This window comes from Streptomyces sp. NPDC055400 (assembly GCF_053644375.1).
On record NZ_JBSHLM010000008.1, the window covers coordinates 90,967 to 206,309 of the forward strand.

The window sequence follows — 115,343 nt, forward strand, 5'->3', positions numbered from 1 at the left end:
CCGGGGCACCACGGGGGCCCCGGTCCGCCGGCTCGTCCTCCTCTACGACGCCCAGTGCCCGCTCTGCACGTTCCTGCGGAACTGGCTCGCCCGGCAGCGGCAGCTCGTCCCGCTCGACCTGGTGCCGGCCGGTTCCGAAGAAGCCCGGCGCCGCTGCCCCGGGATCGACCACATCGCCACGCTCTCGGAGATCACGCTCGTCGGCGACAGCGGCCAGGTCTACCGTGGGCCCGCCGCCTGGGTCGTCACCCTGTGGGCACTGTCCGAGTACCGGCCCCTGTCCCACACATTCAGCACCCCGGCGGGCGCCCGCCTCGCGCGCGCCGCGGTCCTCGGGGCCGCCAAGTACCGCCAGGCGCACCGGGACCAGCAGGTCAGGAAGGCCGGGGGCAGCTCCTTCCGCAGGGCGGACGGCTGGGTGTACGACCGCGTCGACGGCTGGACGTACTACGGCGCAGCGGCCTGCGACAGCGGCTGCCACGTGCCCGATTAGGCTCTGAGCGTGCCAGCAGAGAAAGAGACCCCCGAGAGCCCTGCGAAGAGCGCCGCCAAGAGTCCCGCCAAGAGTGAGCAGACGCGGGCGCTGATCCTGGAGACCGCGATGCGGATGTTCCGGGAGCGGGGCTACGACAAGACGACGATGCGGGCCATCGCCAAGGAGGCGGGGGTCTCCGTCGGCAACGCGTACTACTACTTCGCGGGCAAAGAACACCTCATCCAGGGGTTCTACGACCAGATCTCCGCGGAGCACCGGGCGGCCGTACGGCCCGTGCTCGACCGGGAGACCGACCTGGAGAAGCGTCTCGCCGGGGTGCTGCGGGCCTGGCTGGAGATTGCGGAGCCGTACCACGAGTTCGCGGCCCAGTTCTTCAAGACCGCCGCGGACCCGACCAGCCCGCTCAGCCCCTTCTCGCCCGAGTCGGAGCACGCCCGCGAGACGGCGATCGACGTGCACCGCGAGGTGCTGGCCGGTTCCAAGGCGAAGGTCCCGGCCGAACTCGCCGCGATCCTGCCGGAGTTGATGTGGCTCTCCCAGATGGGGCTCGTCCTGTACTGGGTCTTCGACAGCTCCGAGGACCGGGAGCGCAGCCGGCGCCTCGCCGAACGGGGGGCACGCCTGACCACGCGCGGGGTCGCCCTCGCCCGGTTCCGGGTGCTGCGACCGCTCGTCCTCGAGGTGCACGAGCTGTTCACGGACTTCCTGCCGGGGATGACGGAGGCGTCCACGGCGGCGCGGGAGAAGGGGAACGGGACGGGGAAGGGCGCGGGCTGAGGCGGAGAGCGGGGGCGGGCCGGGGGCGGGCCTGGGCTGCGGGAGGGCCGGGGTCTTGGGAAGGCTGAGGTCGCGGGAGGGCCGGGGCTGCGGGAGGGGTGTCGCGGCCGGCGGGGGCCTCTTACCTTTGGTTCATGCGCGGCTTGTACGGTCGTCTGATGCCCGGCTCCTCTTCATCGCACCACGTCAGCCGTCGCGCCGCGCTCGCCCTCGGTCTCGGCGCCGCGGCCTCCGTCACCCTGCCGGGCCCGCGCGCCGCGGCCGCGGTCTCCGCCGTCGGCGGGGAGCGGCTCGGCAGGTCCGGTGTCCAGGTGGCGTCCGGCGCGCCCCGGCTGCCGAAGCTCGCCGCGCAGGCGTGGCTCGTCGCCGACCACGACAGCGGCGACGTCCTCGCCTCGTACGACGCGCACCGCGCACTGCCTCCGGCGTCGACGCTCAAGATGCTGTTCGCGGACACGGTCCTGCCGAAGTTCGGGCGGGCCTCGGTCCACAAGGTGACCGCCGCCGATCTCGCCGGGATCCCGTACGGCAGCAGTCTCGTCGGCGTCCAGGCCGGGACCTCGTACACCGTCGAGCAGCTGTGGCAGGGCGTCTTCCTGCGCTCGGGGAACGACGCGGTGCACGTGCTCGCCAGCATGAACGGCGGGGTGGGCGAGACCGTCCGCCAGATGCAGGCCCGCGCGAAGGACCTCCAGGCGGACGACACGCATGTGGTCAGCCCCGACGGCTTCGACCACAAGGGGCAGGTGTCGTCGGCGTACGACCTGACGCTGTTCGCGCGCGCCGGGCTCAAGAACGAGGACTTCCGCGGCTACTGCGCCACGAAGACGGCCGACTTCCCGGCCGGGGGCAGGAAGACGTTCCAGATCCAGAACACGGACCGCCTCCTCACCGGGCAGGGCGTGGCCGCGTACCAGGGGCTGATCGGCGTCAAGAACGGCTACACCTCGCACGCCGGCAACACCTTCACCGGCGCGGCGACCCGCGGCGGGCGCACCCTGCTCGTCACCGTGATGCACCCCAGGTCGGGGTACGAGGCGGTGTACGAGGAGACGGCGGCGCTGCTCGACTGGGGGTTCACGGCGGTGGGCAAGGCGGATCCGGTCGGCACGCTGGTCACGCCGCTGAGCGAGCAGCCCAAGGGGGCGGCGGCTGGGCCGGGTACGGGGACCGCGGGCGCGGCGGGCGCTCCCGTCGCCGCGTCGGCCACGTCCCACACGGACGACTGGGCGTTCGGCGGCTCGGCGGCGGTCGCGATGCTCGCGGGTGGCGGGCTGCTGGCGCTGCGGCGGCGGGAGCGGGAGCGGCCGGGCGGGCGCAGGCGGCGCCGGGACTGACGCCGCCGGGTGGGTCCGGTCAGGACCGGCGGCCGCCCGGGCCCGATTCGGCGGCCACCATCACCCGCCGCAGCAGGTCCGAGAGCAGCCTGCGCTCCTTCGCGTCGAGCGCGCCGAGCACCCGGTGCTCCTCGCCCCCGAGCCGGTCCATCGCCTTGCGCCAGATCGCGTGACCCGCTTCGGTCAGCTCGACGTCGACCCGGCGCCGGTCGGCCCTGGACGGCGTACGGACGACGAGGCCGCGGCGTTCGAGGGCGTCGAGGCGGCCCGTGACGGAGGCCGGGGCGAGGCCCAGGTCCGAGGCGAGTTCCGAGGGCACCGCGCGTCCGCCGCGCCCCGCGAGCTTGTGCAGCGTGTCGTACTCGAACCGCTCCAGCTCCACGTCCGCCAGGGCCTGTTCACGGACCTTGCGCAGATGCCGGGTGAGCGCGCCCGCGCGCGTGACCGCGCCCTCGATGTCCGGGTCGAGGTCCGGCATGAGCGGCAGCCAGCGCGCCAGATGCCCATCGGTCGAGTCGCGTTCCATGAGGGCAGTTTACGGCCGACCCTTCGGCGTCGGATATTTCGGCGCCAGATATTTCGATCCCCGATACTTCGTTGACGAATAGTTCGGCAACGAAATAGATTCGCCGCCATGCCGCGACGACCAAGCCTCCGCCACCCGCTGTTACGCAACGCCCGCTTCCGCCGCTTCTTCCTCGGCCGCGTCCTCTCCCTGGTCGGCGACGCCGTCATCCCCTCCGCCCTCGCCCTCGCCGTGCTGCGCGCCACCGGCTCCGCCTCGGCGCTCGCGCTGGTCCTGGGCTGCGCGATGGTCCCGCGACTCCTGCTCCTCCCCCTGGGCGGCGTGATCGCCGACCGCTTCAACCCGCGCACCGTCGCCCTGACCACCGACCTCATCCGCTGTGCCGGGCAACTCTTCGTCGGCGTCCAACTCCTCTCCGGAAAGCCGGAGTTGTGGCAGATCGCGGTCGCCGAGGCGATCGGCGGGGCCGCCTCCGCCTTCGCCATGCCGACGCTCGCCTCACTGATCGTCGGCATCGTCGGCGAGAAGGACCGGAAGGCGGCCAACTCCGCGCTCGGCGTGGTGCGCAGCGGCACGCTCGCGGGCGGCCCGGCGCTCGCCGGGCTGCTCGTCCTGACCGCCGGCCCCGGGTGGGCGTTCATCCTCGACGCCGCCTCGTTCGCCGTCAGCGCCGCCCTGCTCGCCACGCTGCGGCTCAGCCGCACCACGGCACCCGCCGAAGAACGCCACTCCCTTCGCTCCGACCTCGTCGAGGGCTGGCACGAGGTGCGCTCGCGCGGCTGGTACTGGACGAGCCTCGTCGCCCACGCCACCTGGAACGGCGGGGCAGCCGTGTTCGCCACCCTCGGACCGGTCATCGCCGTCAGGGAACTGGGCGGCGACGGCGCCTGGATCGTGATCGCCCAGGCCGGCGCCGTCGGCCTCCTCCTCGGCTCGCTCCTGTCCGGGCGGGCCCGCCCCCGCCGCCCGGTCCTCACGGGCAACCTGGCCCTGACCACGTACGTCCTGCCGCTGGCCCTGCTCGCCCTGCACGCCCCGGCACCGGCGGTCGCCGCCGCGCTCGGCGTCGCCCTCGTCGCCCTCGGCTTCTTCAACCCCCTCTGGGAGACGGTGGTCCAGACGGCCGTTCCCGAGGCGGTCCTCGCCCGCGTCACCTCGTACGACTGGCTGCTCTCACTGGCCGCGATGCCCCTCGGCTACGTCCTCGCCCCGCTCGCCGCCGACGCCTGGGGCGAGGCGACCCCTCTGTGGATCGCGGCGGCGGCCGTGGGCCTGGCCTGCGTGGCCACGGCGGGAGTGCCCGGCGTACGGCGATTCACGCTGGACACCCCCGCCAACACCCCTGTCGCGGCCGTCAGTTCACCAGATCCGCACCGTCGTCCGTCAGCTCCACGTCGTACACCAGCGGACCGCCCCCGACGGTGATGTGGCGGGCGCGCGGCGCCACTCGGTGCGCCGTCACCGCCAGGACGTACGCCCCCGGCGCGGGCACCGACACGATGTACGAGCCGTCGGCGAGGGACGTGACGCGGTCGAGCTGGCGGCCGCCCCTGGAGACGAGGGTCACGGAGGCGCCGGCCAAGGGGTCGCCGTCGGGGGTGCGCAGGAATCCGTGGACGACCGTGGCTCCGCCGGTGCCGCTGCTCTCCATGGACTCCGCGGCCCTGACGAGGCCGGCGCTGTCGACGGGCTCGGCCGTCGGTGCGGCGGGCGGTTCGGCCGCCTCCACGGCCAGGTGCGGGAGCCGGCGGTCCAGCCAGTCCGGCAGCCACCAGTTGGAGCGGCCGAGGAGATGCATCGCCGCCGGGACCAGCGCCGTGCGCAGGATGAACGCGTCGAGCGCGACCGCGGCGGCCAGCCCGATGCCCGCCATCGCGCCCTCCATGTCGCCGCTCAGGACGAACGCGGAGAACACGCAGATCATGATGAGGGCCGCGCAGTTGATGACCCGGCTCGTCTCGGCGAGGCCGACGCGCACGGCCCGCGCGTTGTCCCCGGCGTGCACCCACTCCTCGTGCATCCGGCTCACCAGGAACACCTGGTAGTCCATCGAGAGGCCGAACAGCAGCGACAGCATGATCACCGGCAGGAACGCGGTGATCGGCCCCTCCTTCCCGATGCCGAGGAACTCCGTCCCCCAGCCCCACTGGAAGACCGCCACCAGGACGCCGAACGACGCGGCCGCCGCGATCAGGTTCATCAGCGCGGCCGTGAGCGGCACGACGAACGAGCGGAACGCGATCAGGAGCAGCAGGAAGCCGAGCCCGATGATGGCGCCCACGAAGTAGGGCAGCCGGTCGCCGGTCACCGACGCGAAGTCCTTGAAGACGGCCGTCACCCCGCCGACATGCGCCTCGACACCGGCATCCGGGATGACATCGTCCCGCAGCCGGTCGATGAGCCGGTCCGTCCCGACGGACTGCGGTGACGTCGTCGGCACGACCTGGACGACCGTGATGCCCCCGGCGGGCGGGGCCGCGGCGGCCCGCGCGACGCCGTCCGTCGCACGGATCGTCCTGACCAGCTCCGTGGTGTCGGCGCCGCCCGGCACCACGACCTGAAGCGGCCCGTTGAAGCCGGGCCCGAAGCCCTCCGCGAGCAGGTCGTACGCCTGCCGGGTCGTCGTCGACTCCTGGTTGTTGCCCTGGTCGGTGGCGCCGAGCCGCAGCGACAGCACGGGCAGCGCGAGGACCGCCATGACCACCAGCGCCATCGCCGCGATCGAGCGGGGGCGCTTTTGCACATACGCCGACCAGCGCGCCGCGGGACCGCTCGCCTCGGCGGGATCGGGCCCCGCCGCCGCGAGCTTGCGCCGCTGCTTGCGGCTGAGGACGCGCGGGCCGAGCAGGCCGAGGAGCGCGGGCAGGAGGGTGACCGCCGCCAGGACGCTGAGCACGACCGTGAGGGACGTGGCGATGACGACACCGTCCAGGAAGCGCAGGTTCATCACCAGCATTCCGGCGAGCGCGATGCACACGGTGGCGCCCGCGAACAGGACCGCGCGCCCTGACGTGTTGAGGGCGCGCACCGCCGACTCCTCCGGTTCGAGCCCTCGCTGGATGCCGCGCCGGTGCCGGGTGACGATGAAGAGCGCGTAGTCGATGCCGACACCGAGACCGATCAACGAGCCGAGCAGCGGAGCCACTTCGGGCACGTTCGTCACGTGACTGAGCAGCATCGTCGCCATCATTCCGCTGCCTACGCCCATGATCGCCACGACGATGGGAAGCAGCATCGCGAAGAGCGAGCCGAAGGCCAGGAAGAGGACGACGGCCGCCGCCGCGATGCCGACCACCTCGGAGACGCCGGTGGGCGGCTCCTGGATACGGGTGATGGCCTGGCCGCCCAACTCGACCTGGAGTCCGTCGCGTTCTGCGCCCTGAGCCGTGTCGACGACCTTCTGAACGAGGTCCTTGGGCACCCCGTTCGCCTGGTCGGTGAAGGTGATCTGCGCGTAGGCGGTGCGGCCGTCGCGGCTGATCTGCGCGGTGCCGGTCTTCTCGTAGGGGCCGGTGACCTCGCCGACGCCCCGCATCGCGGCGATCTCCTTCAGCGCGGGCTCGATCCGGGACCGCACGGCCGCGCCCGTCACCGGCCCCGCGTCGCCGGACGCCCGCCACACCACGGTGTCCGTGTCGCCCGAGCTCTGCGGGAACGCCTTCGTCATCAGGTCGTACGCCTGCTTGGAGTCCGTGTCGGGGAGGGAGAACACATTCGAGTAGTCGGTGCCCGCCGAGGTGCCCGCGGCGCCCAGGCCGAACAGCGCCCCCACCCACAGCACCAGGACCACCAGGCGGTGCCGGTAGCACCACCGCGCCAATGCCGTCACGTTTACCACTCCTTCGGTCTTCCCCCGGGCCTTCCTCGGCCTCAGCATCCGCGGACGCGGGCGCGCGGCGGGACGACGCGGCCATGACTCTCAAGGAACTCCAAGGGGCGAGCGGGGCCGACCGGGGGCGGGCCCGCCGATACTGGACGTATGAACGCTGGGGGTATGAGTGCTGGGCATGTGAACTCGGGGCGCGCGGAGGCCGGTTCCGTGAGTACTGGGCCCGTGAGTACTGGGCCCGTGAACAACGCGGAGGACCCCGTGGGAGCCACCGTGCTCATCGTCGAGGACGAGCCGAGCATCGCCGACGTCCTCGCGATAGCCCTGCGCTACCACCGCTTCCAGGTCATGACCGCGGGCACCGTCCGCGAGGGACTCGCCCTCGCCGCACGCACCCGGCCCGACGCCGCGCTCCTCGACGTGATGCTCCCCGACGGCGACGGCCGGGCCCTCGGGCGCGAACTGCGCGCCCGCAGGCCCGATCTGGCTCTCGTCTTCCTGACTGCGCGCGACGCACCCGCCGAGGTCGTGGGCGCGCTCGGCTTCGGCGACGACTACATCACCAAGCCGTTCAACATCGACGAGGTCGTGGCCAGGCTGGGTGCCGTCCTGCGCCGCACCCGGCCCGCCGACGTCCTGCCCGAACGCCCGCCACTGCGCTACGGCGACCTGGAACTCGACGAGACGGCCTACACCGTCCACCGCTCGGGCCGCACGGTCCAGCTCACGCCCACCGAGTACGCGCTCCTGCGCTTCCTCGTGCGCAACGGCGGCCGCGTCGTGCCCAAGGAACAACTCCTGCGTCACGTATGGCAGTACGAGCACACCGCGGAGACGACCGTCGTCGAGACGTACATCAGCTACCTGCGGCGCAAACTCGAAGCGCTGGGGCCGCCGTTGATCACGACGCGGCGGGGGGTCGGGTACGGGCTTGCGGGTGGGGCGTGAAGCGGGGGCGGGGGCACGTGCCTGGCCGGAGTCGGCGGTTCCACTCCCTGCGCGCCAAACTCACCCTCGTCAACGTGGCGCTGCTCGCCCTCGGCATCGTCGCCGCGACCGCCGTCAGCCTCATGGGCATGCGCCACTACCTCCTCGCGAACGTCGACGCCGAGCTGACGTCGTCCCGCACCTCGCTCCAGCGCACCGGCCTCACCCTCAAGCAGATCGAGTCACTCAGCGAACTGGGCATCGCCCTCGACAAACTCTCCCCCGGCCCCGACTCAGCTGATTCCGGGGCGAGTTCACTGCCGCGCAACGAAACCGTGTTCGTGGCCGTCGACCGGGCCGGCGAGCCCATCACCGTAGGCACCCTGCGCCCCACCGCCCGCCAGCGCGACCTCGCCTCCGCGGTCGACGATCCGAAGGCGCTCGCCACCGCCGACGAGCCGCGCGACGTCACCGTGCACGGCGACCCGTACCGCGCGGTGGGCGCCCGGCTCGCCGACGGCACGACCGTGCTGCTCGCCACCTCGACGGCCAACGTCCAGACCGGCATCCACAAGGCCCTCAGGCTCGACATCGCCCTCGGCACGGGCCTGCTCGCGCTGCTCGCCGTCCTCACGATGATCGGCGTCAGCCACCGGATGCGGCCCCTCGAAGACATGGTCGAGACCGCGTCGGCCATCGCCGACGGCGACCTCGCACGGCGCGTGCCGCCGCACCACGACACCGCTCTGGAGGTGGAGCAGCTGCGGCTCGCCCTCAACTCCATGCTCCACCAGGTCGAAACGGCCTTCGAGACCCGCGAGCGCAGCTCCGCCCAGCTCAGGCGGTTCGTCGCCGACGCCTCCCACGAACTGCGCACACCCCTTGCGGCGATCCGCGGCTACCTCCAGCTCTACGACAAGGGGATGCTCCGCGACCCGGCCGAACTCGCCCGCGCCCTGGGCCGCGTCCATGCCGAAGCCGACCGCATGGGCCGGCTCGTCGACGAACTCCTCACCCTGGCCCGCCTCGACCAGGGACCCGAACTGCGTCTGCGGAACGTCGACCTGAGCCGGCTGGTCCGCGAGGCGGCAGACGACCTGCGCGTGCAGCAGCCTGACCGCCCGGTCCACGTAGTCGCGGACGGCGCGCTGCTCGTCCGCGGCGACGAGTCGGGCCTGCGCCAGATCCTCGGGAACCTCCTCGCCAACGTACGTACCCACACGCCGGAGGACGCCCCCGTCAGCGTCTGCCTCGAACGCGCGGACGGGATGGTGCGGCTGAGCGTGGCCGATGAGGGGCCCGGGCTCGCCGAGGAGGACGCGGCACGGATCTTCGACCGCTTCTTCCGTGCGGGCGGGGGTGCCGGCAGCGGTCTGGGCCTGGCGATCGTGCAGGGGGTGGTGTCGGCGCACGGCGGCGAGGTGTCGGTGCGGACGGCTCCGGGGACGGGAGTGCGGGTGACGGTGGTGCTGCCGGGGGGCGGGGGGCCGGTGGGTGACGCTGTGGGCGAGGCGGCGGGTACGGCTGTGGCTGATGTGGCTGAGGGGGTGGGGGGAGGCTGCGGCTGAGAGGGTGGGGGAGGCTGCGGCTGAGGGGGGTTCCTGTGGGTGGCGTCTCGTCGGGGCCGGTCAGATCCAGCCGAGCTGCCACAACCGGAACACCCCGGTCCCGTCCGACAGATACTGCCCGCCGGTGATGTCCTCCGTACTGAGCACGTACTCCTTGCGCTGCCACAGGGGGATGATCGGGACGTCGCGCGCGACGGCTTCCTGGAGCTTGCGGAAGTCGCCCATGGTGCGGCTGCGGTCCTCGTACTGCTGACTGGCCTGGATCAAGCCGTCGACCTCTTTGCTGCTGTATCCGTTGTGCATGCCGGACCCGGTGCGCACGAGCTGCGCGGTGAACGTGTCCGGATCGGGGAAGTCCGGCAGCCAGCCGACCGCGTACGCGTCGAGCTTCCCGCTCGCGTACCGCGTCTGGAAGTCGGTCCACTCGTAGTAGCGCAGGCTCACCTTGAACAGCCCGCTCGCCTCCACCTGCCGCTTGATCTCCTTCGCCTCGGACGCGGACGCGGCGCCGCGCGAGTACGCGAACTCGAAGCGGACCGGCGTGCTCACCCCGGCCTCCTGGAGCAGCGTGCGCGCACGGGCCGTGTCCGGCTTCGGATACGCGTCGAAGAACGCGGTCGTGTGCCCGGTGATGCCGCGCGGGATCAGGGAGTAGAGGGAGTCGACGGTGCCTTGGTACGTCGAGGCGACCAGCCGGTCCCGGTCGAGGAGCGTGGCGAGGGCCTGCCGCACCCGGCGGTCGTGCAACGGGCGGCCCGTCCGCACATTGAGGACGAGATTCCGGGTCTCCGCGCTCTCGACCTCGGTGAGCCGCTCCCCCTTGTCGCTCGGCGCGTACGAGGCGAGCAGCGCGGGCGGCAGCTGCCGGGCGGCGACGTCGACCGAACGGGCCTTCCAGGCGGATTCGAGGGCGGCCGAGTCCTTGAAGTAGCGCAGGGTGGTGGGCTCCCCGACGCTCTTGACCGCGCCCTGGTAGCGGGCGTTGGGGACGAGCTTCGCCTGCTTGCCGGGCGTGTACGAGCTGAGGCTGTAGGGACCGGTGCCGTCGACGCGGGTACGGGTACGCAGGCTGCGCGCCGGGTACTGGGTGCTGTCGACGATGGAACCGGCGCCCGTGGCGACCTTGAACGGGAACGTCGCGTCGGGCGAGGACAGCTGGAAGGTCACCGTCCGCGCCCCGCTCGTCTCGACCTTGCCGAGCGTGTCGAGCAGGGTGGCGGGGCCGACCGGCGAGTTGATGGCCTTGACCCGGTCGAAGGAGAACTTCACGTCCTTGGCCGTGACCGCGCGGCCACTCGGGAACTTCAGCCCGTCACGCAGCTCGCAACGGTAGGTGAGCAGCCCCTGGCCGACGAACCCGCAGTGCTTCGCGGCATCCGGCACGGGCGCGGCGCCACCCGCGTCGAACGTGAGGAGTGACTGGAACACGTTGCTGTACAGCGCCCATGACCCGGCGTCGTACGCACCGGCCGGATCGAGCGACGTCACGGCGTCGGTCGTCCCGACGCTGATCGTCTTCCCCTGCTCGTCCCGTTCCGGAAGCAGCTGCCAGGCGCCGGCTCCGGCGGCGGCAAGCACTATGAACGTGGCAAATACCCGCATGCGAATCGACCGCATCGCGCCCCTCCCCAGTGACGTGGATCACTGAATCACAGGAGTTTGAGCTGTGGGAAGAGGAGGTGGTGAGCTTTTGAAGACCTTGAGAAACCCTGTGAGCAACCTGTGGGCAAGGGGGTTTCGAGCCTGTTTCGGGGCGGGGTCTTCTGGTGGGACGGAGAGCGGCCGGCGGACTTCTATTTGGGGGCGACGGGCTTTCGGGGCGGCAGGATTTTGGGGCGGCGGCTTTTTGGGGGCGGCGGCCTTTTTCGGGGGCGGCGGCCTTTTTCGGGGGCGGCGGCCTTTTTCGGGGGCCGGGGAGATATCTTCCCGGCCCCCGCCTCAGGCCTGCTTCGACGCCAGCTCGACGACCGTGATGTCCGAGGGCGCGCCCACCCGGACGGGCGGGCCCCACGCGCCCGCGCCCCGGCTCACGTACAACTGCGTGTCGCCGTACCGCTCCAGGCCCGCGAGCGTCGGGTTCGCCGCGTCGGCGATGAAGTTGCCCGGCCAGAGCTGGCCGCCGTGGGTGTGACCCGACAACTGGAGGTCGACGCCGTGCTTCACCGCCTCGTGGATCATCACAGGCTGGTGGGCGAGGAGGACGGCGGCGCGGCCGGGGTCGCGGTCGCCGAGCGCCTTGTCGTAGTCGGGCCCGTCGCCGTAGTTCTCGCCGGTCACGTCGTTCACACCGGCCAGGTCGAACGCGCCCAGCTCCACACGCGCATTCTCCAGAGGCCGCAGTCCGAGCTCACGGACGTGCTCGATCCACGGCTCGGCGCCCGAGAAGTACTCGTGGTTGCCCGTCACGAAGTACGTGCCGTAGCGGGCCCGCAGTCCCGCGAGCGGCGCGACGGCCGGCGCCAGGTCCTCGACACTGCCGTCGACCAGGTCTCCGACGACCGCGATGAGGTCGGGCTGCGTGGAGTTGATCGTGTCGACCACCTTCTGGGCGAACCCCCGCCCCAGAACCGGTCCCAGATGGATGTCGCTGACGACCGCGATCCTGAACCCGTGCGCCGAACGCGGCAGCCGGGCCAGCGGAACCGTGACCCGCTTCACCTTGGGCCCGCGCAGCACGCCGTACGCACCGTTCCCGACGATCCCGGTGGCCGTGACGGCGGCGGCACCACCGACGACGCGAGAGACAAAGAGCCGACGCGAGGGCTCGGACGCGACCGGGGACGTATCGGGCTTGGGGGTGTCGGCGCTGGCGCTGGCGTTGGTGGAGGCGTTGGTGGAGGTGGAGGCGGGGGTGGAGGTGGAGGACACGGCGGACGGCTCGTCGGGCTCGCGCGTCGGAACCAGTACGGGCTCCGGCAAGGGTCCCGCCTCCGCGCCGCCCGGCGCGGACCTGCGATCGAGGAAGCGCCGCAGCAGAGGGCGCACCACCTCGCCCACCAGGACCGCGAGCACCAGATAGAGGGAGAAGGCCATCCACAGGAACCCGGGCCAGGACAGGACCTGCTGCAACCAGAACGGCGCACCGGCCCGCTCGCTCACCACCGCCGCGAACATCAGCAGCGGCCCCAGCACGAACACGACCGTGCCCGCTCGCCGCGCGAGACCAGCCCGAGCCGTGGTGTCGCGCACCAGGCGGAGCCACGCGTACCAGTGCAGACCGGCGAACGCCGCGAGCGACGCAAGCCCTGCGATCACGACTACGGCGATCACGACGCCGCTCCCCCCGTTGCGTCCATCGCGGTGTCCGTCGCGGTGTTCTTCACATCACGCCCGACGCAGGGCACGCAGCCCGCGGAACCCGATGACCCCCACCACCGTCCCCAAGACAAAGGAGACAACGGCGAGCGTCAGATGCACCCAGAAGTAGGCGGTCGGGTCGCCGGCGTCGTCGAAGGCAAGCCCGCTCCCGTCCTTCCACAGGTTCTTGACGAAAGTGACCCAGATGACCCAGCTCCAGACGCCGAAGGCGAGCAGGAACCAGGAGACGGGGCGGCTGAGCTTCATACCCTCAGTATCGCCAGTCCTCCGTCCGCACCGCCGCCGGGGTGGGGAGCAGGAGACACAGGGCACCTCGGCGAAGACTTACGCACCCCGGCCATGTACGTTCTCGACCGTGCCTGCCTCGAATGAGTCGTATTTCACGACCGTCTCTGCCAAGACCGAGTCTCGTTTCGAGCGTTCCGGTCTGAAGCGTTCCGGCCCTCGGCGTGCCGGGCGCTGGTCCGCCGTAGCCGCCACGGTCGCCGCCTCCGCCACTCTCGTCTCGGTCTGCTGCGCATCACCCGCACTGGCCGACGACAAGCCGGGGTCTTCCAAGGGCAAGGCGAAGCCGCCGGCCTCGATGTCGACGGTGGGCGGCGCACAGCTGGGCAAGCCGGGCACACAGGTGAATCTGGCGAACGGCGCCCCCGTCCTGCCCAAGGATCTGAGCGCGCGCTCCTGGATCGTCACGGACGCCGAGTCGGGCCAGGTACTCGCCTCGCACAACGCGCACTGGCGCCTGCCCCCCGCCAGCACCCTCAAGATGCTCTTCGCCGACACGGTCCTCCCCAAGTTCCCCAAGACGCAGACGCACAAGGTCGTCCCTTCCGACCTGGCCGGCATCGGCGAGGGCTCCAGCATGGTCGGCGTCAAGGAGAACTACACCTACACCGTCCACGACCTGTGGCTCGGCGTGTTCCTCCGCTCCGGCAACGACGCGGTCCACGTCCTGTCCGCCCTCAACGGCGGTGTCCCGCAGACCGTCAAGGACATGCAGTCCCACGCCGACGAGCTCCAGGCCCTCGACACACACGTGGTCAGCCCCGACGGCTACGACGCCCCCGGCCAGGTCTCCTCCGCCTACGACCTCACTCTCTTCGCCCGCTCGGGCCTGCAGAAGAAGGACTTCCGGGAGTACTGCGCGACGGCGACCGCGAAGTTCCCCGAGTCACAGAAGAAGGGCAAGACCACCAGCTCCTTCCAGATCCAGAACACCAACCGGCTCATCACCGGCGACATGGGCCTCAACCCCTACAAGGGCATCGCCGGGGTCAAGAACGGCAACACCACCAACGCCGGTGCCACCTTCACCGGAGTCGCCGAACGCAACGGCAAGGTCCTCCTCGTCACCGTCATGAACCCCGACTCCGGCGAGAACCAGGCCGTCTACCAGGAGTCAGCCCGTCTCCTCGACTGGGGTTTCAAGGCCGACGGCAAGGTCACCCCGGTCGGACAGCTCGTCGCGCCCAAGAGCGCCGACACCGGCGGCTCCTCCGCCAGCCCGAAGGGCGACAAGGGAGCTGCGGCACCCGGCAAGGCGTCGACCGCCCACGCCTCCGTCCAGAACGGCTCCAGCGGCATCGGTACCGCCCTGGCCATCACGGGCGGCGCCCTCCTCCTCCTGGCCGCGGGCGCCTTCCTCGTCAACCGCCGCTGGCCCCTGCCCGAGCTGGTACGCCGCCTCCCCCGACGCTGACGGGCCCCGCCCGGGGCGCCACCTCTGTCCGGCTCAAGTGCACCGGCGCCGTCTGTCTCAGGCGGCGCCGGCCCGCGCCACCCCCGGCGGTTCCGCCCCCGGCTCGGCCTCGTCCAGCACCTCCGCATCGGGCCGACCCCGCGTGGCCGTCCAGGCCGCGCAGAACAACAGCAGCTTCGCCGTGAAGTTGATCCACAGCATCAGGGCCACCGGCGTACCGAACGCCCCGTACATGCTCTTCGACGCCACCTCCTTCATATAGCTGCCGAGCGACAGCTTCAGCAGCTCGAACCCCGCCGCCCCGATCAGCGCCGCCGTCAACAGCTCCCGCCGATGCGGGTGAACACCCGGCAGCAGCGTCAGGACATAGAGCAGCAGCAGGAAGTCCGCGAGCACAGCGATCGCGAACGCCACCGCCCTGAGCAGCGCGCCGCCCCATCCGTCATGGGCGATGCCGAGCTGGTCCGCCGTCCACCCCACCGCGGTCGAGGCGAGCATCGACGCCGCCAGCGAGGCGAGCCCGGCCCCACCCAGCCCCACCAGAACCCCGGCGTCCGTGACCTTGCGCATGACCGGGTTCTCGTCCGGTTCCTCCAGCTCCCAGACGGCGCGCAGGCACTCTCTTATCGAACCGACCCACCCGATGCCGGTGAAGAGCAGCAACGCCCCCGCCACCAGACCCACCGTGCCCGCGTTCGCGACGAGCGACCCCAGGTCCAACTGGTCGGAGATGCCGGGCACCTGCTCCGCGATCTTGTCCTGGAGCGTCTTCTGCCGCTCCTCGCTGAGCGTGCCGGCAGCAATCGCCGCGGCCACGGTCAGCAGCGGGAACAGCGCCAGGAAGCTGATGAACGTCATCGCCGCCGCGAGCCGCGTCCAGTGCACCTGGTCGAGCCGCTCGTAGGCGCACCACGCGTGCGTACGCATGAGCCGTACGACGATCGGCCCGACGCCGGGGAGTCTCTTCAGCCAGTCCATGATCCGAGCCTGCCCTCCCTGACCGTTCTCGCACGTCTCGCCGGAATCGCCGCCCGGAAGACAAGGGTCCGAGTACCCCAGAACCGCAAGGCCGTGGCCAGCATCATGCCCACCCCCGCCCCGGACACCATGTCCGCGCGCCGCGACGTGAGCCCCAGCCCGTAGTGCGACACGGCGATACACAGCAGCTGCACCAGCGCCCCCGCGACGTTGACCGCGAAGAACACCCCGTACTGCCGCGCCCGCGACACCTCGACCACCGCCCGGCGATAGGTGCCGAGCGCGTTCCCCACGTACGCGACCGTGCAACCAGCAAGGAACGAGAGCGACTTGGCCGCGATCGGATCCCACCCCACCGGCCCTCTCAGCCACACGAAGATCCCCAGGTCGGCGACGTACGCGCAACTCCCCACAACCGCGAACCCCACCAGCTCACGCCCAAGACTCTTCATCCACCACCATCCCCGAACCCACCACGACCGCGCCTCCCCCACACCCCACGTGCCGCGCCCCGCCGGGACGGGCCTTCCCTCAGCACGCCCTCCCCCGACACGCCCTCACTCGACACTCACCAGTTCGCGACCTCGAGCCCGTACATCGCCAGCCACACCAGGCCGATCACGACCAGTGCTCTGTCCCGCAGAACGACGTCCTCCGGCTCACCCGCCGTGCCACGGTCGGCGAAGACCGCGTAGCGCAGGACGGCGAGGATGAAGGCCACCATCGACAGCTGTCTCCACGGCAGCAGACTTGTTCTCGCCACCCCGCCTTCCTCCATGGCCCAGAGGCAGTAGGCGAGCACGGCCACCCCTGCGGCAAGCTGCCAGACGAACCGCAGATAGCCGGTCGTGTACTCCGACAGCAACGCCCGTGTCGCCCCCGCCTTCCCGGCCATCTGCACGGCCTCGGAGTACCGCTTGGCCGACACCATGAACAGCGCCCCGAACCCCGTCGTGATCAGGAACCACCGCGACAGGGGAATCCCCAGCGCGAGCCCGCCGATCATGGCCCGCATCAGAAACCCGGTGGTCACCACGACAAGATCGACGACGAGAACGTGCTTGAGACTGATGCAGTACGCCAGTTGCATCCCGACGTAGGCGGTCAGCAGCACCGCCGTCATCGGAGTGCACAGGGCCGCGGCCACCAGCGGCGCGAGAACCGCGAGCCCGCCCCCGACCACATAGGCCACCGCCACCGGAACGTGCCCCGCGGCCACGGGCCTGTTCCGCTTGACCGGGTGCGCCCGGTCCGCCTCGGCGTCCCGCGCATCATTGATCAGGTACACGGCGGAGGCCGCCGCCGTGAACAGCAGGAAGACGATGACCAGTTGTGCCGCCGCGTGCCACGAGAACAGTTCACCGGCCGACGCTGGCGCGGCCACGACGAGCACGTTCTTCACCCATTGCCGCGGCCTCGCCGTCTTCAACAAGCCGGCCGGCAAGCCGAGCGTCGTCGCCGCACGCGGTCCCGGCACCGACTGCCCCCGCGGCCGGTCCAACAACGCCGTGGGCGCCCTGCGCCGCGCCTGTTCGGACGCATGCGCCGACGACGTCCCGTCTTCCGCTCCCCCCGCGTCCATCGCGTTCCCCACACCTTCCCTTCGCTCAGTCCGTTTCGTCATGGCCGGATACCCCCGGCCATCCAATGAGCCCCGAGCCGCGCGGCGGCTGCCCCGAGCGCAGCCCCCGCGGCCACGTCCGACGGGTAGTGCACCCCGACGACCATGCGCGAGACGCACATCGCCGCCGCCAACGGCGGGACGAGCCGCGCCCCCACCGGCCTCAACGCCCCGTACGCCACGGCCGCAGCGGCGGCCGAAGCCGCGTGCGAGCTGGGGAAGGAATGCCGCCCCGCCGTCCGCACAAGCGGTTCCACACCCATCTCCGCACCCGGCCGTGGCCTCCGGACGACCCGCTTGACACCCATGCTGGCGAGGTGCGCCGCGGCGGTCAGCGCCGTACCGCGCAGCCACGCTCCTCGTCGCTCCCGGTCGACCGCTGCCCCCAGCAGCCCCGCGCCGAGCCAGAGCGCCCCGTGCTCCCCGCTCCATGACAGTGCGCGCGCGGCCGCTGCCACGCGCCGGTCCGTACCGCAGTCGCGCAATGCCGACAGCAATCGGCGGTCCATGTCGTCCACGCGGCTCACTCTGCGGGTCAAAACCCCCATAACTCAGACAATTTTGGGTGACATCCACTCAATCACCCATTTCGGTGAGAGCTTGGTTCGTTTGGGGCGAAGGCCCTATCTATGGGCGATACGGTCGCATCCATGGCTGCCGATCCCGTTCCCCCCACTGCCCGCACACCCGCCGTCGCCCCCGGCATCACACCCCCCGGCCCAGCCGCCCCGACCACGCCGCCCACCCCTGCGCCCGTCTCGCCGGCCGTCCCAGCACTCAGCGCTCCCCCCACCGCTTCGCCTTCCCCCGACGCCGTCCACGACGGTCCCTCCGGCGGCATCTTCGACACCGTCCCGGTGACCGGCTGGGGCCGTACCGCCCCCACCGCCGCCCGCATCGTGCGCCCCCGCTCCTACGCTGAAGCCGCAGCAGTGGTCCGTGCGTGCGGGACGCCGGGCCACCGGGGCAACATCGCCCGTGGCCTGGGCCGGGCCTACGGAGACGCGGCGCAGAACGCCGGCGGCAGCGTCCTGGACATGACCGGCCTGGACCGCATTCACGCGATCGACGCGGCCGGCGGGACGGTGCTGTGCGACGCGGGCGTCTCGCTGCACCGCCTGATGGAAGTGCTCCTCCCTCTGGGCTGGTTCGTCCCCGTGACCCCAGGAACCCGCTACGTCACGGTCGGCGGCGCGATCGGCGCCGATATCCACGGCAAGAACCACCACGTCTCGGGCTCGTTCTCCCGCCACGTCCTCGCCCTGGAACTGCTCACGGCAGACGGTGAGGTGCGGATCGTCGAACGCGGCAGCGAGCTCTTCGACGCCACGGCCGGCGGCATGGGACTCACCGGGATCATCCTCACCGTCACCCTCCAACTCCTCTCTGTCGAAACCTCGTTCATGTCGGTCGACACCGAACGTGTCGTTGACCTCGATGACTTGATGGCCCGCCTCACCGAGACCGATCACCTCTACCGCTACTCAGTCGCCTGGATCGACCTCCTGGCCCGCGGCGCCTCGATGGGCCGCTCGGTCCTCACACGCGGTGATCACGCCCCGCTGGACGCCGTTCCCGCACGGGCCCGCAGGGCGCCGCTGGCGTTCCGCCCCGGACAGCTCCCAGCACCGCCCGGATTCGTACCCGAGGGGCTCCTGGGCCGGAGGACCGTCGGCCTCTTCAACGAGCTCTGGTACCGCAAGGCCCCTACGTCACGCGTCGGCGAGATCCAGAAGCTCTCCTCGTTCTTCCACCCTCTCGACGGCGTACCGCACTGGAATCGCATCTATGGGCGCAGTGGATTCGTCCAGTACCAATTCGTCGTCGGATACGGCCAGGAGGAAGCGCTTCGCCGCATCGTGCAGCGCATCTCCGAGCGGCGGTGCCCCTCCTTCCTGGCGGTCCTCAAGCGCTTCGGCGAAGGAGATCCCGGCTGGCTTTCCTTTCCCATGCCCGGCTGGACGCTGGCCCTCGACATTCCCGCGAACCTGCCGGGACTCGGCACGTTCCTCGACGAACTGGACGAGGAGGTGGCCGCGGCGGACGGACGCGTCTACCTCGCCAAGGACGCGCGGCTACGGCCCGAACTGCTCTCGACGATGTATCCCCGCCTCGACGACTTCCGCGCCCTGCGAGACCAGTTGGACCCGCGAGGCGTGTTCCGCTCGGATCTGTCCCGGCGCCTCGGACTCTGAATGGATCGGGAACGAGTGCCACGACCAGGGCCCTCGCACATCCCGGCAATCGCTCGCCCACATCGCGCGCACGTCGTACTCCCCTCCCCCGGCACGGCCCCTCCGCACCGATTCACCTTTGGTACACCGCTCGGGCCGTCCGGGTTCCCATCCCGCCCCCACCGATTTCGGTCCCGCCTATTTGGAGTTCGGTTCTCATGAAGGACGCCTTCGGCACCCCCCAGTCCCTGCTCGTCCTCGGCGGCACCTCCGAGATCGCCCTCGCCACCGCGCGACGCCTCGTGGCGCGGCGGACCCGAACGGTGTGGCTCGCCGGCCGCCCGTCCCCCGCCCTCGACCGTGCGGCCGCCGAACTCCGCGACATGGGCGCCGACGCCCGTACCGTCGCCTTCGACGCGCTCGACTCCGAGGCCCACGAGGTGACGCTGGGCAAGGTGTTCGCCGAGGGTGACATCGACATGGTGCTGCTGGCGTTCGGGATCCTCGGCGACCAGGCCCGCGACGAGGACGAGCCGCTGTCCGCGGTGCGCGTCGCGCAGACCAACTACACCGGGGCGGTATCGGCGGGCCTCATCTGCGCCCGCGCCCTGCAGTCCCAGGGCCACGGCTCGCTGGTGGTGCTCTCGTCCGTGGCGGGAGAGAGGGCCCGGCGGTCCAACTTCATCTACGGGTCGAGCAAGGCCGGTCTGGACGCCTTCGCGCAGGGCCTCGGCGACGCGCTCCACGGCACCGGCGTGCATGTGATGGTCGTGCGCCCAGGCTTCGTGCGGTCAAAGATGACGGCGGGTATGGCGGAAGCGCCGATGGCCACCACGCCGGAAGCGGTGGCGCAGGCGATCGAGACGGGGCTCAGGCGCCGGTCGGAGACCGTGTGGGTGCCGGGGGCACTGCGCATGGTGATGTCGGCGCTCAGGCATGCCCCGCGTCCGGTGTTCCGGCGCCTGCCGATGTGAGCCGCGTCGGACAGCGGCCGGCCGACTTGCTTCGCGTCAGCGAGCCGGCTGTCGGCCCCGCTTCGAACGGTCGGGACCCTGTGCGGGCACGGCCGGGCCGCCGAAGGGGAACTCTCGCAGCTTGCGCCAGATACCGTCGGCGCCCTGCTCGTACAGCGCGAATCCGGTGCACTGCCAGGCCGCCTCATATCCGGCGAGGTCCTCGTATGCCCGGTCCATCGCTTCCTCCGCGATGCCGTGCGCCACCGTGACGTGCGGGTGATACGGAAACTGCAGCTCGCGCGCGACCGGACCCGACGCGTCACGCACCTGCTTCTGCAGCCATGCGCAGGCCTCGGCGCCCTCCGCGACCTGTACGAACACAACGGGAGACAGCGGACGGAAGGTTCCCGTCCCCGCGAGCCGCATCGCGAAGTTCCGCCCCGCGGCGGCGACCTCCTCGAGATGGGTCTCGATCGAAGGCAGCGACCCGTCCTCCACCTCGGTCGGCGGGAGCAGAGTGACGTGCGTGGGGATGCCGTGCGCCGCGGGGTCACCGAAGCCCGTGCGCCGCTCCTGGAGCTGGCTGCCGTGTGGCTCCGGGACCGCGATCGAAACGCCGATCGTTACGGTCCCCACGTCGTACTCCTGTCGTCGTGTGGTGGGCGGGTGGCGGTCAGGCCGTTCAGGCGGGGCTGGGGCTCAGTGCTTCGCGGGCAGCAGCCCGACCTTGTCGTATGCCTGGGCGAGGGTTTCGGCGGCGACAGCGCGCGCCTTCTCCGCGCCCTTGGCCAGGATCGAGTCGAGCGTCTCCGGGTCGTCCAGGTACTCCTGGGTACGGGTCCGGAACGGTGTCACGAAGTCCACCATGACCTCTGCCAGGTCCGTCTTGAGCGCACCGTACATCTTGCCCTCGTAATTCTGCTCCAGTTCCGGGATACCTGTGCCGGTGAGGGTGGAGTAGATGGCGAGGAGGTTGCTGACGCCCGGCTTGCTCTCCGGGTCGAACCGGATCACGGTGTCGGTGTCGGTGACCGCGCTCTTGACCTTCTTGGCGGTGATCTTCGGCTCGTCGAGAAGGTTGACGAGCCCCTTCGGCGTCGACGCCGACTTGCTCATCTTGATCGACGGGTCCTGGAGGTCGTAGATCTTCGCCGTCTCCTTGAGGATGTACGGCGCCGGGACCGTGAAGGTCTCGCCGAAGCGGCCGTTGAAGCGCTCGGCGAGGTCGCGCGTCAGCTCGATGTGCTGACGCTGGTCCTCGCCTACGGGCACCTGGTCGGCCTGGTAGAGCAGGATGTCCGCGACCTGGAGGATCGGGTACGTGAAGAGGCCGACGGTCGCGCGGTCGGCGCCCTGCCTGGCGGACTTGTCCTTGAACTGCGTCATGCGGGAGGCCTCGCCGAAGCCCGTCAGACAGTTCATGACCCAGCCGAGCTGCGCGTGCTCGGGGACGTGGCTCTGCACGAACAGCGTGCAGCGGTCCGGGTCCAGGCCGGCGGCGAGGAGCTGCGCCGCGGCGAGCCGGGTGTTGGCCCGGAGCTCCTTCGGGTCCTGCGGCACGGTGATCGCGTGCAGGTCCACAACCATGTAGAACGCGTCGTGAGACTCCTGCAGCGCCACCCACTGGCGGACCGCGCCGAGGTAGTTGCCGAGGTGGAACGAGCCTGCGGTGGGCTGGATTCCGGAGAGCACGCGGGGACGATCAGAGGCCATGCTCCTCATTGTCTCAGGTGTCTCTCATTGGTTGGAGACAGGTGGGCGACGGGTGCACGACAAGTGCCGAAACCGTGTACGGAGAGCCATCGCCCACCCCGCCCGGCGTGTCGCCGGGATCTGGCCCCGAGATCTCCCTTCCGACCTGCCTGCGGAGCGAGTTCGGAAAAACCTGTGCGACGGGTGGGAACCGATGCGCGGGGTGCGGTGTATCAACGATGTGAGGACACAGGGGGAGGTCCTGGAGGGGGGCCGCGCCGTCGACGACGAGCGTGCGGTGATCGCTCGCGTGCGTGCCGGAGATGTGGAGGCGTACGCGGTGTTGGTGCGCGCCTTCACCGGGCTGGCGCTGCGGGCGGCCCGGGCCCTCGGGGCGGGCGCGGATGCGGAGGACGTGGTGCAGCAGGCCTTTTTCAAGGCCTACTGCGCCCTGGGACAGTTTCGGGACGACTCGTCGTTCAAGCCGTGGCTGCTCGCGATCGTCGCCAATGAGACGAGGAACACAGTGCGCTCGGCGGTGCGACAGCGTTCGGTCGTGGGGCGGGAAGCAACGTTGATAGAGGCCGAGCCGCGGATACCCGAGACCACGGATCCGGCGGTCGCGGCCGTCCACGACGAGCGGCGGACGGCATTGCTCGCCGCGCTCGAGGAGCTGAGCGAGGAGCATCGGCTGGTCGTCACGTACCGGTATCTGCTGGAGATGGACGAGGCGGAGACGGCCGAGGCGCTCGGCTGGCCGCGCGGCACAGTGAAGTCGAGGCTCAATCGCGCGCTGCGGAAGCTGAAGCGGATTCTTCCGGCCGAGCTGGACCCGCGGGAGGGAGGTGATGAGCATGAGTGAGCCGCGCCACGAGGACGACGGAAGCCACGGCCCCGGCAAGGACGGGCCCCGCGCGGGTCGTGGGCTGCCGGATGAGCTGCGGGCGCTGGGCAGGTCCCTGGACGGTCTGGGCCCCGGCGGCGAGTCGATGGCCGAGCGGGTACTGGCGCAGATACTCGCCGAGTCGGTTCCGGCGCCGGTGGCCGAGCCGGGGGCGGCCCCTGCCCGGGTGCGGCTGGCGCGCCGCTGGATACGGAAGCGGTGGCGGATGCTCACTGCGGGAATGTGCGGAGTGCTGACGGTGCTCGTGCTCACGCCTCCGGTGCGGGCCGCGGTCGCCGACTGGTTCGGCTTCGGCGGGGTGGAGGTCCGGTACGACCCCTCGGCCCTGCCGTCGTCCGGTGCTCACGTCCCCGGGTGCGGCACGTCGCTCTCGCTGGGTGAGGCCCGACGAGAAGCCGGATTCGAACCCCTGGTGCCGGACGAGCTGGGGATACCGGACGCCATCACGGTGACGCGGGAACCGAAATCGCGTTTCTTGATCACGCTGTGCTGGCGCGAGGACGGGCACACGATCCGACTCGACGAGTACCCGGCCCAGCTCGACATCGGGTACACGAAATCGGTGCGTACGCAGCCGCGCTGGGTCGACCTCGGCCCGGATACGGGGCTGTGGTTCGCCCAGCCCCATCTGCTCAGTTTCTGGATGCTCGACGGCAACGGCGACCGGTGGATCCGCTCGGAACGCACCGCGGGCCCGACGCTCCTGTGGACCCGTCGGCAGCAGGTGACACTCCGCCTGGAGGGAATCGAGTCCCAGCAGCGGGCGATGGAGATCGCACGGTCTGTACGGAAGCCGGACGCCGTCACCTGATGTCCGGGGGCTGAGCCGGCGGAGCTCCCGCACACCCGGGAACTCACGCGCCCAAGTTGGGAACCCGGTCGGGTCGAGCGGTGTACCAGAAGTGAATCGGCACGGACGGGCCGTGCCGGGACCAGCTGGGGGGAACGGATGCGAACAGTACGAAGGCCGGCGGCGCTGGCGGTGGCGCTGACGGCGGTACTCGCCGCGATGCTGCTGAGCGCGTCAGGGGCGTCGGCCGGCGGACCGACGAGCGTTCTGGTGGTGTCGCCCGAGAGCGGCCAGAGCGCGTCGCTCTACTTCAGTGACAAGAAGTACAGGCCGCTGGAAAGCCTCCTGGGCGAACCGGACCAGGGCCGACGGGAGGAGCCGCCCGGCTTGGGCATAGGCGCGGGACGTCAGCTCAATGTCACCTGGCTGGTGCACGACGTGCTGCCGTGGCGGGTCGACCAGGTCTATCCGGACTCGCCGGGCACGAAGGACGTCTGGATACACACAGCGACGCACGTGCCGGACTCCTACAACGGGTACTGGCACAAGGCGCAGAAGCCGGCAGAGCTGCGCGCGCTGCTGAAGGACCTCGGAGTCATGGGCGAGCGGTCCCGAAAGGGCGGGAGCCCGATCTTCCCGGCACCCTGGCAATCACCCGACCGGTCCAAGGAAGCGCTCGGTGGAGCTCCGGCAGCCGGCAGTCGCGATGCCGGGCAGTCCGCAGGCGCGCGGGCCTCAGCAGCCCGGGCGGGCGAGGGGACGGACTGGTGGTGGGCGATACCGGGGCTGGCGGCGGGTGCCGCGCTGGCTCTGGTGCTGCGGCCGCTGGCCGACAGGTTGCCGCGTCGTCGCCGGACGGGCGGGACCCCGCCGGACACCGGACCACGGCAGCAGCTGATCGACTCCTGAGAGTCGCTCTTCAGCTCTCACGGCTGCGAGTACGCACTGACCGGCCCGTCGGTGCGGCTGGTGACGGGCCGGTCAGGAGATCACAGAGCTAGAGGGGCAAGCGATCAGGTGAGGTCGACTTCCGGGTAGAGCGGGAAGCCGCTCAGCAGGTCGGATGCTCGCGTGGAGACCTCGTCGGAGACCTTCTCGTCCAGGATGTGCTGGGCCTTGGAAGGCGCGCCCTTGCTGGTGGTGCCCGGTTCGGCGGCGGTGAGCACGCGGTCGATGAGGCCGGCGACCTCGTCCATCTCCGTGGTGCCCAGGCCCCGAGTGGTCAGAGCGGGGGTGCCGATGCGGATGCCGGACGTGTACCAGGCCCCGTTGGGGTCGGAGGGGATGGAGTTGCGGTTGGTGACGATGCCGGAGTCGAGGAGCGCGTTCTCGGCCTGGCGGCCGGTGACCCCGTAGGAGGTGGCGACATCGATCAGGTTGAGGTGGTTGTCCGTGCCGCCCGTGACGAGGGTGGCGCCCCGGCGGGTCAGGCCCTCTGCGAGGGCGCGGGCGTTGTCGACGACGGACTGCGCGTACTCGCGGAACTCGGGGCGGCGAGCCTCGGCCAGGGCCACGGCCTTGGCGGCCATGACGTGGGGCAGCGGACCTCCGAGGACCATCGGGCAGCCGCGGTCGACCTGGTCTGTGAGCGAGTCGTCACAGAGCACCATGCCGCCCCGCGGGCCGCGCAGCGACTTGTGCGTCGTGGTGGTGACGATCTGGGCGTGCGGCACCGGGTCGAAGTCGCCGGTGAGGACCTTGCCGGCGACGAGGCCCGCGAAGTGCGCCATGTCGACCATGAGGGTCGCCCCGACCTCGTCGGCGATCTCGCGCATGATGCGGAAGTTCACGAGGCGGGGGTATGCGGAGTAGCCGGCGACGATGATCAGCGGCTTGAAGTCGCGGGCCATGGCGCGCAGGGCTTCGTAGTCGACGAGGCCGGTCTGCGGGTCGGTGCCATAGCTGCGCTGGTCGAACATCTTGCCGGAGATGTTGGGGCGGAAGCCGTGGGTGAGGTGGCCGCCGGCGTCCAGGGACATGCCGAGCATGCGCTGGTTGCCGAAGGCCTGACGGAGCTCGGCCCAGTCGGCGTCGGAGAGGTCGTTCACGTTGCGGACGCCGGCGAGCTCCAGGGCGGGGGCCTCGACGCGCTGGGCGAGGACGGCCCAGAAGGCGACGAGGTTGGCGTCGATACCGGAGTGCGGCTGGACATAGGCATGGCGGGCGCCGAAGAGCTCGCGGGCGTGTTCGGCAGCGAGGGCCTCGACGGTGTCGACGTTGCGGCAGCCGGCGTAGAAGCGGCGGCCGACGGTGCCCTCGGCGTACTTGTCGCTGAACCAGTTGCCCATCGCGAGGAGGGTGGCCGGGGAGGCGTAGTTCTCGCTGGCGATCAGCTTGAGCATCTCGCGCTGGTCGGCGATTTCCTGGCCGATGGCGTCGGCCACGCGGGGCTCCACCGCGCGGATCACGTCGAGGGCGCTGCGGAACGCTACGGATTCGGTGGAGAGGGTGGGCTCTGACATGACGGACCTCCGGACGGATGGGACCTCCGCTGCCCGAGCGAAGTCGAGAGCGGGAGGTTCACGGGTCGGCCCAGGCGCACGGCACACAGTTCGCAGGCCGCTCCCCGATGGTCGGTCCCATCCCAGCGCGCCAGTCACGGCCCTGCGGGCCACCCTACCGGGCGCGCCGGGAGGCGAGGTTTCCCGGTCCACGATGCGAGCGACGATAGGAAGGGGCCACAAGCTCACGTTTTCGCGTCATATGAGCCGTAAGAACGGAGATCCCGTGACTGCCGCGACTCCTCCGAATGCCGTAACGGAAACCTTCATCACCGCGTCCGAAGCGCACAGTGCGCACAACTACCATCCGCTGCCCGTCGTGGTCGCCACGGCGGAGGGGGCGTGGATGACGGATGTCGAGGGGCGCCGGTACCTCGACATGCTCGCCGGCTACTCGGCTCTCAACTTCGGCCATGGGAACCGGCGGCTCATCGAGGCCGCCAAGGCGCAGATGGAACGGGTGACGCTGACGTCCCGCGCCTTCTACCACGACCGGTTCGCCGAGTTCTGCACCCAGCTCGCGGAGCTGTGCGGCATGGACATGGTGCTGCCGATGAACACAGGGGCGGAGGCAGTGGAGACCGCCGTGAAGACGGCGAGAAAGTGGGGGTACCAGGTCAAGGGGGTGCTCGACGGCAGGGCGAAGATCGTCGTGGCGGGCAACAACTTCCACGGGCGCACCACGACCATCGTCAGCTTCTCCACGGACCAGGAGGCGCGCGCGGACTTCGGCCCCTATACGCCGGGCTTCGAGATCGTGCCGTACGGCGATCTGACGGCACTGCGCGGCGCCATCACCGAGAACACCGTCGCGGTGCTGCTCGAACCGATCCAGGGCGAGGCCGGTGTCCTCGTACCGCCGGCCGGATACCTGTCGGCGGTAAGGGAGTTGACCCGCGAGCGGAACGTGCTGTTCATCGCCGACGAGATCCAGTCGGGACTCGGGCGGACCGGGCGGACGTTCGCCTGTGAGCACGAGGGCGTGGTGCCCGACATGTACGTACTGGGCAAGGCGCTCGGCGGTGGGGTCGTGCCGGTGTCGGCGGTGGTGTCCAGCAGCGAGGTGCTCGGAGTGTTCAAGCCGGGCGAGCACGGGTCGACGTTCGGCGGGAATCCGCTGGCCTGTGCGGTGGCGCTCGAGGTCATCGCGATGCTGCGCACCGGGGAGTTCCAGCAGAGGGCGACGGAGCTGGGCGAGCATCTGCACGCGGAGCTCGGGCTGCTGGTGGGCACGGGCAAGGTGACGCAGGTGCGGGGACGCGGGCTGTGGGCGGGGGTCGACATCGATCCGTCGTACGGGACGGGGAGGGAGATCTCGGAGAAGCTGATGGACAAGGGCGTCCTGGTCAAGGACACCCATGGGAGCACGATCCGGATCGCTCCCCCTCTGGTGATCAGTAAGGAGGACCTGGACTGGGGGCTCGACCAGCTTCGGGCGGTCCTGGCGGTCTGACGGTGGTGCGCCTCCGGCAGGGTTCGCCTCGTGGTCCGGCCGTTCACGGGAGCGCCCTCGGAGGGTGGGCCGCCCGCGGGCCGGCTGGTGTGGGGCACCCTCTACAGTCGCTTTGTGCTTCTTGGAATGGTTTGCGCGCTCGGGGCTGCGGTCTGTTTCGGTACGGCTTCCGTGTTGCAGGCGATGGCCGCGCGGGCCGCGGAGCCGGGGTCGGGGTCCGGCGTCGACGCCGCATTGTTGCTGCGGGCGCTGCGGCAGTGGCGTTACGTCGCCGGGCTGGGACTCGACCTCCTCGGGTTCGTGTTGCAGGTCGTGGCGCTGCGGTCCATTCCGATCTATGCCGTCGGCGCGGCGCTCGCCGCGAGTCTGGCGGTGACGGCGGTGGTTGCCTCGCGGCTGCTGGATGTGCGGTTGAGCGGTGTCGAGTGGGGCGCCGTCGGAGTAGTGGTGGCGGGGCTCGCGATGTTGGGGCTGGCGTCGGGGACGGAGGGTGACAAGGCCGGTTCGGACGTGTTGCGGTACGCGATGCTGGGGACAGCGCTGGGCGTGTTGTTGATCGGGGCGGTGGCCGGGCGGCTTCCGGGGAGGGGGCGGGCGCTCGCGCTGGGGCTCGGTTCGGGGTTCGGGTTCGGGGTGGTGGAGGTGTCGGTGCGGCTCATCGACGACGTGTCGCCCGGCGCGTTGCTGAGCAATCCGGCGACGTATGCGCTGCTGCTCGGTGGGGGTGCGGCGTTTCTGTTGCTGACCTCGGCGTTGCAGAAGGGGTCGGTGACCACGGCCACTGCGGGGATGGTCGTGGGCGAGACGGTGGGGCCGGCGCTCGTCGGGGTGATCTGGCTCGGGGATCGCACGCGCGAGGGGCTGGCCTGGCTGGCGGCTCTCGGGTTCGTGGTGGCCGTGGCGGGGGCGTTGGCGCTGGCGCGCTTCGGGGAAGCCCCGGTGGGGGACGCGTCCGCACCGGCCCGGGTCTGACCCGAACCCCACCCGACCCGAACCCGTTCCGACCCGACCTTGAGCTGACCCTGCCCCGCCGCCCCTTGGCGACCCGACCCGACCCGACCTTGAGCTGACCCCGCCCCGCCGCCCCGTGGCGACCCGACCCGATCCTGAGCTGCCCCGCCCCGCCCCCATCGGCCCCCCGACCCGAACGCGGGCCGTGCCACCCGAGACGCCCACTGCCCGATGCCCGCCCCTAAGGCAGCACCCGGCACAACGCCTCGAGCGCGCTGGTCCAGGCGTGGTCCGGTGGGGTTCCGTAGCCCACCACCAGGGCGTCCAGGGGTGGTTCGGCGGGGGCCGCTGCGTGGCGGAAGCTGGAGAGGCCGGCCACTCCGAGGCGCTGCCAGGCGGCGGCGCGGACCACGGACTGTTCGGTTCCGGGAGGGAGTTGGAGGACGGCGTGCAGTCCGGCGGCGATTCCGGTGGCGCGGACGTCGGGGGCGCGTTCGGCGAGGGCGGCGACGAGCTGGTCGCGGCGGCGGCGGTAGCGCAGGCGGGCGCCGCGGACATGGCGGTCGTAGGCGCCCGAGTCGATGAACTCCGCGAGGGTCAGCTGGTCGAGAACGCCGCATGACCAGTCGGCGACGCCCTTCGCCTCGATCACCTCCCGGGTGACGGAGGGCGGCAGCACCAGCCAGCCGAGGCGCAGGCCCGGTGCGAGGGATTTGCTGGCCGTGCCGAAGTAGACGACGCGGTCGGGGTCGAGGCCCTGGAGGGCGCCGACGGGCTGACGGTCGTAGCGGAACTCGCCGTCGTAGTCGTCCTCCAGGATCAGTCCGCCGGTGCGGCGGGCCCAGTCGACGGCGGCGGTCCGGCGGTCGGGGTGCAGGGCCCCGCCCACCGGGAACTGATGGGCGGGGGTCAGGAGGGCGGCACCCACGTCCGGTTCGCCGGTCGCCAACTCATCGGTGCAGGTGCCGAGTTGATCGAGGGGAAGGGGGTGGGTGCGCAGGCCTGACCGCGTCAGGATGTCCCAGTGGACGTCGAGCCCGTATGTCTCCACGGCCACATCGCGCACGCCCCTGTTGCGCAGCACCTCGCCGAGCAGCATCAGGCCGTGGACGAAGCCGGAGCAGATCACGATGCGGTCCGGGTCGGCGTGGACGCCGCGGGCGCGGGCGAGGTAGCCGGCGAGGGCGGTGCGCAGTTCGATGCGGCCGCGGGCATCGCCGTAGCCGAGGGCTTCGTTCGGGGCGGCGTTGAGGGCGCGGCGCGAGGCCTTGAGCCATTCGGCGCGCGGGAACGAGGAGAGGTCGGGGGTGCCGGGGTGCAGGTCGTGGCGGAGTCCGGCAGGAGTGCGTCGGCCCCGGGGCGAGGCCGGCCGGGGCGCCTCGACAGGCCGCTGCGCGACACGCGTCCCCGAGCCCTGACGCGCGGTGAGCCAGCCCTCGGCGACGAGGTCGGCGTAGGCGTCGGCGACCGTGTTGCGGGCGATGCCCAGGTCGGCGGCGAGTGTGCGGGACGAAGGGAGGCGGACACCTGGGGCGAGGCGTCCGCCGCGTACGGCCTCGCGGAGCGCGTCGGTCAGGCCTTTGCGCAGGCCGGAGCCGGTCGGCTCGACGTGCAGATCGATACCGAGCGCTTGACCGGAGGGCGAAGTGGCCCAGGATTCCACCATGGAAATGGACCATACCCGTGGGCTACTCCGCTCGTAGGGTCAATGTCATGACAACGAACGAGAACACCACCGACAGCACCAGCCCGGCCACTGGCACCGACGGGACCACCAAGGAGTACGTCCACGAGCACGCGCCCCGGCTGGCTTGGGCCAAGCACGCTCCGGAGGTCTACAAGGCCATGATCCGGCTCGACGCGGAGGCCCGTAAGGGCGTCGACCCGGTGACGCTGGAGCTGGTCAAGATCCGTACTTCGCAGCTCAACCACTGCGCGTTCTGCCTCGACATGCACTCCAAGGACGCGCTCGCCGCGGGCGAGAGCGTCGAGCGGATCATCCAGCTGTCCGCGTGGGAGGAGTCGCAGCACTTCTACACGCCCAGGGAGATCGCGGCGATCGAGCTGACCGAGGCGATCACCGTGCTCACCGACGGGTTCGTGCCAGACGAGACGTACGAGAAGGCGGCGAAGCTGTACGACGAGAAGGAGCTGACGCAGCTGATCGCCGCGATCACGGTGATCAACGCGTGGAACCGGTTCGGTGTGTCGACGCGGATGGTGCCCGGGCACTACACCGCGGGCGACTTCAAGTGACCGCTCGTACGACGTACCTGGACGCCGGTGTGCGCGACGCGATGATCGCGCTCGGGGCCGCCGCGAAGAAGGGGCTCGGCGAGGCCGGGCTCGCCCGTCTCCTCGGCGTGATCACCGTCATCAACAGCTGGATCCGGCTCATGGTGAGCCGCCGGATCGTGCCCGGCGGACCGCAGTGGTGACGTGCCGCCCACGCCCCCACGCGTAGAAGCCCGCGCACAGACGTGCCGGGTGCCCCCGTCAGGAAGGACACCCGGCACGCGCGCGGGAGGAGCCCTGCGGCTACTTCGGCAGCCAGGACCGCCAGGTCGACTCGTGCTCGTCGATCCACTTCTTCGCCGCCTCGTCCGGCGACAGCTTCTGGTCGGCGATGAGCAGAGAGACCTCGTTCTGGTCCTCGGTCGTCCACTTGAAGTTCTTCAGGAAGGCCGCCGCCTTGCCGCCGCTCTTCGAGAAGTCCGCGTTGAGGTACTTCTGCAGCGGCGTCTTCGGATAGGCGCAGGCCACCTTCTTCGGGTCGGCGTCGCAGCCCTCCTTGTACGCGGGCAGCTTCACCTCCGTCATCGGCACCTTCTTGAACAGCCACTGCGGCTGGTACCAGTACGTCAGGAACGGCTTCTTGGCCTTGGCGAACTGCTTGATCTGGGTGATCTGAGCCGCCTCGGAACCGGAGAACACGACCTGGTACTTCAGCTTCAGGTTGTTGACCAGCGCCTTGTCGTTGGTGACGTACGACGGAGATCCGTCGAGGAGCTGGCCCTTGCCGCCGCTCTCGGCGGTGCGCAGCTGGGACGCGTACTTGTTGAGGTTCTTCCAGTCGGTGACGTCCGGGTGCTGCTTGGCGAAGTACGTGGGGACGAACCAGCCGATGTGTCCGGTGACTCCGAGGTCGCCGCCGTTCACGATCGTCTTCTTGTCCTTGACGTACCGCTGCTCCTGGTCGGGGTGGCCCCAGTCCTCCATGATCGCGTCGACGCGGCCCTGGCTGAGGGCGTCCCACGCGGGTACCTCGTCGACCTGGACGGTGTCGACGCGGTAGCCGAGCTCGTGCTTGAGCAGGTACTGGGCCACCGCGATGTTGGACTGCGCGCCGACCCAGGACTGGACCGACAGGGTCACCGTCTTCGCGCCCTGGGCGTTGGCGTACGGGGAGGACTGCTTGGTCATGTCGGCGGCGCCGCAACCGGTCGCCACCAGCAGGGTGCCCGCGGCCGCGAGCCCCATGGTCATCCTGCGTGCCCGCACGGGGCGCAACATGGTCATCCTGCGCGCCCGCACCGGGCGGAAAGATCGAAGTGTTCGCATCGCGATCACGCTCCCTTCTTCGCGCGGCGTTCGGTCGGCTGGGTGACCCGGTCGAGCATGAGGCCGAGGCACACGATCGCCGCGCCGCCGACGAGCCCGGTCGCCAGGTCGCCCTGGGCGAGGCCGAACACGACGTCGTAGCCGAGCGCGCCACCGCCCACCAGACCGCCGATGATCACGACGGCGAGGACGAGGACGACACCCTGGTTCACGGCCAGGAGCAGCGCGGGCCGGGCCAGCGGCAGCTGGACCTGGCGCAGTTGCTGCCCGCTCGTCGCGCCCATCGACCGGGCCGACTCCATGGCGGCCCCGTCGACGTGGCGCAGCCCCTGCGTCGTGATGCGGACGACGGCCGGCAGCGCGTAGACGACGGCGGCGGCGACCGCGGGGGCACGGCCGACGCCGAACAGGGCGACCACCGGGATCAGATACACGAACTGCGGCATCGTCTGGAAGACGTCGAGCACGGGCCTGAGCACGCGCTCGAGTCGCTCGCTGCGCGCGGCCGCGATCCCGACCGCGAAGCCGACGACGAGCGTCACGGCGACGGCCGCGAGCACCTGCGACAGGGTGTCGAGGGACGGCTTCCACACACCGAGGACACCGATGGCGGCCATGGCGAGCACGGCCGTCACGGCGGTGCGCCAGGTGCCGATCAGCCAGGCCAGCGCGGCGACGATGAGGAGCACGGACCACCAGGGCAGCCACTGCAGCCCGTCACGGATCGGGTCGAGAACCCAGGTGGTGAAGTGCCCGGCCCAGTCGGCGGTTCCGCCGATGTAGGGGACACCGGAGTAGAGGTGGCCGGTCATCCAGTCGACGGCGTTGTTGACCGGGTCCGCGATGTTCACGGTCCAGGTGTCGGGCCACTCGATCCGGTCCGCGAGGCGGGCCACGAGGGCGACGACCACCGTGAGAACGGCGGCGACGACCCAGCCGTACGGGCCGTGCAGGCGGCGGCTGTCGGGTTCGGCGGCGCCGAGGCGCGCTCCCGCCGCGGCCGTCGTACGGTCCAGGATCACGGCGAGCAGCACGATCGGGATGCCGGCCGCGAGGGCCGCGCCGACGTCCACGGAGGCCAGTGCCTGGTACACGCGGTCGCCGAGACCGCCGGCGCCGATCACCGACGCGATGACGGCCATCGAGAGCGCCATCATGATCGTCTGGTTGAGCCCGAGGAGGAGTTGCTTGCGGGCGAGCGGGATCCGGGCCGTCAGGAGCCGCTGCCGCGCGGTCGCGCCGAGCGAGGCGACGGCCTCCATCACACCGCCGTCGGCGCCGCGCAGGCCGAGCGCCGTCAGACGGGCCATCGGCGGGGCGGCGTAGACGACGGTCGCGAGGACGGCCGCGGGCACGCCGATGCCGAACACCAGAACGACCGGCAGCAGATACGCGTACGCGGGAAAGACCTGCATCGTGTCGAGGACGGGCCGCAGCGCACGGTACGTGCGGTCGGAGAGTCCGGCGGCGAGTCCGAGGACCGCGCCGAGCACGACCGAGGCGAGCACCGCGACGATCATCAGCGCGAGGGTCTGCATGGTCGGCACCCACATGCCGAACGCGCCGCACACGAGAAGCGCGGCGACGGCGGCCGCAGCGAGCTTCAGGCCCGCGACGCGCCAGGCGATGAGCCCGGCCGCGGCGGTGACGCCGGCCCAGCCGGCCGCGAGGAGCACCAGGTACGCGCCGCGCACGCTCAGGACGACGGCGTTGCTGATGTGTCCGAAGAAGTAGAGGAACAGCGGGTGGCTGTCCCGGTTGTCGATGATCCAGTCACTGGTCTTGCCCAGTGGTTCGGTCAGGTCGACGGTGAGCGCGTGCGGCCAACTGCCGCTCGCCCACTTGGCGTTCACGATCGGTACGAGGACGGCCGCGACGACGGCGAGCAGCAGGAACTTGCCGAGGACGCGGTTGCGCAGGAGCGCGCCGAAGCGCGGGGTGTCCGCCGCGGGGGCGGTGGCGGTACTGGCTGCAGCCATCAGGCGACCTCCTCGCCCGGCGGCGTGACCGGCGCGGGCGCGTCGGCCACGGCCGCATCGGAACCGGCCGCATCGGAACCGGAGGCCCCGCCCGAGTCGGACCCGGCCACACCCCCGTCTGCGGAGGCCTCCGTCTCCGTCCCCGCCACCACACCCAGCAGCCGCGCATGGTCCACGACCCCCAGGCACCGCCCCTCGTCCATGACCCGCACCGCGAACCCGGTCCTGGCGACCGCCTCGATCGCCTCCGACACGGTCGCGCCGGGCGCGATGGCGGGGCCGCGATCCTGCTCGTCGGCGTCGGCGGGCCGCATCGCGCGGCGCACCGTCATGACCTGCTCGCGCGGCACGTCCCGCACGAACTCGCGTACGTAGTCGTCGGCGGGCGAGCCCACGATCTCCTCGGGCGTGCCCAGCTGCACGATCCGGCCGTCGCGCATCAGCGCGATCCGGTCGCCGAGCCGCAGCGCCTCGTTGAGGTCGTGCGTGATGAAGACCATGGTCCGGCCCTCCTCACGGTGGAGCCGGATGACCTCCTCCTGCATGTCGCGGCGGATCAGCGGGTCGAGGGCGCTGAACGGCTCGTCGAACAGCAGCACTTCGGGATCGACCGCGAGGGCGCGCGCGAGCCCGACACGCTGCTGCTGACCGCCGGACAGCTGCCCGGGCCGCCGCTGCTCAAGGCCGTCGAGGCCGACCTTCGCGACGACCTCCGCCGCCCTGGCGCGCCGCTCGGCGCGGCCCACGCCCTGGATCTCCAGGCCGTACGCGACGTTGTCGAGCACGGTGCGGTGCGGAAGGAGCCCGAAGTGCTGGAAGACCATGGCGGCGCGGTGCCGGCGCAGTTCGCGCAGGCGTCCCTTGTCCATGCCGAGGACGTCCTCGCCGTCGATGGAAAGCCGTCCGGAGGTCGGCTCGATGAGCCGGGTCAGGCAGCGTACGAGGGTGGACTTGCCGGAGCCGGAGAGGCCCATGACGACGAAGACCTCGCCCTTGCGCACATCGAAGCTGACGTCGCGCACGGCGGCGGTGCACCCGGTGCGGGCGCGCAGCTCGGCGGCGCTCAGGCCGGCCAGCTCCGCATCACCCGGCACCCGGTCGGCCTTCGGCCCGAAGACCTTCCACAGATTGTTCACGGAGAACACCGGCGAACCCGCCTGCGCGTCCGCCACCTCAGCGTTCGACATCGTGTTCGTACTCATCACGCATCACCACCCAGCAGCTCGGCACACTTCTCCCCGACCATGAGCACCCCGATCATCGGGTTCACCGCCGGCATCGTCGGGAAGACGGACGCGTCGGCAATGCGGATCGCTTCCAGGCCCCGGATCCTCAACTCCGGGTCCACAACGGCGAGTTCATCATTCCTGGCGCCCATGCGACAGGTCCCGGCGGGGTGGTAGACGGTGTGCGCGACCCTGCGCGCGTACTCGCCGAGCTCCTCGTCGCCCACGACGTCGGGCCCGGGGCACACCTCGCGCTTGAGCCAGCCGGCGAGCGGCTCGGTCTTCGCGATCTCCCGCGCGATCCTGATGCCGTCGACCAGCGTCCGGCCGTCGTAGTCGTCCTCGTCCGTGAAGTAGCGGAAGTCGAGGGCGGGCTTCTCCTCCGGATCCGCGCTGGTCAGGTAGAGGCGGCCGCGGCTGCGCGGCTTGGGGATGTTCGGCGTCATCGAGACCCCGTGCTCCGGCCTGACGTAGCCGAGGCGCTCCGGGTTGTCGGTGAACGGGATCTGGTAGAAGTGGAACATCAGGTCCGGCCCGCTCGCCTCGGGATCGCGCTGCACGAAGAGGCCCGCGTCGCTGTCCATGGCGGAGTTGTCGGGGATCGGCCCGTCCGTCTCCCACACGATCACGGACTCGGGGTGGTCGAGCAGGTTCTCGCCGACGCCCGGCAGGTCGTGCAGGACCGGAATCCCGAGCTTCTCCAGGTCGGCCTTCGGCCCGATCCCGGAGTGCATGAGCAGCCGGGGCGTGTCGACCGCGCCGGCGCACACGACGACCTCGTGCCGCGCCTCGACGAGCAGCTCCTCGCCGTCCTTCGTCCGTACGTGGACACCGCGCGCCCGTGTGCCGTCCATCTCCAGCCGGTACGCCCACGTCTCGAGCAGGAGCGTCAGGTTGGGCCGGTCACCGGCCTCCATGTGCGGGTGCAGATAGGCGACGGAGGCGCTGGAGCGCTTGTTGTTCTCCGGGTGGTACGCGAGGTCGAAGAAGCCGACGCCGTCCTTGAACGGCGCCTTGTTGAAGCCGTCCACGCGCGGCACGCCCGTGGCGGTCTGCGCGGCGTCGACGAAGTCGCGGGCGATCGCGTTCCGGTCCTTCTCGTCGACCGCCACGATGTTGTTGCGCAGCTTGCCGAAGTACGGGTCCATCGCCTTGTGGTCCCAGCCCTCGGCACCCGCCGCCGCCCACTCGTCCCAGTCGCCGGGCAGCGGCTTGAACGAGATGAGCGTGTTGTGCGACGAGCAGCCGCCGAGCACCTTGGCGCGGCTGTGCAGGATGTGCGAGTTGCCGCGCGGCTGCTCGGTGGTGGTGTAGCCGTAGTCGAGGTCGCCGCCGAGGAGGCCGAGCCAGCGGCGCAGGGTCAGGACGTCGTCGCGGTCGATGTCGCTCGGGCCGCCCTCGATGACGGCGACGGTGACGTCGGGGTTCTGGGTCAGCCGGGAGGCTATGACGGAACCGGCGGTGCCGCCGCCGACGACGACGTAGTCGTACGTGTTCACGGACTTCTCAGGCATGCGTCAACTCCAAGGTTCTGCGCGTAATGGGCGGTGCGGCGTGCGGTTGCCCGGCCGGCGCGGAAGGAACGGGTGGTCAGCCCGGTGCGAGGGGTGGGTGCTCAGCCCGCGAACCAGCGCACGGGCTTCGGCGCCAGGTTCTGGTAGACGTGCTTGGTCTCGCGGTACTCGGCGAGCCCGGCGGGGCCCAGCTCGCGGCCGATCCCGCTCTTGCCGAAGCCGCCCCACTCCGCCTGCGGGAGGTAGGGGTGGAAGTCGTTGATCCAGACCGTGCCGTGGCGAAGGCGTCCGGCGACGCGCCGCGCGCGCCCCGCGTCGGCGGTCCAGACGGCGCCCGCGAGCCCGTACTCGGTGTCGTTGGCGAGCGCGACGGCCTCGTCCTCGGTGCGGAACGTCTCGACCGTCAGGACGGGTCCGAAGACCTCCTCGCGGACGACGCGCATCTCGCGGTGGCACTGGTCGAGGACGGTGGGCTCGTAGAAGTACCCGTCGGCGGGCCGTACTTCACTGGGCTCGGGCCGCTTGCCACCGCTGCGCAGGACGGCGCCCTCGGCGAGGGCCGACGCCACGTACGACGCGGTCTTGTCGCGCTGCTGGGCCGAGACGAGGGGGCCGCACTCGACGCCGTCCTCGGTGCCGCGGCCGAGCCTGATCTTGTCGGCGCGGCGGGCGAGTTCGGCGACGAAGCGCTCGCGCACGGACTCCTCGACGATGAGCCGCCCGCCGGCGGAGCAGACCTGGCCGCTGTGGATGAAGGCGGCGTTCAGCGCCTGGTCGACGGCGGTGTCGAAGCCTTCCTCGGTCTCGCAGGAGTCGGCGAAGACGACGTTCGGGTTCTTGCCGCCCAGTTCGAGGGCGACCTTCTTCACGTCGGCGGCCGCGGCCTGCGCGACCTTCGTGCCGCTGATCAGGCCGCCGGTGAAGGAGACGAGGTCGACGTCCGGGTGCTCGGCGAGCCGGGCGCCCACGGTGTGACCCGGCCCGGTCACGATGTTCGCGACGCCCGCGGGAAGGCCGGCCTCCGCCAGGAGCTCGATGAGGACCACGGTGGTCAGCGGCGTGATCTCGCTCGGCTTGATGACGAAGGTGTTTCCGGCGGCGAGGGCCGGGGCGACCTTCCAGCTGGCCTGGAGGAGCGGGTAGTTCCACGGGGTGATCAGGGAGCAGACGCCGACGGGCTCGTGCACGACGACGCTGTGTATCTCGTCGGACCCGGCGTCGACGACGCGCCCGCCGCCCTCTGAGACGACCAGATCGGCGAAGTACCGGAAGGCGTCGGCGACACAGTCGACGTCGACGCGCCCCTCCTCGACGGTCTTGCCCGCGTCGCGGCTCTCGAGCAGACCGATCTTCTCCCGGTCGCGTACGAGGAGATCGGCGACGCGGCGCAGCAGCGCGGCGCGCTCGGCGACGGGCGTCGCCGGCCAGGTTCCCTCGTCGAAGGCGCGGCGCGCGGCGGCCACCGCGGCGTCCGCGTCCTGCGTACCGCCCTCGGCGATCAGTGCGAACGGCTGGGCATCCGCCGGGTCGAGAATCTCGCGCGTGGCCCCGGAGGCGGCGCTGCGCCACTCTCCGTCCACAAAAATGCTCTGGTTTTCAGACACGTCCCGTTTTGCCTTCCGTTCCCGAACAGTCCCCCTGAACATCGCGGAACTCCCTTTTCACGGAGAGCCTGCGACGTCGGAACCCCCTGCCCCTGGGATCGGAAAGCATGCACAACCCGTGGCTGAAAGTGGTCCGCGTCACGGCATACATGGTGAGTAAGTCCGAAATGTCACCACTGGCGTCGCTACTCGGGGTACATGCCCCATGCAAACATGCCCTGTACAGACAGGTGACGCACAAACACCGCGCCCCCGCCTGTCCGGATCGACCGGACGGACGGGGGCGCGTATGAAGCCGTGTGCAGGTGACTACGGGTGCCTGCGGGACGCGTGGATCAGATGAGGCCGAGCTCGCGGACCGCGGCGCGCTCCTCCTCGAGCTCCTTCACCGACGCGTCGATGCGGGCGCGGGAGAACTCGTTGATGTCCAGACCCTGGACGATCTCGTACTTGCCGTCCTTGGTGGTGACGGGGAAGGAGGAGATCAGACCCTCCGGGACGCCGTAGGAGCCGTCCGACGGGATACCCATGGAGGTCCAGTCGCCCTCGGCGGTGCCGTTCACCCACGTGTGGACGTGGTCGATCGCGGCGTTCGCGGCCGAGGCGGCCGAGGACGCGCCACGGGCCTCGATGATCGCGGCGCCGCGCTTGGCGACGGTCGGGATGAAGGCGTCGGCCAGCCACTGCTCGTCGCCGCCGATGGCCTCGATGGCCGGCTTGCCCGCGACGGACGCCTGGAAGATGTCCGGGTACTGGGTGGCGGAGTGGTTGCCCCAGATGGTGAGGCGCTTGATGTCCGCGACCGTCGTGCCGGTCTTCTTCGCGAGCTGCGTGAGCGCGCGGTTGTGGTCCAGGCGCGTCATGGCCGTGAAGCGCTCGGCCGGTACGTCCGGGGCGGCGGCCTGCGCGATGAGCGCGTTCGTGTTGGCCGGGTTGCCGACGACGAGGACCTTGATGTCGTCCGCGGCGTTGTCGTTGATCGCCTTGCCCTGCGGCTTGAAGATGCCACCGTTGGCGGAGAGCAGGTCGCCGCGCTCCATACCCTTGGTGCGGGGGCGGGCGCCGACGAGGAGGGCGACGTTGGCGCCGTCGAACGCGACGTTCGGGTCGTCCGAGATCTCGATGTTCTGCAGCAGCGGGAAGGCGCAGTCGTCGAGCTCCATGGCGGTGCCCTCGGCGGCCTTGAGCGCCGGGGTGATCTCCAGGAGGCGCAGGTTGACCGGCACGTCCGCGCCGAGCAGCTGGCCGGAGGCGATGCGGAAGAGCAGTGCGTAGCCGATCTGGCCGGCTGCGCCGGTGACGGTGACGTTCACGGGAGTGCGGGTCATGGCGTTCTCCGTATGACAGCAGGGCTTTTTTGATCGATCTCTCGGCATCAAGAGATCCGCCCGTCAGGCTATCGCGCCCCGGACCCCCCGCACCTCCGGGTACCTGTGGCCCGCCCCACAGAACACCCGCTCCCCTCAACCGGAACAGGTGACGCGGAGCGGGAGGTGACGCAACGGCAGGCGGCCGCCTGCTCGGGAGAGGTGGGCAGACGGCCGCCTGTGGGGGGCGCCACTTGGTGACTGCTCCCGTGGGGGTACTGGTCCGCCTGCCCCGGTCCGGGGCAGGCATGCCCCCGTCTCGCAAGGAATTCCGCGGCACCTGCGCCACGGTCCTGCGCCGCGCCCGTCCCTACTGCGTGCAGCCCTGCCGGCCCGCCTTCAGCGTCGCGCAGGCCTTCGCCTCGCTCGCCTTCGTGACGGCCACCATCGGGGTGTACGCGTCGAGGTCCGCGTTGACCGTGCCCTTCTGCACGCCGGTGGCGCCGGCCTGCTGGATACGGACCACGTCACCCGGAGCCGCCTGCGTGATGCGCGCCCACGCGGCCCCGCACGTCTTGCTGTAGCGGACCTCGATCTTGGCCTGGCCGACGAGCACGGAGTCCGTGGTCCGCGCGAACTCGCCGCCGCAGCCCATCGCCTCGGGGTCCTTGCCGGTGCAGTCCTTGCCGCTGCACTGAACTCCCGCGGGCAGTTCGGGGGCGCTGCTGGTCGGCGTCGCCTCCGGCTTCGCCTCGTCGTCCTTGCCACCCTTCCCCGCGCCCGTGAGGTACACGGCCGCGGCGATGACGACGAGCGCGCCCACGACGCCCGCGAGGAACATCGTCAGCCGGCGCCTGCGCCACTGCCGGTCCGGCGAACCGCCGCCCGCCCCCGGCTGCCCCGCCGCTCCGCCACCGCCACCGCCCGCGTAGCCCCCCGCGTCCGCGTAGGCCCCCGCCCCGCTCGCGTACGGAACGCCTTCCCCGGCGCGCTCCCCCGGACGGAACCCCTGCTCCCTCTCGCTCCCGTACGGCACCGAGTCCGCCAAAGGAGCCTGCCCCTGTGGCGGCACGGTCGGCGCGACGCCCGCGGCCCCCGCGACGCCCCTCGCGCCGCCGCCGCCGGACGGCCTGGCCGCCGTCCTGCTGCCGGCGCCCGCGCCCCCGCTGCCGTTCTTGCCGGTCTTCGTGGCCGTCGGTCCGAACTCCCCGAGCGCCGCACGCGCCTGGGAGATCCGTATCGCCTCCATCGTCATGTCATGACGCATCTCGGAGCGGCTCCAGGCGCGCTCCGCGAGCTCCCACATGGTGGTCAGATGGACCGGATTGGTGCCCGTCACCTCGGCCAGGGCCACGATCGCGCGCTTGGGCGCGAGCAGCCGGCCGTTCAGATACCGCTCCCAGGACGTCTTGCTGTACCCGGTGCGGTCCGCGACCGCGGCGATACTCAGACCGCTGCGGTCGACGAGCCTGCGGAGCTGGCTTGCGAACTCCCTGACCTGCGGGTCGAGTTCATCCGGTAGCGCCCTCCAACGAGGCATTGCTTCCCCCCTATTCCCCCCGTACGTGCCCTGATCCCCCGCGCCGCGCCGCACCCCTCGCGCTGCCCTCGGCCGGCGTTGGCTTCACCGGCCCACTCTGGCTACCCAGTGGGATGCGCGGAGCCAGGATGTCAGTTCCGGGGGCGGGGGCGCACGGGGGCATTCGACTCACGGGCGTGCACCGTTGCACGACCGGAGGTCCACGGTCCAGTGTCCCACCGGGGCCCCCACCCCCTCGCGGAACCCCGAACGCCCCAGCTCAGCGCCTGGGTCGCCCCGGACCGTCCCGATTGCCCACGTTAGCCCCGCTGTTGAGGCAGCTGACGGTAAATCCGCGAACTTGTCGATACATCAACACACTTCGACACAGGAGGAATGACGCATTACGGGAAGCGCCCGGCAGGCCGATCGTTGCCGTCCTCGCACACCGTGGCGGAATGGTCACTTCCGTGCCACAGCGGCCCGCTCGGCCTTGAAGCCCACCTGACGCGTCCATGACGCTGATGACCACGGCAGGGAGATCTCCCCAAAAAGACTCCGGCCCCAAAGAACGGCGGCGCCCGTCCTCCCTCGGGGGAGAGGACGGGCGCCGCCTTTGTGCGCGCGCCGCGGGCGTCAGCTGATCGTGAAGTGCAGCGTGTCGTTCAGGAACGGGATGACCAGCAGGGGATTCGGCTCCACCATCAGCGCGAGCAGCACGATGACGACGCCCAGGAACCCGTACGTCACCATGTCGGTGAAACGGGAGCGCACCGCGAGCATGCCCACGGACGGGAGCGTCCAGCGCAGCACCGCACCGCCGATCAGGGCGACGCCGATCAGCAGCGTCCCGACGCGGAACACGTCGAACGCGGTGAGCAGCAGTCCGACGCCCACCAGCGAGATCACCGCGAGGATCGGCCACTGGCGCGCCGGGGCCGGGGCGTCACCCGGCGCCGCGCGGCCGCCGCCCTCGGGGCGCGCGGTGTCCCTGGTGAACAGCGGGAACCGGCGCGAGGCGCGCCGCGGCTCCCCTTCGGCGCCCGGAGCCGTCACCGCACCCTCGGCGCCTTCCGGGGTGCCGGTGCCGGCGTCAGCCGACACCGTTCGCGTTCCGTTCGGCGGCCTCGACGACGTTCACGAGGAGCTGGGCACGGGTCATGGGGCCGACGCCGCCCGGGTTCGGGGAGATCCACCCGGCGACCTCGGTGACGCCCGGGTGCACATCGCCGACGATCTTGCCGTTCTCGTCGCGCGAGACGCCGACGTCGAGCACGGCGGCGCCCGGCTTGATGTCCTCGGGCTTGATCAGGTGCGGGACGCCCGCGGCGGCCACGACGATGTCGGCGCGTTTGAGGTGGGCGGCCAGGTCACGGGTGCCGGTGTGGCACTGGGTGACCGTCGCGTTCTCGGACTTGCGGGTGAGCAGCAGCGGCATCGGGCGGCCGATGGTGACGCCGCGGCCGACGACCACGACCTCCGCGCCGTTGATCTCCACGCCGTGCTCGCGCAGCAGCGTGATGATGCCGAAGGGGGTGCAGGGCAGCGGCGCGGGCTCGTTCAGGACGAGGCGGCCGAGGTTCATCGGGTGCAGGCCGTCCGCGTCCTTGGCCGGGTCCATCAGCTCCAGGATGCGGTTCTCGTCGATGCCCTTGGGCAGCGGGAGCTGGACGATGTAGCCGGTGCAGGCGGGGTCCTCGTTGAGCTCGCGGACGACCGCCTCGATCTCCTCCTGCGTGGCGGTGGCCGGCAGGTGGCGCTGGATGGAGGCGATGCCGACCTGGGCGCAGTCGCGGTGCTTGCCCGCGACGTACTTCTGGCTGCCCGGGTCCTCTCCGACCAGGACGGTGCCGAGGCCGGGCGTGACGCCCTTCTCCCTCAGGGCCGCCACGCGGGCGGACAGATCGGACTTGATCGTGGCTGCGGTGGCCTTGCCATCGAGAATCTGGGCGGTCATGCCCCCATCTTCGCGGATGGGACCGCCCCGGTTCCAATCCGGGCGTCCCAGCTTGATCACCGTTGTTGCACTTCCACAACGCATACGGAATGCGGCTGGACAAATAAGCCGCACCTAAAGAACCATGAGCGGCAACAGTGCCGCGGGCAGTACCGGGGGGACGACCGCTCTGTTCAGAACCTTCCTCCGCTTGGTGCCGCGCGTTGTCCCCGCACTAAGGCAACGGAGGAAAAAGCCATGAGTTTCGGCGACCCGAACAACCCCTACGGTCCGCCGCAGGGTCAGCAGCCCGGCTACCCGCCGCAGGCGCCCCAGGCTCCCCAGGGCCAGCCCGGCTACGGGTACCCGCAGGGCCAGCCCCCGCAGCAGCCCGGCTACGGCTACCCGCAGGGCCAGCCCGCGTACCCCGGCTTCCCCGGCGGCAACCAGATGCCGATCGAGATGCCCGGCCTGATGAAGACCGCGCGCGTGCTCCTCTTCATCCTCGCCGGCTTCCAGCTCCTGTTCGGCATCATCGCAGGCGTCGCCATCGGCGCGGCCCAGGACGTGTCCAACGGCGTCGGCTCCGGTGACGCCACGGACACGCTCGCCGGCCTCGGCTTCCTCATCGCGGCCCTCATGGTGGCCCTCGGCGCCCTGTCGATCTTCCTGGGTGTGAAGTTCAAGAACGGCGGCTCCGGCATCCGCATCACGACGATCGTCTACGCGTCGCTGATGATCATCGGTGGTCTCGTGAACACCATCAACGGCGGCGGCGGTTCGGCGACCTTCGGCGGACTCATCTCGCTCGCCATCGCCGGCATCATCCTCGGCTCCATGGTGAACAGCGCCGCGACCACCTGGTTCAACCGCCCGCGCTACTGATCGCGTTCACGGCGAACCAGGGTTTTCCCGCCCTGCACCCGTAAGGGCCGCTCTCCCCCGTCACAAGGGGAGCGCGGCCCTTCGCCGTCCCCCTAGGCTGTTGGGTTGTCCGGCCGGGAGGGGACAGGCCCTTGTACAGCATCGTCGTCGTGCCGCCACTGACCGAACCGCCGTGCGGCGACGCACAGTTCAGACTCGCGCCCGGGGAGAGACCTTCGGAAGGTCGGCCGGCACCGATCTGGCGATCGACCACGAGGGCGTCGCCCACGCGGCCGGTGAGATCACCGCGCACGGCGCCTTCTGGATACTCAGCGACCTCAGCTCCCGGCAGACGTACGTAGTGGAGAACCCCGAAGGGGCGGGCGCCCCATGGGCACGATCTCCGAGGCCACCCTCAACTGCGGCTACGGCCACCTGTGCATGACGGTCAACGGCACGAACTTCGACTTCTTCAAGTGCCGGCGCCGGAACGTCCACGACTGGACCGGTGACGGCCCGTTCATCAACAACCAGACGCCCGGCGCCGTCGCGAAGTCCTACAACAAGGACGGCAGCGTCCGCTGGACGTCCACGGCCTACCAGTCCGGCCGGGCACCGTGGGACCCGATCTGGTCCCTGCAGCCCTGCGGAGCCTGACGGCCGCAGCGCCACGGGGAACGACCGCGGGCCGTGCCTTCACGGGGGAAGGCACGGCCCGCGGTGGTGTACCGCTGAACGGGACTAGTGGAAGAAGTGGCGCGTGCCGGTGAAGTACATCGTGACGCCCGCCTTCTTCGCGGCCTCGACGACCTGCTCGTCACGGATGGAACCGCCGGGCTGGACGATCGCCTTCACACCGGCGTCGATCAGGATCTGCGGCCCGTCCGGGAACGGGAAGAACGCGTCCGACGCGGCGAACGAACCGCGCGCCCGCTCCTCGCCGGCCCGCTCCACAGCCAGCTTGCAGGAGTCGACGCGGTTGACCTGGCCCATGCCCACGCCCACCGAGGCGCCGTCCTTGGCCAGCAGAATCGCGTTGCTCTTCACCGCGCGGCACGCCTTCCAGGCGAACGCCAGCTCGTCGAGCTCGCCCGGGGACAGCGCGTCGCCCGTCGCGAGGGTCCAGCTCGCCGGGTTGTCACCGTCGGCCTGGACACGGTCGGTGACCTGGAGGAGCGCGCCGCCGTCGATCTGCTTCGTCTCGACGGTCGCCGACGGGCCCTGGTGGGCGCGCAGCACGCGGATGTTCTTCTTCTTGGTGAGGGCCTCGAGCGCGCCGTCCTCGTACTCCGGCGCGACGATGACCTCGGTGAAGATGTCCGCGACCTGCTCGGCCATCTCCTTCGTCACCGGCCGGTTGACGGCGATGACGCCGCCGAACGCGGACATCGGGTCACAGGCGTGCGCCTTGCGGTGCGCCTCGGCGACGCTCGACGCGACCGCGATGCCGCACGGGTTGGCGTGCTTGATGATCGCGACGCACGGGTCGTCGTGGTCGTACGCGGCACGGCGCGCGGCGTCCGTGTCCGTGTAGTTGTTGTACGACATCTCCTTGCCGTGCAGCTGCTCGGCCTCCGCGAGACCGCCGGTGCCGTCGACGTAGAGGGCGGCGGCCTGGTGCGGGTTCTCGCCGTAGCGCAGGACGTTCTTGCGCCCGTACGTCGCGCCGAGGAACTCGGGGAGGCCGCTCTCGTCGGCGGCCGCGTAGCCGTCGGCGAACCAGGACGCGACCGCGACGTCGTACGCCGCCGTGTGCTGGAAGGCCTCGCCGGCGAGGCGCTTGCGGGCGGTCAGGTCGAAGCCGCCGTCGCGAACGGCCGAGAGGACGTCGGCGTACCGGTCGGGGCTGGTGACGACGGCCACCGACGGGTGGTTCTTGGCGGCGGCGCGCACCATCGAGGGGCCGCCGATGTCGATCTGCTCGACGCACTCGTCGGGAGTGGCGCCCGAGGCGACGGTCTCCTTGAAGGGGTACAGGTTCACGACGACGAGCTGGAAGGGCTCCACGCCGAGCTCGTCGAGCTGGCGCCGGTGGTCCTCCAGGCGCAGGTCGGCGAGGATGCCCGCGTGGATCTTCGGGTGCAGCGTCTTGACGCGCCCGTCGAGACACTCGGGGAAGCCCGTGAGCTCCTCGACCTTGGTGACGGGCACCCCGGCGGCGGCGATCTTCGCAGCGGTCGAGCCGGTCGACACCAGCTCCACGCCCGCCTCGTGCAGCCCGCGCGCGAGGTCTTCCAGACCGGTCTTGTCGTAGACGCTGACGAGCGCCCGGCGAATGGGCCGCTTGTTGCTCTCGGCGGTCACTGGATAACTACCTTTCGTCCCTCAATGCGATAGCCGTTGCGGGCCAGACGCCCCACGACATCGACGAGCAGCCTGCGCTCGACTTCCTTGATGCGCTCGTGCAGAGCGCTCGCGTCGTCCTCGTCCCGGACCTCGACCACGCCCTGGGCGATGATCGGACCGGTGTCGACGCCGTCGTCGACGAAGTGGACGGTGCATCCGGTGACCTTGGCGCCGTACGCGAGCGCGTCGCGCACACCATGGGCCCCGGGAAAACTGGGGAGCAGGGCGGGATGCGTGTTCACGAACCGCCCGCCGAACCGGGCGAGGAACTCCTTGCCCACGATCTTCATGAACCCGGCCGAGACCACGAGGTCCGGCTCGTACGCCGCCGTGGCCTCGGCGAGCGCCCGGTCCCACTCCTCGCGGGTGGCGAAGTCCTTCACCCGGCAGACGAAGGTGGGCAGCCCGGCGCGCTCGGCGCGCTCGAGCCCGGCGATGGAGTCACGGTCGGCGCCGACGGCCACGATCTCGGCGCCGTAACCCTCCGCGCCCTCGGCCGCGAGGGCGTCGAGCAGAGCCTGCAGATTCGTGCCTGATCCGGAGACCAGCACGACGAGCCGCTTGGCCACAGCGAGGGCCTTTCTCGGGAGTGCGTTTGTAGGGTCGCACAAAGGCTTCATGGTTCCCGATACGGGGAACTCTACGAAGCGGTCGACCGTCAGCAACGATACCGGCACATGGAGCGGCCCCCACGGGACGGGGGCGCGGCCGGAAGGTAGCGTCTGTGGCGGATTCGCCACCGAAGGAACGCCGCCCGCTTGCGGGACGTTCACTTGAGAACGGGCTCGCCCGCAGCCGCGCCACGATCGATCTAGGGGAAGACGCACACCTGATGCCGGACCGAAGCCTCCGCCTGCCGCTGCTGCCCGCCGGCTCGACCCTGTTGCGCGAAGGCCGTCCCACGCCTCCTCCGCCCCAGGACACACCGCCCAAGTCCTCCGATTCGTCCAAGCCTTCCGGGCCTACCGGGCCTACCGGGCCACCCAAGGACGACAACCCGTTCGCGCCGCCGCCGGAGGGCTCGCCCGACCGCCCGTGGCAGCCGCGCCGGCCCGAGGGCGGTCAGGACGGCCAGGGCGACGGGTCGGGCGGGGACCGGAACCCGTGGGGCGGTCAGTGGAGCGACCGGCAGCCGGGCCGCGCCCAGGGCGGCCGCTTCGGCGACCGTCCCGGCCAGGGCGGCGGTCCGGGCGGCCAGGGCGGACCCGAAGGCCCCCAGGGGCCCGGCTCCGGCATGCGCTGGGACCCGACGGACCCGGCCCAGCGCCGCGCTCGCTTCGCACTGCTCTCCGGCATGTGGGGCTTCTTCTTCGCCCTGTTCAGCTGGCCTTACGTGGCTCTGCTGCTCGGCGCGCTCGCCCTGTACTGGGGCATCACCGCCCTGCGCGCCAAGCCCCGCACGCCGAACCCGGACGCCCCGGCGCCCACCGGTCCCGCCGCCGGTTCGAGGCCGCAGACCACGGCGGCCGTCAGCGGCCTGGTCACCGGCACCCTCGCCCTGGCCCTGGTCGCCGCCACGTTCACGGCCCAGCTGGTCTACAGCGAGTACTACACGTGCGTGAACGACGCGCTGACCAGCACGTCCAAGAAGGCGTGCAACGACAAGCTCCCGAAGGAACTGCGCACACTGCTCGGCACGCGCGACTAGGGGGACGCCCCTTAGGGAGTGTCCGGCGGGTCCGGCGGGCGGGGCTCTCCGGGGGCCGCGCCCGGGTTGCTCTTCGCGCCCGGGTTGCCGCTCGCGCCCGCCTCCGGTTCCGTGTCCCTGCTCGCGTCGGACGCCTCCTTGAGCGCTGCCCAGCGCGCCTGCCTCGTGGCCTCGCCCGGCCAGGCGTCGCCCACCCGGACGGGCCCGCCCGGGAAGGGGTCCACGGAGAAGGGGTCCACGGAGAACGGGTCCACGGGGAAGAAGTCGTACGGCTCGAACGCGGCGCCGCCCGACGGGGCCTGGCCGGCCTGTGCCGCCCCCTCGCGGCGCCGTCGCGGCAGCCAGTTCCTCGGCGACGGGATCCGAGGGCGCCGCCACCGCGACGGGGCCCGCTCCTCGGCCCGCTCCGCAGCCGATTTCCCCGCCCTTCCCCCGCTCGTTCCGCCGACCCGCTCATCGCGCGGCACCCTGACCCGCCACGCCCGCAGCCCCACCGTCACCGGCACCCCCACCAGCGCCGTCCACCCCGCCGCCGCGAGCCCCGTCAGCCACCCCACGGGCCCGAACTCCGCGAGCCCCGCGACACCCATCGGGCCGCCGGACGCCATCGCGAGCCCCGCGAAGGCCAGCCCGCACAGCACCGCCGCGAGGCCCGCCGCCATCGCCGTACGCCACCGCGACCACGCCTCGTCCCGCTCCCCGTGCCGGGGCGCCGCCGCCCCCGCCACGAACCACGCCACCGTCAGCCCGGCCACGACCGGCACCGCCCCCGCCGACCAGTTGAGCGTCGACCCGGGGCCCGGCTCCGGCACCGCCGCGAGCAGCGGGAAGGCGGGCAGCAGCGGCCCCGACGACACCCCGAGCGGCCCTGCCACGCTGCCCCCGCCGAGCGCGAAGCCAGGACCGAGCGCGTACGCGGCGCCCCACACCGCCGCGTTCGGCACCAGCGCGGCGGCCAGCAGGAGCACCGCGGCCCGTCCCGACCACACGTCCGTGAGCTGCCCGAACGAATGCCGCACCGCCTCGGCGTGCCACACCGTCGACGCCGCCACGATCAGCGCGCCGCCCGCCACCAGCACGAGCGCCCCGGCGGCCGCGGCCCGCGCGGCGACGGGCAGCAGACGTCGTCGTACGAACACCTCGCGCCCGCCGCCCTGGACGGCGCCGAGGCGATGGCGCAGGGGCGCGGGCAACGGGATGGGCGGGCGGCCGTGGGCCGTCCAGACACCGGCGCCCGCGGCGGCCACGGCGACGACCGTCAGATGCGCGGTGACGCTCGGCCAGGACGGCCGCAGCTCACCGCGCGACGCGTAGAACGCGGCGCCGCCGCCCACCAGCAGATACCCGATCACGACCCCGCACCACGCGGTCCGCCAGGCCGTCCGCGGCGCGTCCCCGTCGTCGGCGCCCTCCACCGCGTCACGCGCCGCGCGGTGCAGCAGCCACACCGGAATCACCAGAAGGAGCAGTGGCGTGACGCCGATCGGCGCCGGGGTCCCCGAGAGCGTGTCCGTCCTGATGACCTCGGCGCCGTGCGCGAGCAGCCACAGGGCGGCGGCGGCGTGCAGGGCCCCGCCGGGACCGCTGTCCGGGTAGGGCGAGCTGATCCACAGCACCATGACGAGCACGGCGGACGAACCGAGTCCGAGGCCGGCCGCGACGACCCCGCCGAGCAGGCAGGCCGCGGGCCCCGGGGAGCGGTCACGCACGCGGGAGAGCAGCAGCGGCAACGAGAGGCCTCGGTCGGTCATTTGGGTCACGCGGCCATGCTCCCAACGATGCGCGCTTTAGTCGCGTAACAGGCGAAGACCGGATGTGTCGCTCAAGATACGTTTATGTACTTATTCAGGCGAAAGGGTGTGTGGAGTCCCCTATGACGCAGAGCCCCGTCTCCCCGCTGCCGGCCCCCGCAGAGCGCCGCAAACTCCGCGAGTCGAAGTCCCTGACCCAGGCTCAGGTCGCCGCGCAACTGGGCGTCACCCGGGAAACGGTCCGCTCCTGGGAATCCGGCCGGACCACCCCCAGGGGCCGCAAGGGGGAGGCGTACGCGACGTTCCTGGCGGACATCGAGGCGGAGAGACCAGCGCCGGCCGCCAAGGCAACGGTCCCCGCCGGCGCAGCAGCCACCGCCACGACAGCCCCCGCCCGGACCAGACGCTCCGTCGGACGCTGGGACTCCGCCCCGCTCGACCGGGGCCAGGAGCGCGGCGGACAGTGGGTGCGGCCCGCGGCCACAGCCGAAGCGGGCGGGAGTCCGAGCCCGGCGCAGTCCCCGAAGGACCCCACCGAGGCGTTCGACCGGCTCTACACCCACGCGGCCCCCGGCCTGGTCCGCCAGGCCTACCTCCTCACCGGCCGCCGCACCCTCGCCAGGGAGTCCGTGGAGCGCGCTTTCCAGTTCGCCTGGCAGCGCTGGCCCGAGGTCGCCGTGGACCGCGATCCCGTCGGCTGGGTCAGGGCCGCCGCGTACGAGTACGCCATGTCGCCCTGGCACCGGCTGCGCCCGAGCCACCGGCACCCCGAGGCACCGCCCGCCGACGCCGGGCACCGCGCGCTGCTCGACGTACTCCTGAGCCTGCCGTCCGCGTACCGCCGCACCCTGCTGCTCTACGACGGGGTCGGGCTCGATCTGCCCGAGACCGCCGCCGAGACGGAGGCCACCACGCCCGCTGCGGCGAAGCGGCTGCTCCACGCGCGGGAGGCCGTGGCCGAGCAGCTGCCCGCCCTCGCCGTGCCCGACCAGCTCCACCGGCACCTGACCGAACTCGCGGGCGCCGAGAAGCTCCAGGCCCCCAAGTCGGCCCTGGTCCGCACGGAGGGCGAGCGCCGGACCCGCTTCTGGACCCGCTCGGCCATCGCCATCACCGTCCTGATCATCGGCGCGACGGCCCTCACGCTGCGCACCGCGCCGGCCCGTTACGAACCGGTCCCCGCCCCCGGCTCCATGATCACCGGAGTACCGCCGCGGACGGGGCCGGGCCCGCTCACGCAGGCGGACAAGAAGCTGCGCGACAAGCTGCACAAGTCGACGCAGAACGGCCCCCAGCGCCTCGCCCCCGCGGTCGACTGAGCCCCGGCGGGCGACCCGGACAGGCCCGGACGCGCTACCCGCACGTGGTTCCCTCACAGGGTTCCAAGGGTTCCCGCACCGGCGCGACGACAGTGGGCCCGCACCCCCGGAAGGGTGCGGGCCCACTGATGTCAGGCAGGTGGCGGAACTACGAGAGCAGCTCGCGCGCCAGCTTGGCCGTCTCGGTCGGCGTCTTGCCGACCTTCACGCCGGCGGCCTCGAGGGCCTCCTTCTTGGCCTGTGCGGTGCCGGAAGAGCCGGACACGATCGCGCCCGCGTGACCCATCGTCTTGCCCTCGGGGGCGGTGAAGCCCGCGACGTAGCCGACGACCGGCTTGGTGACGTGCTTGGCGATGTAGTCCGCCGCACGCTCCTCGGCGTCGCCGCCGATCTCGCCGATCATGACGATCAGGTCGGTGTCGGGGTCGGCCTCGAACGCCTCGAGGGCGTCGATGTGCGTCGTACCGATGACCGGGTCGCCACCGATGCCGACGGCGGACGAGAAGCCGATGTCACGGAGCTCGTACATCATCTGGTACGTCAGCGTGCCGGACTTCGAGACCAGGCCGATGCGGCCCGGCTTGGTGATGTCGCCCGGGATGATGCCGGCGTTCGACTGGCCCGGGGTGATGAGACCGGGGCAGTTCGGGCCGATGATGCGGGTCTTGTTGCCCTTCGACTTGGCGTACGCCCAGAAGGCGGCCGAGTCGTGGACGGCGATGCCCTCGGTGATGACGACCGCGAGGGGGATCTCGGCGTCGATCGCCTCGACGACGGCGGCCTTGGAGAAGGCCGGGGGCACGAAGAGGACGGACACGTTGGCGCCCGTCGCCTCCATGGCCTCCTTGACCGTCCCGAAGACCGGGACCTCGGTGCCGTCGAAGTCGACGGAGGTGCCGGCCTTGCGCGGGTTCACGCCGCCGACGATGTTCGTGCCGTCACCGAGCATGAGCTTGGTGTGCTTCATGCCCGTGGCACCGGTCATGCCCTGGACGATGACCTTGCTGTCCTTGGTGAGGAAGATAGCCATGGTGGTCTGAGTCCCTCTTCCTTACTTCGCAGCCGCGGCGAGCTCGGCGGCCTTGTCGGCCGCGCCGTCCATGGTGTCCACACGCTGGACGAGCGGGTGGTTGGCGTCGCTGAGGATCTTGCGACCCAGCTCCGCGTTGTTGCCGTCGAGTCGCACGACCAGCGGCTTGGTGACCTCTTCGCCCTTGTCGGCGAGGAGCGCCAGGGCCTGCACGATGCCGTTGGCGACCTCGTCGCAGGCGGTGATGCCGCCGAAGACGTTGACGAACACGGACTTGACGTCCGGGTCGCCGAGGATGATCTCCAGGCCGTTCGCCATCACCTGGGCGGACGCGCCGCCGCCGATGTCGAGGAAGTTGGCCGGCTTCACGCCGCCGTGGTTCTCACCGGCGTACGCGACGACGTCCAGGGTCGACATGACCAGACCGGCACCGTTACCGATGATGCCGACCTCGCCGTCGAGCTTGACGTAGTTGAGGTTCTTGGCCTTGGCAGCAGCCTCGAGCGGGTTGGCTGCGTCCTTGTCCTCGAGCGCCTCGTGCTCGGGCTGGCGGAAGTCCGCGTTCTCGTCGAGGGAGACCTTGCCGTCAAGGGCGATGACCTTGCCGGAGGCGACCTTGGCGAGCGGGTTCACCTCGACGAGGAGGGCGTCCTCCTTGATGAAGGTGTCCCACAGGGTGACGAGGATGTCGGCGACCTGGTCGGCGACCTCGGCCGGGAACTTCGCCTTGGCGACGATCTCCTGGGCCTTCTCCTTGGAGACACCCTCGTTGGCGTCGACCGGCACCTTCGCGAGGGCGTCGGGGTTCTCCTCCGCGACGACCTCGATCTCCACGCCGCCCTGGACGGACGCCATGGCGAGGAAGGTGCGGTTGGTGCGGTCGAGGAGGTACGAGACGTAGTACTCCTCGAGGATCTCCGGAGCGGTCTCGGCGATCATCACCTTGTGGACCGTGTGGCCCTTGATGTCCATCCCGAGGATGTCCGTCGCGCGGGCGACGGCCTCGTCCGGGGTGGCGGCGAGCTTGACGCCGCCTGCCTTGCCGCGGCCGCCGACCTTCACCTGCGCCTTGACGACCGACTTGCCGCCCAGCTTCTCGGTGGCCTGGCGCGCCGCCTCAGGCGTGTCGATGACTTCACCGGCCAGCACCGGTACACCGTGCTTGGCGAAGAGGTCCCTCGCCTGGTACTCGAACAGGTCCACGCGCGTCCGTCCCTTTTCCGTGATCTCGCTGCGATCTCGCTGCTTTGTGGTCAGCTGTCTGCGTGGGCGTGCCGCGAAGGGCAACGTGACTGCGCTGTCACAGGGGAGGCGTAGGACGGAGTCCGGTACGCGGCATGTCCGTCTCGCAGGTTATCGCCGCTCGCCCGGGGTCCCTAAATCGCAGATCCCACCTGGGCGGTGATAACAGTCACAGATCGGGGCCCCACCGGCCTGGGGTGCGCCCGGTGGGGCCCCTGAGAGCCCCTGAAAGTCCCGGTGGGAGGACCTGGAGGGCCCTGCCGCCGGGCTGGGAAGGGCCCGGGCGGGTGATCCTCACCCCAATGGGGACCACCCACCGCCATCTGCCGGGCCGGGCCCGGCCTGTCACTCCGGTCCCCGGCTGCCCGCAGACGACGTGTTCAGTCCGCCTGCTTCAGTGCGCCGACGCGTTCCGCGGGTGCGGAGGCGGGACTTCTCCGTTGCGGAACCTCAGATGCCGAGGCCGTGGGCGGCGGCGTCCGTGGCGTTCGTCAGGTAGCTCGGGGCGACCGAGGCGGCCACGCCCTGCACGCCCTGGACCGCGTTCCCGGCGAGCGGCTGCGCGTCGGCGCCGACCGTGCCGGTCAGGTTCTGCGCGAACGGCGAGACCTCACCGACGACCCCGCCCGCGAACGGCGTCACGTCGCCGACCACACCACCGGCGAACGGCGTCACGTCGCCCACGACGCCTTGCGCCAGGTACTCCGCGCTGCCGCCCACGCCCTGCACGACCGGCTGCACCTGGTCGTACACGGCCTGAACGAGGGGCTGGACCGCGCCGACGACCCCGCCCGCGAACGGGTGCACGTCGTCCGCGACGACCGACTGCGCGAAGGGCTGGACCTGGCCCACGACCCCGTCCGCGAACGGCGTGACGTGGCTGACGGCGCCACCGGCGAACGGCGTCACGTCGCCGACCGCACCGCCCGCGAGCGTGCCGGCGTCACCGACCGCCTGGCCGGCGACCGGGACCACGCCGTGCACGGCGGTCGCGGCGATGGGGGGAAGCACCGCGGCGGAGGTCTCGTCGACGACGGGACCGGCGGCCGTGGTCACTTGGCCGACGGTGCCGGAGGCGGTGGCCGGGACGTTCTGGGCGTAGCCCGGGACCTGCGCCGCGGTGCCGTACGCCTGGGCGGCGATGCCCTGGACCTGGGTGGCGGCGCCCTGGACGTGGCCCTGCGCTCCGGTCACCGTGCGGTCGACGTCGGGGACGAACGCGGACAGGGGGCCGAACAGGTAGTCGATCTCCTGCGTGGCGCCGTCCTGTACGGCTCCGGCCCGGGCACCGGCGTTCTGCGCGACGGCGTCGGCCGACACGTCCGGGACCCCGGCGGTGCGGACGTGTGCGGCGCGGGCGGCGGCGGTGCGGGCGGTGTCGGCGACATGGGTGACGCCCTCGACGTAGGTCCGGGCCTGCTGCTTGGCATGCGCGGCGGCGGCCTCGACCCGGGCGTCGGTGTGGTGGACCGCGCCCCGGGCCCCGGCGACGGCGGGACCGGCCTGGGGCGCGGCCTCGGCAGCGGTGCCGGAGACGGTTCCGGAGACGTCGGAGACCGCGCCGGACGCGGTCGTCCGGGCCTGGCCGGTCGCGCCCGCCACGGTGTCCTGGGCCTTGCCGGTGACCGAGCCGACGGTGCCCTGGGTGACGTCGTCGACGGTGCCCTGGACGTGGGAGACCGTGCCCTGGACGTCGGCGACCACGTCACCGGCCAGGTCCGGGACCGCCACGGAATGGGCGGGCATTTCGTCGGCACTGGCGACGGCGGAGCCGAGCGCCCACGCACCGGAGACGCCGGCGGCTATCACGATGGAACGGCGGATGTTCTTGTTCATGCTTGCGTCAGATCCTTCGAATTCTCATGTCCGGTCCCGCGCTGGAGGTCCAGCGGTGGGCCGGCGGCGTCCGGCCGGAGTGGTCCGGCCGGCGGGCAGACCTGTGCCGCCCCCGCGCGGCAGGTCACGTGCGGGGAACGGGCTGCCCTAGCCGGGGAATTCGGGGATGTCTCGGTGCCTGTCGCGGGTGGGGGCGGCGTGGGAGGACGCCGTCGCTCCGGACAGCAGCCGGGCCGTCGCGCCGCTGCCGAACGCTGCCGCGGCGAGATCGGAGTGCCGCGTCGTGCTGCCGTCCCCCGCCGACTGACCGACCGCGCTGCCACTCGGGAACGCGGGTGCGGGAGCCGGGCTGCCGGCCGTCTTTGTGACCGGGGTTCGCGCGGGTACGGCGTTACCGCCTGCCGAGGCGAACACGTCGCCCACGGGCCCGGCTGCTTCTCGCTTGCCGGGCCTTGCACCGTCACTGTGGCCGGCGGCCGCATGGGCTCCGGCGCTCGGAGCCGGTGCCGTGGGGGCGCCGTTCCCGGGCTGACCGGGGGCGCCGATCTGCCCCGGGATGCCGGGCAGCCCCGGCATCGACGGCGGACCCGGCAGGAACTGCGGCGGATCCTCGGCGGAGAGCCCGCCGACGAGCTCTCCGGCGAACTCCCCCACTTCCCGGACCTCTTCCCGCACCGCTCCCTGGGCCGTTCCCCGCACGTCGCGTACTCCTCGTACGACGGGTGCGGCGACCTGAGTGCGGACCGGCTCGGTCACATGGGTCCGGACGGGCTCGACCACGCGATTACGGGTGGGCTCGACGGCTTGCTCCCGCACGGCCCCGACTGCTCGGGAACCGCCGGCGGGAGATGTGCGGTGCGCCGCCTGCGCGGGGACGGGTGCGTGAACCGGCGTCTGAGCGGTTGCGTGAACCGCCTGCTCGCCCGCGGCCTCCGTCGGCGGCAGAACACCCTCCGCCGCATGCGCCCTTCCCCCGCACAGCAGGCCGAACACGATCAGGCCCCCCGCAAGGAACATCACCCGGAGCGCCACGTTCAGCGCACGCCGCCCGGCCGCTGCGCGCACGACGCGCAGAGCGGCAACAGGCAGAGCGACCGGGGAAGTCAAGGCGGGGGAACCCTCCCGTACGAGGAGCGCGGGGACGCGGGACGCGTGGGCGCGGGGATGAGAAGAGCCTCGCCGATCCTTGCACGGGACGCCCGAGGTTGCGCAAGCCCCCTGTTACCGATGGGTAGTCATGTCCGTATTTACGACGTCCCGCACCTACGACGCCCCGTTCGCCGGGTTCCCCGAGTCCGGTATCGGCAGCGGCCGCTTCTCTATCGCCGCCGCCATCACCTCCGGGAAAAGATCCGGCGTGCAGGCGAACGCCGGTGTTCCCAAGGCCGCGAGCGCCGCCGCGTGCTCCCTGTCGTACGCGGGTGCCCCTTCGTCGGACAGCGCGAGCAACGTGACGAACTGCACTCCTGCCGACTTCATCGCGGCGACCCGCTTCAGCATCTCGTTCCGGATTCCCCCTTCGTAGAGGTCGCTGATGAGGACGACGACGGTCTCCGCGGGGCGCGTGATCTGCGACTGGCAGTACGCGAGCGCTCTGTTGATGTCGGTGCCGCCGCCGAGCTGGGTGCCGAACAGGACGTCGACCGGGTCGTCGAGCTGGTCGGTGAGGTCGACGACGGCCGTGTCGAACACGACGAGCCTGGTGTTGATGGACCGCATCGAGGCCAGCACGGCGCCGAACACGGAGGCGTAGACAACCGAGGCAGCCATCGAACCCGACTGGTCGATGCAGAGGATGACCTCCTTCTTCACCGACTGCGACGCGCGGCCGTATCCGATGAGCCGCTCGGGGACGACGGTGCGGTACTCCGGCAGGTAGTTCTTGAGGTTGGCCGCGATCGTGCGGTTCCAGTCGATGTCGTGGTGGCGGGGCCTGCTGATACGGGCGCTGCGGTCCAGCGCGCCGGTGAGCGTCGCGCGGGTCCGCGTGGCGAGGCGCTTCTCCAGGTCCTCGACGACCTTCCGCACGACGGCGCGTGCCGTCTCCTTCGTCGTCTCCGGCATCGCCTTGTTGAGGGAGAGCAGCGTGCCGACGAGGTGCACGTCGGCGTCGACCGCTTCCAGCATCTCCGGTTCGAGCAGGAGCGCGGACAGGCCGAGGCGGTCGATGGCATCGCGCTGCATGACCTGTACGACGGAGGACGGGAAGTACGTCCGGATGTCGCCGAGCCAGCGCGCCACGGACGGTGCGGACGCCCCGAGGCCGGCCGAGCGGTGGCGCCCCCGCTCGGCCTTGTCACCTCCCCCGTAGAGCGCGGTCAGGGCGCCGTCCATCGCGGCGTCCCGGCCGTCGAGCGCGCATCCGGTGCCGTCCGCCTCGTCCCCGCCGAGCACGAGCCGCCAGCGCCGCATCCGCTCGTCCCGGGCTGCCCCGCTGAGCTCGTCCACCTGGTCGACCGCCATCAGGCCACCCCCACAAGGTCGTTGTCACCCGGGACGGAACCGGTTCCCGACCCAGATCCGGCGTCGGCGTCGACCGTCCCGAGCAGCAGCCGCAGCACCGGCAGCACCGCGTCCGCGCGCACCTGGTCGCGGCCGGGCGCGAACCCCGGCGGCGCCGCCCCCACGGCCGCCGTGGGTCCCGCCCCCGCGGGCCCGCGCCGCACCAGCTCCCCCAGCGTGCGGCGCACACCGGATTCGTAGGCGGAGAACGTGCGGCGCAGCAGCGGCAGTACGTCCGTGAACGCGTCGGCGGACACTCCCGTCAGCCAGTCGTCGACGAGTGCGAGCAGCCGCTCGTCGTGTACGAGGAGCAGCCCGCCGCCGGAGCCGCCGCCCACGAACCCCTCGATCCACGCGGCGGCCTCGGCGGGCCCGGTGCCGGGCGAGAGGGCGAGCCCCATCAGCCGCGCGGCCTCGCCCCCGGCCAGCTGTCCGTCGTCGAGGAGCAGCCGCGCGCACCGCCCCCGGATCACGCCGGCCACACGGTCGCGTGCGGCGAGGACCCGCAGCACGCGGTGCCAGCGGTCTCTGTGCCCGGCCGTCCCGTCGTCCTCCAGGAGCCCCACCGCCGCGTGCACCGCGTCCACATGGCCGCGCATCTCGGCCGCGGCGTCCCCGTCGAGCCCCGCGCACGCGGGCGGCAGGCCCACGAAGACGCGCTCGGCGAGACCGGCCGCCACCTCGCTCAGCGCCCGGGTGTCCGTCCCTCGTACATCGCCGTAGCGCAGGGAACGGACGAGGGCGGGCAGGGCCTGGGCGAGATGGCCGACGTCCGCGTCCATCGCGGCGCGATCGGCCAGCACACGCATCACCACCGGGAGCGCATCCGGCAGTTCGGCGAGGAGGCAGCGCTCCGCGAGGGCGGTGACGTCTGCGAGGGCCGGCGCCCCGATCGCGTCCGCCTCGGCTCTGGCGGTGGCCGCCGAGAGCACGGTCGTCCCCCAGACCCCCGCCTCGGCGACGCGCACGGACAGCTCGGGCTCCCAGCGCAGCCGCCAGGTCTCCCGGAACGTGCCCGTGGAGGCGCGCGCGGACCGTGCCGGTTCGCCCCAGCCGACGTCGAGGAGGCGGAGCCGGTGCAGGAGCCGGCTGCGCGCCGCGTCGGTCTCCCTGCGCAGGTCGAGCTCCAACTCCCGCTCCAAAGCCTCCGGTTTGAGCCGCAGGGAGCGCTGGAGCCGCGTGAGGTCGCGTTGCAGCGGCACGGCGGGCGCCGCGTCCGGGACCTCGCCGAGTACGTCCCCGACGACGAGCATGTCGTGGACGAGTGCCAGCGGTACGTCCGATCCCTCGCACATCACGGCGCGGATCGCGTCCGTCGTCTCGCTCAGCCCGGCCAGCGGACGGCCCCGCATCGCGGCGAGCGTTCCGGCGAGCCGCACCGCCTCGATGACGTGCGCCGACGACACGGTCCTGTCCTCGTCCCTGAACAGCCTGGCGACCTTGGTCATCCAGCGTTCGACGGGCCGGTCCGGGGCGCTGAACAGATGCCCGTACCAGCCGGGCGAGTCGATACCCGCTCCGTATCCGCCGGCCCGGGCGAGCCGGCGGTGCGTCCAGGGCACCCAGGTCATGTCGACCTTGGCCTTGGGCAGCCCCTTGAGGACGGCCCGGTCGGCGGCGACCGTGGTCTTCACACGCAGCGCGGGAACGTGCCAGGCGCCGCACACCACCGCGACACCGTCCCCGAACTCCTTCTGTGCCGTGCGCAGTTGCAGGCGCATACAGGCCTCCCGCACGAGGTCCCGCTCGTGCCCGCCGTCGCCGTACTCCTCCCGCAGCGCCCCCATCGCCTCGCCGAGCGCCTCGAACGGCGCGAACGCGTCCCCCGACGCGCCCCGGTGCTCGATGACGTCCTCCCACCAGCGCTCCGGGTCGTCGTGCCCCGCGGTCTCGGCGAGTACGGCGAGCGGATCGACGCGCATCGCCTCCCTGGAATCCTCCTCGCCCTGCTCCCCGCCCTGGCCTCCGTCCCCCTCAGGGTCGTCCGGTGGCGCGTCCTGGTCGCGCAGGGCCAGGCTGTGCGCCGCCGGCAGGTCGATGAAGCGGACCGGAACGTCCCGCTCCAGGGCCCAGCGGATCGCGACCCACTCCGGGGAGAACTCGGCCAGCGGCCAGAACGCGGAGCGCCCCGGCTCGTCCACGACATGCGCCAGCAGCGCGACCGGCGGCACCATGCCCTCGTCGGCGGCGAGCGCCACCAGGGCGTCCGCCTCGGGTGGCCCCTCGACCAGGACCGCACGCGGACCCGCCGCGTCGAGCGCGGCCCGGACAGCCCTCGCCGAACCGGGGCCGTGGTGACGCACCCCGAGCAGCAGCGGCCCCTGCCCCCTCCCTTGCTCGCTCATACGCTCACCTCGCGGCACGCTCGGTAGAAGTCCTTCCAGCCGTCCCGCTCGCGGACCACGGCCTCCAGGTACTCCTGCCAGATCACCCGGTCCGCGGCCGGGTCACGGACGACGGCCCCGAGGATGCCCGCCGCGACGTCGGACGGCCGCAGCACCCCGTCCCCGAAGTGGGCGGCCAGCGCGAGCCCGCTCGTCACGACCGAGATCGCCTCGGCCGTGGACAGCGTGCCGCTCGGCGACTTCAGCTTCGTACGCCCGTCCTCGGTGACGCCGCTCCGCAGCTCCCGGAAGACCGTGACGATGCGGCGGATCTCATCGGTGCCGTCCGGAGCGGACGGCAGGTCGAGGGAACGGCCGATCTGGTCGACGCGGCGCGAGACGATGTCGACCTCCGCCTCAGCGCTGTGAGGCAGCGGAAGCACGACGGTGTTGAAGCGGCGGCGCAGCGCGCTCGACAGGTCGTTGACCCCCCGGTCCCGGTCGTTCGCCGTGGCGATCAGGTTGAAGCCCCTGACGGCCTGCACCTCCTGGCCCAACTCCGGTATCGGCAGCGTCTTCTCCGACAGGATCGTGATCAGCGTGTCCTGCACATCGGCCGGGATACGGGTCAGCTCCTCGACCCGGGCCGTCATGCCCTCGGACATGGCGCGCATGACGGGGCTGGGCACGAGGGCGTCCCGGCTCGGGCCGTGCGCGAGAAGTCGCGCATAGTTCCACCCGTAGCGGATCGCCTCCTCGGGGGTGCCCGCCGTGCCCTGCACGAGCAGCGTCGAGTCTCCGCTGACGGCGGCCGCGAGATGCTCGGAGACCCAGGTCTTCGCGGTGCCCGGCACACCGAGCAGCAGCAGGGCGCGGTCGGTGGCGAGCGTGGTGACGGCGACCTCGACGATGCGGCGCGGCCCCACGTACTTCGGCGTGATGACGGTCCCGTCGGGCAGCGTCCCGCCGAGCAGATACGTGGCGACGGCCCACGGCGACAGGCGCCAGCGCTCCGGGCGCGGCCGGTCGTCGTGCGCGGCCAGCGCCGCGAGTTCGGCGGCGAAGGCGTCTTCGGCATGCGGCCGCAGCGCCTGCGCGGCGCCCTGGTCCCCCGCGGACGCGGCGCTCTTCTCGGTCGGTTCGACGGACACGGTCATGGCGATCCCCCCTCGATTTCGGCCGGACTCGGCCGGCACGTCCGGCACATCCCGAGCACGCGGCCGGGATGTGACTCCACCGTGCACCACGCCACTGACAATCACCGGCCGTACGCCGCTGACCTGTGCGAACACCCGCGCCACGGCCGATTGTCAGTGGCGGGACCTACCTTCGAGAACATGACTCAGCAGGGGGTGCGCTGGACGGCGGACCAGGTGCTGGCACTGGCGCCTGACGCCCCGTCACGCAAGGCGGGAAGCAAACTCGGCGTCGCCGGACCTTGGTCGGAGGCGGGAAGTTCGGGCGAGGGGATGGTGTGGGGGCTCTGCAAGGGCAGTGGCAGCAAGCCGTATCAGACGGTCGTGGATGTCGCGGACGCGGCGGGCCCGGCCTACAAGTGCAGTTGTCCGAGCCGTAAGTTCCCGTGCAAGCACGCCCTCGGGCTCCTCCTCCTGTGGGCGGGGGCGGACGGCTCGGTGCCGGACCCGCAGACGCTTCCGGACTGGGCGCAGCAGTGGGCCGAGGGTCGCAGGAAGCGGGCGCAGACCAAGCGGGAGACGGATGCGGCCGGGGGCGCCGCCGCTGATCCCGCGGCCGCGCGCCGCAGGGCCGAGCGGCGCGCCGAGCGGGTCACGGCGGGCGCGAGCGAGCTGGAGCAGCGGCTCACGGACCTGCTGCGCGGCGGCCTCGCCTCCGCCGAGCAGGCCGGTTACGGGATGTGGGAGGAGACCGCGGCCCGCATGGTGGACGCCCAGGCGCCCGGACTGGCCGCGCGGGTAAGGGAGTTGGGGTCAATACCCGCCTCCGGCCCCGGCTGGCCCGTACGGCTCCTGGAGGAATGCGCGCTGCTGCACCTCCTCGACAGCGGCTGGCTGCGCCGCGACCTGCTCCCCGCCGGACTCGCCTCGACGGTCAGCTCCCGCATCGGGCTGCCGTCGTCGGCGGAAGGGCGGCCGGCCCGGGACCGATGGCTGGTCCTGGCGCAGTACGACACGGCCGGCAGCCGGCTCACCACACGCCGGATATGGCTGTACGGGACGGAGTCCGGCCACACCGCCCTCCTCCTCTCCTACGGGGCGGCGGGCCGCGCCCCGGCGCTCTCACTGCCGGTCGGCCTGGCGCTGGACGCCGAGCTCCGCGCGTACGCGGGCGACGGCCAGCTCCGCGTCGACCTGGGCGAACAGTTCACGGCGCCCGCCCCAAGTTCCGTACGGCCCAAGGGGGCAGGTGTGGCGGAGGCGGCGGCTCGGTACGGGGACGCGCTGGGCCGCGACCCATGGCTGGAGTCGTGGCCGGTGACGCTGAGCCGGGTCATACCCACACCGGACGAGGCGAGCGGCAGCGGCTGGCAACTGTCCGATGCGGACGATGACTTGGCGCGACCTCACGCGGCGCGACCGGCCTCGGAGCGACTGGCGCTCCCGATCACGCCGCAGGCCGCTTCGAGCTCCGGGCTGTGGCGGCTGGCGGCGCTGTCCGGCGGGGCCCCGGTCACTGTCTTCGGCGAATGCGGCCACCGGGGCTTCACGCCTCTCACGGCCTGGCCCGAAGGCCCGGGAGAAGCGGTGGCGCTGTGCTGACGAGCCGGACGACGGAGACGACGGAGACGACGGAGACGACGGAAACGACGGAAACGACGGAAACGACGGAGACGACGGAAACGACTACGCGGACCCATCCCCTGGAGAGGAGCGACATGAACGGACCTTCGACCGCAAGCGCCACGCCCCCCAGCACCACCACCGGTGACCCATGGGAAGAGCTGGTCACCGTCGCCCTGCTCGGCACGGACCGGCGGACGCCGCCAGGCCACTCGACCGGCGCCGACGCACCCACCGCGCTGCTCGACGCCGCCGCCGTACAGACCGTACGACGGCGGGCCGGACTGCGGCCCGCACCCGCTGCCGCACTTCCGGCACGCGCGGCGGACGACCCGCGGCCCCCACTCCCCGCCCCCGCGCGACGCAGACTGGCGATGCTGCTCACCGACCGCCCCGGCACCGGAGGCGCCGGCCGCGGCACGTACCCCGACCTGATGGAGCTGCTGCCACAGTGGCTGGCCGGGGCCAACGCGAAGGGGTACGCGGCCCCTCCGGATCTCCTGCCCGCGCTCCTCGACGCGGCGCGCGGACGCACGGATCTGCGGCCGCAGGCCCTCACGTTCGCCGGCCCGCTCGCACTGTGGCTGGCCCGGCTGAACCCGGACTGGAAGTTCGCGCTCCGTGCCGCGCCCGGCGGCGGCACGGCACTGCCGGCGCCCGAGGACGGGGCAGACGTGCAACGCCTATGGGAGGAGGGCCTGTTCGCCGAGCGGGTCGCACTCCTGGCCCGGGTGCGCGCACACAGCCCGGACGCGGCGCGGGAACTGCTCGCAACCACCTGGGCCGCCGAGCGGGCCGAGGACCGGCTGATGTTCCTCGACTCACTGCGGTCGGGGCTCGGCGACGCGGACGAGCCGTTCCTGGAACAGGCGTTGTCCGACCGCAGCCGCAACGTCAGAGCCACGGCCGCCGAGCTGCTCTCCGCGCTCCCCGGCTCGGCGCTGGCGGCCCGGATGGCGTCGCGCGCCGCCTCCTGCGTCGCCGTCGACCGCACTCAGGGCGCGGTGACGCTCACTGTCGAGGCACCGCACGAGTGCGACGCGGGCATGGAGCGGGACGGCGTCGTCGCCATACCGCCGACAGGCCGGGGCGAACGGTCGTGGTGGCTGGGCCAGTTGGTCGAGGCGACGCCGCTCGGCTGCTGGACCGCGCGGTGCGGCGGGCGCACGCCGGAAGAGATCGTCGCGCTGCCGGTGGCCGACGACTGGCAGCGTGAACTGCACGCCGCCTGGTGCCGGGCCGCTGTGCGCCAGCGGGACGCCGTATGGTCGCGCGCGCTCCTGGGCGCACCCGCGTCACCGGACGCCGGAGGCCCGGGCGCCGTATCCCTGTCCGAACGGGCGAGACTCCTCGGCGCACTCCCCGACGGTGAACGCGCCGAGTGGGTGGCGGGGTTCATCGCGACGCACGGCCTGTCCGAGGCGTTCCAGCTGCTCGGGGTCTGCGCCCAGCCCTGGGCCGAGGCCCTCGGGCGGGCCGTGGTCGACGCGCTGAACATCGCGCGGGACGCGGGCAGTTACCCGTGGAGCTTCAGCGGCGTCATGGGCCTGGCCGAACGGTGCCTGGACCCCGCGGAAGCGTCCCGGCTCGAAGGCCTCACCGCCACCCCTGACGAACCGGAAGACGCGGCCCCCGGCGCCGGCGGCTACTGGTCGGAAGCGTTCCAGCGCCTGGTCAGCACGTTGCGCCTGCGGCAGGCGATGCGGGACGAGTTGAGAGGGGCGCAGGCGCAATAAGTACAGGGGGAGACAGGGCAAAAGGGGACTGTCCGGTTCGGGCGGAGCAAAGACCGCGCACCGAACCGGCACCCCTGCGTCCTCACCTGCGAGGGACCGGAGGGATCAAGCCCCGGCAGGCTGACGGACGTTCGCGTTGACCCAGTCCACGATCGACGCCGTCGTCGCGCCCGGGGTGAAGATCTCCGCGACGCCCTTCTCCTTGAGCGGAGCGATGTCCGCCTCGGGGATGATCCCGCCGCCGAACACCTTGATGTCCGCGGCGTCGCGCTCCACGAGGAGCTCGATGACGCGGGCGAAGAGCGTGTTGTGCGCCCCGGAAAGAATCGAGAGACCGATCGCGTCGGCGTCCTCCTGGATCGCCGTGTCGACGATCTGCTCCGGCGTCTGGTGCAGGCCGGTGTAGATGACCTCCATACCGGCATCGCGCAGCGCCCGCGCGATCACCTTGGCCCCGCGATCGTGACCGTCGAGCCCCGGCTTGGCGACCACCACGCGGATCGGACCGGCTGCCACACCCATCACTGCCTCCATGAAGCGACTTCTACCCGATACCTGACCTGATGCGTACCCGGGAAGTGAACGAACGTTATCGACAGCATCCCGCAACCGGCCGTTTCGCGGTGCGGAGCGAGGGGGAAATCACACGTTGGGACACGTTCACTGCGCGCCACAGCCGCCGCAGGCGGTTCAGAAGCCGCATACGGGGGCCTTCGGCGCAAGGGGAGCCGCAAAGAGAGAGTCACACCGCCGCCGGCCGCGCGGCGGGCGACAGGGCGCATCGGCGCCGCGGTACGTACGGATTTTTCGTCACGCACCGCGACGGTCACACACGGGCACCACATCATCACAGCCCGCGTACGACGCGCATCGTCGGCCACCTCGGCGCATGCTTCCCATGAGGGCACACGGGAGACAGAGCCGTTTTCCCGGGTGCCGACGGGAGGTCGGCCATGAAGGTCACGAGCATCCTGCCTTTTCGCCCGCTCTGTCAGCTGTTCCCCGCCAGACTGGTGTTCCCCGCCAGAGTGGCCGGGGTCTCCGTCTCGTTGCTGAAGGCGACCGCTCTCGAGGTCGCGATCCTCGCCGGACACCTCCTGCTCTACCCCTCCGGCATCATCCAGGAGCGCAGGGCCGCCCCGGGACTCCCTGAGCTCGGCTACGCCCCCACTCCGGAGGGCAGGTGCGAGGACGCCGATGACACCTCGTACCTGACGGAGAGCGCCACGCTGCCGGGGCCCGAGGCCCAGAACGCCCACAGCACCCCCGACAGCCTCAGCGCCCGCCTGCCGGTCGCCGAGAGCAAGCCGCCGGTTCTCCTGCTGCACGGCTTCATCGACAACCGCTCCGTCTTCGTCCTGCTGCGCCGCTCCCTCGCCCAGCACGGCCGGCACCACGTGGAGTCGCTGAACTACTCGCCACTGACCTACGACATCCGCACCGCCGCCGCGCTGCTCGCCCGCCATGTCGAGGAGATCTGCGAGCGCACGGGCCACGACCGCGTGGACATCGTGGGGCACAGCCTCGGCGGACTCATCGCCCGTTACTACGTGCAGTGCCTGGGAGGCGATCTGCGCGTACGCACCCTCGTGTCGCTCGGCACCCCGCACAGCGGGACCACGGTCGCGCCACTGATGGACGCGCACCCGATCGTCCGGCAGATGCGGCCCGGCTCGACCGTCATCGAGGAGCTGTCCCGGCCCGCCCCCGGCTGCCGCACCCACTTCGTGAGTTTCTGGAGCGACCTCGACCAGATCATGGTTCCGCTGGAGACGGCCTGCGTCGACCACCCCGACCTCATCGCGCAGAACATCCGCGTCACCGGCGTCGGACACCTCGCGCTCCCCGTCCACCCGGCGGTCGCCGCCGGCATACGGCAGGCACTCGACGCCGAGGAGACGGAAGGAGCGCGCGCCGCCGACGCGGTGGACGGCCTGACGGTGGCGTGACCGCGGCCTGAACGTGCCCCGGAACGGTCTCCGAACTGGCCAAACGTCGAACGATTCTCGAACGCAGGGCCAAAGCTCTGCCCACAGTCCGCCGAAAGACGGCCGAATGCCCGTTTCCTGCGAACGGGAAACCTGCCGAAGATTGTCGAGCCCGCGTACCGCCGGGTACAGTCACCGCACTGCTCTGGCAGCCCCTGTTGTCGAGGCGAAAGAGAAGTTGGTGAACGACCGTCACCCGTCGGGGACTCAGACCTCCCCGGCCCCGGCTCAGGACGCCGACTATGCGCCCTACGCTCCGTATGGCCAGCAGAGCACGCAGTACGGCGACTACACCGGTTACGACGGCTACGCCACCGGCGGTTTCCCGGCCGACCCCCTCTTCGGGGACCTTCCCGGCGCACAGAGCAACGGCTCGTACGACAGCGGCCAGTGGGCGACCGGCGCGCACCAGACACTGACGGCGCAGGACCCCCAGCACCACGACCCGTACGCGGCGCAGCAGCGCGCCTCCGCGTACGGCACCGGCAGCTACGACACCACCGCTGTCTGGGGGACCGCCGCTCACGAGCAACTCGGCGGCATTCCCGCCCAGTCCGGACCGGACCATTCCGGCCAGTGGGACAACAGCGCGTGGGCCGATGGGACCGGGCAGTGGGACGCGAACGCCTTCGGGGCGCAGGCGCAGGGATTCGCCGCGCAGGACGCGTTCGCCCCGCAGACCTTCCAGGCACCGGCGGCCTTCGAGACCGGGACCTACGAGACCGGGACCTTCGACGCGCAGGGCTTCGAGACCCAGGCGTTCGAGGCTCAGGCCTATGAGACGCAGGCGTTCGAGGCCCAGCCCTTCACCACACAGGCCTTCGAGGCGCAGACCTTCGACACCGGCGCGTACGACGCCACCGCGTGGAACTCCGCGGGCACCGAAGGCGACGACAACGACCTCGACGCACGGCACGACTACGGCCAACCCGACGCCCCCGAGCCCGAGTTGAGCCACAACGACGATCAGCACGACAGCTACGGCGAGGGCCTCGACGACGTCGAGGAAATCGTCGCCCGCGACGAGCGGCCCGCCCCGGTCACGCCGGCCCAGCGCGCCCGCTCCCGCCGCCGCTCCCCCGCCAAGCGCTCCGCGCTGCTCACCGTCGCGGTGCCCTCGGTGTGCGTGATGGGTGTCGCGGGAGTGGCCGCGGCCTCCGTCGGCGGGCTCGGCGGCGACGACAGCAAGGACACGACGGCGGCCTCGGCACCGGACGCGACCGCCGTGAAGCCCTCCGTCGCCAACAACAAGCTCGACACCCAGCTCGCGGACCTCTCCGCGGACGCGGGCGACTTCGCCGACCGGGCGAGCCGCACCCAGGAACGTATCGACCTCAGGGCCAAGCAGCAGGCCGAGCGGAAGCAGGCGGCGGAGGAAGCGGCGCGCAAGGAGCGGCTGCGTCCCAAGTTCGTCCTCCCGGTCAAGCAGCGCGGGCTGAGCGCGTACTTCGGGCAGGCCGGTATCAACTGGATGTCCGTGCACACCGGCATCGACTTCCCCGTCTCGTACGGGACCCCGGTGATGGCCGCGACCGACGGCACCGTCCGTACGCAGTGGAACAGCGCCTACGGGAACATGACGATCCTGACGGCGAAGGACGGCACGGAGACCTGGTACTGCCACCTCTCCAGCCACGCCGTCATGAGCGGACCGGTCAAGGCCGGCGACCTCATCGCGCACTCCGGCAACTCCGGCAACTCCACCGGTCCGCACCTGCACTTCGAGGTGCGTCCCGGCGGCGGCTCGGCCGTCGACCCGCTGCCGTGGCTCCGCAGCCACGGGCTCGACCCGACGTAGCAGGGCCGAGCCTCCCGGCGGCAGCCTCCCCGCAGCTGCCCCACCGGCCTACAGCGCTACAGCTTCTCCACCGGCGCGTACCGCAGCAGCAGGCGCTTCGGCTTGGGCTCGCCGAAGTCGACCGTCGCCTCCGCGTTCGCCCCTGTGCCCTTGACTCCGACGACCGTACCGAGGCCGAACTGGTCGTGCGTGACCCGGTCTCCCACGGACAGTGCGACGACGGGCTTCTCCGTCGCCCGGCGCGTGGCGAACGCCGGTGTCGAGCGCGAGCGCGACGACGAGAGGGACGCGGCGATACCGCTCGTCGGGCCGGCCGACTTGGCGGGCGCCATGGCGCCGGTCCGCTTCCACTCCAGATGCGTGTCCGGGATCTCCTCCAGGAAGCGCGACGGCGGGTTGTACGAGGGCTGGCCCCAGGCGCTGCGCAGCGTGGAGCGCGTCAGATACAGGCGCTCGCGTGCGCGCGTGATGCCGACGTAGGCGAGGCGGCGCTCCTCCTCCAGCTCCTTGACCTGGCCGAGGGAGCGCATGTGCGGGAAGACGCCGTCCTCCATGCCGGTCAGGAAGACGACCGGGAACTCGAGGCCCTTGGCGGTGTGCAGCGTCATCAGCGTGATGACGCCGGAGCCGTCGTCCTCCTCGTCCGGGATCTGGTCGGAGTCGGCGACGAGCGCGACCCGCTCCAGGAACTCGGAGAGCGTACCGACGCTCGCCTCGCCCGCACCCTCGGCCGCGCCGTCCGCCGTCGCGCTCTCCTGCTCGAACTCCAGGGCCACGGCCGCGAGTTCCTGAAGGTTCTCGATGCGCGTCTCGTCCTGCGGGTCCGTCGACGACTGCAGCTCGGCCAGATAGCCGGTCCGTTCGAGCACGGCCTCCAGGACCGTGGCCGGGCCCGCGCCCGACTCGACGATCGTGCGGAGGTCCTCCATCAGCGTGTTGAACCGCTTGACCGCGTTCGTCGAGCGGGCCGCCATGCCGTACGCCTCGTCGACGCGGCGCAGCGCCTGCGGGAAGGAGATCTTCTCGCGCTGGGAGAGCGCGTCGATCATCGCTTCGGCACGGTCGCCGATGCCGCGCTTGGGCACATTGAGAATGCGGCGCAGGGGGACGGAGTCCTCGGGGTTGGCAAGCACCCGCAGATAGGCCAGGACGTCCCTGACCTCCTTGCGCTCGTAGAAGCGGACTCCGCCGACGACCTTGTAGGGCAGGCCGACGCGGATGAAGATCTCTTCGAAGACACGGGACTGCGCGTTCGTCCGGTAGAAGATGGCGACGTCGCCGGCCTTCGCGTCGCGCGCGTCCGTGAGCCGGTCGATCTCGTCGGCGACGAACTGCGCCTCGTCGTGTTCGGTGTCCGCGACGTACCCGGTGATCTGCGCGCCCGCGCCCGCATTCGTCCACAGGTTCTTGGGGCGGCGGGATTCGTTGCGTTCGATGACCGCGTTGGCCGCGGAGAGGATGGTCTGCGTCGAGCGGTAGTTCTGCTCCAGCAGGATCGTTGTCGCGTCGGGGTAGTCCTCCTCGAACTGGAGGATGTTCCGGATGGTGGCTCCGCGGAACGCGTAGATCGACTGGTCGGCGTCACCCACGACGCACAGCTCGGCCGGCGGGAGGTCGTCCGCGCGGGGCGGCTCGTCCTCCCCGCGGCCGCTGTCGGCCGACCCCACCAGCTCCCTGACCAGCGCGTACTGCGCGTGGTTCGTGTCCTGGTACTCGTCGACCAGGACGTGGCGGAAGCGGCGGCGGTAGTGCTCGGCGACGTCCGGGAAGGCGCGCAGGAGGTGCACCGTCGTCATGATCAGGTCGTCGAAGTCCAGCGCGTTCGCCTCGCGGAGGCGGGACTGGTACATCGCGTAGGCCTGGGCGAGGGTCTTCTCGAAGCCGTCGGCAGCCTGAGCTGCGAAGTCTTCCTCGTCGATCAGCTCGTTCTTCAGGTTCGAGATCTTGGCGCTGAAGGACTTCGGCGGGAACTTCTTCGGATCCAGGTCGAGGTCGCGGCAGACCAGGGCCATGAGGCGCTTGGAGTCGGCGGCGTCGTAGATCGAGAACGACGACGTGAAGCCGAGCTTCTTCGACTCGCGGCGCAGGATGCGGACGCAGGCGCTGTGGAACGTCGACACCCACATCGCGTTCGCCCGCGGGCCGACGAGGGACTCGACGCGCTCCTTCATCTCTCCCGCGGCCTTGTTCGTGAACGTGATCGCGAGGATCTGGCCGGGGTGCACACCGCGCTCGCCGAGGAGGTACGCGATGCGGTGCGTGAGCACGCGGGTCTTGCCGGACCCCGCGCCCGCCACGATGAGCAGCGGGGAGCCGCCGTGGACGACGGCCGCCTTCTGGTTCTCGTTCAGCCCGTCGAGGAGCGCCGCCGGGTCGAGCGCCGGGCGTGGGGCGCCGTCCCGGTAGTACTCGTCCCTGGCCGGGGGCACGTCGAACTTCCCGTCGAACAGGTCGTCCGGAACGTGCTCCGGAGCCGTGTCGTCCTCGGGCGGCGGCGGGGCATGCTCCTCACTGGCCTTCGAAGCCGTGAGGTCCGCCAGGAAGCTGTCGTCAAAGAGGCTGCTCATCGCTCTACGAGTCTAGGCCGCCCCACTGACACCCACGGCCGTCCCGGGAACTTCCCCCCGACTTCACGGGCCCGGCCACCTCTCGTAGTGCAGCAATCACCCTCAGCAAGGGTTACCGGAGGTCACGAACGAGATTGCCGAAGGTCACGAAAATGTATCGGGCATATCGAACATCAACCTTCACAGCAGCCACACGAGTTGGCTAGCGTGCTCCGCGGGCCGCCCGTCCCCCCGCCGGCAACCGCGCCGCGAGCGGGTCGCCCCCGCTGAGTTCAGTACGCCGAGAGGCATGGAACCGGGGACCCACGACCTTGGGGTGAATCGGCCGACGACCCGTCAGGGCACGGCCGTAGGGCAGCCTTCCGAACCTCCGCCCGAACCCGACAGCTAACCCGGTAGGCGGTCATGGGAAGGAGACGCGACCCTTGGCGTCGCACCGCAAGCCGCGCACCAGAACACCCGGCCCCCGCACCGCCCCCGTCGTCGGCATCACCACGGCGGCCCTCACCTCCATCGCCCTCCTCTCGCAGACCGCGACCGCCGCCCCCTCCGCGCCGCCGAAGCCGAGCCTGGAAGAGGTCCAGAAGAAGGTCGACACCCTCTACCACCAGGCGGGCGTGGCCACGGAGAAGTACAACGCGGCCAAGGAGCGCACCACCAAGCAGCAGAAGCGCGTCGGCGACCTGCTCGACGACGTCGCGCAGCGCACCGAGAAGCTCAACAAGGCCCGCCAGGAGCTCGGCACCTTCGCCGCGGCCCAGTACCGCACGGGCGCCGTCTCCGACACCGCGACGCTGCTCCTCGCCGACGACGCGCAGGACTACTTCGACCAGGACCAGCTGATGAGCCGGCTCACGAGCCGCCAGAAGAAGGCCGTCGACGACTACCAGACCGAGCAGGCCGCCACCACGAAGAAGCGCACGGAGGCGACCAAGAGCCTGGAGACGCTGACCACTTCGCAGGCCACGCTCAAGAGCACGAAGAGGGACGTCCAGCAGAAGCTCGGTGACGCCCGCGAACTCCTGTCGAAGCTGACCGCCGAGGAGAAGGCGCGGCTCGCGGCGATCGAGAAGAGGAAGCAGGAGGCCGCCAGGAAGAAGGCGGAGGAGCTGGCGCGTCAGCAGGCCGAGGCGGAGGCCAAGCGCAAGGCGGCCGAGGAGGCGAGCCAGAAGGAGAACCCGGACACCGGCACCGGTTCGGGGACGGGTACGAGCTCCGGGAGCACCAGCAGCGGTTACGCCACCAAGGCCGCGAAGGTCATCGACTTCGCCGAGGCCCAGATGGGCAAGCCGTACGTGTGGGGCGCCACGGGCCCGGACTCGTACGACTGCTCGGGCCTCACGCAGGCCGCGTGGAAGGCGGCCGGCATCTCGCTGCCGCGCACGACCTGGGACCAGGTCAAGGTCGGAACGACCGTCACCACGGCCAACGCCCAGCCCGGCGACCTGGTCTTCTTCTACGACGACATCAGCCACGTCGGCATCTACATAGGCGACGGCAAGATGATCCACGCGCCGAAGCCGGGCGCGAACGTCCGCGTCGAGTCGATCTACTACATGCCGATCCACAGCGTGGTGCGCCCGGCCTGACCGCCTTCGTGGGGTTACGTTCGGGCGGTGCGCGGCCCGAACGCAACCCCACGCCCCGGACCCACGTGGTCCCAGCTCCCCCCGGCCGCCGGCGCCGCCGTCATGGCCACCGGCATCATCTCGGTCGGCCTGCGACTGACCGGTCACTCGGTGCTGAGCGGCATCATGCTGGTGCTCGCCGCCGCCCTCTGGCTCGTCCTGGCGGCGGACTTCACCAAGCGGCTGATGCGGGAGCGCGACCGCTGGGAGTCCGAGGCGGACACCCCGCCCGCGCTCACGGCGGTCGCGGCGACGACCGTCCTCGGCACCCGGATCTCCATGTTCGGCTGGCAGACCCTGGCCGAGGCGCTCCTCGCCCTGTCCGCGCTCGTCTGGCCGGTGCTCCTGATCAACGTCGTACGGCACTGGAAGCCGCGGATGCCGGGGGCCGTGTTCCTCGGCTGTGTCGCGACGCAGGGCCTCGTCGTCCTGGCGGCGACGCTCGCGCCCGCGGTCGGCGCGCACTGGCTCGCGTTCACCGGGATGGTGCTCTTCTGGGGCGGGATCATCCTGTACTGCCTCGCGCTGCTCCACTTCGACCTGCGCGAGGTGGCCTCCGGCGCCGGGGACCACTGGGTCGCGGGCGGCGCGCTCGCCATCTCCGCACTCGCCGCGTCCAAGCTCGTCGCGACGGGTCTGTGGAACAGGGACGACACGGACGTCCTGCGCACCATGAGCTTCCTGCTGCTCGCGCTCGATGTGGCCTGCTACGTCGTGCTGGCACTGGCGGAGGTGCGGTGGCCCAGGCCGCGTTACGACGTGCGGCGCTGGTCGACGGTCTTCCCGATGGGAATGACAGCGGCGGCGGCACTGTCGGTGAGCGCCGCCGCCGATGTGCCCTGGCTCAAGGGGCCGGGGCAGGTACTGGTGTGGATCGCGGTGGCCGCGTGGCTCGCCGCCCTGTTCGGGACGTTCAGGTCCCGGACACCCGCCTGACCCGGATCCCGAGGACGGTGACGGCTCAGGTCCAGAGGACCGCGATGAAGATGTTCGCGGTGGTCAGGAGGCCGACGAGGCCGAACAGCCCCTTGTCCACCTTCTCGTCGTCCCGCTTCACGTACACGAGGCCGAGGATCACGATCAGCAGCGCGAGCTTCACGCCGATCTTGATGTTGTTGACGGTGTTGCCGTCCGCCTGGTTCAGGCCCACCAGGACGACGCCCGTGACCAGCATGGTCAGCGCGCCGTGCAGCATCGCCGGGACGAACCGGGCCGTTCCCTTGCCCATCGCCTTCATCTGGGTGAGGAACCCACCGAGGAGCGAGGCGATGCCGATGATGTGCAGGCCGACGAAGAGGTGGATGAGTACGTCCATGACCGGCGAGCCTAGCCGGGGCCTCACTGCCTCCATGAACCGGCCCGCACCGGTCCCGTGCCGGTCACATACGGTCACACCCGGAACACAAGGACCAGTTGGGGACAATCCATCACCAACCCGTGACGGCCAGGTTTAGCGTCCTTCCTCAGGTGACCGGCTCCCCACCCCCGCCCCGCTCAGGGGCGGCAGTCGGGCACCTACCGCCGAGAAAGGTCCGGCGGCGGCCCGCTTCCCCTGTGCGGCCGCCGCCGGACGCGTAAGCAGTACGTACCGGAAGGACGTGCCCCTCGTGTCGGCAGCGCACCGCAAGCCCCGACAGCGCTCGCTCACCGGCCCCACGGCCCGCACCGCGGCGACCCTCGCTCTCGCCTCCGCGGCGACCGCCACCGCCCTGGACGGCGCGGCGCACGCGGAGCCCCGGCTCACCCCGAGCCAGGTGAAGGCGAAGGTCGACCAGCTCTACCAGGAGGCCGAGAAGGCCACCGAGAAGTACAACGGCGCCAAGGAGAAGGCGGACAAGGCCGAGAAGAAGCTCGGCTCCCTGCGGGACGAGGCGGCCCGCAGGACGGACCGGCTCAACACCCAGCGCGAGGCGCTCGGTTCGGCCGCCGCCGCGCAGTACCGCACCGGCGCCCTCGACCCGGCGGTCCAGCTCGTCCTGTCCTCCGACCCCGCCCAGTACCTCGACAACGCGGCGCTCGCCGACCGGCTCGGCACCCGGCAGGCCTCCGCGGTCGGGCGCGTCCAGCGCGAACTCCGGCAGATCGACCAGCTGCGCTCCGAGGCCGACGGCCGGCTCGCCGAGCTGCGCGAGCGGCAGGGAGAGCTGAAGAAGCAGAAGAAGACGGTCACCGGGAAGCTGGCCGAGGCGAAGCGTCTGCTCGACCAGTTACCGGCGGCCGAGCGCGCCGGCGTCGGAGCAGGCGCCGGCGACAGCGGCGCGGCCGGCCGCGCCTCCCGCTCGGACTCCTCCCGCGAGGTGCCGTCCGGCGCCCTTCCCAAGGCCCCGGACTCCCGCACGGCGGCGGCCATCTCCTACGCCTACAGCGCCCTCGGCAGTCCCTATGTGTGGGGCGCCACGGGCCCGAACGCCTTCGACTGCTCCGGCCTCACCCAGGCCGCGTACCGCTCGGCGGGCATCTCCCTGCCGCGCACCACGTACTCCCAGATCAACGCGGGCCCTCGCATCCCACGCTCCCAACTGCAGCCGGGTGACCTGGTGTTCTTCTACTCGGGCATCAGCCACGTGGGCCTCTACATCGGCAACGGCAAGATGATCCACGCCCCGAACCCGAGCGCTCCCGTCCGCATCGCCCCGATCGACGAGATGCCGTTCGCGGGGGCTACGCGGGTGGCGTGACGAGAGTGCCGTTCCGGTGCTCGCGCGCCATGTGGGCGTACGCGCGATCGGCCACCTCGGCCAGCAACTCGGGAGACGTGGAGCCGCAGTGCGCGCGCAACTGCGCGGCGAACGGTGCCGAGTCCCGGCACAGGGCGAGCGCCTGTGCCACCTGGGCGATCAGGTCCGGCAAGTGCTCTGCACAGTACGGGTGTTCGCTCTCGATCGCCGAGCGGAGTGGGTCCTCGTCGTCGATGAACGCCGCTTCGAACCAGTTCTCCATGCCGAGCAGCCGGGGAAATCTCACCTCCAGCTCCCAGCGGGCGAGCGGGATCTCCTCGTACGTCGCCTCGGGGTCGCGGCACGCCATCCGCAGGAGCGTCGCCAGGTCGTTCATGAACTCGGGCACCGTCCGCTCCCCCGCCGCCCGACGCCACAGAGCACGGGCGGACGGCGGGCAGGTCGAGAAGAACTCCTCGGTGAACGTGTGGGCCAGATAGTCGAGTTGGGCCGCGGCCGGCTGCAACGGCCAGCTCCACGGTGAGCGGGTGTACTCGACCCCCTGCATGCGCTGGTAACGCAGCACCTGCCACTCCAGCGGATCACCCGATGCGGCCGCGTCGGCCGCGAGACCGACGAGGTGGAATATGGCGCCGCTGCTCAGCGCGGACTGCGGAAGACGCGTCGTCACCGCCCGTCACACCAGGCGTCGCGCCGTAGCCCACCGCGTCAGCTCGTGGCGGTTCGACAGCTGGAGCTTTCTGAGGACCGCCGAGACGTGGGACTCGACCGTCTTCACGGAGATGAAGAGCTGCTTGGCGATCTCCTTGTACGCGTATCCGCGGGCGATGAGACGCAGGACCTCGCGCTCGCGCTGCGTGAGGCGGTCGAGGTCCTCGTCGACCGGCGGGGCGTCCGTGGACGCGAACGCGTCGAGGACGAAGCCGGCCAGACGCGGCGAGAAGACCGCGTCGCCTTCCTGGACGCGGAAGATCGAGTCGACCAGATCCGTGCCGGTGATCGTCTTGGTGACGTACCCGCGGGCGCCACCGCGGATGACGCCGATGACATCCTCCGCGGCGTCCGACACGGAAAGGGCCAGAAAGCGGACCGGGTTGTCGGCCGCCGCCATCAACGGGGCGCAGCGGCGCAGGACTTCGACGCCGCCACCACCGGGAAGGTGCACGTCGAGGAGGACGACCTCGGGGCGCGTGGCCGTGATGACCGTGACCGCCTGGTCCACGTCCGCGGCCTCGCCCACCACCTCGACGCCCGTCGTCTCCGTGCGGCCGATCTCGGCCTGGACGCCGGTGCGGAACATCCGGTGGTCGTCGACAAGGACCACGCGTGCGTGACGGCCGACCGGCTCCGTCTCCGGCTCGCCCGCCGCGGTCGCGTCCGGCTTGACCTGCTCGTCACTCATGGGGTCTTCTCCGCCCTCTTCATGGTCAGTTCGACCTCCGTGCCGCCGTCCGGCACCGCGCGCAGCCGCGCCGTGCCGCCGTTGCGCTCCATCCGGCCGATGATCGATTCTCGTACGCCCATCCGGTCCGCGGGAATCGAGTCGAGGTCGAAACCGGGGCCCCGGTCGCGTACGGACACGAACACCGTCTCCTCCTCGACCTCGGCGTAGACCTGGACCGCACCGCCCTCGCCACCGTACTTGGCGGCATTCACCATCGCTTCCCGCGCAGCCTGCATCTGCGCCGAGAGAGCGTCGTCGAGCGGGCAGTCGCCGACCACCACCACCTCGAGGGGCACCCCGTGCTTGTCCTCGACCTCGGCCGCGCTGCGCTTGACCGCCTCCGCCACCGTGCCGGGCTCCTGCGCCTCGTCCTTCCCGTTCCCCTCCGGTCTGTAGAGCCAGGCCCGCAGGTCTCGCTCCTGTGCGCGGGCGAGGCGCCGCACCTCGCCCGCGCTCTCCGCGTTCCGCTGGATCAGCGTGAGGGTGTGCAGGACCGAGTCGTGGACATGGGCCGCGACCTCCGCCCGCTCCTGCGCGCGGATCCGCATGAGGCGCTCCTCGGACAGATCCTGCGTCATGCGCACGAGATAGGGGCCGGCGAGGAGGGCGATGCCGACGAGGACGGCGAGGGCGGCCTGAAGGATGGAGCCGAGGTGCTCGGCCGACCCCTGGAGCACGAAGATCCCGGTGACACCGGCCCCGACGAGTACGACACCCGCCGCGGCCCGCGCCAGATTCAGCGTCCGCTTGCGGCGGCCGACCTCCATCCAGCGGGCCCGGCGCGCATTGTCCGCCTGGCGCCAGACGAGGGCCACGCCCGCACCGACGAGGAGCGTCGGCCACAGATACGCCTTCGCGTTCCCCGCCAGATTCACATTGCCGACGAACACCATCGACACGACGACCATGAGGAGCAGGGCGACGATCTGCCCCTTGTCCGGCTTGCGGGCGACGAGTCTGCGCCGCCCGTCCGTGGCCGTCTCCGTGGTGAAGGCAGGGGTCCGCTCGCTGCCCACCCCTCCGACACCGAGGGGGACGAAGAACCAGAACGCCGCGTACAGGAGAGCGCCGAGGCCGTCCGCCATGAACAGGCCCACGAAGACGAGCCGCACCCAGATCACGGGCAGGCCGAGATGCCCGGCGAGCCCCCGCGCCACTCCGCCGAGCCAGCGTCCGTCGCTGGAGCGGTAGAGCTTGCGCGGCGGCCGCGGGACGTCAATGGGTGCTGCTGCGGCTTCCGGCATGCCATTGATGGTCACACGTGGGGCGGGCCCCGGGCATCAGGGTTCAGCCCGGAGACTCCCCTGATCTCCGGCCCGGCCCCGAGCGCCGTCAGGGGCAATATCAGGGTTGGTCCAGGGTCGTCCCGACTGCCGCGGCGGACCTCGGCCCGTCACGATGGACGCATGACAGATCACCAGCACGCCTCGACGGGAGCGCAGGCCGGGCAGCCGCAGGACGCGGTGCCCGGGCGCGGTTCCGGCGGTGCGTCCGCGCCGCCCGCACCGGGACAGGAGCCCGGCGTCCCCGCGCCGCCGGGCAAGTTCCGGCGCGACCGGCGGCACGGGACGCTGGGCGGAGTGTGTGCGGGACTCGGCCGGCACTGCGACATGGATCCGGTGATCTTCCGGATCGGCCTCGCGGTGCTCGCCGCGACGGGCGGGCTCGGCCTGATCTTCTACGGTTTCGCCTGGCTCTTCGTCCCGTACGACGACGAGGAGGAGAACGAGGCGCGCAAGCTCCTCTCCGGCCGCGTGGACGGCCCGGCGCTGACGGCCGTGCTCTTCGCGCTCGTCGGCTGCGGGCTCTTCCTCTCCATGCTGAACAACGGAGGAGTGCTCACCTTCGCCGCCGTCCTCGCCCTGCTCCTCGCGGGCGCGGGGTACTGGTCCCAGCAGCGCCGAGCGGCCGACCCCGACCCTCTGGCCGCGCAGACCGTGGCCGACGCGCCGCCCGAGGCGCAGGCTCCGCCCGTCGCCGGGGCGCCGTCCTGGTGGCGGGACCCGATAGTCAAGGACGGCACGCACGTCGGAGGGACCGGGTACTTCTGGGGGCCCGACAGCGGCGTCGACATCCGGTACGAGCCCACGCCGCACGGGCACCGGACGGCCTGGGGCCCTGACATCTCCTCCCGCGGCCCGGAAGGCGGGGTGCCCAAGCAGCGCGGGCCGCGCTGGATCGGCGGCTGGACGTTCCTGCTCGCGCTGGCCGCGGGCTGCGCGGGCACGGCGGCGACCTGGGACGGCCACCCGCTCGGCACGGCCCTCCAGGCCGGACTCGCGAGCGCGCTCGTCGTCTTCGGTCTGGGCATCGCGCTCAGCGCGGTCGTCGGACGGACCGGCGCCGGCTCGATCATCCTCGCGGTCATCACGGCGGGCCTCCTCGCCGCGTCGGCCGCGCTCCCCTCCAACATCACCACCCACTGGATGCGCACCACCTGGACCCCGGCCTCGGTGGCCCAGGTGGAGCCGAGATACGAGCTGGGCACGGGCGTCGGCACGCTCGATCTGAGCGGGATCGATCTCGGCAAGGGCAAGACGCTGACGACGAGAGCGGAGGTCGGGGCGGGGCAGCTCAAGGTCATCGTGCCGAAGGACGCGACGGTCGTGCTGCGGGCCGAGGTGGGCGTCGGTGACATCCGGCTGCCGGACGAAAAGACACAGGACGTGGACATCCGTCCGGGACAGGAGCAAAGGGTGACCCTCACACCGCCGGTGGGCAGCAAGGACGGCGGAACGGTCGAGCTGCGGCTCGAAGTCGGTGTCGGACAGGCGGAGGTGGCCCGTGCCACGTCATGACTTCCAGCCGGGAAAGCTGATCGCGGGCCTGTTCCTGACCGCGGCCGGAGTCCTCTACCTGGGCGCCGCGCTGGGCTGCTGGGAGGTGGAGTGGTTCGCGGTGATCCCCCTGGTCACCGTCGGCCTCGTCCTGGCCGCAGTAGCGGGCACAGCGACCTACGCAATCCGCCGCCGCCAAAGACCCCACCCGACGGACTCCGGCTCCCCGTAAGACCGGAAACGGCGCACGGGCGCCCGCCAAGGGACGCGGGGGACTGCGCGCCCAGCCACAACCCGCCAGCAGCCAAAAACACGACACGGGCCCCTGAAGCCCCCGCCGCACAAAGAAACCCGTCAGCCAAGCCCGCCCCGGGCCCGGCGCCGAGCCGCAAGCACCGCATCCACCGAAAACACCGAAGCCCCCCCAAGCACCAGCGGCAGCCACGCCATCAGATAGGCAAGATCGTTTCCGAGGTAATACGGCTCGGTGGCCCAGCTCACCGTCAGCCACAGGCTGAGCGAGATCAGCATGCCGCCCACGGCGGCGAGCCGGGCGAGCAGACCGATCAGCGTGCCGATGCCGACTGCCAGTTCACCGAAGGCGATCGCGTATCCGAAGCCGGTCGGGCTCTTGAGTGCCAGGTCGACCATGGCGGGGATTGCGGAGATGTCCCGCACCCCGCGCATCTGCTCACCGATCGACCCCGCTCCGGTGGCGTGGAAGAACGCGCTGTCGGTCAGCTTGTCGAGCCCCGCGTAGATGAAGGTGACACCGAGGAAGATCCGCAAAGGAAGGAGGGCAAACCGTTGGGCGTTGTCCCGCCAGCCGCCTCTGCCGTTGACGTAATTGCTGTGGATGTCCGTCCGCATGCCATGGGTCATCGCCCGTCCGCCGCCTCTCGCACCCGCATCGGTGCCCGCAGGATTGCCCGTCCCTTGACCATACGTACGAGCGGGCGCGACTGTTCAGTAACGTTCAGCTATTGGCGCAGGCCGGACGTGGGCACTCAGTCCGAAACGTCGATCGCGCACCGGTTCGTCTCCACGCCCGCCGCGGTGACGACCTGGACGTCGACCCGCCCCGGCTCGACGTCCACGGGAACCGGGACCGTCAAGGTCGAGTCGGTGGGGTTGGTGAATCCGCCCTGAACCGGGACCAGAGGCACATGGACGTGCACGGGACCGATGCGGACGATCATCCGGGAGAGCCGGTCCGCGGTGGCCGCGCCCGGCGGCACGAAGCCGGCCCCGCGGATCTCGATGTCGTCGCCGGTGCGGATCGGCGCGTCCAGGTCCCCGGCCTCACGGGACCGCACGACCGAATGGATCACGGGCCGGCCGCCCTCCGCGTACTTGGCCGCGAGGTAGGTGGCCGCCGAGACGAGAACCAGCAGGGCGAGGCCCCACGGCAGATCGGGCAGCTGACCGGGGCGGCGGGCGAGACGCACCGCTACGAAGACGAGCGCGACGGCCGAGATCAGCACGTACTGGATGTCGGCGAAGGTGCCGCGTCCGGAGTCGTCCGTGAGCAGGTCGGCGAAGCGCGGCCGGTCCGCTCGCACCTTCTGCAGGCGCTGGCCCAGCACGCGCACCCCCACGACCCGCCGCACCAGAACGGCGACCCCGCAGACGACGGCGAGGACGGTCACGATCCCGGCGCCCCGGGCGAGTTCGAGGCCGGAGATCAGCGCGTCCCGTTCGCGGTGGCCGGAGGCGCCGGCCAGCTCGCCCGCCAGGACGAGGACGACGTAGACCACGACGAGGACCCAGGAGGCGGCGACGGCCCGGGAGGTGGACAGGCGGTTGTCCTCGCCGACGACCGGGGCGAGCACCCCGCCGGCCGCCCGGTGGACGTAGGCCGCGCCGGTCAGGAGGCCGCCCACGACGACCGCCGCGAGCAGTCCCGCCGTGCGCGCAAGCGTCCAGCCCGCGCCGATCGCCGTGAGCGCCTGCACGATCAGGAGCAGCGCGCACCCGCCCCACACCACGCCGACGGTGCGCGGCCACAGCCCGGCGAGCCACGCGTCGCCCTCGGCGCGCCCGCGATCGGCCATGCCCCGCGCGGACTGGGTCAGCTCGTCCGAGACCCACTGGCGGGACGCGCCCGCCGAGTGCGCGACGGCAGCGGGCAGCCCCTGCCCGGCCGCCAGTTCGTCCCGTTTCGCGAGGAACGCGGCCACGGCCCTGCGGTGCCCCTCGCGCGCCCCGTGCGGGCAGTCGCCGCAGGTGCAGCCCCCGCCGTGCGTTCCCTCTCGCGCCTCCTGGACCGCCACCCGGTACGCCCGCCTTCCCGTCCGGAGCCCGCCCGGCCCGAACGGCCGCGCGTCAACTTCCGTGTAATGACTGGGAATTGTGCCGTACGCCAGGCCGTCCAGGGCCGCCAGGTCCGGTCAGAGGGGGTGAACGGTGAACGCCGGTGTTGACCCCCGAGGCCACAGCCCCGGCTCAAGGACGACGGCCCCGGCGCACGGCGCCGCTGCCCCCGCTCACGGCACCGCTGCCCCGACCCGAGTCGGCACCGCCCCGGCTCAGGACGACACCGGCCCTCCGCTCAGGACAGCAGATCCGGCTCCGCGCTGCTGATCTCCTGCCACAGGGGCTGATGGTTGATCCACGCCACCAGGTCGCCGCCCAGCTGCTCCCGTGACGCCACGGCCTGGCGGTGGTCGATCAGAATCGGGCGGCCCGCGGCCCGCGCAGCGAGCTGCACCTGGCAGGAGCGCTCCATCGACAGGAACCACCACGCGGCCGAGTCGACGGAGTCGCCCACGGTGAGCAGCCCGTGGTTGCGCAGGATGAGCGCCTTGTACGAGCCGAGCGCGGCCGCGATCCGCCGCCCCTCGTCCGGGTCCACGGCCACGCCGGTGTACTCGTCGAGCAGCGCGTGGTCCTCGTAGAAGGCGCACGCCTCCTGGGTGATCGGGTCGAGCAGCTCGCCGAGCGTGGACAGCGCCCGCCCGTACAGCGAGTGGCAGTGCGCGACGGCGACCACGTCGGGCCGCGCCCGGTGGACCTGGGCATGGACGGTGAACGCGGCCTGGTTCACATGGCGGCGGCCCTCGACGACCTGTCCGTCCCCGTTGGCGAGGACCAGGTCGGACACGGTGACGTGCTTGAACGGCATCCCGAAGGGATTCACCCAGTAGCAGTCGTCGTACTCCGGGTCCCGCACCGTGATGTGTCCCGACACCCCGTCCTCGTAGCCCAGACGCCCGAAGATGCGCAGCGCGCCCGCGAGCCGCTCCATGCGGTGCCGACGCTCGTCGGCCGGGGAGTCATGGATGGGAGGCATCGCGAACTGGAGGTGTTCGTTGGGGACCGGCGGCGGCGTCTGCGTGGACATGGAGCGGAAGTTACCTCCGAGGAGCGCAGGAGGACAGAGGCGGGCGGTGAAGAGAGTGCGCCGAACTCGTCGCGGGCGGCGCCGCGCATACCGGACAGCAGGTGTCGGGTATCCGCGCCAGACTCGGCGTATGACATCGAACTGGGCCACTTTCGCCACGGCCGAACCGGACCTCGCCAAGACGGTCGAGAAGCGCTTCGGCCGGTTCCAGCACCACACCCTGGCGACCCTGCGCAAGGACGGTTCGCCGCGCACGAGCGGACTGGAGGTGCGGTTCCTGCACGGGGAGTTCTGGCTCGGCATGATGCCGGGCTCGCTCAAGGCGCGCGATCTGCTCCGGGACCCGCGCTTCGCCGTCCAGGCCAACCCGGGCGACGGCACCGGCATGGGCGGCGGGGACGTACGGATCTCGGGACGGGCGCTGCTGGTCGAGGACCCCGAGGTCATCGCCTCGTACACGGACTCGGTCCAGGTCCCCGACCCCGACGACTTCCACCTCTTCCGCACCGAGCTGACCGAGGTCACCCGCACCTTCATCGAGGACGAGAAATACCTGGTCGTACAGGTGTGGAAGCCGGGCGGCGAGCCGGTACGCACCCTGAAGCGCACCTGAGCCGCCCCGCAGACATGAAGGCGCCGCCCACTCCATGCGGCAGTGGGCGGCGCCTTCACACACGGTGTCGGGGAGCGACTACTCCCACTCGATGGTGCCCGGCGGCTTGCTCGTCACGTCGAGCACGACGCGGTTGACGTCCGCGACCTCGTTCGTGATGCGGGTCGAGATCTTCGCCAGGACGTCGTACGGCATGCGCGTCCAGTCCGCCGTCATGGCGTCCTCGGAGGAGACGGGGCGCAGGACGATCGGGTGGCCGTAGGTGCGGCCATCGCCCTGGACGCCGACGCTGCGGACGTCCGCGAGCAGGACGACCGGGCACTGCCAGATGTCACGGTCGAGACCGGCCGCCGTCAGCTCCTCGCGGGCGATGGCGTCGGCCTCGCGCAGCAGGTCGAGCCGGTCCTTGGTGACCTCGCCGACGATGCGGATACCGAGGCCGGGGCCCGGGAACGGCTGGCGCTGGACGATGTCGTCCGGCAGGCCGAGCTCGGCGCCGACCATGCGCACCTCGTCCTTGAAGAGCTGGCGCAGCGGCTCGACGAGCGCGAACTCCAGGTCCTCGGGGAGGCCCCCCACGTTGTGGTGGGACTTGATGTTCGCCGTGCCGGTGCCGCCGCCGGACTCGACGACGTCCGGGTAGAGCGTGCCCTGGACCAGGAACGCGACGTCCTCGCCGTCGGCCGCGCCCTCGGCGACGATCTCCGCCTGCGCCTGCTCGAAGACGCGGATGAACTCGCGGCCGATGATCTTCCGCTTGGTCTCGGGGTCGGAGACCCCGGCCAGCGCGTCCAGGAAGCGCTGGCTCGCGTCGACGACCTTGAGGTTCGCGCCGGTCGAGGCGACGAACTCCTTCTCGACCTGCTCGGTCTCGCCCTTGCGCATCAGGCCGTGGTCGACGTACACGCAGGTCAGCTGGGAGCCGATGGCCTTCTGGACGAGGGCCGCGGCCACCGCGGAGTCGACGCCGCCGGACAGGCCGCAGATCGCGCGCTTGGTGCCGACCTGCTCGCGGATCGCGGCGACCTGCTCGTCGATCACGTTGCCCGTGGTCCAGGTCGGCTCGATGCCGGCGCCCCGGTAGAGGAAGTGCTCGAGGACCTGCTGGCCGTACGTGGAGTGCATGACCTCGGGGTGGTACTGCACGCCGTACAGCTTCTTGGCGTCGTTCTCGAAGGCCGCGACCGGCACGACGTCCGTGGACGCGGTGACGGTGAAGCCCTCGGGCGCGGCCGAGCAGGCGTCGCCGTGCGACATCCACACGGACTGCTCGGTCGGAGTGCCCTCGAAGAGGGTGGAGCCGGGGCGGGAGACGGTCAGCGGCGTGCGGCCGTACTCACGGGCGCCGTTGTCGTCGACGGTGCCGCCGAGGGTCGTGGCCATCAGCTGGAAGCCGTAGCACATGCCGAAGACGGGGACGCCGGCCTCGAAGATGGCGCGGTCCAGGCGCGGGGCGCCCTCCGCGTACACGGACGAGGGGCCGCCGGAGAGGATGATCGCCTTCGGGTTCTTGGCGAGCATCTCCTCGACCGGCATGGTGCTCGGCACGATCTCGCTGTAGACGCGGGCCTCGCGGACGCGGCGGGCGATGAGCTGGGCGTACTGCGCACCAAAGTCGACGACCAGAACGGTGTCAGGGGCGGCAGCGGGGGACGCTGATGGCACGGCGGCGGCCTTCCGGCGGTGGAACACGAGCGGGGGTCTGTATTTGTCGATTCTAACGGGCCCGGACGGACACTCTTCGTCTCATCCCACGGACGCGGTGGCCGGGGCCACCGGGCCGGGGCATACTGGCCTTGTGACCAAGCACCGCATCGACTTCCTCTTTACCTATGGCAACCGGCCCGCCGGCTGCCATGGTCGAGCTGCTTGATCACCTGACAAGCGACTTACCGGGCGCCCCGGGCCGACAAGGCCCGGGGCGCTCTGTCATCTCCGGTCCTTGCCACTCCGGGACACCCGTCCCCATACGACGAGGAGCCCCAAGATGACCACCACCGCGACCCCCAGCGAAAAGACCGGCGCCCGCACCTCCGAGGCCGCCGACGTGATCACCGGCGCCCGCGAGCGCATCGACTCGCTCGACGACCGGATCATCGGCCTGATCCAGGAACGGATGGCCGTCTCGGCCGTCATCCAGGAGGCGCGCATCACCTCGGGCGGGCGCCGCGTGAACCTGGCGCGCGAGCTGGAAGTCCTGGGCCACTACAGGGACGCCCTCGGCAAGCCCGGCACCGGCCTCGCGATGACGCTCCTGGAGCTGTGCCGGGGCCGGGTCTGAGGCCTACTCGACCGCACCCACGTTCGGATCCGCTCTCACCCGTACGGCGCGTGACCGGTGCGCGGCACCCTTCGTTGGTCCCGATGTCCGTGCCAGCCAGGGGCGGGCCCGCTCAATCCACGCGTGGCTCCGCTGGAGCGATGAGACGTAGGGATCCATGCCGTACGTCGTGGGACCTCGCTCCAGCGTTTGTGACCGGACGGCAGGGGACAGCAGCCCGGTCACCCAAGAGAACGACCGGTCCCGGGGACGCCCGGGGCCGGTCGGCCTCCCAGCAGAACCCCTTCGCCCCTGTGGTCGAAACGGTCGGTCGAAACGGTTGCGCGCACGGCAGACCCGCGAGCACGATGCGGAGAAACCCCCACACCCCACAGAGCCCCGGTCCCGGGCTTCACAAGTGAATCGCCGCAGGCCCGCCCCTCCGCACGCCACCACGCGCCGGGGTGGCGACCCCTGGCAGACCCGCACCAGCGGCGCAACCCCCCAGCGCCGCTCCCCCGGCACCGACGCCGCCCTGACGTCGGTGCTGAAGGCCAAGGGCCCCGCGGACGCGTCCGCGGGGCCCTTCGCTGTGCCCACCGGGCCAGGCCGAACCTGTCCGGTCCGGACCATCGAGGTCAGACGGTCTTCTCCAGCTTCGCGAGCTGCGCGTCGACGATCACCTTCGGCACATCGGTCTTGCTCGAGTCCAGCATGTTCATGGTGTAGAAGGCCACGACCGTCGAGCCGCTGCGCACCACGGTGAAGGTCATCGGGACCTTGTCGCCGTCGATGACACCCTTCACGTCGTACGAGACCGCCTCGTCACCCGCGTCGGGCGCGGGCCGCTCCTTGACGCCGCTGTACTTGTAGTCGACGTGCTCGTACGCGGTGCAGCTCTTCGAGGCCGTGCGCACGTCCTTCATGACCTTGGCGGCGTCGGCGCCGTCGTGCGCGAGCAGCGCCAGCGAGGTCACCTTGGGGTCGAGCTCGTCCGTCGCCATGAGCGTGCGCACGACCCGGTCCTTCGCCGTCGGCCGCGTCGAGAACATGAACATGTCGGCGAGCGGCTGGCACGAGGCCGGCTTCGCGGCGACGCTCTCGGTCGGCGGCAGGTCGTCCTTGCCCACCTTCTCGACCTTGTAGCCCTTGACGTCGCCCGTGGCGACGACGGCCTTCTCCAGCTCGGCCGCCGTGAGCGCCTTCGCGCCCTCCTCGGCGGGCTTCGCGGGCGCCGTGGTCTTCTCCGAGGCGGCCGGCTTCGCCGGCTTCCTGGCGTCGTCGCCGGTCTCGGAGGACCCCCCGCACGCCGTCGTCACACCCAGCGCCGCGACCACGGCCGCGGCCGCCACGGCACGCCTCACACCTGACTTCACATTCCCACCTTCGTCCTCTGCGGCACGGGACCACGCGTCGGCCCCTACCGAGGCGCCATCCAAGCCCTCGGCCAGCCTCCTTTGCCAGCGCTTTGCGTAACGATCGGAGATCGCCGCAAAGGTTGTACGGGGCACCGGGTGACCCAGCTCACATAAGAATCGTGTGAGGTCGAGGGCAACCATTTCCCGGCGTTGCCGGTCACCTGTGCGGAACCAACGGCCACACCCGCGACCCCACAACGCGGAGGCCTCCCAGCTCGTACTGCGCCGCAGTACGCCGGACTTTCCGAGGTCTTCATGAAGCTTCGCCGTGCCCTGGCCGCCGCGGCCGCGACGGCTGCGATAGCCCCGATCGCGCTCCTTTCGGCGCCGGCCGCGTTCGCCGACGACGAGCCGCCCGCGCCGCCCGCCGCGGTTTCCGACGAGACGACCACCCCGGCCCCGCAGACCACCACGCCGGCCCCCGAGACCACCACGCCGGCCCCCGAGACCACGACCCCCTCGGAGGCCGCGAGCACCACCCCCGCCGCGGACAGCACCACCCCCGCCGCGGCCGCGACGGCCACGGCGACCGACTCGGCCTCGCCGTCCGCGTCGCCCACGCCGAGCGACGAGCCGACCGAACCGACCGGCATCTGCGAGGAGGACAACAAGGACTACCAGTCCAAGCTGGCCGTCTCGCTCAACGGCCTGCCGGGCAAGATCGCGGCGGGCAGCGGCTGGCACAACTTCACGCTGAACGTGAAGAACCCGACGAAGTCGGACCTCGACGAGGCCATCTTCTACGCGGGTGTCGGCCCGAACGACGAGAACGCCGAGAACGCGTTCAAGACGAGCCAGGTCCACCTCCAGGCGAAGGTCGACGGCACCTGGGTCGACATCGACGACGGCGAGGGCCACTCGTTCGGCTTCCTCGACCTGTCGGGCATCAAGGCCGGCAAGTCCACCAACTACCAGCTGCGCCTGAACGTCAAGGCCAGCGCCCCGATCGGCTCCGGCCTGACCATCGGCGGCGGCTTCTACAACGACGACGAGCTGGACTGCATCAGCGACAGCTCCGCCGCCTACGTCATCGAGATCGTGAAGCCGGGCACGGACACCGACGGCACCAAGCCGCAGGAAGGCGGCAAGGTTCCGATGCCGTCGGAGAAGCCGAACGACGACAACACCCAGGAGGTGACCGGCAGCCTCGCTGAGACCGGTTCGTCCTCCATGGTCCCGACCATCGGTCTGATCGGCGGCGTCGCCGTCGTCGCCGGTGCCGGTGCCGTGTTCGCCGTGCGTCGCCGCAAGGCCGGCGCCGCCGCGTAACACCCCGTAGGGGCACACGAAAGGACCTGCGCTCGGAGGGGGGCGCAGGTCCTTTCGTGTGCCCGGGGCTACTTCCCGGCCGGCTTCGGCGGAACCGCCGGCATTCCCAGGAACGGCAGCTTCAGCGCGCCGAACGCGTCCTGTGGAACCGCCGGGTTCTTCGGCGCCACGGCCGACAGCCGCGCGTACGCCACGCCCTGCGCCGGCCGCGGGTCCTCCTCGCCCTTGTTGGGCCAGTACGACATCGCGCGCTCGGCCTGGGCCGTGATGGTCAGGGACGGGTTCACGCCCAGGTTCGCCGTGACCGCGGCGCCGTCGACGACCGAGATGCCCGGGTGCCCGTAGAGGCGGTGGTACGGGTCGATGACACCCGTCTGCGGGGAGTCGCCGATCGGGCAGCCGCCCAGGAAGTGCGCGGTCAGCGGCGTGCCCATCAACTCGCCGACGTTCGACCCGGCGAAGCCGTTGATCTCGGCGGCGATCGTGGACGCGGCGTCCACGGCGGCCTTGATCTGCTTGGGGTTGGGCGCGCCATGCCCCTGCTCGGCCGTGAGCAGGCCCTTGCCGATGCCGTCCGGCTTCAGATAGGTCGTCAGCGAGTTGTCGAGCGACTGCATGACCAGGCCGATGATGGTCCGCTCGGACCAGCGGTGGTTGGAGAGCGAACGCGCCAGCAGCGTCGGATGCTTCGCCACGTTGGCGAGCCACCCGGCCACGCGGGACGAGCCCTGCGCGTACGGGACCTGAAGGATCGTCATGCCGCCCATCGCGTTCGAGCCCTTGCCGTAGCGGACCGGCTCGATGTGCGTGTTCTCGTCCGGGTGGATCGAGGACGTGATCGCGACGCCCTGAGTGAAGTCGACCTTGGGCTTGCCGTGACGCTTCTTGTAGCGGCGGTTGTTGGTCTGGGCGCCGACGAGCGCCTCCGAGTTCGTCCGCGTCAGCTCGCCCAGCCTGGCGGACAGGTACGGGAGTTGGCCGCCCGCCTTCATGCGGTGCAGCAGGGTCTGCGTGCCGTACGTACCGGCCGCGACGATGACGCGCCGGGCCTTGAACGTGCGGCCCGCGCCCTTCTTCTTGTCGTCCGTCGGGAGCGTCTGGACCGCGTAGCCGCCCTGCGAGTCGTCGGTGACGGAGACGGCCGTCGTCATCGGGTGCACGACCGCGCCCGCCTTCTCGGCGAGGTACAGGTAGTTCTCGTTGAGGGTGTTCTTCGCGCCGTGGCGGCAGCCCGTCATGCACTCGCCGCACTCGGTGCACGCCTTGCGGGCCGGGCCCGCGCCCCCGAAGTACGGGTCGTCGACCTGCGTGCCGGGCGCGGCCTTCACCGAACCGGTCCCGTCCCCTTCCCCGCCGACGGCGTCGAGTCCGTCACCGAAGAAGACGCCCACCGGCGCCATGTGGAACGTGTCGCCGATGCCCATGTCCTGGGCCGCCGCCTTGAGGTGGACGTCGGCCGGCGTCATGGTCGGGTTGAGCCGCACGCCCAGCATGCGCTGCGCCTGGTCGTAGTACGGCTTGAGCTCCGCCTCCCAGTCGGTGATGTCCTTCCACTGCGGGTCCTCGAAGAACGGCTTCGGCGGCACGTAGAGCGTGTTGGCGTAGTTCAGCGAGCCGCCGCCGACGCCCGCCCCGGCGAGGACCATCACATTGCCGAGGAGGTGTATGCGCTGGATGCCGTACATGCCGAACTTGGGCGCCCACAGGTAGTTCTTGAGGTCCCAGGAGTTCTTGGGCAGCGTGCCGGGCTCGAAGCGGCGGCCCGCTTCGAGCACGCCGACGCGATAGCCCTTCTCGGTCAGGCGCAGGGCGGACACGGAGCCGCCGAAGCCGGAACCCACGACGAGGACGTCGTAGTCGTACACGGCGTCGTCGGCACTCCCGGCTTCACTCCGGACAGAGTTCTCCTGTGACACTGGCTCTCCTCGTTGAGAACGGGTGGTGCGCTAACGAAGACGGAAGGTCTTCATCGCCTTCAGGCTGCGGCTCATGAACGCCGCGTACTTCTCGTCGGTCATCCCGAACGACGGCGCCATCGGCATGATCCGCTGGTGCGCGACGGTCTGCGCCTCGGTGTACTTGAGGATGCCCTCGGAGCCGTGGCGGCGGCCGAGGCCCGAGTCCTTCATGCCGCCCATCGGCGACTGGACACTGCCGTACGCGGGCGCGTAGCCCTCGTTGATGTTGACGGTGCCGGTGCGCAGCCGGGAGGCGACCTCGTGGCCACGCTTCGCGTCCTTCGTCCACACCGAGGAATTCAGGCCGTACGGCGTCCCGTTGGCGAGGTCGATGACCTCGTCCTCGTCCGTGAAGCGGTAGACGGAGACCACCGGGCCGAAGGTCTCCTCGCCGCACACGGCCATCGGGGCCTCGACGCCGTCGAGGATGGTCGGCTCGAAGAAGTAGGGGCCGATGTCGGGGCGCGCGACGCCACCGGCCACGAGCTTCGCCCCCTTGGCCACGGCCTCGTCGACGTGCCGCGTCACCGTCTCCAACTGCCGCTCGCCGACCAGGGATCCCATGTCCGCGCCGTACGCGAGGGACGTGCCCAGGCGCATCGCCTTGGTGCGCGTGGCGAACCGCTCGACGAACGCGTCGGCGATCGACTCGTGGACGTAGAGCCGCTCGATGGAGATGCAGAGCTGGCCCGCGGAGGAGAAGCAGGCGCGGACCGCGCCGGCCGCCGCCTTGTCGATGTCGGCGTCCGCCAGGACCAGCATCGCGTTCTTGCCGCCGAGTTCGAGCGAGACGCCGACGAGGCGCGCCGCGGCGCCCTGGGCGACCTCGCGGCCGGTGCGGGTGGAGCCGGTGAACGAGACGTAGTCGGCGTGCTTGACCAACTCGGGCCCCACGACCGGGCCTTCGCCGATGACGACCTGGAAGACCTCGGCGGGCAGCCCTGCCTCGATGAGCAGGTCGCGCGCCCACAGCGCCGTCAGGCAGGTCTCCGTGTCGGGCTTCATGACCACCGCGTTGCCGGACACGAACGCCGGAAGCGCGTCACCGACGGACAGCTCGAACGGGTAGTTCCAGGGGGCGATCTGGCCCACGACGCCGCGCGGCTGGCGCAGCTCGGTGACCTTGGTGAGGGTCGGGACGGCGCCCGTGTGCCGCTTCGGCTTCAGGTAGGCGGGGGCCTTGCGGCCGTAGTGGCGGGCCGCGACGGCCACGGCCTGGACCTCTTCGTGCGCGTGCAGGCGCGCCTTGCCGGTCTCCAGCTGGATCAGGTCGAGGACCTCGGCCTGGCGGGCGAGCACCAGGTCGTGGAAGCGCAGCAGCACGGCGGCGCGCTGCCGCGCGGGCACCTTCGCCCAGACGGCCTGCGCGGCACGGGCCCGCTCGAAGGCCTCCGTGACGTCCTCGGGCGTGGACTCGGGCAGGTCCGCCAGCTTCTCGCCGGTGAACGGCGTGTGGTTGGCGGTCCGGCCCGAGCCGGCCACACCCTTGGTGAGCTGGGCGACCAGCTCGGGCGTCACCACGTCGGCCGCGGTGCGCGTGCCCTGCGGGGCGGGGGCGACCGGGTTCGTGCCGGTCTTGTCCGTACGGTCCTTGGAGATGGCCTGCGAGTCCGTCATGGCGCGAGAGTAGGCTCCCGTCAACGTTTTGGGTACCCATGGGTAACGAGGTTTCACCAAGCACTCACACGCCGCCAGCGATCGCTGGCAACAAAGCCCCTGATCAGGGGCGTTGTCAGGGCCTTCACCCAAAGTTCGCCGATGCTCGCCGCTGCTCGCCGCTGCTCGCCGCTGCTCGCCGATCAGAGTCTGTCGATGTGGAGGTTGGCGATCGCCTGCTTCGCCACCTCACGGCCGCGCTCGGTGAAGTCGCCCTTGCCCGGGTAGTCGATCCAGAGCTGGTACATGTCGCCCGACCTGGTCTTGTAGTAGAAGACCTTCGCCTCGCGCGGCTTGAGCTCGTCGGAATCGCTGTCATCCGTGTAGGTGACCGTGTTCTCGGCGGACTCACGGTCGTTGTACGTGGTCTTGACGGTCCGGCTGTGCGGAAGGGGCTTCTCCGCCATATCCGTGTTGTCGCCCTTGTTGATCTCGTCGGAGTCCTTGTACGCCTGCGCGGACGCGGAGCTCGCGATCCCGTTCAGGCTGTCCTCGGACTTCTTCTTCAGATAGAGGGTGACCGAGACCGCGTAGCTCGGATCCCGGTAGGAGACCCAGTGATCGGTCTTCTGGATGCTGTTGTCCACCTGGGACCGCACGTACTCCGGCGGCGCCGCGAACGTCGCCGCGAGCGTCTTCTCCTGGTGGTCCTGCCACCCGTCAGGCAGCGGGCCGGCGAACGGGTTCGCGATCACCAGGTACGCCACCACCGCCGCCGCGACGACCGCGGCGCCGGCGCCGAGCAGCGTCCTGCGGCTGAGGCTGACGCCCTTGCCGCCGGGGCCCGCGAGCTGGACGACCTGAGTGGGCGGCTGCTGCGGCGGATTGGCCGCGCGCTCCAGGAGGTCGCGCACGCGCGCCGCGTTCGGGCGCCGGGCCGGGTCCTTGGCGAGCAGGCCGTTGACGGCCTCGGCGAGCGGGCCCTGGGCCGCGGCGGGCGCCGCCGGGGTCGCGTTGATCACGGACTGGAGTGTCGCCGGCGTGTTGTTGCGGCGGAACGGCGAGACGCCCTCCGTCGCCGCGTACAGGACGACGCCGAGGGACCACAGGTCGGACGCGGGGCCCGGGCGCTGGCCGAGGACCCGCTCCGGGGCGATGAACTCGGGCGAGCCGACGAAGCCGCCGGTGTCCGTCAGATTGGTCTCGCCCTCGATCTGGGCGATGCCGAAGTCGGTGAGGACCACGCGGTCGTGGCGGCCGAGCATCACGTTGTCGGGCTTCACGTCGCGGTGCAGGACGCCCGCGGCGTGCGCGGCCTCAAGGGCGCCGAGCACTTCGAGGCCGATCCGCGCCGCCTCGCGGGCGCTGAGCGTGCCCTCCTGGAGAGCGTCACCGAGCGTGCGCCCCCGCACGAACTCCATGACGATCCACGGCTGTCCGTCCTCGACGGCGACATCGTGAACGTTGACCACGGCCGGGTGGTCGAGCCGGGCCGCCGCGCGTGCCTCGCGCCGCATCCGCTCGAAGACGGTGGTCCGCTCGCGCTCCGGCAGATGGTCGGGGACGCGCGGCTCCTTGACCGCCACCTCGCGGTCCACCGTCTCGTCCTTGGCCCGCCACACGGTGCCCATGCCACCGTGCCCGAGCTTGCTCAGGAGCCGGTAGCGCCCGCCGATCAGACGCCCGGCACCCGGCTCGGGCTCCGAGGCCTGCCGCGGCGGCACGACCTGCGTGGGCGGCGGCTGGTGCGGGGGCTGCGGGTGCGGCTGCGGATACGCGGCGGGGGGCTGGGCGTACGGGTTCCCCTGATGGGGCGTGTGCGGCTCCTGCGGCGGCTGGAGCCCGAAGCTCGTCGGGTCGTTCGGGCCGTACGCGGATCCCCCGTTGTTACTCATGCCTCCATGCCTACCGTGCCTGACGCCCCCGGATCCACTCGGGTCACTCACTTGTGACCGCCCCGATGCCTCAGCCGCCCCCGGAGGGCACGAATGTCGCGACCGCCGTGTCGAAGTACCGCTTGGCCTCCGCGATCCGGCCGACCGGCGCCGACACCCACACGTCGTACATCCGGCCGCCCTGCTCCCAGCACAGGTCGTACGTGTGCCTCGCGCCCTCCGCCGTGCTGAAGCCGTTCCACGTGAACCGCCAGAGCGCGGCGGGCTTGCCGCCGTGAGTCGTGTCGGTGACCGAACCGTCGCGGTAGCCCGGGTTGTTGGCGGGCCCCTTCGCGTCGGAGCGGCGCTGCACGGCGCCGGGCCCGCCCGGGTCGGGGGCCGCCTCCTTGATGCCGATCCTGAACGTGCCGCCCGGCGACATGTAGAAGATCCGGGGTCCGTCGGGCTTCCTGCTGAAGTCGTCCGGCACGGCCAGGGAGAAGCCCTTCGGGTCGACGGCCGTGCGGTAACCGGCAGGGGACGGAGGCCGCGTGCCGGTCTGCTGCTCCGTGACGGTGACCGTCGGACGGGGCTCCGGCGCCGAGTCCGAGGGGGCTGCCGTGTCACCCGTGGGGCCCGGCGCGGACGCCGTGGGGCGGTGGGTGCCGCCGCCGTCGCCACCGTTCACGAGCAGCGCGGCCGCGGAGACGCCGGCCCCGGCCATCGCGGCGACGAGCGCGGCGGCCGCGAGGACCACGCGAGCGGAACGCTTCTGCGGGGGCGCGGGAGCGGGCGCCGTGAGGCTGTTCCCGGCGGTGGGCGTGTAGCCGCCGACGGGCCGCGGCGTCGTACCCGTGGCGACGTACGCGCGAAGGAGCCGGTCGGCCTCGTCCAGGCCGAGCCTGCGCTCCGGATCGCGCTCAAGGAGGCCTTGTACGACGGGCAGCAGCGGCTCGGCCTCGGCGGGCGGGCGGATGTCGCCGACGACCACGGCGTGCATGATCCCGCCCAGCGAGTCGCGCCGGAACGGCGACTCGCCCGTCACGGCCGCGCACAGCATCGCGCCCAGCGACCACAGGTCCGACTCGGGACCGGTCCGCTCCCCCGCCATGCGCTCGGGCGCCGTGTACTCGGGCGAGCCGACGAAGGATCCCGTCTCGGTGAGCGTCGTCGCGCCACTGACCTGCGCGATCCCGAAGTCCGTGAGCACGACGCGCTCGCTGCCCGCCTCGACGAGCACGTTCGCCGGCTTCAGATCGCGGTGCAGCACCCCCGCAGCGTGCGCGACCCGCAGCGCGCCGAGGAGCGCGATCCCGATCCGGGCCGCCTCCCGCGCGTCGACGGGCCCGGTCCGCGAGAGCCGGTCGGCGAGCGAGCCGCCCTCGATCAACTCCATGACGATGTACGGGCGTTCGCCGTGCTCCACGACGTCGTGGACGACGATGACGTTCGGATGGCTCAGCTGGGCGACCGCGCGGGCCTCGCGCAGGGTGCGGTCCTTCTGGCGGCGGGCCTCGTCGGCGGAGAGCGTCTCGTCGAGTACGAGTTCCTTGACCGCGACGCGCCGCCCGAGCAGCTGGTCACAGGCGCGCCACACGACGCCCATTCCGCCCCGGCCGATGCGCGCCTCCAGCCGGTAACGCCCGGCGATCACACGGACGTTGCCCTCCCCCTCGGTCCCCATGCGTCCCATCATGCCGCACGGAACGGGCGCCGGAGGGGCGTGCTCCGGGCCGTCAAGGGATCAACGAAACCGCAGGGCCGGCGCCCGCGGGCCACGGGCGCCTACGGCTCCCAGCCCCGCAGGATCGCGTCGAACTGCTGCCGCCCCTCGTCCCAGTCGGCCTCCGGCACGGACAGATAGATGGCGTACTCGGTGCCGTCGTTCTCGACGTACGTCTGCTCGATCGCGTGCCGCGGGCCCGACGTCGTGTCCTTGTTGCCCGCGGTCCAGGTGAACTCCCACAGGGATCCAGGCCGGTCGCGGTAGGTGTTGGGCTGCAGATTGACCTGCTGGTAGTCGGGCAGCCCGGGCGGCTTCGTGACCTGCCGCTCCAGGTCCAGCTGATGGTGGTACGAGTCGGGCCAGTCGGGGGACTCGTCGACCGCTATCCGTACGAAGTGCGCGCCGCGGTCCGGCGTGTAGTCGACCTGGGTGCCGTCCGCCTGCCGCTTCCAGTCCTTCGGCAGCATGAGGCTGTAGCCCTCGACGTCGTCGACGCGGACCCAGTCGTCCGGAATGCTCCCAGACTTGTGCTTGCCGTCGCCCGAACCCGCCGATGTGCTCGGGGTCCCGTCCTCGCCGGAGTTCGAGTGCGACGAGGTCCGGTCGTTCAGATAGTGGTTCGCGGCGAACACGCCACCGCCGCCGACGAGAGCCGCCGCCAGGGCCACGGCGACGACGCGCGGCCACTTGCGGCCACCGGAGGCGCGGGCCGCGGGCGACACCGGCTGTCGCACGCCTATCGCGGTCGACTCCTCCGCGGGCGTCGGCGGCGCCGCGGCATGCACCTGCGTGGGTACATAGGCCTGCGCCGCGCTGGAACGGCGGCCCTCGGCGGCCTCGGCGAGCATTGTCTCGGCCTCGTCGGCGGAGGGGCGCGCGTCAGGGTCCTTGCGCAGCAGGGCCTGGATGACGGGCGCGAGGGCGGCCCCGTATGTCAGTGCGCCCGGCTCCTCCTCGACGACGGCCTGCATCGTGCTGATCGGTGACGTACGCCGGAACGGGGACTTCCCCTCGACGGCCGTGAACAGCGTGGCGCCGAGCGCCCACAGGTCGGACGCGGGCCCGGGCGCCGAGCCCCTGACCCGCTCGGGCGCCAGATAGTCGACCGAGCCGACGATCTCGCCGGTCCGCGTGATCGTCGAATCGCCCTCGACCTGCGCGATCCCGAAGTCCGTGAGCAGCACCCGCCCGTCGCGGGCGAGCAGGACGTTGCCCGGCTTCACGTCGCGGTGCAGCACCCCGGCCGCGTGCGCGGCGCGCAGCGCCCGCAGCGTCCACAGGCCGATGCGGGCGGCCTCGCGCGGCAGGATGCGACCCGACTCCTTCACGGCGTCCGCGAGCGAGGGACCGTCGACGAGCTCCATCACGATCCACGGCCGGTCGTCGTGCTCCAGCACGTCGTGGACGGTGACGACCGCCGGGTGGTTGATGCGCGCGGCGGCCCGCGCCTCCGTCTGCGTCCGCGCAAGCAGCACGGCGCGGTCGGCCTCCTGCACGTACTGGGCCGCCGTCAGTTCCTTGACGGCCACGGTCCGGTGGAGCACTTCGTCGTGCGCCCGCCACACCCGGCCCATGCCGCCGCGCCCGATCGAGTCACCGAGGCGATAGCGGCCCGCGAGGAGCAGGCCCTGCATCTGATTCACGTTCCCCCGCAGAGCGCATTGGTCGTGCCAGGGCCGCTCATGGCCTTGACAGAGCCACATTAGGGAGCGGCCCAGGCACAGGGAACCGCCGGGGGTGCACGGAGACCGCACTGTGACGCTTGTCGCCCGCCGGGACGGGGGCCGGCCGGTCATCAACTGGGCGTATTCCGTACGCCGGTACGACGTCTGGCGTTGTATCAGCCCGTGCTCCGATACGTCAGCCCGTGCTCTGATACGTCGCCGAGGCCTGCTCGTACAGGCGCGTCACCTCGTCGCGTTCGGCCTCGGGGCCCCGCAGTTGCACCACGTGGTAGCGGCCGCCCACGATCATCGCGAGGTTGCGTACGTACGTCTCGCGGCCCGCCGGGTTCTGCCACGTGAACTGGCCCTCGGCCATGGCCCGACCGCCCACGTCGATCCGGCGCATCCCGGAGGACGTCGCCCACGTCGAGTCGCGGAACGGCTGCAACTCGCGCTCCTTCTCCCGCTGGTACGTCATGGGGTCGCTGCCGTACGCGGACGTGCTGTCGCGCCCCGGCACGACGACGAGTTCGAAGTCGCCGTGCGTGTAGAGAACTTGGCCCTGTCCGTTCCTGCCCTGCCGGTTCCAGCCCTTGGCGACGGCGACGCGGAACCCTTCGGGGTCCTTGCGCAGCGTGAAGCCCTGCGCGACCTCGGGCTCGGACGAGTCGGTCTGCGGATCGGCGGCGGAGGGGGTGGACGAGCTCTTACCGCCGTTCTTCCCCTGGCCCCCGGCGGATTCGCCCGGCGCCGGCGTGGACCTGCCGCCCTCGGGCGCGGGCCGGCCTCCGGTGGCGCCCGCGTGATCCTTGGCGCCGTCACCCGGCGTGCCGCCGCTCGGCTCGGCCTTCGGCATGAAGACCACGGCATACGCGACCGCGGCCGCCAGGCCGAGCAGTACGAGAACGAGCAGGGTGCGGCCGAGCGAACGGGGCTTCCTGGGGCCGCGATCCGACGGGGGGCGACGCTCCGGCCTCGTGCGCCGCTCCGCCTCCTGCGGCTGCGCCTTGGCCCGCTTGTGCCGCGCGTGCCCGGGCCCGGCTCCGGCCTGGGCGAAGGAGCGCCGGCGGCGCCTGCGCACGAGCTCGCCCCGGCGCCGTACGATCGGCAGCCGCGTGGCGTCGAAGGGGGGTGCGGTCACGACGTTCGTGCCCGCCTCGGGCTCCGGCGCGGACCGCACCAGCGACCTGAGCCACCCTCGCAGCTCCTCGAAGTCGAGCCGCTCCGTGGGGTCCTGACGCAGCAGCGACTCGACGACGGGCCGCAGCGGCCCGCACTCCTCGGCGAACGCGGGCGGCTCGGCGCACACCATCTGCACCAGCTCGCCGGTGTTCTCCTCCGGGTACGGGGCGTGTCCCTGGACCGCCCGGAAGAGGAGGGCACCGAGGGCCCACAGGTCGGTGGCCGGGCCGATCGGGGCGGCCAGCTGCCAGTTCTCGTGGACGGGACCCGCCTGCTCGGGCGCCCAGCGCTCGGTGACGGGCCCGACGACGGTCATCCGCGCCTGCCGCGCACGGTCGGCGGCGAGGGCGGTGGCCGGCCCGCGACCGGCCGTCGGCGCCGTCTGCTGTGCGGGGATGAGCTGGTCCCAACGCGTGCTCTCCGGGGCGGAGTCGGGCGCCTCGAAAGGGGCGGGCCCGGCCTGCTCCGTGCCGGGCCGCGGGATCGCCCCGTGCCAGGGGCGCCCGGCGGCATCGCGTACGCCGTAGGGGTCGTCGATCCGGCCGGACTGCGCGTCGCCCCTGTGCGCCCCGGCGCCGGACTCGCCCCCGGACTCCCCGCCCGGCCCGCGCCGCGGCGGCCCCGGTGTCCCGTCCGTGTCCACGCCCCCACGCGCGGCGGCCCGCGCACCGGCCCGGTACGCGGCTATCGCCCCCGCGCGCGCGGCCCGCGGGTCGCTCCCGGCCTCAAGGGCGGCGGGCCGCGACGGCGCGGGGGCGCGGGGAGCGGGAGGGGTGTGGGGGGCGGGAGGGGTGTGGGGGGACGCGGGAGCCGAAGACTGCGGGTCCTGCGGCTTCGAGGGCGCCGCGGCCAGAGGCGGCGCCGGCGTCGGGTCATAGCCGCACAACGCCTCCTCCGCCGCGCCGGCCGCGAGTCCCGTCAGCACGATCCGGCCGTCGTCGCACACGAGAACCGTGCGGGCGGTGATGTTCCGGTGGACCCAGCCGTGGGCGTGCAGCGCGCGCAGGGCGGTGAGGACGTCGGACGCGACCTCGGCCGCCCGGTACGGGGACAGCGGCTCCTCGGCGAGCAGCGCGGCGAGCGGCCGCGCGGAGACGACCTCACTGACGATCCACAGCGAGCCGCCCTCGGCGAACACGTCGAAGACCTGGTCGAGCCGTGGATGGTCGGGTATCTGGGCGGCGGCCTGCGCGGCCTCGATGGCGCGGCGCACCGCGGGATCCGCCGGCCTGCGCGTGGTCCGCCCCGCGTCCCCCCGCTCGCGCCGGCCCCGCGACTCACGCGGCACGAACCCGTCAGGGAGCCCCTCGGCGTCGAGCACCTCGGCCTCGACGACCTCGGGTAACGGCACCTGTCTGACCAGGACCTCCTGGCCGCTGTAGGTGTCGAACGCCCGCGTCGATGCGAACTCGTACGCGTCGGCGGGCGACAGCGGCAGGCGGTAGCGGTCGGCGAGCACTCGCCCCGCGTAGTCCTCCACGACGCGTCCCCCTGTCCGCCCGGTGGTCAATTCCGCTCGTTTTACTCCCTGTTGTGCGCAGTGATGCGTACCGATGCGGCTGCGCACGGTCCGCAAGCACTCACGATACGTGCCGGACCGCTGTCAGGCTCAGGACTTCGGCTTGAACGTCTTGGTGAACGTCTGCCAGGCGGCCTTGCGCTGCGCACCGTCCCAGTCGGCGGCCTTGGCCGTGTACATCAGGCCGTAGCCGAGACCGCTGTTGACCACGAAACCGCGGTCTATGGAGCGGTACTTGGTACCCCCGTCGACGTAAGTGAACTCCCAGTCCGCCGTGTTCCAGCCGCGGAAGTCGACGGCCACTATGCGTATCCGGTCGTACTGGGCGCGGCGCATGTACTGCTCCTGGTTGCGCCAGTCCTGGACCGGGTTCGACTTGGGCGTCGTCGTCCAGCCGACGAGCAGCTTCTGCCCGTCGGGACCCGTGAAGCGGGCCCCCGCCGCGCTCGTCGAGGTGTGCTTCCAGCCCTTCGGGAGCCCGATGGAGAAGCCCTGGTCGTGCTTGTACGTCGAGGCGGCGCCGCTGCCGCCGGGGACTCCGCTGCCGCCGCTGGTGCTGTCGGGCGACGCCCCCTGGCCGGCGTCGCCGTCCTTGTCGCCGCCCTTGTCGGTGTCCGAGCCGGAGCCCTGCCCCTTGTCGGAGCCCTTGCCGCCGTCCTGCGCCGCGTCGTTGCCGCCGGAGCCGCTGCCCTTGTCCTTGCCACCGCTACCGCCGCTGCCTCCGCTCGCTCCCGCGGAGGCGGCCTTGGCGCCGCCCTTGGCGGCACCGCCGTCGTCGCCACCGCTGAACGCGATGCCGATGACGGTACCGATCACGGCGAGCGCGACGAGCACCGCCACGATCACGAGGGTGCGCCGCGGGACCACGTCCGTGAGCGAGGCCCTGGTCGCGGGCGTACGCGGCGGCCCGGCGGGCTGCGCCGGGACACCCGAACCGCCCTGCCCGACCGCGGGATGCGCGGAGGCTTCCGCCGTGGCGCCGGACGCTTCCGCGCCACCCTTGCCTGCCACTCCGGCCGTCGTCGCGGCGGTGGCCGCAACAGCCGCCTTCCGCACCGTCCGCAGCGCACCGCGCAGCTTCTCGGCGGCCTCTTCACCCCTCTTGCCCGCGCCATCGCCCACGGCGACACCGGAACCGGATCCAGATCCGGCCTCCACGGAGTCAGAAGCGGCGGCAGCACCGGCGCCCGCGGCGGCCCCCGTCCCCGAACTCGCCTTACCGAAGCGCATCTTGGGCGTCTTCGGCGCCTTCGGTGCCCTGGGCGTCTGCTCGGGAAGGGGCGGCAGAGGCACGACCTTGGTCGCGTCGACCGGCTCGGGCTCCTCGTCCTTGGGCTCGGGAGCGTGCAGGACGTCGTTGAGGAGCGCCCGCGCCCCGGCGTCGTCGAGCCGCTGCTCCGGGTCCTTGGCGAGCAGCCCGTAGATGACGTTCTCCAGCGGCCCGGCGTTCTTGGGCGGGTCGACCGGCTCGGTCATGACGGCAGTCAGGGTCGCGATGGCGGACCCCTTGTCGTACGGAGGAACGCCCTCCACCGACGCGTACAGCAGTCCGCCGAGCGACCAAAGGTCGGCCGCGGGGCCGGGCTTGTGCCCGCGTGCCCGCTCCGGCGAGATGTACGAGGGCGCGCCGACGAGCATGCCGGTGGACGTGATCGAGGGGTCGCCCTCGACCTGGGCGATGCCGAAGTCCGTGAGGACGACGCGCCCGTCCTCGGCGATCAGCACGTTCGACGGCTTCACGTCGCGGTGCAGGATGCCCTCGCGGTGCGCGGCGCGCAGCACGTCGAGGATCGCGAGCCCGACCTCGGCGGCGCGCCGCGGCTCGAGCAGACCGTCCTCGCGGATCTGCTCCGCGAGGGACTTGCCCTCGACGAGTTCCATCACGATCCACGGCCGGTCGTCCTCGTCGACCACGTCGTAGACCGTCACCGCGCTGTTGTTCCGGATCCGCGCGATCGCCTTCGCCTCACGCAACGTACGCGTGATCAGGCGCCGCTTCTCCTCGTCGTCGATGCTCGACGGGAACCGCAGCTCCTTGACGGCGACCGTCCGGCCGAGCGTCTCGTCCTTCGCCCGCCACACGGTGCCCATGCCGCCGCGGCCGAGGACTTCTCCCAGCCGGTAGCGCCCGGCGAGGAGACGTGCACTCTTGTCCTGACGAGCTGTGCCCGCCTGCTCCGCCTCCGACATGCGTCCCCTCTGCAACCCGCCCTGACAGAGCCTTCATTGTCCCTTACGCGGGGACCACTCGACGCCCAGGGTCGGCCGTCCCGCATGATGGACCGACTCAGGGAGGGGCCGCCATGCCCGTACTTCGGACACTGCTGGCCATACCCCTGGCAGCGGCCCTGTTCTGTATGTTTCCGGGCAGTTCCACGACGCTCGCGGCCCCGGCCACGGACGCCACTCTTCCGCTGCTGGTCACGGAGGGCAAGGCCCCCGCCGCGGCGCTGCTCGCCCGCGAGGGCAGGACGACGCGCTTCGTACGCACCGGCCCCACGATCCGCCGCACCGACCACTTCCGGGCCGGGAGCATCACGAAGTCGTTCATCGCGACGGTCGTGCTGCAACTCGCCGCCGAACACCGCCTGAGCCTCTCGGACACGGTTGACGACCACCTCCCCGGTCTCCTGCGTGACCCTGCCGTCTCCCTCCACTCGCTTCTCACCCACACGAGTGGCCTGCCCGACTTCACGGCGCGCACCCACGGCGAGATCCCGGTATCCCCCGCAGCCGCCGTACGCCTGGCCGAGGCCGACCCACAGAAGCCCCGCGGCCACTGGTCGTACTCGAACACGAACTACGTCCTGCTCGGCATGGTCATAAGCCAGGTCACGGGCCACTCGTACGCGACCGAGGCCCGCCGCCGCATCATCGAACCGCTCCACCTCACCGGCACGTCGTTCCCCGGCACCCACACCGCCCTGCCCTCCCCGCACGGCCGCGCGTACGACGCGACGGGCCGCGACGTAACGACCCTGAACCCAGGCGTGGCCGGCGCCGCAGGCGAACTGGTCTCCACCCTCACGGACCTGAACCGCTTCTACACGGCCCTCCTGAAGGGCCGCCTCCTCCCGCCACGCCAACTCGGCACGATGCTCAACACCCGCACCGCACAAGGCCGCTACGGCATGGGCCTCTATCCGACGAAACTCCCCTGCGGACGGACGGTCTGGGGCCACAACGGCCGGATAGAAGGCAGCTACGTCCGCACAGCGGCAACGAAAACGGCGTCGAGAGTCATCACGTTCCGCACCAACACAGCCACGGTGACGAACACCCCCCAACTGGAACGCCGCCTATTGACGGCAGAGTTCTGCAAACCCAACACCTAAGACGAGCCCACCGCTTCTTTCAGCCCGGCCCTCCCAGCCCGTCCGGCGCTTGAGGACGAGCCCGAAGGGCGAAGGGGGGCCTGGGGGCACAGCCCCCGGCGCAACCCCGGCCCACCCCGTCACAGCGGCACAATATCCGGCGCCCCCAGCCGCGCCGCATCGGCCGAGAGGTCATCAGGCTGACGCTGAGACTCGCGCTCAGCCTGCACCCGCTTCTCGTAGTGCTCCACCTCCCGCTCGATCTGGTCCTTGTCCCAGCCGAGCACCGGAGCCATCAGCTCCGCCGCTTCACGCGCACACCGCGTCCCCCGGTCGAACGTCTCGATCGAGATCCGCGTGCGCCGCGTCAGCACATCGTCGAGATGCCGCGCCCCCTCGTGCGAGGCGGCGTACACGACCTCGGCCCGCAGATAGTCGTCGGCGCCGGTGAGGGCCGCGCCGAGCCCGGGGTCGGCGGCCACCAGGTCGAGCAACTCCTCCGCCAACGCCCCGTACCGGTTGAGCAGATGCTCCACCCGCACCACATGGAGCCCGGTCCGCGCGGCGATCCTCGCCCGCGCGTTCCACAGCGCGTGGTAGCCCTCGGCGCCGACCAGCGGTACGTCCTCGGTGACGCAGTCGGCAACGCGCTGGTCGAGCCCGTGCACCGCCTCGTCGACGGCGTCCTTGGCCATGACCCGGTACGTCGTGTACTTGCCGCCGGCCACGACGACGAGCCCCGGCACCGGGTGCGCCACCGTGTGCTCGCGCGAGAGCTTGCTCGTGGCGTCGGACTCACCGGCGAGCAGGGGCCGCAGGCCCGCGTAGACCCCCTGGACGTCGTCACGCGTGAGGGGCACCGCGAGCACCGAGTTCACATGCTCGAGCAGATAGTCGATGTCGGCGCTGGAGGCCGCGGGGTGCGCCTTGTCGAGGTCCCATTCCGTGTCCGTGGTGCCCACGATCCAGTGGCGCCCCCACGGGATCACGAACAGGACGCTCTTCTCGGTGCGCAGGATGAGCCCGGTCGTCGAGTTGATCCGGTCCTTGGGCACGACGAGGTGGATGCCCTTGGACGCGCGTACGTGGAACTGGCCCCGCTCGCCCACCATCGCCTGCGTGTCGTCCGTCCACACGCCCGTCGCGTTCACTATCTGGCGGGCGCGGATCTCGTACTCCCCGCCGCCCTCCACGTCCTCGACGCGGGCGCCGACGACACGCTCGCCCTCGCGCAGAAACCCCGTCACGCGCGCCCTGTTGGCGACCTTCGCCCCGTACATCGCGGCTGTCCGCACCAGCGTCGCAACGTACCGCGCGTCGTCCATCTGCGCGTCGTAGTACTGCAAGGCACCGACGAGCGCGTCCTTCTTGAGCGCGGGCGCGACCCGCAGTGCGTGACGCCGGCTCAGATGGCGGTGCATGGGCAGGCCGCGCCCGTGCCCGCGCGCCATCGACATCGCGTCGTACATGGCGACGCCCGAGCCCGCGTACAGCCGCTCCCAGCCCTTGTGCTGGAGGGGATACAGGAACGGGACCGGCTTCACGAGGTGCGGGGCGAGCCGCTCGAGGAGCAGCCCGCGCTCCTTCAGCGCCTCGCGCACGAGCGCGAAGTCGAGCATCTCGAGATACCGGAGGCCGCCGTGGATCAGCTTGCTCGACCGGCTCGATGTGCCGGAGGCCCAGTCCCGCGCCTCGACCAGGCCGGTGGACAGACCGCGGGTCGCGGCGTCGAGCGCTGTTCCCGCGCCGACCACCCCCGCGCCCACGACCAGGATGTCCAGCTCCCGCTCGGCCATTCCCGCGAGCGCCTCGGCACGCTCCGCCGGTCCCAGTGTCGCTGTCCTCACTGCTACCTCCCGCTGTCGGTCAGTCGGCGTCGGTCCAGTCGGTCCCACCGGTGTCACCTGTCCGGTGCGCCCCGGCTCTCATCCCCCGTTCACCGATTCTGACCGCCGTGCCCGACTTCAGCCACCACGCACCCGCAGCCTGTGGACAACACTCCCGGATTCCCGGCCGCGCAATACCGCATAACGGTCATATTTACTCCTAGTCTGACATTGCGCTCGTCCATCTTGTCCACAGGACTTGCGCTCCCCTCCCGCTCCGGCTATTGGGAAGGACGGCCCACTTCCATGCCCGCAGATCTCGCCGTCATCGGACTCGGTCACCTCGGCCTGCCCCTCGCCCAGGCCGCCGTCGCCACCGGCATCGCGACCATCGGCTACGACCCCGCACGCGCCACCGACCTCGCGGCAGGCCGCCTCCCCGGCGACGGCGCCGAGGGAACCCTGACCGCCGCCGACATCCGCCGGATGCTCTCGGGGGGCTTCCGGCCGACCGGCGACCCCGTCGAACTCGGCCGCGTCCGCACCGCCGTCATCTGCGCCCCCGCGCCACTCGGCGCGGACCGCTCCCTCGACCTCGCGCAGCTCACCGACGCCACGCGCGCCCTCGCCGCCCGCCTGCGCCCCCACACCACGGTGATCATCGAGACCCCGGTCGCCCCCGGCACCACCGAAGGCGTCCTGCGCCCCCTCCTGGAGGACGGCTCGGGGCTGCGCGCCGGCCGCGACTTCCACCTCGCCTACTCCCCCGGCCGCCTCGACCCCGGCAGCCGCACGCACGCGTACGCCACGACCCCCAAGGTCATCGGCGGCCTCACCCCCGCCTGCACCGAGTCCGCCGCCGCCTTCTACGGCCGCCTGTCCGACAAGGTCGTACGCGCGCGTGGCCCACGCGAGGCCGAGACCGTCCAGCTCCTGGAGACCAACTACCGCCACGTCAACATCGCCCTGGTCAACGAGATGGCCGTCCTCTGCCACGACCTGGGCGTCGACCTGTGGGACGTCATCCGCTGCGCCGAGACCAAGCCCTTCGGCTTCCAGGCATTCCGCCCCGGCCCCGGCGTCGGCGGCCACGGAGTCCCCCAGGACCTCTCACGCCCGCCCCTCCCGGTCCGCCCCCTGCGCATGGTGGAACTGGCCCAGCAGGTCAACCACCACATGCCGCAGTACGTGATCCAGCGCGCCGCCACCCTCCTCAACGAACACGGCAAGTCGGCCCGCGGCGCCCGCGTCCTGCTCCTCGGCGTCACGTACAAGCCCGACGTCGCCGACCTGGAGGGCACCCCCGCCCACGAGATCGCCACCCGGCTGATGCAGCTGGGCGCGGCGGTCAGCTACCACGACCCGCACATCCCGTCGTGGAACGTCCTCGGCCACCCCGTCCCCCGCGCGGACTTCCTCTACGAGGCAGCCGCTGACGCCGACCTGACGATCCTGCTTCAGCAGCACCGCACGTACGACCTCCAGGGCCTGTCCGTGAAGGCCCAACTCCTCCTGGACACCCGGGGCGCCACCCCGACAGGCGCGGCCCACCGCCTGTAGCGGCCCTCCACGAAGAGCCGCAACGACCCCTCTACGGAGACCTGTAGTGGCCCTCTACGGAGATGGGGCCCGCACCGAACCGGTGCGGGCCCCATCTCCGTAGAAACTGCGTCAGCGGCGGTGCTGCGAGTCCGCCACCGTGACCTCGACCCGCTGGAACTCCTTGAGCTCGCTGTAGCCGGTCGTCGCCATGGCGCGCTTGAGGGCGCCGAAGAAGTTCATCGAACCGTCCGGGGTGTGCGAAGGCCCGGTGAGGACCTCCTCCGTCGTACCGACGGTCCCGAGGTCGACCTTCTTGCCGCGCGGCACGTCCTCGTGGACGGCCTCCATGCCCCAGTGGTGGCCCTTGCCGGGCGCGTCCGTGGCGCGCGCCAGCGGGGAGCCCATCATCACGGCGTCGGCGCCGCAGGCGATGGCCTTCGGCAGGTCGCCGGACCAGCCCACGCCACCGTCGGCGATCACGTGCACGTACCGGCCGCCGGACTCGTCCATGTAGTCACGGCGGGCGGCGGCCACATCGGCCACGGCGGTCGCCATCGGCACCTGGATGCCCAGCACGTTGCGCGTGGTGTGCGCGGCGCCGCCACCGAAGCCGACGAGCACACCGGCCGCGCCGGTGCGCATCAGGTGCAGCGCGGCCGTGTACGTGGCGCAGCCGCCCACGATGACCGGCACGTCGAGCTCGTAGATGAACTGCTTCAGGTTCAGCGGCTCGGCGGCACCGGAGACGTGCTCGGCGGACACGGTGGTCCCCCGGATCACGAAGATGTCGACGCCCGCGTCCACGACCGCCTTGGAGAACTGGGCGGTGCGCTGCGGCGACAGCGCGGCGGCGGTGACGACACCGGAGTCGCGCACCTCCTTGATGCGCTGCCCGATCAGCTCCTCCTTGATGGGAGCCTCGTAGATCTCCTGGAGGCGGCGTGTCGCGCTCTCCGTGTCCAGCTCGCCGATCTCGTCGAGGAGCGGCTGCGGGTCCTCGTAGCGGGTCCACAGGCCCTCGAGGTTCAGCACGCCGAGGCCACCGAGCTCCCCGATCCGGATGGCGGTGGCCGGCGACACGACCGAGTCCATGGGAGCGGCCAGGAACGGCAGCTCAAAGCGGTAGGCGTCGATCTGCCAGGCGATCGAGACCTCCTTCGGGTCGCGCGTACGGCGGCTCGGTACGACGGCGATGTCGTCGAAGGCGTACGCCCGGCGGCCGCGCTTGCCGCGCCCGATCTCGATCTCAGTCACGTGTGTGGCCTTTCCCTCTGCGTTTCAGCGCCTTCCAGTATCCCCGACATACGCGCCAGGGGCGGCCCCGGGAACCCCGGGGCCGCCCCTGGCCCTGTCTTCGACCGGCTGCGGCTACTTGCTGCGGCTGTAGTTCGGTGCTTCGACCGTCATCTGGATGTCGTGCGGGTGGCTCTCCTTGAGGCCCGCGGACGTGATCCTCACGAAGCGGCCCTTGGTCTCCATCTCGTCGATGGAGGCGGCGCCCACATAGCCCATCGTCTGGCGCAGACCGCCGACGAGCTGGTGCAGCACGTTGGCCAGCGGGCCGCGGTAGGGCACCTGGCCCTCGATGCCCTCGGGCACGAGCTTGTCGTCGGAGGCGACCTCGGCCTGGAAGTAGCGGTCCTTGGAGTACGACCGGCCCTGCCCACGGGACTGCATCGCCCCGAGGGAACCCATGCCGCGGTACGACTTGAACTGCTTGCCGTTGATGAACATCAGCTCACCCGGGGACTCCTCACAGCCCGCGAGGAGGCTGCCCAGCATCACCGTGTCGGCACCGGCGGCGAGCGCCTTGCCGATGTCGCCGGAGTACTGCAGACCGCCGTCGCCGATGACCGGGACACCGGCGGCACGCGCGGCGAGAGCCGCCTCGTAGATCGCGGTGACCTGCGGGACGCCGATACCGGCGACCACACGCGTGGTGCAGATGGAGCCGGGGCCCACACCCACCTTCACGCCGTCGACACCGGCGTCGATCAGGGCCTGCGCGCCGTCACGCGTCGCGACGTTGCCGCCGATGACGTCGACGCCGACGCTGGACTTGATCTTCGCCATCCAGTTCAGCGCGTTGCTGTTGTGTCCGTGCGACGTGTCGACGATGAGGAAGTCCGCACCCGCCTCGGCCAGCGCCTGCGCGCGCTCCAGGGCCTCGGGGCTCGCACCCACCGCGGCACCGACGAGGAGACGGCCCTCGGCGTCCTTCGCGGCGTTCGGGTACTGCTCGGCCTTCACGAAGTCCTTGACCGTGATGAGGCCCTTGAGGACGCCCGCGTCGTCGACCAGCGGAAGCTTCTCGATCTTGTGGCGGCGCAGCAGCTCCATGGCGTCGACGCCGGAGATGCCGACCTTGCCGGTCACGAGCGGCATCGGCGTCATGACCTCGCGCACCTGCCGGCTGCGGTCGGACTCGAACGCCATGTCGCGGTTGGTGACGATGCCGAGCAGCTTGCCCGCCGGGTCGGTCACCGGGACGCCGCTGATGCGGAACTTCGCACACAGCGCGTCGGCCTCGGCCAGCGTCGCGTCCGGGTGCACGGTGATCGGGTCGGTCACCATGCCGGACTCGGAGCGCTTCACGAGGTCGACCTGGTTGACCTGGTCCTCGATCGACAGGTTGCGGTGCAGGACGCCCACGCCACCCTGCCGCGCCATGGCGATGGCCATGCGGGACTCGGTGACCTTGTCCATCGCCGCCGACAGCAGCGGAATGTTCACGCGCACGTTGCGGGAGATGCGGGACGAGGTGTCGACCGCGTTCGGGAGGACCTCGGACGCGCCCGGCAGCAGCAGCACGTCGTCGTAGGTCAGCCCGAGTGTCGCGAATTTCTCGGGCACTCCGTCGACGTTTGCAGTCATGACACCTTCCCCAAATGGCCTTGCTCGGTGCGGATGTCCATGCTAACGGGATCCTGAGGTGTCTCATTCCACGATCAAGATCACCGAGCAGATTTGTACGTTCACACGTGCGCAGCCCGCGCCTTACACAGGGGGAGCCCCACGCGCGAGTGGCGCGTCTCACTCATCAGGTCACTGCTTGGGCGCTGCTCAAAGCACTGCTCTGCTCTGCTCGCAGCTTCGGCCTCGGCTCACAGTTTCGGCTTCGGCTCGCTGCGTCGGCTCGCCGTTTCGCCTCACTGCTCGGCGAGCGCCCGCAGCCGGCTCAGTGCGCGGTGCTGGGCGACGCGGACGGCGCCCGGCGACATGCCGAGCATCTGTCCCGTCTCCTCGGCCGTGAGGCCGACGGCGATCCGGAGCAGCAGCAGTTCGCGCTGGTTCTCCGGAAGGTTGGCGAGGAGCTTCTTCGCCCACTCCGCATCGCTGCTGAGCAGGGCCCGCTCCTCCGGTCCGAGCGAGTCGTCGGGCCGCTCCGGCATCTCGTCGGAGGGCACGGCGGTGGAACCGGGATGCCGCATGGCGGCGCGCTGCAGATCGGCGACCTTGTGCGCGGCGATGGCGAAGACGAACGCCTCGAAGGGGCGCCCGGTGTCCTTGTAGCGCGGCAGCGCGAGGAGCACCGCGACACAGACTTCCTGCGCGAGATCCTCCACGAAGTGCCGTGCGTCACCCGGCAGTCGGGTCAGACGGCTGCGGCAGTAGCGGATCGCGAGGGGGTGGACGTGCGCGAGAAGGTCGTGCGTGGCCTGCTCGTCGCCCTCGACGGCGCTGTGGACCAGTGCACCGATGGCTCCTGGGCCGGCTGCCTCGTCGTCGCGCATCGGTCCATGGTGCCTTGGCGGCGTCCGGTCCGTGGCACCGCGTCCGTAGTTGTGCACTGAAGCGTTATGAGCAGGTGCGCCGGAACTCATCTCGCGCGCCCTCCCCTTCCGCTCGACCGACTCGTCCCTGAGGAACTCCACAACTCAAGGATGCGGCATGTCCGGCGAAACGAGGACCGGCGGCCGTCCGCAGCCCCGTCCGCCCTGGGGCGGACGGGGATCGCTGTGCCCCCGCGACGGCGCATCGTGGTCCTTAGCGGACAAGGCCCCAGCGGAATCCGAGCGCCACGGCGTGCGCGCGGTCCGAGGCGCCGAGCTTCTTGAAGAGGCGGCGTGCGTGTGTCTTGACCGTGTCCTCGGAGAGGAAGAGCTCGCGCCCGATCTCCGCGTTGGACCGGCCGTGACTCATGCCCTCGAGCACCTGGATCTCACGCGCCGTGAGCGTCGGCGCCGCACCCATCTCGGCCGACCGCAGTCTGCGCGGTGCGAGCCGCCAGGTCGGGTCGGCGAGCGCCTGCGTGACCGTGGCACGCAGTTCGGCGCGCGAGGCGTCCTTGTGCAGATAGCCGCGGGCGCCGGCCGCGACGGCGAGCGCGACACCGTCCAGGTCCTCGGCGACGGTGAGCATGATGATGCGCGCACCGGGATCGGCGGACAGCAGCCGCCGGACCGTCTCTACGCCACCCAGACCGGGCATGCGTACGTCCATCAGAATCAGGTCCGAGCGGTCGGCGCCCCAGCGGCGGAGGACTTCCTCGCCGTTGGCCGCGGTCGTCACGCGCTCCACGCCGGGGACGGTCGCGACCGCGCGGCGGAGCGCTTCTCGGGCAAGCGGGGAGTCGTCGCAGACGAGGACGGATGTCATGACCGTCCTCCGCAGCTGATGCGCGTCACCTTGGGCCTCCAGGCTGGTACGAATCGTCACCTGTGCGGTCGACGCTCTCGGACACATGCCCGAGCGCTTGTTCTTTCAACCGCCTCCGCACTCTCAACGACGGTCACCCGAAAGAGTTACGGGTTCGGCGGTCTGCTTCGGCACTCTACGTGAGGGATCGGATACAGAGCAGACGGCGCAAGCGACCCACAAAGTTTCGCCACAAGGCATGCCCCATTTAGCCGTTTTTCTTCACTTTCAGTGGTGTCTGAGGCTAGATTCGTTATGAGTCATATTTTCATCTCCTTAGACAGTAGATGTACGGTTCTTGGGCACCGTATCCGCGTCAGAACGGCTACAAGGGGACACAGCAATGGCAGATTTCTCCCGCCTTCCCGGACCGAACGCAGATCTATGGGACTGGCAGCTCCTCGCGGCCTGCCGCGGGGTGGACAGTTCGCTCTTCTTCCATCCGGAGGGGGAGCGGGGAGCGGCGCGCAGTGCCCGCGAGAACTCGGCCAAAGAGGTCTGCATGAGGTGTCCGGTGCGCGCGGAGTGCGCTGCTCATGCACTCCAGGTGCGCGAGCCGTACGGCGTGTGGGGCGGGCTGACCGAGGACGAGCGCGAGGAGCTCATGGGCCGCGCCCGCAACCGGCTCGTCGCCGCCGCACCGGCGTCGTCGGGCGGCGCCCCGCCCGTGGTGAACAACTGACGGAAACGTTTCTTCAGGGTGGGCACGCTGTGGCGTGCCCGCGGGCTTGTCAGGGCCCGATCACGGGTTCGTCAGGGCCCGATCAGCGGGCCGCGGCCCGCGCCAGGTGGTCGAGCGTGGCTGCCACGGCCGGCACCTGGGCCAGGTCGGGCAGTGTGAGGGCGACGATCTCGCGCTGCACAGCCGGCTCCACCGTCACTGTGCGTGCACCCTTGGGGCGTACGGATTCGATGGCGAGTTCCGGCAGGACCGCCACACCGAGGCCCGCGCCGACCAGACCGATCACCGCCGGATAGTCGTCGGTCGCGAAGTCGATGCGCGGGGTGAATCCCGCACTCTCACAGACCTCCACCAGCTGTCGGCGACAGCGCGGGCAGCCCGCGATCCAGGGCTCGTCGGCCAGCTCGCCGATGGAGACCGCGTCCGACTTGGCGAGACGGTGCCCCTCCGGGACGAGGCCGACGAGACGGTCGGCGAGCAGCGGACGTACGACGAGGTCGTCCCAGTCCTCCGCTGCCTGCGCCCCCTCGCCCTCCCGCCTCCCGCCGCCCCTCTGCTCAGGCGCTTCACGCCGCCCCTCGTAGCGGAAGGCCAGGGCCACGTCACAGTCGCCCTCGCGCAGCATCTCGACCGAGCGCGGCGGCTCCGCCTCCACGAGGGAGACGCGGGTGCCTGGGTGAGCGGCGCGCAGGGCGGCCAGCGCGGTGGGGACGAGCGTGGAGCTGCCGCTCGGGAAGGAGACGAGGCGGACGCGGCCGGCGCGCAGGCCCGCGATGGCGGCGACCTCTTCCTCCGCCGCGGTCAGCCCGGCCAGGATTCCCGCCGCGTGCCGCACCAGGGCTTCACCCGCCTGAGTGAGGCGCATTTCGCGGCCGGTGCGGATGAGGAGCGGGGTGCCCGCCGAGGATTCGAGTGCCTTCATCTGCTGGCTGACCGCGGGCTGGGTGCAGCCGAGCTCGCGGGCGGCCGCCGAGAAGGAGCCGGTGGCGGCCACGGCGCGCAGGACACGGAGATGACGGGCCTCGATCATTCCTCAAGCATAAGGGAGCCTTGGATGCAAAGGGAAATATTGCGTCGACGCTTTGGCGCCGCGTCGCTTAGCGTGCCGTCATGAAGCTTCTGTCTCTGAATGTGGGTCGCGCCGAGGCCAGCGAGCACACCGACCAGGCCGAGGGCGTGACCGGAATCGACAAGCGGCCGGTGCCGGGCCCCGTCCGGGTGGCGGCGCCCGGGCCCAAGGGAGTCGGCGCCAGCGGTCTCGAAGGGGACGCCGTGTGCGACATGCGCCATCACGGCGGCGACGACCAGGCGGTCTACGCCTTCGCTCGCGAGGACCTCGACGAGTGGCAGGGCACGCTCGGCCACGATCTGCGCAACGGCTCGTTCGGGGAGAACCTCACGACCGAGGGTGTCGACGTGACGGGCGCGAAGATCGGCGAGCGCTGGCGCGTCGGCTCCGGCCTGGTCCTCGAGGTCGCCTCCGGCCGGATCCCCTGCCGCACGTTCCAGGGCCACCTCGGCGAGAAGGGATGGGTCAGGCGTTTCACCGCGCGGGCCGCCCCGGGCGCGTATCTGCGGGTGATCGAGCCGGGCACGATCCGGGCGGGCGACACGATCGAGATCGTGCACCGGCCCGACCACGAAGTGACCGTCGCCTTCCAGTTCCGCGCCGTCACGACCGAGCGGGAGCTGCTGCCGCGGCTGCTCGTCGCAGCGGACGCGCTCGCCCCCGAGGCAGTCGAGACGGCTCGTCTGTACGTGGCCAAGTACGGAGACGGGGGTGCGGCGGCCGACGCGGCGCAGGGATAGAGCGGGCGCGGGCCGCGTGGCGGTAACGGGCCTGGCCCGCACGGCGGTTGTGGCCCCGGCCGCACGGCGGTTGCCGCACTCGTAGGGACAACGCGCGCGGGCTCCCGAGCGTGGTCATGCCCACGGCTGTCACCAGGGGGTGTCCGGCGGATCATGGCCGGGGCCCCCTAGCCTGGCCCCATGACTACCGCTCTGATTACGGGATCCACCTCGGGAATCGGTGCCGCGTTCGCGCGCCGGCTCGCCGCGGACGGCCACGACCTCGTCCTGGTGGCGCGTGACACCAAGCGGCTGCGGGAGCAGGCCACCGAGCTCCACGACCGGCACGGCATCGAGGCCGAGGTGCTCACGGCCGACCTCGCCACCGACGAGGGCATCGGCGCGGTCGAGGCACGGCTGACCGACCGCAAGCGTCCGGTGGACCTGCTGGTCAACAACGCGGGCTTCGGTAACAAGGGCCAGTACCTGGAGGTCCCGCTCGCCGACGAGTTGACGATGCTGAAGGTGCACTGCGAGGCGGTCCTGCGGCTCACGTCCGCCGCGGTGGCGCCGATGCGTGAGCGCGGCAGGGGCGGCGTGGTGAACGTGGCGTCGGTGGCGGCGTTCGTGCCGCGCGGGACGTACGGCGCGTCGAAGGCGTGGGTCGTGCAGTTCACGCAGGGCGCGGCGCGGGACCTGGCCGGCAGTGGTGTGCGGCTGATGGCGCTCTGCCCGGGCTTCGTTCGTACGGAGTTCCACGAGCGGGCATCAATGGGCACCGACAACATCCCCAAGTGGATGTGGCTCGACGCCGACAAGCTGGTGGCGGCGGCGCTCGCCGACCTGGCGCGCGGCAAGTCGCTGTCGATCCCGGATCCGCGGTACAAGACGCTGATGGGCGTCGTGAAGCTGGCGCCGCGCGGGCTGCTCGGCGGGGTCACGGCGAAGACGGGGCGCAAGTACGGGCCTCAGTAAGGCGCGGCGGGTGCGGGGCCGGGGCAGTGAGCGCCTCGGCCCCTCGCCCGTTCCCGCCGGCTCGTTACACGGCGGTGGGAAGATGGAGCTGTCCGGACCTTACGCAGGGGGGCGCAGGGGGGCCGGAGGCGGCGTCATGACGTTTGTGCAGGTCATCGACTGCAAGACCAGCCGATTCGACGAGATGAACCGGCTCATGGACACATGGGCGGAGAAGACGCAGGGGAAGCGGACCGCGACGCACAGCGTCATCGGCAAGGACCGGTCCGACGACACCCACTTCATCGAGATCGTCGAGTTCCCGTCGTACGAGGAGGCGATGCGGAACTCGAACCTTCCCGGGACCGACACGATCTTCCGGGAAATGGTCGCCCTCTGCGACGAGATGCCCACCTTCACCGATCTGGACGTGGTGCGGGACGAGCAGTTGTACGCGGGCAACGCGCGCCGGTTCTTCGAGACGGTCGCCACCGAGGGTGAACTGCCGCCGCTCGACGGCCTGCTCGCGCAGGACTACCACGACCACGATCCCGGCAACGTGACGGACACCATCGGTCTCGACGCGATGCGGCGCGAGATCGAGATGTACCGCCGCGGGTTCGACATCGAGTTCACCATCGACGACCAGATCACCGAAGGCGACCGCGTGTGCACGCGGTGGACCTTCAGGGGTGACCACAACGGCGACTTCATGGGGATCCCGGCGACGGGCAAGCAGGTCACGATGACCGGCGCCACCATCTTCCGGTTCCAGGAGGACGGGAAGATCGTCGAGG

At 71.4% G+C, this 115,343-nt stretch carries 94 protein-coding genes, 1 pseudogene and 2 riboswitches (1 of these 97 running past the window's edge); of the genes and pseudogenes, 39 read left to right on the forward strand and 56 right to left on the reverse strand.

Translation table 11 applies throughout. The features are described from left to right. From ACWIGU_RS21875 to ACWIGU_RS21885, 3 genes are all read left to right on the forward strand, one after another. Positions 1-493, forward strand: a 493-nt coding sequence (locus ACWIGU_RS21875) for a thiol-disulfide oxidoreductase DCC family protein (RefSeq protein WP_454403239.1), incomplete at its 5' end; no start/stop codon positions are given. Between the two features lie 108 nt (positions 494-601). Continuing rightward, positions 602-1,273 carry a TetR family transcriptional regulator gene (locus ACWIGU_RS21880; protein ID WP_454403650.1) on the forward strand — a complete coding sequence of 224 codons (672 nt, stop codon included), beginning with the start codon at positions 602-604 and terminating at the stop codon, positions 1,271-1,273. Positions 1,274-1,431: 158 nt separating this feature from the next. Next, positions 1,432-2,610, forward strand: a complete 1,179-nt coding sequence (locus ACWIGU_RS21885; RefSeq protein ID WP_454403241.1) for a D-alanyl-D-alanine carboxypeptidase family protein — start codon at positions 1,432-1,434, stop codon at positions 2,608-2,610. 19 nt (positions 2,611-2,629) lie between these two features. On the opposite strand, the gene ACWIGU_RS21890 is transcribed toward ACWIGU_RS21885, so the two are convergent. After that, positions 2,630-3,136, reverse strand: coding sequence for a MarR family winged helix-turn-helix transcriptional regulator (locus ACWIGU_RS21890; RefSeq protein ID WP_454403243.1), 507 nt, complete (start codon positions 3,134-3,136; stop codon positions 2,630-2,632). A gap of 108 nt (positions 3,137-3,244) precedes the next feature. On the opposite strand from ACWIGU_RS21890, the gene ACWIGU_RS21895 reads away from it, so the two are divergent. After that, a complete protein-coding gene (locus tag ACWIGU_RS21895) occupies positions 3,245-4,561 on the forward strand; it encodes an MFS transporter (protein ID WP_454403245.1) in 1,317 nt (438 codons plus the stop codon). Here the strand turns inward: ACWIGU_RS21895 and ACWIGU_RS21900 are convergent. After that, positions 4,491-6,956 carry an MMPL family transporter gene (locus ACWIGU_RS21900; RefSeq protein WP_454403651.1) on the reverse strand — a complete coding sequence of 822 codons (2,466 nt, stop codon included), beginning with the start codon at positions 6,954-6,956 and terminating at the stop codon, positions 4,491-4,493. The two genes, ACWIGU_RS21895 and ACWIGU_RS21900, sit on opposite strands and share 71 nt — an antisense overlap. A gap of 282 nt (positions 6,957-7,238) precedes the next feature. Here ACWIGU_RS21900 and ACWIGU_RS21905 point away from each other — a divergent pair, with 282 nt between their 5' ends. Further along, the gene (locus tag ACWIGU_RS21905; protein ID WP_454403652.1) at positions 7,239-7,913 is read left to right on the forward strand and encodes a response regulator transcription factor; all 675 of its coding nucleotides are present in this window, start codon (positions 7,239-7,241) and stop codon (positions 7,911-7,913) included. A 17-nt stretch (positions 7,914-7,930) separates the two neighbouring features. Then, positions 7,931-9,460, forward strand: a complete 1,530-nt coding sequence (locus ACWIGU_RS21910; RefSeq protein ID WP_454403247.1) for an ATP-binding protein — start codon at positions 7,931-7,933, stop codon at positions 9,458-9,460. 60 nt (positions 9,461-9,520) lie between these two features. On the opposite strand, the gene ACWIGU_RS21915 is transcribed toward ACWIGU_RS21910, so the two are convergent. From ACWIGU_RS21915 to ACWIGU_RS21925, 3 genes are all read right to left on the reverse strand, one after another. After that, complete coding sequence (locus ACWIGU_RS21915) at positions 9,521-11,062, reverse strand: ABC transporter substrate-binding protein (RefSeq protein WP_454403249.1); 1,542 nt, start codon at positions 11,060-11,062, stop codon at positions 9,521-9,523. 336 nt (positions 11,063-11,398) lie between these two features. Continuing rightward, positions 11,399-12,730: a metallophosphoesterase gene (locus tag ACWIGU_RS21920; RefSeq protein WP_454403251.1), complete on the reverse strand. Its 1,332-nt coding sequence runs from the start codon at positions 12,728-12,730 to the stop codon at positions 11,399-11,401. 54 nt (positions 12,731-12,784) lie between these two features. Further along, positions 12,785-13,024, reverse strand: a complete 240-nt coding sequence (locus ACWIGU_RS21925; RefSeq protein ID WP_234374403.1) for an SCO4848 family membrane protein — start codon at positions 13,022-13,024, stop codon at positions 12,785-12,787. Between ACWIGU_RS21925 and ACWIGU_RS21930 the strand changes: the two genes are divergently transcribed. Next, the gene (locus tag ACWIGU_RS21930; protein ID WP_454403253.1) at positions 12,963-14,477 is read left to right on the forward strand and encodes a D-alanyl-D-alanine carboxypeptidase; all 1,515 of its coding nucleotides are present in this window, start codon (positions 12,963-12,965) and stop codon (positions 14,475-14,477) included. The genes ACWIGU_RS21925 and ACWIGU_RS21930 overlap by 62 nt on opposite strands. A 57-nt stretch (positions 14,478-14,534) precedes the next feature. Here the strand turns inward: ACWIGU_RS21930 and ACWIGU_RS21935 are convergent, their stop codons facing one another. The 4 genes from ACWIGU_RS21935 to ACWIGU_RS21950 form a co-directional block, all read right to left on the reverse strand. Further along, positions 14,535-15,455 carry a YihY/virulence factor BrkB family protein gene (locus tag ACWIGU_RS21935; protein ID WP_454403255.1) on the reverse strand — a complete coding sequence of 307 codons (921 nt, stop codon included), beginning with the start codon at positions 15,453-15,455 and terminating at the stop codon, positions 14,535-14,537. Beyond that, on the reverse strand, positions 15,443-15,907 hold the full coding sequence (locus ACWIGU_RS21940; RefSeq protein WP_454403257.1) for a GtrA family protein: 465 nt from the start codon (positions 15,905-15,907) through the stop codon (positions 15,443-15,445). The genes ACWIGU_RS21935 and ACWIGU_RS21940 overlap by 13 nt, the downstream gene beginning before the upstream one ends. A gap of 116 nt (positions 15,908-16,023) precedes the next feature. Then, positions 16,024-17,037: a decaprenyl-phosphate phosphoribosyltransferase gene (locus ACWIGU_RS21945; RefSeq protein ID WP_454403259.1), complete on the reverse strand. Its 1,014-nt coding sequence runs from the start codon at positions 17,035-17,037 to the stop codon at positions 16,024-16,026. 38 nt (positions 17,038-17,075) lie between these two features. Further along, positions 17,076-17,585, reverse strand: coding sequence for a phosphatase PAP2 family protein (locus ACWIGU_RS21950; RefSeq protein WP_454403653.1), 510 nt, complete (start codon positions 17,583-17,585; stop codon positions 17,076-17,078). Between the two features lie 141 nt (positions 17,586-17,726). Between ACWIGU_RS21950 and ACWIGU_RS21955 the strand changes: the two genes are divergently transcribed. Both ACWIGU_RS21955 and ACWIGU_RS21960 read left to right on the forward strand, forming a co-directional pair. Continuing rightward, positions 17,727-19,271, forward strand: coding sequence for an FAD-binding protein (locus tag ACWIGU_RS21955; protein WP_454403261.1), 1,545 nt, complete (start codon positions 17,727-17,729; stop codon positions 19,269-19,271). 197 nt (positions 19,272-19,468) lie between these two features. Continuing rightward, positions 19,469-20,224, forward strand: a complete 756-nt coding sequence (locus ACWIGU_RS21960; protein WP_454403263.1) for a decaprenylphospho-beta-D-erythro-pentofuranosid-2-ulose 2-reductase — start codon at positions 19,469-19,471, stop codon at positions 20,222-20,224. A gap of 36 nt (positions 20,225-20,260) precedes the next feature. On the opposite strand, the gene ACWIGU_RS21965 is transcribed toward ACWIGU_RS21960, so the two are convergent. After that, on the reverse strand, positions 20,261-20,842 hold the full coding sequence (locus ACWIGU_RS21965) for a 2'-5' RNA ligase family protein (protein ID WP_454403265.1): 582 nt from the start codon (positions 20,840-20,842) through the stop codon (positions 20,261-20,263). A gap of 63 nt (positions 20,843-20,905) precedes the next feature. Beyond that, the gene (gene trpS / locus ACWIGU_RS21970) at positions 20,906-21,919 is read right to left on the reverse strand and encodes a tryptophan--tRNA ligase (RefSeq protein ID WP_454403267.1); all 1,014 of its coding nucleotides are present in this window, start codon (positions 21,917-21,919) and stop codon (positions 20,906-20,908) included. A 193-nt stretch (positions 21,920-22,112) separates the two neighbouring features. Between trpS and ACWIGU_RS21975 the strand changes: the two genes are divergently transcribed. The 3 genes from ACWIGU_RS21975 (at position 22,113) to ACWIGU_RS21985 (ending at position 24,501) form a co-directional block, all read left to right on the forward strand. Beyond that, positions 22,113-22,760: an RNA polymerase sigma factor gene (locus ACWIGU_RS21975; protein ID WP_454403269.1), complete on the forward strand. Its 648-nt coding sequence runs from the start codon at positions 22,113-22,115 to the stop codon at positions 22,758-22,760. After that, a complete protein-coding gene (locus ACWIGU_RS21980; RefSeq protein ID WP_454403271.1) occupies positions 22,753-23,613 on the forward strand; it encodes a hypothetical protein in 861 nt (286 codons plus the stop codon). The genes ACWIGU_RS21975 and ACWIGU_RS21980 overlap by 8 nt, the downstream gene beginning before the upstream one ends. Positions 23,614-23,751: 138 nt before the next feature. Further along, positions 23,752-24,501, forward strand: coding sequence for a hypothetical protein (locus ACWIGU_RS21985; RefSeq protein WP_454403273.1), 750 nt, complete (start codon positions 23,752-23,754; stop codon positions 24,499-24,501). Between the two features lie 104 nt (positions 24,502-24,605). Here the strand turns inward: ACWIGU_RS21985 and ACWIGU_RS21990 are convergent, their stop codons facing one another. Continuing rightward, complete coding sequence (locus ACWIGU_RS21990) at positions 24,606-26,054, reverse strand: glycine hydroxymethyltransferase (RefSeq protein WP_454403274.1); 1,449 nt, start codon at positions 26,052-26,054, stop codon at positions 24,606-24,608. Positions 26,055-26,115: 61 nt separating this feature from the next. After that, positions 26,116-26,202: riboswitch (ZMP/ZTP riboswitch) on the reverse strand. 93 nt (positions 26,203-26,295) lie between these two features. Here ACWIGU_RS21990 and rocD point away from each other — a divergent pair. Continuing rightward, positions 26,296-27,546 (forward strand): ornithine--oxo-acid transaminase, encoded by a 1,251-nt coding sequence (gene rocD / locus ACWIGU_RS21995; RefSeq protein WP_454403276.1) that lies wholly within the window; start codon positions 26,296-26,298, stop codon positions 27,544-27,546. A gap of 126 nt (positions 27,547-27,672) precedes the next feature. Continuing rightward, positions 27,673-28,518, forward strand: a complete 846-nt coding sequence (locus tag ACWIGU_RS22000) for a hypothetical protein (RefSeq protein ID WP_454403654.1) — start codon at positions 27,673-27,675, stop codon at positions 28,516-28,518. Between the two features lie 220 nt (positions 28,519-28,738). Here the strand turns inward: ACWIGU_RS22000 and pdxR are convergent, their stop codons facing one another. Beyond that, positions 28,739-30,163, reverse strand: coding sequence for a MocR-like pyridoxine biosynthesis transcription factor PdxR (gene pdxR, locus ACWIGU_RS22005; protein WP_454403278.1), 1,425 nt, complete (start codon positions 30,161-30,163; stop codon positions 28,739-28,741). A gap of 47 nt (positions 30,164-30,210) precedes the next feature. Here pdxR and ACWIGU_RS22010 point away from each other — a divergent pair, with 47 nt between their 5' ends. Together ACWIGU_RS22010 and ACWIGU_RS22015 are read left to right on the forward strand one after the other, a co-directional pair. Next, positions 30,211-30,753: a carboxymuconolactone decarboxylase family protein gene (locus ACWIGU_RS22010; protein WP_454403280.1), complete on the forward strand. Its 543-nt coding sequence runs from the start codon at positions 30,211-30,213 to the stop codon at positions 30,751-30,753. Then, a complete protein-coding gene (locus ACWIGU_RS22015; RefSeq protein WP_454403282.1) occupies positions 30,750-30,935 on the forward strand; it encodes a hypothetical protein in 186 nt (61 codons plus the stop codon). Before ACWIGU_RS22010 ends, ACWIGU_RS22015 begins: the two co-directional genes overlap by 4 nt. 100 nt (positions 30,936-31,035) lie before the next feature. On the opposite strand, the gene ACWIGU_RS22020 is transcribed toward ACWIGU_RS22015, so the two are convergent. The 9 genes from ACWIGU_RS22020 to ACWIGU_RS22060 form a co-directional block, all read right to left on the reverse strand. Continuing rightward, positions 31,036-31,977 (reverse strand): ABC transporter substrate-binding protein, encoded by a 942-nt coding sequence (locus tag ACWIGU_RS22020; protein ID WP_454403655.1) that lies wholly within the window; start codon positions 31,975-31,977, stop codon positions 31,036-31,038. Positions 31,978-32,063: 86 nt separating this feature from the next. Further along, positions 32,064-34,037: an ABC transporter permease gene (locus ACWIGU_RS22025; protein WP_454403284.1), complete on the reverse strand. Its 1,974-nt coding sequence runs from the start codon at positions 34,035-34,037 to the stop codon at positions 32,064-32,066. Then, positions 34,037-35,239, reverse strand: coding sequence for a quaternary amine ABC transporter ATP-binding protein (locus ACWIGU_RS22030; RefSeq protein ID WP_454403286.1), 1,203 nt, complete (start codon positions 35,237-35,239; stop codon positions 34,037-34,039). Before ACWIGU_RS22030 ends, ACWIGU_RS22025 begins: the two co-directional genes overlap by 1 nt. Continuing rightward, complete coding sequence (locus ACWIGU_RS22035; protein ID WP_454403288.1) at positions 35,239-36,777, reverse strand: GMC family oxidoreductase; 1,539 nt, start codon at positions 36,775-36,777, stop codon at positions 35,239-35,241. Before ACWIGU_RS22035 ends, ACWIGU_RS22030 begins: the two co-directional genes overlap by 1 nt. Positions 36,778-36,878: 101 nt before the next feature. Beyond that, positions 36,879-38,381 (reverse strand): aldehyde dehydrogenase family protein, encoded by a 1,503-nt coding sequence (locus tag ACWIGU_RS22040; RefSeq protein WP_454403290.1) that lies wholly within the window; start codon positions 38,379-38,381, stop codon positions 36,879-36,881. A 335-nt stretch (positions 38,382-38,716) separates the two neighbouring features. Beyond that, positions 38,717-39,709, reverse strand: a complete 993-nt coding sequence (locus ACWIGU_RS22045) for a malate dehydrogenase (RefSeq protein WP_326774451.1) — start codon at positions 39,707-39,709, stop codon at positions 38,717-38,719. Positions 39,710-40,058: 349 nt separating this feature from the next. Further along, positions 40,059-41,228: an XRE family transcriptional regulator gene (locus ACWIGU_RS22050; protein WP_454403292.1), complete on the reverse strand. Its 1,170-nt coding sequence runs from the start codon at positions 41,226-41,228 to the stop codon at positions 40,059-40,061. A gap of 615 nt (positions 41,229-41,843) precedes the next feature. Continuing rightward, complete coding sequence (locus tag ACWIGU_RS22055; RefSeq protein WP_454403656.1) at positions 41,844-42,263, reverse strand: DUF3017 domain-containing protein; 420 nt, start codon at positions 42,261-42,263, stop codon at positions 41,844-41,846. A gap of 37 nt (positions 42,264-42,300) precedes the next feature. Continuing rightward, on the reverse strand, positions 42,301-43,164 hold the full coding sequence (locus ACWIGU_RS22060; RefSeq protein WP_100594794.1) for a bifunctional methylenetetrahydrofolate dehydrogenase/methenyltetrahydrofolate cyclohydrolase: 864 nt from the start codon (positions 43,162-43,164) through the stop codon (positions 42,301-42,303). Positions 43,165-43,401: 237 nt separating this feature from the next. On the opposite strand from ACWIGU_RS22060, the gene ACWIGU_RS22065 reads away from it, so the two are divergent. The 3 genes and pseudogenes from ACWIGU_RS22065 (at position 43,402) to ACWIGU_RS22075 (ending at position 44,664) form a co-directional block, all read left to right on the forward strand. Beyond that, on the forward strand, positions 43,402-44,028 hold the full coding sequence (locus tag ACWIGU_RS22065) for a hypothetical protein (protein WP_454403294.1): 627 nt from the start codon (positions 43,402-43,404) through the stop codon (positions 44,026-44,028). A 131-nt stretch (positions 44,029-44,159) separates the two neighbouring features. Then, positions 44,160-44,392, forward strand: a pseudogene (locus ACWIGU_RS22070) (FHA domain-containing protein); the annotation flags it as partial. A gap of 5 nt (positions 44,393-44,397) precedes the next feature. Beyond that, the gene (locus ACWIGU_RS22075) at positions 44,398-44,664 is read left to right on the forward strand and encodes a hypothetical protein (RefSeq protein WP_454403296.1); all 267 of its coding nucleotides are present in this window, start codon (positions 44,398-44,400) and stop codon (positions 44,662-44,664) included. An 84-nt stretch (positions 44,665-44,748) separates the two neighbouring features. Here the strand turns inward: ACWIGU_RS22075 and purH are convergent, their stop codons facing one another. Then, complete coding sequence (purH, locus tag ACWIGU_RS22080) at positions 44,749-46,311, reverse strand: bifunctional phosphoribosylaminoimidazolecarboxamide formyltransferase/IMP cyclohydrolase (protein ID WP_454403298.1); 1,563 nt, start codon at positions 46,309-46,311, stop codon at positions 44,749-44,751. Then, the gene (gene purN / locus ACWIGU_RS22085; RefSeq protein WP_100594959.1) at positions 46,308-46,973 is read right to left on the reverse strand and encodes a phosphoribosylglycinamide formyltransferase; all 666 of its coding nucleotides are present in this window, start codon (positions 46,971-46,973) and stop codon (positions 46,308-46,310) included. The genes purH and purN overlap by 4 nt, the downstream gene beginning before the upstream one ends. A 212-nt stretch (positions 46,974-47,185) precedes the next feature. Here purN and ACWIGU_RS22090 point away from each other — a divergent pair, with 212 nt between their 5' ends. Next, the gene (locus ACWIGU_RS22090; RefSeq protein ID WP_454403300.1) at positions 47,186-48,001 is read left to right on the forward strand and encodes a hypothetical protein; all 816 of its coding nucleotides are present in this window, start codon (positions 47,186-47,188) and stop codon (positions 47,999-48,001) included. A gap of 11 nt (positions 48,002-48,012) precedes the next feature. On the opposite strand, the gene ACWIGU_RS22095 is transcribed toward ACWIGU_RS22090, so the two are convergent. Next, the gene (locus ACWIGU_RS22095; protein ID WP_454403657.1) at positions 48,013-49,752 is read right to left on the reverse strand and encodes a cell division protein PerM; all 1,740 of its coding nucleotides are present in this window, start codon (positions 49,750-49,752) and stop codon (positions 48,013-48,015) included. Between the two features lie 122 nt (positions 49,753-49,874). On the opposite strand from ACWIGU_RS22095, the gene ACWIGU_RS22100 reads away from it, so the two are divergent. Further along, the gene (locus ACWIGU_RS22100; RefSeq protein ID WP_454403302.1) at positions 49,875-51,071 is read left to right on the forward strand and encodes a helix-turn-helix domain-containing protein; all 1,197 of its coding nucleotides are present in this window, start codon (positions 49,875-49,877) and stop codon (positions 51,069-51,071) included. Positions 51,072-51,219: 148 nt separating this feature from the next. Here the strand turns inward: ACWIGU_RS22100 and sucD are convergent, their stop codons facing one another. From sucD to ACWIGU_RS22135, 7 genes are all read right to left on the reverse strand, one after another. After that, a complete protein-coding gene (gene sucD, locus ACWIGU_RS22105; protein WP_116510887.1) occupies positions 51,220-52,101 on the reverse strand; it encodes a succinate--CoA ligase subunit alpha in 882 nt (293 codons plus the stop codon). Between the two features lie 21 nt (positions 52,102-52,122). Then, positions 52,123-53,304 carry an ADP-forming succinate--CoA ligase subunit beta gene (gene sucC / locus ACWIGU_RS22110; RefSeq protein WP_454403304.1) on the reverse strand — a complete coding sequence of 394 codons (1,182 nt, stop codon included), beginning with the start codon at positions 53,302-53,304 and terminating at the stop codon, positions 52,123-52,125. Positions 53,305-53,793: 489 nt separating this feature from the next. Continuing rightward, positions 53,794-55,179 (reverse strand): hypothetical protein, encoded by a 1,386-nt coding sequence (locus ACWIGU_RS22115; RefSeq protein ID WP_454403306.1) that lies wholly within the window; start codon positions 55,177-55,179, stop codon positions 53,794-53,796. 147 nt (positions 55,180-55,326) lie between these two features. Then, positions 55,327-55,995 (reverse strand): hypothetical protein, encoded by a 669-nt coding sequence (locus ACWIGU_RS22120; RefSeq protein ID WP_454403308.1) that lies wholly within the window; start codon positions 55,993-55,995, stop codon positions 55,327-55,329. A gap of 447 nt (positions 55,996-56,442) precedes the next feature. Further along, entirely contained in the window at positions 56,443-57,642 is a 1,200-nt protein-coding gene (locus ACWIGU_RS22125; RefSeq protein WP_454403309.1) for a vWA domain-containing protein, read from the reverse strand. Then, entirely contained in the window at positions 57,642-60,026 is a 2,385-nt protein-coding gene (locus tag ACWIGU_RS22130; protein ID WP_454403311.1) for a DUF5682 family protein, read from the reverse strand. Before ACWIGU_RS22130 ends, ACWIGU_RS22125 begins: the two co-directional genes overlap by 1 nt. Further along, a complete protein-coding gene (locus ACWIGU_RS22135; protein WP_454403313.1) occupies positions 60,023-61,162 on the reverse strand; it encodes an ATP-binding protein in 1,140 nt (379 codons plus the stop codon). Before ACWIGU_RS22135 ends, ACWIGU_RS22130 begins: the two co-directional genes overlap by 4 nt. A gap of 180 nt (positions 61,163-61,342) precedes the next feature. Between ACWIGU_RS22135 and ACWIGU_RS22140 the strand changes: the two genes are divergently transcribed. Continuing rightward, complete coding sequence (locus ACWIGU_RS22140) at positions 61,343-62,743, forward strand: SWIM zinc finger family protein (protein ID WP_454403315.1); 1,401 nt, start codon at positions 61,343-61,345, stop codon at positions 62,741-62,743. Between the two features lie 116 nt (positions 62,744-62,859). Continuing rightward, a complete protein-coding gene (locus ACWIGU_RS22145; RefSeq protein ID WP_454403317.1) occupies positions 62,860-64,500 on the forward strand; it encodes a DUF5691 domain-containing protein in 1,641 nt (546 codons plus the stop codon). A 105-nt stretch (positions 64,501-64,605) separates the two neighbouring features. Here the strand turns inward: ACWIGU_RS22145 and ACWIGU_RS22150 are convergent, their stop codons facing one another. Then, positions 64,606-65,022 carry a cobalamin B12-binding domain-containing protein gene (locus ACWIGU_RS22150; RefSeq protein ID WP_100594811.1) on the reverse strand — a complete coding sequence of 139 codons (417 nt, stop codon included), beginning with the start codon at positions 65,020-65,022 and terminating at the stop codon, positions 64,606-64,608. A gap of 431 nt (positions 65,023-65,453) precedes the next feature. Between ACWIGU_RS22150 and ACWIGU_RS22155 the strand changes: the two genes are divergently transcribed. Together ACWIGU_RS22155 and ACWIGU_RS22160 are read left to right on the forward strand one after the other, a co-directional pair. Then, complete coding sequence (locus ACWIGU_RS22155; RefSeq protein WP_454403319.1) at positions 65,454-66,449, forward strand: lipase family alpha/beta hydrolase; 996 nt, start codon at positions 65,454-65,456, stop codon at positions 66,447-66,449. 106 nt (positions 66,450-66,555) lie between these two features. Beyond that, positions 66,556-68,286, forward strand: coding sequence for a M23 family metallopeptidase (locus tag ACWIGU_RS22160; RefSeq protein ID WP_454403321.1), 1,731 nt, complete (start codon positions 66,556-66,558; stop codon positions 68,284-68,286). Between the two features lie 56 nt (positions 68,287-68,342). On the opposite strand, the gene pcrA is transcribed toward ACWIGU_RS22160, so the two are convergent. Then, entirely contained in the window at positions 68,343-70,853 is a 2,511-nt protein-coding gene (pcrA, locus tag ACWIGU_RS22165; protein ID WP_326774469.1) for a DNA helicase PcrA, read from the reverse strand. A gap of 268 nt (positions 70,854-71,121) precedes the next feature. Further along, positions 71,122-71,270: riboswitch (cyclic di-AMP (ydaO/yuaA leader) on the forward strand. Positions 71,271-71,278: 8 nt separating this feature from the next. Here pcrA and ACWIGU_RS22170 point away from each other — a divergent pair. Both ACWIGU_RS22170 and ACWIGU_RS22175 read left to right on the forward strand, forming a co-directional pair. Beyond that, positions 71,279-72,442: an NlpC/P60 family protein gene (locus tag ACWIGU_RS22170; protein ID WP_454403323.1), complete on the forward strand. Its 1,164-nt coding sequence runs from the start codon at positions 71,279-71,281 to the stop codon at positions 72,440-72,442. A 27-nt stretch (positions 72,443-72,469) separates the two neighbouring features. Beyond that, positions 72,470-73,417 (forward strand): tellurite resistance/C4-dicarboxylate transporter family protein, encoded by a 948-nt coding sequence (locus ACWIGU_RS22175; RefSeq protein WP_454403324.1) that lies wholly within the window; start codon positions 72,470-72,472, stop codon positions 73,415-73,417. A 25-nt stretch (positions 73,418-73,442) separates the two neighbouring features. Here ACWIGU_RS22175 and ACWIGU_RS22180 read toward each other — a convergent pair whose 3' ends face one another. Then, on the reverse strand, positions 73,443-73,796 hold the full coding sequence (locus ACWIGU_RS22180) for a hypothetical protein (RefSeq protein WP_266561052.1): 354 nt from the start codon (positions 73,794-73,796) through the stop codon (positions 73,443-73,445). Positions 73,797-74,088: 292 nt separating this feature from the next. Between ACWIGU_RS22180 and ACWIGU_RS22185 the strand changes: the two genes are divergently transcribed. After that, a complete protein-coding gene (locus ACWIGU_RS22185) occupies positions 74,089-75,159 on the forward strand; it encodes an NlpC/P60 family protein (RefSeq protein WP_454403326.1) in 1,071 nt (356 codons plus the stop codon). Here ACWIGU_RS22185 and ACWIGU_RS22190 read toward each other — a convergent pair. From ACWIGU_RS22190 to ACWIGU_RS22200, 3 genes are read right to left on the reverse strand one after another with little or no spacing between them, the layout of a single operon-like run. Continuing rightward, positions 75,143-75,829 (reverse strand): hypothetical protein, encoded by a 687-nt coding sequence (locus ACWIGU_RS22190; RefSeq protein ID WP_454403328.1) that lies wholly within the window; start codon positions 75,827-75,829, stop codon positions 75,143-75,145. The two genes, ACWIGU_RS22185 and ACWIGU_RS22190, sit on opposite strands and share 17 nt — an antisense overlap. A 6-nt stretch (positions 75,830-75,835) precedes the next feature. Then, positions 75,836-76,561, reverse strand: a complete 726-nt coding sequence (locus tag ACWIGU_RS22195) for a response regulator transcription factor (RefSeq protein ID WP_356283685.1) — start codon at positions 76,559-76,561, stop codon at positions 75,836-75,838. Beyond that, positions 76,558-77,847: an ATP-binding protein gene (locus ACWIGU_RS22200; protein WP_454403331.1), complete on the reverse strand. Its 1,290-nt coding sequence runs from the start codon at positions 77,845-77,847 to the stop codon at positions 76,558-76,560. Before ACWIGU_RS22200 ends, ACWIGU_RS22195 begins: the two co-directional genes overlap by 4 nt. A gap of 162 nt (positions 77,848-78,009) precedes the next feature. Here ACWIGU_RS22200 and ACWIGU_RS22205 point away from each other — a divergent pair, with 162 nt between their 5' ends. After that, positions 78,010-79,401 carry a PspC domain-containing protein gene (locus ACWIGU_RS22205; protein WP_454403333.1) on the forward strand — a complete coding sequence of 464 codons (1,392 nt, stop codon included), beginning with the start codon at positions 78,010-78,012 and terminating at the stop codon, positions 79,399-79,401. Then, positions 79,388-79,612 (forward strand): hypothetical protein, encoded by a 225-nt coding sequence (locus tag ACWIGU_RS22210; protein ID WP_454403335.1) that lies wholly within the window; start codon positions 79,388-79,390, stop codon positions 79,610-79,612. The genes ACWIGU_RS22205 and ACWIGU_RS22210 overlap by 14 nt, the downstream gene beginning before the upstream one ends. A 122-nt stretch (positions 79,613-79,734) precedes the next feature. On the opposite strand, the gene ACWIGU_RS22215 is transcribed toward ACWIGU_RS22210, so the two are convergent. The 3 genes from ACWIGU_RS22215 to ACWIGU_RS22225 all read right to left on the reverse strand — a co-directional run bounded on the left by ACWIGU_RS22215 (position 79,735) and on the right by ACWIGU_RS22225 (position 82,723). Continuing rightward, the gene (locus ACWIGU_RS22215) at positions 79,735-80,262 is read right to left on the reverse strand and encodes a DoxX family protein (RefSeq protein ID WP_454403337.1); all 528 of its coding nucleotides are present in this window, start codon (positions 80,260-80,262) and stop codon (positions 79,735-79,737) included. Between the two features lie 125 nt (positions 80,263-80,387). Then, positions 80,388-81,653, reverse strand: coding sequence for a hypothetical protein (locus ACWIGU_RS22220; RefSeq protein WP_454403339.1), 1,266 nt, complete (start codon positions 81,651-81,653; stop codon positions 80,388-80,390). A gap of 278 nt (positions 81,654-81,931) precedes the next feature. Beyond that, positions 81,932-82,723 (reverse strand): class II aldolase/adducin family protein, encoded by a 792-nt coding sequence (locus ACWIGU_RS22225; protein WP_454403341.1) that lies wholly within the window; start codon positions 82,721-82,723, stop codon positions 81,932-81,934. 130 nt (positions 82,724-82,853) lie between these two features. On the opposite strand from ACWIGU_RS22225, the gene ACWIGU_RS22230 reads away from it, so the two are divergent. Continuing rightward, positions 82,854-83,336, forward strand: coding sequence for a pyridoxamine 5'-phosphate oxidase family protein (locus ACWIGU_RS22230; protein WP_454403343.1), 483 nt, complete (start codon positions 82,854-82,856; stop codon positions 83,334-83,336). A 78-nt stretch (positions 83,337-83,414) separates the two neighbouring features. Here the strand turns inward: ACWIGU_RS22230 and guaA are convergent, their stop codons facing one another. Beyond that, on the reverse strand, positions 83,415-85,001 hold the full coding sequence (gene guaA, locus ACWIGU_RS22235) for a glutamine-hydrolyzing GMP synthase (protein WP_356283709.1): 1,587 nt from the start codon (positions 84,999-85,001) through the stop codon (positions 83,415-83,417). Between the two features lie 322 nt (positions 85,002-85,323). Between guaA and ACWIGU_RS22240 the strand changes: the two genes are divergently transcribed. After that, on the forward strand, positions 85,324-85,617 hold the full coding sequence (locus ACWIGU_RS22240; RefSeq protein ID WP_454403345.1) for a chorismate mutase: 294 nt from the start codon (positions 85,324-85,326) through the stop codon (positions 85,615-85,617). Positions 85,618-86,234: 617 nt separating this feature from the next. Here the strand turns inward: ACWIGU_RS22240 and ACWIGU_RS22245 are convergent. Continuing rightward, positions 86,235-86,972 (reverse strand): hypothetical protein, encoded by a 738-nt coding sequence (locus ACWIGU_RS22245; RefSeq protein WP_454403347.1) that lies wholly within the window; start codon positions 86,970-86,972, stop codon positions 86,235-86,237. Positions 86,973-87,269: 297 nt separating this feature from the next. Here ACWIGU_RS22245 and ACWIGU_RS22250 point away from each other — a divergent pair, with 297 nt between their 5' ends. Then, positions 87,270-88,283 (forward strand): LAETG motif-containing sortase-dependent surface protein, encoded by a 1,014-nt coding sequence (locus ACWIGU_RS22250; RefSeq protein WP_454403349.1) that lies wholly within the window; start codon positions 87,270-87,272, stop codon positions 88,281-88,283. 68 nt (positions 88,284-88,351) lie between these two features. Here ACWIGU_RS22250 and ACWIGU_RS22255 read toward each other — a convergent pair whose 3' ends face one another. From ACWIGU_RS22255 to ACWIGU_RS22285, 7 genes are all read right to left on the reverse strand, one after another. Then, on the reverse strand, positions 88,352-90,199 hold the full coding sequence (locus ACWIGU_RS22255; protein WP_454403351.1) for a GMC oxidoreductase: 1,848 nt from the start codon (positions 90,197-90,199) through the stop codon (positions 88,352-88,354). Positions 90,200-90,229: 30 nt separating this feature from the next. Continuing rightward, complete coding sequence (locus ACWIGU_RS22260) at positions 90,230-91,858, reverse strand: succinic semialdehyde dehydrogenase (RefSeq protein ID WP_454403353.1); 1,629 nt, start codon at positions 91,856-91,858, stop codon at positions 90,230-90,232. Positions 91,859-92,040: 182 nt separating this feature from the next. After that, a complete protein-coding gene (locus ACWIGU_RS22265) occupies positions 92,041-93,732 on the reverse strand; it encodes a serine/threonine-protein kinase (RefSeq protein ID WP_454403355.1) in 1,692 nt (563 codons plus the stop codon). 70 nt (positions 93,733-93,802) lie between these two features. After that, positions 93,803-95,395 (reverse strand): protein kinase domain-containing protein, encoded by a 1,593-nt coding sequence (locus tag ACWIGU_RS22270; RefSeq protein ID WP_454403357.1) that lies wholly within the window; start codon positions 95,393-95,395, stop codon positions 93,803-93,805. Between the two features lie 101 nt (positions 95,396-95,496). Then, on the reverse strand, positions 95,497-97,071 hold the full coding sequence (locus tag ACWIGU_RS22275; RefSeq protein WP_454403658.1) for a serine/threonine-protein kinase: 1,575 nt from the start codon (positions 97,069-97,071) through the stop codon (positions 95,497-95,499). A 226-nt stretch (positions 97,072-97,297) separates the two neighbouring features. Continuing rightward, positions 97,298-99,763 carry a protein kinase gene (locus tag ACWIGU_RS22280; protein ID WP_454403359.1) on the reverse strand — a complete coding sequence of 822 codons (2,466 nt, stop codon included), beginning with the start codon at positions 99,761-99,763 and terminating at the stop codon, positions 97,298-97,300. Positions 99,764-99,892: 129 nt separating this feature from the next. Beyond that, on the reverse strand, positions 99,893-101,992 hold the full coding sequence (locus tag ACWIGU_RS22285; RefSeq protein WP_454403361.1) for a serine/threonine-protein kinase: 2,100 nt from the start codon (positions 101,990-101,992) through the stop codon (positions 99,893-99,895). A gap of 113 nt (positions 101,993-102,105) precedes the next feature. Here ACWIGU_RS22285 and ACWIGU_RS22290 point away from each other — a divergent pair, with 113 nt between their 5' ends. Further along, complete coding sequence (locus ACWIGU_RS22290) at positions 102,106-103,137, forward strand: serine hydrolase domain-containing protein (protein WP_454403363.1); 1,032 nt, start codon at positions 102,106-102,108, stop codon at positions 103,135-103,137. 119 nt (positions 103,138-103,256) lie between these two features. Here the strand turns inward: ACWIGU_RS22290 and ACWIGU_RS22295 are convergent, their stop codons facing one another. Beyond that, positions 103,257-104,963 (reverse strand): glycerol-3-phosphate dehydrogenase/oxidase, encoded by a 1,707-nt coding sequence (locus ACWIGU_RS22295; RefSeq protein WP_454403365.1) that lies wholly within the window; start codon positions 104,961-104,963, stop codon positions 103,257-103,259. Positions 104,964-105,248: 285 nt separating this feature from the next. Here ACWIGU_RS22295 and ACWIGU_RS22300 point away from each other — a divergent pair, with 285 nt between their 5' ends. Next, complete coding sequence (locus tag ACWIGU_RS22300) at positions 105,249-106,502, forward strand: nucleotide sugar dehydrogenase (RefSeq protein ID WP_454403367.1); 1,254 nt, start codon at positions 105,249-105,251, stop codon at positions 106,500-106,502. Positions 106,503-106,613: 111 nt separating this feature from the next. Here the strand turns inward: ACWIGU_RS22300 and ACWIGU_RS22305 are convergent, their stop codons facing one another. The 4 genes from ACWIGU_RS22305 to ACWIGU_RS22320 all read right to left on the reverse strand — a co-directional run bounded on the left by ACWIGU_RS22305 (position 106,614) and on the right by ACWIGU_RS22320 (position 111,083). Beyond that, positions 106,614-107,738, reverse strand: a complete 1,125-nt coding sequence (locus tag ACWIGU_RS22305; protein WP_100594838.1) for a GuaB3 family IMP dehydrogenase-related protein — start codon at positions 107,736-107,738, stop codon at positions 106,614-106,616. A 114-nt stretch (positions 107,739-107,852) separates the two neighbouring features. Beyond that, a complete protein-coding gene (gene guaB / locus ACWIGU_RS22310) occupies positions 107,853-109,358 on the reverse strand; it encodes an IMP dehydrogenase (protein ID WP_100594839.1) in 1,506 nt (501 codons plus the stop codon). Between the two features lie 275 nt (positions 109,359-109,633). Further along, complete coding sequence (locus tag ACWIGU_RS22315) at positions 109,634-110,218, reverse strand: sigma-70 family RNA polymerase sigma factor (protein WP_324903690.1); 585 nt, start codon at positions 110,216-110,218, stop codon at positions 109,634-109,636. 253 nt (positions 110,219-110,471) lie between these two features. After that, positions 110,472-111,083, reverse strand: coding sequence for a response regulator transcription factor (locus tag ACWIGU_RS22320; protein ID WP_003948568.1), 612 nt, complete (start codon positions 111,081-111,083; stop codon positions 110,472-110,474). Between the two features lie 382 nt (positions 111,084-111,465). Here ACWIGU_RS22320 and ACWIGU_RS22325 point away from each other — a divergent pair, with 382 nt between their 5' ends. Beyond that, positions 111,466-111,804 (forward strand): WhiB family transcriptional regulator, encoded by a 339-nt coding sequence (locus ACWIGU_RS22325; RefSeq protein WP_454403370.1) that lies wholly within the window; start codon positions 111,466-111,468, stop codon positions 111,802-111,804. Between the two features lie 82 nt (positions 111,805-111,886). On the opposite strand, the gene ACWIGU_RS22330 is transcribed toward ACWIGU_RS22325, so the two are convergent. Continuing rightward, on the reverse strand, positions 111,887-112,834 hold the full coding sequence (locus tag ACWIGU_RS22330; protein WP_454403372.1) for a LysR family transcriptional regulator: 948 nt from the start codon (positions 112,832-112,834) through the stop codon (positions 111,887-111,889). Between the two features lie 80 nt (positions 112,835-112,914). On the opposite strand from ACWIGU_RS22330, the gene ACWIGU_RS22335 reads away from it, so the two are divergent. From ACWIGU_RS22335 to ACWIGU_RS22345, 3 genes are all read left to right on the forward strand, one after another. Next, positions 112,915-113,613: an MOSC domain-containing protein gene (locus ACWIGU_RS22335; RefSeq protein ID WP_454403374.1), complete on the forward strand. Its 699-nt coding sequence runs from the start codon at positions 112,915-112,917 to the stop codon at positions 113,611-113,613. 180 nt (positions 113,614-113,793) lie between these two features. Next, complete coding sequence (locus ACWIGU_RS22340) at positions 113,794-114,567, forward strand: SDR family NAD(P)-dependent oxidoreductase (RefSeq protein ID WP_454403376.1); 774 nt, start codon at positions 113,794-113,796, stop codon at positions 114,565-114,567. Positions 114,568-114,703: 136 nt separating this feature from the next. Continuing rightward, a protein-coding gene (locus ACWIGU_RS22345) for an ester cyclase (RefSeq protein WP_454403378.1) crosses the window boundary here: on the forward strand, positions 114,704-115,343 show its 5' portion. The gene runs 68 nt beyond the window's last position; only the first 640 of its 708 coding nucleotides appear in the window; its start codon is at positions 114,704-114,706; its stop codon lies off the right edge, out of view.

Bases quoted from the DNA above. Each gene is read 5' to 3' on its own strand.
- ACWIGU_RS22125 (WP_454403309.1), bottom strand. From the start codon at position 57,642: ATGGCGGTCGACCAGGTGGACGAGCTCAGCGGGGCAGCCCGGGACGAG.
- ACWIGU_RS22275 (WP_454403658.1), bottom strand. From the start codon at position 97,071: ATGCAGGGCCTGCTCCTCGCGGGCCGCTATCGCCTCGGTGACTCGATC.
- ACWIGU_RS22145 (WP_454403317.1), top strand. From the start codon at position 62,860: ATGAACGGACCTTCGACCGCAAGCGCCACGCCCCCCAGCACCACCACC.
- ACWIGU_RS22260 (WP_454403353.1), bottom strand. From the start codon at position 91,858: ATGACGGACTCGCAGGCCATCTCCAAGGACCGTACGGACAAGACCGGC.
- ACWIGU_RS22140 (WP_454403315.1), top strand. From the start codon at position 61,343: ATGACTCAGCAGGGGGTGCGCTGGACGGCGGACCAGGTGCTGGCACTG.
- ACWIGU_RS22025 (WP_454403284.1), bottom strand. From the start codon at position 34,037: ATGGCTGCAGCCAGTACCGCCACCGCCCCCGCGGCGGACACCCCGCGC.
- ACWIGU_RS21915 (WP_454403249.1), bottom strand. From the start codon at position 11,062: ATGCGGGTATTTGCCACGTTCATAGTGCTTGCCGCCGCCGGAGCCGGC.
- ACWIGU_RS22195 (WP_356283685.1), bottom strand. From the start codon at position 76,561: ATGAGTGACGAGCAGGTCAAGCCGGACGCGACCGCGGCGGGCGAGCCG.
- ACWIGU_RS21980 (WP_454403271.1), top strand. From the start codon at position 22,753: ATGAGTGAGCCGCGCCACGAGGACGACGGAAGCCACGGCCCCGGCAAG.
- ACWIGU_RS22000 (WP_454403654.1), top strand. From the start codon at position 27,673: ATGGTTTGCGCGCTCGGGGCTGCGGTCTGTTTCGGTACGGCTTCCGTG.
- ACWIGU_RS22095 (WP_454403657.1), bottom strand. From the start codon at position 49,752: ATGACCGACCGAGGCCTCTCGTTGCCGCTGCTGCTCTCCCGCGTGCGT.
- ACWIGU_RS22315 (WP_324903690.1), bottom strand. From the start codon at position 110,218: ATGCGCGACGACGAGGCAGCCGGCCCAGGAGCCATCGGTGCACTGGTC.
- ACWIGU_RS22035 (WP_454403288.1), bottom strand. From the start codon at position 36,777: ATGCCTGAGAAGTCCGTGAACACGTACGACTACGTCGTCGTCGGCGGC.
- ACWIGU_RS21895 (WP_454403245.1), top strand. From the start codon at position 3,245: ATGCCGCGACGACCAAGCCTCCGCCACCCGCTGTTACGCAACGCCCGC.
- ACWIGU_RS22240 (WP_454403345.1), top strand. From the start codon at position 85,324: ATGACCACCACCGCGACCCCCAGCGAAAAGACCGGCGCCCGCACCTCC.
- purN (WP_100594959.1), bottom strand. From the start codon at position 46,973: ATGAAGCCTTTGTGCGACCCTACAAACGCACTCCCGAGAAAGGCCCTC.
- ACWIGU_RS21885 (WP_454403241.1), top strand. From the start codon at position 1,432: ATGCCCGGCTCCTCTTCATCGCACCACGTCAGCCGTCGCGCCGCGCTC.
- ACWIGU_RS22180 (WP_266561052.1), bottom strand. From the start codon at position 73,796: ATGGACGTACTCATCCACCTCTTCGTCGGCCTGCACATCATCGGCATC.
- ACWIGU_RS22045 (WP_326774451.1), bottom strand. From the start codon at position 39,709: ATGACCCGCACTCCCGTGAACGTCACCGTCACCGGCGCAGCCGGCCAG.
- ACWIGU_RS22115 (WP_454403306.1), bottom strand. From the start codon at position 55,179: ATGAACAAGAACATCCGCCGTTCCATCGTGATAGCCGCCGGCGTCTCC.
- ACWIGU_RS22225 (WP_454403341.1), bottom strand. From the start codon at position 82,723: ATGTCCACGCAGACGCCGCCGCCGGTCCCCAACGAACACCTCCAGTTC.
- ACWIGU_RS22060 (WP_100594794.1), bottom strand. From the start codon at position 43,164: ATGACCGCCCAGATTCTCGATGGCAAGGCCACCGCAGCCACGATCAAG.
- rocD (WP_454403276.1), top strand. From the start codon at position 26,296: ATGAGCCGTAAGAACGGAGATCCCGTGACTGCCGCGACTCCTCCGAAT.
- ACWIGU_RS22265 (WP_454403355.1), bottom strand. From the start codon at position 93,732: ATGAGTAACAACGGGGGATCCGCGTACGGCCCGAACGACCCGACGAGC.
- ACWIGU_RS22335 (WP_454403374.1), top strand. From the start codon at position 112,915: ATGAAGCTTCTGTCTCTGAATGTGGGTCGCGCCGAGGCCAGCGAGCAC.
- ACWIGU_RS22130 (WP_454403311.1), bottom strand. From the start codon at position 60,026: ATGAGCGAGCAAGGGAGGGGGCAGGGGCCGCTGCTGCTCGGGGTGCGT.
- ACWIGU_RS21975 (WP_454403269.1), top strand. From the start codon at position 22,113: ATGCGCGGGGTGCGGTGTATCAACGATGTGAGGACACAGGGGGAGGTC.
- ACWIGU_RS21955 (WP_454403261.1), top strand. From the start codon at position 17,727: ATGGCTGCCGATCCCGTTCCCCCCACTGCCCGCACACCCGCCGTCGCC.
- ACWIGU_RS21945 (WP_454403259.1), bottom strand. From the start codon at position 17,037: ATGGACGCGGGGGGAGCGGAAGACGGGACGTCGTCGGCGCATGCGTCC.
- ACWIGU_RS22050 (WP_454403292.1), bottom strand. From the start codon at position 41,228: ATGCCTCGTTGGAGGGCGCTACCGGATGAACTCGACCCGCAGGTCAGG.
- pdxR (WP_454403278.1), bottom strand. From the start codon at position 30,163: ATGGTGGAATCCTGGGCCACTTCGCCCTCCGGTCAAGCGCTCGGTATC.
- ACWIGU_RS22020 (WP_454403655.1), bottom strand. From the start codon at position 31,977: ATGGGGCTCGCGGCCGCGGGCACCCTGCTGGTGGCGACCGGTTGCGGC.
- ACWIGU_RS21890 (WP_454403243.1), bottom strand. From the start codon at position 3,136: ATGGAACGCGACTCGACCGATGGGCATCTGGCGCGCTGGCTGCCGCTC.
- ACWIGU_RS21950 (WP_454403653.1), bottom strand. From the start codon at position 17,585: ATGGACCGCCGATTGCTGTCGGCATTGCGCGACTGCGGTACGGACCGG.
- trpS (WP_454403267.1), bottom strand. From the start codon at position 21,919: ATGGCCTCTGATCGTCCCCGCGTGCTCTCCGGAATCCAGCCCACCGCA.
- ACWIGU_RS22250 (WP_454403349.1), top strand. From the start codon at position 87,270: ATGAAGCTTCGCCGTGCCCTGGCCGCCGCGGCCGCGACGGCTGCGATA.
- ACWIGU_RS21925 (WP_234374403.1), bottom strand. From the start codon at position 13,024: ATGAAGCTCAGCCGCCCCGTCTCCTGGTTCCTGCTCGCCTTCGGCGTC.
- ACWIGU_RS22090 (WP_454403300.1), top strand. From the start codon at position 47,186: ATGCCGGACCGAAGCCTCCGCCTGCCGCTGCTGCCCGCCGGCTCGACC.
- ACWIGU_RS22270 (WP_454403357.1), bottom strand. From the start codon at position 95,395: ATGGGGACCGAGGGGGAGGGCAACGTCCGTGTGATCGCCGGGCGTTAC.
- ACWIGU_RS22160 (WP_454403321.1), top strand. From the start codon at position 66,556: ATGCCCGTTTCCTGCGAACGGGAAACCTGCCGAAGATTGTCGAGCCCG.
- ACWIGU_RS21960 (WP_454403263.1), top strand. From the start codon at position 19,469: ATGAAGGACGCCTTCGGCACCCCCCAGTCCCTGCTCGTCCTCGGCGGC.
- ACWIGU_RS21880 (WP_454403650.1), top strand. From the start codon at position 602: ATGCGGATGTTCCGGGAGCGGGGCTACGACAAGACGACGATGCGGGCC.
- ACWIGU_RS22325 (WP_454403370.1), top strand. From the start codon at position 111,466: ATGGCAGATTTCTCCCGCCTTCCCGGACCGAACGCAGATCTATGGGAC.
- ACWIGU_RS22155 (WP_454403319.1), top strand. From the start codon at position 65,454: ATGAAGGTCACGAGCATCCTGCCTTTTCGCCCGCTCTGTCAGCTGTTC.
- ACWIGU_RS22150 (WP_100594811.1), bottom strand. From the start codon at position 65,022: ATGGGTGTGGCAGCCGGTCCGATCCGCGTGGTGGTCGCCAAGCCGGGG.
- ACWIGU_RS22285 (WP_454403361.1), bottom strand. From the start codon at position 101,992: ATGTCGGAGGCGGAGCAGGCGGGCACAGCTCGTCAGGACAAGAGTGCA.
- ACWIGU_RS22030 (WP_454403286.1), bottom strand. From the start codon at position 35,239: ATGAGTACGAACACGATGTCGAACGCTGAGGTGGCGGACGCGCAGGCG.
- ACWIGU_RS22290 (WP_454403363.1), top strand. From the start codon at position 102,106: ATGCCCGTACTTCGGACACTGCTGGCCATACCCCTGGCAGCGGCCCTG.
- ACWIGU_RS22065 (WP_454403294.1), top strand. From the start codon at position 43,402: ATGAGTTTCGGCGACCCGAACAACCCCTACGGTCCGCCGCAGGGTCAG.
- ACWIGU_RS22300 (WP_454403367.1), top strand. From the start codon at position 105,249: ATGCCCGCAGATCTCGCCGTCATCGGACTCGGTCACCTCGGCCTGCCC.
- ACWIGU_RS21990 (WP_454403274.1), bottom strand. From the start codon at position 26,054: ATGTCAGAGCCCACCCTCTCCACCGAATCCGTAGCGTTCCGCAGCGCC.
- ACWIGU_RS21930 (WP_454403253.1), top strand. From the start codon at position 12,963: ATGACCCAGCTCCAGACGCCGAAGGCGAGCAGGAACCAGGAGACGGGG.
- guaB (WP_100594839.1), bottom strand. From the start codon at position 109,358: ATGACTGCAAACGTCGACGGAGTGCCCGAGAAATTCGCGACACTCGGG.
- ACWIGU_RS22010 (WP_454403280.1), top strand. From the start codon at position 30,211: ATGACAACGAACGAGAACACCACCGACAGCACCAGCCCGGCCACTGGC.
- ACWIGU_RS22100 (WP_454403302.1), top strand. From the start codon at position 49,875: ATGACGCAGAGCCCCGTCTCCCCGCTGCCGGCCCCCGCAGAGCGCCGC.
- ACWIGU_RS21940 (WP_454403257.1), bottom strand. From the start codon at position 15,907: ATGAAGAGTCTTGGGCGTGAGCTGGTGGGGTTCGCGGTTGTGGGGAGT.
- ACWIGU_RS22230 (WP_454403343.1), top strand. From the start codon at position 82,854: ATGACATCGAACTGGGCCACTTTCGCCACGGCCGAACCGGACCTCGCC.
- ACWIGU_RS22320 (WP_003948568.1), bottom strand. From the start codon at position 111,083: ATGACATCCGTCCTCGTCTGCGACGACTCCCCGCTTGCCCGAGAAGCG.
- ACWIGU_RS21985 (WP_454403273.1), top strand. From the start codon at position 23,752: ATGCGAACAGTACGAAGGCCGGCGGCGCTGGCGGTGGCGCTGACGGCG.
- pcrA (WP_326774469.1), bottom strand. From the start codon at position 70,853: ATGAGCAGCCTCTTTGACGACAGCTTCCTGGCGGACCTCACGGCTTCG.
- ACWIGU_RS22340 (WP_454403376.1), top strand. From the start codon at position 113,794: ATGACTACCGCTCTGATTACGGGATCCACCTCGGGAATCGGTGCCGCG.
- ACWIGU_RS22200 (WP_454403331.1), bottom strand. From the start codon at position 77,847: ATGCCGGAAGCCGCAGCAGCACCCATTGACGTCCCGCGGCCGCCGCGC.
- ACWIGU_RS22330 (WP_454403372.1), bottom strand. From the start codon at position 112,834: ATGATCGAGGCCCGTCATCTCCGTGTCCTGCGCGCCGTGGCCGCCACC.
- ACWIGU_RS22075 (WP_454403296.1), top strand. From the start codon at position 44,398: ATGGGCACGATCTCCGAGGCCACCCTCAACTGCGGCTACGGCCACCTG.
- ACWIGU_RS22215 (WP_454403337.1), bottom strand. From the start codon at position 80,262: ATGACCCATGGCATGCGGACGGACATCCACAGCAATTACGTCAACGGC.
- ACWIGU_RS21935 (WP_454403255.1), bottom strand. From the start codon at position 15,455: ATGGACTGGCTGAAGAGACTCCCCGGCGTCGGGCCGATCGTCGTACGG.
- ACWIGU_RS22135 (WP_454403313.1), bottom strand. From the start codon at position 61,162: ATGACCGTGTCCGTCGAACCGACCGAGAAGAGCGCCGCGTCCGCGGGG.
- sucD (WP_116510887.1), bottom strand. From the start codon at position 52,101: ATGGCTATCTTCCTCACCAAGGACAGCAAGGTCATCGTCCAGGGCATG.
- ACWIGU_RS22205 (WP_454403333.1), top strand. From the start codon at position 78,010: ATGACAGATCACCAGCACGCCTCGACGGGAGCGCAGGCCGGGCAGCCG.